The sequence below is a fragment of the Pantoea sp. X-Soil-TKNS-1211 genome (genome assembly GCF_059730495.1).
The window spans coordinates 1-114467 of the sequence record NZ_AP035957.1 but is presented as its reverse complement, the minus strand read 5'-3'; the positions used below and the strand labels follow the sequence as shown (position 1 = coordinate 114467).

114 protein-coding genes and 3 pseudogenes (1 of these 117 running past the window's edge) are annotated in these 114467 nt (G+C 53.1%); 60 read left to right on the top strand and 57 right to left on the bottom strand.

The window, feature by feature from the left end; genetic code table 11:
* Both AC6I8W_RS27185 and AC6I8W_RS27180 read left to right on the top strand, forming a co-directional pair.
* Positions 1-95, top strand: partial view of a nucleotidyl transferase AbiEii/AbiGii toxin family protein gene (locus AC6I8W_RS27185; RefSeq protein WP_497839660.1) — the 3' portion only. The gene continues 820 nt to the left of window position 1, outside the view; only the last 95 of its 915 coding nucleotides appear in the window; its start codon lies beyond the left edge, outside the window; it ends in the stop codon at positions 93-95.
* A 125-nt stretch (positions 96-220) separates the two neighbouring features.
* A complete protein-coding gene (locus AC6I8W_RS27180) occupies positions 221-463 on the top strand; it encodes an SOS response-associated peptidase family protein (protein WP_497839659.1) in 243 nt (80 codons plus the stop codon).
* Positions 464-503: 40 nt separating this feature from the next.
* Here the strand turns inward: AC6I8W_RS27180 and AC6I8W_RS27175 are convergent, their stop codons facing one another.
* Positions 504-938, bottom strand: a complete 435-nt coding sequence (locus AC6I8W_RS27175) for a hypothetical protein (protein WP_497839658.1) — start codon at positions 936-938, stop codon at positions 504-506.
* A gap of 98 nt (positions 939-1036) precedes the next feature.
* Here AC6I8W_RS27175 and AC6I8W_RS27170 point away from each other — a divergent pair, with 98 nt between their 5' ends.
* Positions 1037-1633, top strand: a complete 597-nt coding sequence (locus AC6I8W_RS27170) for a hypothetical protein (protein ID WP_497839657.1) — start codon at positions 1037-1039, stop codon at positions 1631-1633.
* Between the two features lie 323 nt (positions 1634-1956).
* Positions 1957-2774, top strand: a pseudogene (locus tag AC6I8W_RS27165) (DUF4225 domain-containing protein).
* Here AC6I8W_RS27165 and AC6I8W_RS27160 read toward each other — a convergent pair.
* The 3 genes from AC6I8W_RS27160 to AC6I8W_RS27150 form a co-directional block, all read right to left on the bottom strand.
* A complete protein-coding gene (locus tag AC6I8W_RS27160; protein WP_497839656.1) occupies positions 2771-3085 on the bottom strand; it encodes a hypothetical protein in 315 nt (104 codons plus the stop codon). The pseudogene AC6I8W_RS27165 and the gene AC6I8W_RS27160 overlap by 4 nt on opposite strands.
* Before the next feature lie 1199 nt (positions 3086-4284).
* Positions 4285-5112 (bottom strand): HNH endonuclease, encoded by an 828-nt coding sequence (locus AC6I8W_RS27155; protein WP_497839655.1) that lies wholly within the window; start codon positions 5110-5112, stop codon positions 4285-4287.
* Positions 5113-5191: 79 nt separating this feature from the next.
* Positions 5192-5929, bottom strand: a complete 738-nt coding sequence (locus AC6I8W_RS27150) for a pentapeptide repeat-containing protein (RefSeq protein ID WP_497839654.1) — start codon at positions 5927-5929, stop codon at positions 5192-5194.
* A 38-nt stretch (positions 5930-5967) separates the two neighbouring features.
* Here AC6I8W_RS27150 and AC6I8W_RS27145 point away from each other — a divergent pair, with 38 nt between their 5' ends.
* The gene (locus AC6I8W_RS27145) at positions 5968-6138 is read left to right on the top strand and encodes a hypothetical protein (RefSeq protein WP_497839653.1); all 171 of its coding nucleotides are present in this window, start codon (positions 5968-5970) and stop codon (positions 6136-6138) included.
* 14 nt (positions 6139-6152) lie between these two features.
* Here AC6I8W_RS27145 and AC6I8W_RS27140 read toward each other — a convergent pair whose 3' ends face one another.
* Entirely contained in the window at positions 6153-7265 is a 1113-nt protein-coding gene (locus tag AC6I8W_RS27140) for a glycine zipper domain-containing protein (RefSeq protein ID WP_497839652.1), read from the bottom strand.
* A 40-nt stretch (positions 7266-7305) separates the two neighbouring features.
* On the bottom strand, positions 7306-7584 hold the full coding sequence (locus AC6I8W_RS27135) for a hypothetical protein (RefSeq protein WP_497839651.1): 279 nt from the start codon (positions 7582-7584) through the stop codon (positions 7306-7308).
* Positions 7585-7894: 310 nt separating this feature from the next.
* On the opposite strand from AC6I8W_RS27135, the gene AC6I8W_RS27130 reads away from it, so the two are divergent.
* The 7 genes from AC6I8W_RS27130 to AC6I8W_RS27100 all read left to right on the top strand — a co-directional run bounded on the left by AC6I8W_RS27130 (position 7895) and on the right by AC6I8W_RS27100 (position 17927).
* Positions 7895-10699: an AAA domain-containing protein gene (locus AC6I8W_RS27130; protein ID WP_497839650.1), complete on the top strand. Its 2805-nt coding sequence runs from the start codon at positions 7895-7897 to the stop codon at positions 10697-10699.
* Complete coding sequence (locus tag AC6I8W_RS27125) at positions 10696-12102, top strand: hypothetical protein (protein ID WP_497839649.1); 1407 nt, start codon at positions 10696-10698, stop codon at positions 12100-12102. Before AC6I8W_RS27130 ends, AC6I8W_RS27125 begins: the two co-directional genes overlap by 4 nt.
* 2 nt (positions 12103-12104) lie before the next feature.
* The gene (locus AC6I8W_RS27120; RefSeq protein ID WP_497839648.1) at positions 12105-13673 is read left to right on the top strand and encodes a phospholipase D-like domain-containing protein; all 1569 of its coding nucleotides are present in this window, start codon (positions 12105-12107) and stop codon (positions 13671-13673) included.
* A complete protein-coding gene (locus tag AC6I8W_RS27115; protein WP_497839647.1) occupies positions 13670-15388 on the top strand; it encodes a sigma 54-interacting transcriptional regulator in 1719 nt (572 codons plus the stop codon). Before AC6I8W_RS27120 ends, AC6I8W_RS27115 begins: the two co-directional genes overlap by 4 nt.
* A 345-nt stretch (positions 15389-15733) precedes the next feature.
* Entirely contained in the window at positions 15734-16417 is a 684-nt protein-coding gene (locus AC6I8W_RS27110; RefSeq protein ID WP_497839646.1) for a helix-turn-helix transcriptional regulator, read from the top strand.
* Positions 16418-16421: 4 nt separating this feature from the next.
* Positions 16422-17069: a PAS domain-containing protein gene (locus AC6I8W_RS27105; protein ID WP_497839645.1), complete on the top strand. Its 648-nt coding sequence runs from the start codon at positions 16422-16424 to the stop codon at positions 17067-17069.
* Between the two features lie 597 nt (positions 17070-17666).
* Positions 17667-17927: a helix-turn-helix transcriptional regulator gene (locus AC6I8W_RS27100; protein ID WP_497839707.1), complete on the top strand. Its 261-nt coding sequence runs from the start codon at positions 17667-17669 to the stop codon at positions 17925-17927.
* Here AC6I8W_RS27100 and AC6I8W_RS27095 read toward each other — a convergent pair.
* Entirely contained in the window at positions 17821-18045 is a 225-nt protein-coding gene (locus AC6I8W_RS27095; protein WP_497839724.1) for a hypothetical protein, read from the bottom strand. The two genes, AC6I8W_RS27100 and AC6I8W_RS27095, sit on opposite strands and share 107 nt — an antisense overlap.
* 44 nt (positions 18046-18089) lie before the next feature.
* On the opposite strand from AC6I8W_RS27095, the gene AC6I8W_RS27090 reads away from it, so the two are divergent.
* Together AC6I8W_RS27090 and AC6I8W_RS27085 are read left to right on the top strand one after the other, a co-directional pair.
* Positions 18090-18305, top strand: a complete 216-nt coding sequence (locus tag AC6I8W_RS27090) for a YdgH/BhsA/McbA-like domain containing protein (protein ID WP_497839644.1) — start codon at positions 18090-18092, stop codon at positions 18303-18305.
* Positions 18306-18686: 381 nt separating this feature from the next.
* A complete protein-coding gene (locus tag AC6I8W_RS27085) occupies positions 18687-19850 on the top strand; it encodes an AAA family ATPase (RefSeq protein ID WP_497839643.1) in 1164 nt (387 codons plus the stop codon).
* Between the two features lie 7 nt (positions 19851-19857).
* Here the strand turns inward: AC6I8W_RS27085 and AC6I8W_RS27080 are convergent, their stop codons facing one another.
* The gene (locus AC6I8W_RS27080) at positions 19858-20193 is read right to left on the bottom strand and encodes a hypothetical protein (protein WP_497839642.1); all 336 of its coding nucleotides are present in this window, start codon (positions 20191-20193) and stop codon (positions 19858-19860) included.
* A gap of 93 nt (positions 20194-20286) precedes the next feature.
* Between AC6I8W_RS27080 and AC6I8W_RS27075 the strand changes: the two genes are divergently transcribed.
* Together AC6I8W_RS27075 and AC6I8W_RS27070 are read left to right on the top strand one after the other, a co-directional pair.
* Entirely contained in the window at positions 20287-20553 is a 267-nt protein-coding gene (locus AC6I8W_RS27075; RefSeq protein ID WP_497839641.1) for a DksA/TraR family C4-type zinc finger protein, read from the top strand.
* Positions 20554-20659: 106 nt separating this feature from the next.
* Entirely contained in the window at positions 20660-21115 is a 456-nt protein-coding gene (locus AC6I8W_RS27070) for an SDR family NAD(P)-dependent oxidoreductase (RefSeq protein WP_497839640.1), read from the top strand.
* On the opposite strand, the gene sgrR is transcribed toward AC6I8W_RS27070, so the two are convergent.
* Positions 21010-22716 carry an HTH-type transcriptional regulator SgrR gene (sgrR, locus tag AC6I8W_RS27065; RefSeq protein WP_497839639.1) on the bottom strand — a complete coding sequence of 569 codons (1707 nt, stop codon included), beginning with the start codon at positions 22714-22716 and terminating at the stop codon, positions 21010-21012. The two genes, AC6I8W_RS27070 and sgrR, sit on opposite strands and share 106 nt — an antisense overlap.
* 96 nt (positions 22717-22812) lie before the next feature.
* Between sgrR and AC6I8W_RS27060 the strand changes: the two genes are divergently transcribed.
* The gene (locus AC6I8W_RS27060; RefSeq protein ID WP_497839638.1) at positions 22813-23634 is read left to right on the top strand and encodes a shikimate 5-dehydrogenase; all 822 of its coding nucleotides are present in this window, start codon (positions 22813-22815) and stop codon (positions 23632-23634) included.
* Here the strand turns inward: AC6I8W_RS27060 and AC6I8W_RS27055 are convergent.
* Genes AC6I8W_RS27055 through AC6I8W_RS27040 form a run of 4 tightly spaced genes read right to left on the bottom strand, consistent with a single transcriptional unit; the run spans position 23631 to position 26978 of the window.
* Positions 23631-23933 carry a PTS lactose/cellobiose transporter subunit IIA gene (locus AC6I8W_RS27055; RefSeq protein ID WP_497839706.1) on the bottom strand — a complete coding sequence of 101 codons (303 nt, stop codon included), beginning with the start codon at positions 23931-23933 and terminating at the stop codon, positions 23631-23633. The two genes, AC6I8W_RS27060 and AC6I8W_RS27055, sit on opposite strands and share 4 nt — an antisense overlap.
* On the bottom strand, positions 23933-25324 hold the full coding sequence (locus AC6I8W_RS27050; protein ID WP_497839637.1) for a glycoside hydrolase family 1 protein: 1392 nt from the start codon (positions 25322-25324) through the stop codon (positions 23933-23935). Before AC6I8W_RS27050 ends, AC6I8W_RS27055 begins: the two co-directional genes overlap by 1 nt.
* A complete protein-coding gene (locus AC6I8W_RS27045) occupies positions 25305-26651 on the bottom strand; it encodes a PTS sugar transporter subunit IIC (RefSeq protein ID WP_497839636.1) in 1347 nt (448 codons plus the stop codon). The genes AC6I8W_RS27050 and AC6I8W_RS27045 overlap by 20 nt, the downstream gene beginning before the upstream one ends.
* Positions 26652-26663: 12 nt before the next feature.
* On the bottom strand, positions 26664-26978 hold the full coding sequence (locus tag AC6I8W_RS27040) for a PTS sugar transporter subunit IIB (RefSeq protein ID WP_497839635.1): 315 nt from the start codon (positions 26976-26978) through the stop codon (positions 26664-26666).
* 335 nt (positions 26979-27313) lie between these two features.
* Here AC6I8W_RS27040 and AC6I8W_RS27035 point away from each other — a divergent pair, with 335 nt between their 5' ends.
* The 7 genes from AC6I8W_RS27035 to nadS all read left to right on the top strand — a co-directional run bounded on the left by AC6I8W_RS27035 (position 27314) and on the right by nadS (position 35160).
* The gene (locus AC6I8W_RS27035) at positions 27314-28255 is read left to right on the top strand and encodes a LacI family DNA-binding transcriptional regulator (protein WP_497839634.1); all 942 of its coding nucleotides are present in this window, start codon (positions 27314-27316) and stop codon (positions 28253-28255) included.
* 25 nt (positions 28256-28280) lie between these two features.
* Entirely contained in the window at positions 28281-29675 is a 1395-nt protein-coding gene (locus AC6I8W_RS27030) for a M24 family metallopeptidase (RefSeq protein ID WP_497839633.1), read from the top strand.
* A 369-nt stretch (positions 29676-30044) separates the two neighbouring features.
* On the top strand, positions 30045-31913 hold the full coding sequence (locus AC6I8W_RS27025) for a beta-glucoside-specific PTS transporter subunit IIABC (RefSeq protein WP_497839705.1): 1869 nt from the start codon (positions 30045-30047) through the stop codon (positions 31911-31913).
* Positions 31910-33334, top strand: a complete 1425-nt coding sequence (locus AC6I8W_RS27020) for a glycoside hydrolase family 1 protein (RefSeq protein ID WP_497839632.1) — start codon at positions 31910-31912, stop codon at positions 33332-33334. Before AC6I8W_RS27025 ends, AC6I8W_RS27020 begins: the two co-directional genes overlap by 4 nt.
* 3 nt (positions 33335-33337) lie before the next feature.
* Complete coding sequence (locus AC6I8W_RS27015; protein ID WP_497839631.1) at positions 33338-34180, top strand: PRD domain-containing protein; 843 nt, start codon at positions 33338-33340, stop codon at positions 34178-34180.
* 320 nt (positions 34181-34500) lie between these two features.
* Positions 34501-34824 carry a type II toxin-antitoxin system RelE/ParE family toxin gene (locus AC6I8W_RS27010; RefSeq protein ID WP_497839630.1) on the top strand — a complete coding sequence of 108 codons (324 nt, stop codon included), beginning with the start codon at positions 34501-34503 and terminating at the stop codon, positions 34822-34824.
* A 45-nt stretch (positions 34825-34869) separates the two neighbouring features.
* Positions 34870-35160, top strand: coding sequence for a NadS family protein (gene nadS, locus AC6I8W_RS27005; protein WP_497839629.1), 291 nt, complete (start codon positions 34870-34872; stop codon positions 35158-35160).
* A gap of 70 nt (positions 35161-35230) precedes the next feature.
* Here the strand turns inward: nadS and AC6I8W_RS27000 are convergent, their stop codons facing one another.
* The 7 genes from AC6I8W_RS27000 to AC6I8W_RS26970 all read right to left on the bottom strand — a co-directional run bounded on the left by AC6I8W_RS27000 (position 35231) and on the right by AC6I8W_RS26970 (position 42850).
* Complete coding sequence (locus tag AC6I8W_RS27000) at positions 35231-36874, bottom strand: GMC family oxidoreductase (RefSeq protein ID WP_497839628.1); 1644 nt, start codon at positions 36872-36874, stop codon at positions 35231-35233.
* On the bottom strand, positions 36871-37401 hold the full coding sequence (locus tag AC6I8W_RS26995; protein ID WP_497839627.1) for a sugar dehydrogenase complex small subunit: 531 nt from the start codon (positions 37399-37401) through the stop codon (positions 36871-36873). Before AC6I8W_RS26995 ends, AC6I8W_RS27000 begins: the two co-directional genes overlap by 4 nt.
* A complete protein-coding gene (locus tag AC6I8W_RS26990; protein ID WP_497839626.1) occupies positions 37391-38800 on the bottom strand; it encodes a c-type cytochrome in 1410 nt (469 codons plus the stop codon). The genes AC6I8W_RS26995 and AC6I8W_RS26990 overlap by 11 nt, the downstream gene beginning before the upstream one ends.
* Positions 38801-38916: 116 nt before the next feature.
* Positions 38917-39624, bottom strand: a complete 708-nt coding sequence (locus AC6I8W_RS26985) for a hypothetical protein (protein WP_497839625.1) — start codon at positions 39622-39624, stop codon at positions 38917-38919.
* 80 nt (positions 39625-39704) lie between these two features.
* Positions 39705-40853, bottom strand: a complete 1149-nt coding sequence (locus AC6I8W_RS26980) for a lactonase family protein (protein WP_497839624.1) — start codon at positions 40851-40853, stop codon at positions 39705-39707.
* Positions 40854-40891: 38 nt separating this feature from the next.
* Positions 40892-41530: a 3-oxo-tetronate 4-phosphate decarboxylase gene (gene otnC / locus AC6I8W_RS26975; RefSeq protein WP_497839623.1), complete on the bottom strand. Its 639-nt coding sequence runs from the start codon at positions 41528-41530 to the stop codon at positions 40892-40894.
* 12 nt (positions 41531-41542) lie between these two features.
* Positions 41543-42850 (bottom strand): MFS transporter, encoded by a 1308-nt coding sequence (locus tag AC6I8W_RS26970; RefSeq protein ID WP_497839622.1) that lies wholly within the window; start codon positions 42848-42850, stop codon positions 41543-41545.
* A gap of 265 nt (positions 42851-43115) precedes the next feature.
* Here AC6I8W_RS26970 and AC6I8W_RS26965 point away from each other — a divergent pair, with 265 nt between their 5' ends.
* Positions 43116-44150, top strand: a complete 1035-nt coding sequence (locus AC6I8W_RS26965) for a LacI family DNA-binding transcriptional regulator (protein WP_497839621.1) — start codon at positions 43116-43118, stop codon at positions 44148-44150.
* On the opposite strand, the gene AC6I8W_RS26960 is transcribed toward AC6I8W_RS26965, so the two are convergent.
* On the bottom strand, positions 44147-44839 hold the full coding sequence (locus AC6I8W_RS26960) for a molybdate ABC transporter substrate-binding protein (protein WP_497839620.1): 693 nt from the start codon (positions 44837-44839) through the stop codon (positions 44147-44149). The two genes, AC6I8W_RS26965 and AC6I8W_RS26960, sit on opposite strands and share 4 nt — an antisense overlap.
* Positions 44839-46086 (bottom strand): alpha-hydroxy acid oxidase, encoded by a 1248-nt coding sequence (locus AC6I8W_RS26955; protein WP_497839619.1) that lies wholly within the window; start codon positions 46084-46086, stop codon positions 44839-44841. Before AC6I8W_RS26955 ends, AC6I8W_RS26960 begins: the two co-directional genes overlap by 1 nt.
* A gap of 206 nt (positions 46087-46292) precedes the next feature.
* Here AC6I8W_RS26955 and AC6I8W_RS26950 point away from each other — a divergent pair, with 206 nt between their 5' ends.
* The 3 genes and pseudogenes from AC6I8W_RS26950 to AC6I8W_RS26940 form a co-directional block, all read left to right on the top strand.
* The gene (locus AC6I8W_RS26950; protein WP_497839618.1) at positions 46293-46958 is read left to right on the top strand and encodes an aspartate/glutamate racemase family protein; all 666 of its coding nucleotides are present in this window, start codon (positions 46293-46295) and stop codon (positions 46956-46958) included.
* Positions 46952-48223, top strand: a complete 1272-nt coding sequence (gene otnK / locus AC6I8W_RS26945; RefSeq protein WP_497839617.1) for a 3-oxo-tetronate kinase — start codon at positions 46952-46954, stop codon at positions 48221-48223. Before AC6I8W_RS26950 ends, otnK begins: the two co-directional genes overlap by 7 nt.
* Before the next feature lie 168 nt (positions 48224-48391).
* Positions 48392-48511 (top strand): annotated as a pseudogene (locus AC6I8W_RS26940) (transcriptional regulator); the annotation flags it as partial.
* Positions 48512-48561: 50 nt separating this feature from the next.
* On the opposite strand, the gene AC6I8W_RS26935 reads toward AC6I8W_RS26940, so the two are convergent.
* The 6 genes from AC6I8W_RS26935 to AC6I8W_RS26910 all read right to left on the bottom strand — a co-directional run bounded on the left by AC6I8W_RS26935 (position 48562) and on the right by AC6I8W_RS26910 (position 54271).
* Positions 48562-49866: an MFS transporter gene (locus AC6I8W_RS26935; protein ID WP_497839616.1), complete on the bottom strand. Its 1305-nt coding sequence runs from the start codon at positions 49864-49866 to the stop codon at positions 48562-48564.
* 207 nt (positions 49867-50073) lie between these two features.
* Entirely contained in the window at positions 50074-51255 is a 1182-nt protein-coding gene (locus AC6I8W_RS26930; protein WP_497839704.1) for a pyridoxal-phosphate-dependent aminotransferase family protein, read from the bottom strand.
* Between the two features lie 58 nt (positions 51256-51313).
* Positions 51314-52051: an amino acid ABC transporter ATP-binding protein gene (locus AC6I8W_RS26925; RefSeq protein WP_497839615.1), complete on the bottom strand. Its 738-nt coding sequence runs from the start codon at positions 52049-52051 to the stop codon at positions 51314-51316.
* Positions 52029-52718: an amino acid ABC transporter permease gene (locus AC6I8W_RS26920; protein WP_497839614.1), complete on the bottom strand. Its 690-nt coding sequence runs from the start codon at positions 52716-52718 to the stop codon at positions 52029-52031. Before AC6I8W_RS26920 ends, AC6I8W_RS26925 begins: the two co-directional genes overlap by 23 nt.
* On the bottom strand, positions 52718-53386 hold the full coding sequence (locus AC6I8W_RS26915) for an amino acid ABC transporter permease (protein ID WP_021185569.1): 669 nt from the start codon (positions 53384-53386) through the stop codon (positions 52718-52720). The genes AC6I8W_RS26920 and AC6I8W_RS26915 overlap by 1 nt, the downstream gene beginning before the upstream one ends.
* Before the next feature lie 66 nt (positions 53387-53452).
* Entirely contained in the window at positions 53453-54271 is an 819-nt protein-coding gene (locus AC6I8W_RS26910) for a transporter substrate-binding domain-containing protein (protein ID WP_497839613.1), read from the bottom strand.
* A gap of 158 nt (positions 54272-54429) precedes the next feature.
* On the opposite strand from AC6I8W_RS26910, the gene AC6I8W_RS26905 reads away from it, so the two are divergent.
* From AC6I8W_RS26905 to AC6I8W_RS26880, 6 genes are read left to right on the top strand one after another with little or no spacing between them, the layout of a single operon-like run.
* Positions 54430-54714, top strand: coding sequence for a (2Fe-2S)-binding protein (locus AC6I8W_RS26905; protein WP_480371994.1), 285 nt, complete (start codon positions 54430-54432; stop codon positions 54712-54714).
* The gene (locus tag AC6I8W_RS26900) at positions 54701-56116 is read left to right on the top strand and encodes an FAD-dependent oxidoreductase (protein ID WP_497839612.1); all 1416 of its coding nucleotides are present in this window, start codon (positions 54701-54703) and stop codon (positions 56114-56116) included. Before AC6I8W_RS26905 ends, AC6I8W_RS26900 begins: the two co-directional genes overlap by 14 nt.
* The gene (locus tag AC6I8W_RS26895) at positions 56113-57258 is read left to right on the top strand and encodes an NAD(P)/FAD-dependent oxidoreductase (RefSeq protein WP_497839611.1); all 1146 of its coding nucleotides are present in this window, start codon (positions 56113-56115) and stop codon (positions 57256-57258) included. Before AC6I8W_RS26900 ends, AC6I8W_RS26895 begins: the two co-directional genes overlap by 4 nt.
* A gap of 7 nt (positions 57259-57265) precedes the next feature.
* On the top strand, positions 57266-58207 hold the full coding sequence (locus tag AC6I8W_RS26890) for a dihydrodipicolinate synthase family protein (protein WP_497839610.1): 942 nt from the start codon (positions 57266-57268) through the stop codon (positions 58205-58207).
* Between the two features lie 18 nt (positions 58208-58225).
* Positions 58226-59650: a dihydropyrimidinase gene (gene hydA, locus AC6I8W_RS26885; protein WP_497839609.1), complete on the top strand. Its 1425-nt coding sequence runs from the start codon at positions 58226-58228 to the stop codon at positions 59648-59650.
* Positions 59651-59659: 9 nt separating this feature from the next.
* On the top strand, positions 59660-59878 hold the full coding sequence (locus tag AC6I8W_RS26880) for a zinc ribbon domain-containing protein (RefSeq protein WP_013512803.1): 219 nt from the start codon (positions 59660-59662) through the stop codon (positions 59876-59878).
* Positions 59879-59920: 42 nt separating this feature from the next.
* Here the strand turns inward: AC6I8W_RS26880 and AC6I8W_RS26875 are convergent, their stop codons facing one another.
* Positions 59921-60571 carry a GntR family transcriptional regulator gene (locus AC6I8W_RS26875; protein ID WP_497839608.1) on the bottom strand — a complete coding sequence of 217 codons (651 nt, stop codon included), beginning with the start codon at positions 60569-60571 and terminating at the stop codon, positions 59921-59923.
* Positions 60572-60685: 114 nt separating this feature from the next.
* Positions 60686-63142 (bottom strand): glycogen/starch/alpha-glucan phosphorylase, encoded by a 2457-nt coding sequence (locus tag AC6I8W_RS26870; protein ID WP_497839607.1) that lies wholly within the window; start codon positions 63140-63142, stop codon positions 60686-60688.
* Positions 63143-63394: 252 nt separating this feature from the next.
* Between AC6I8W_RS26870 and AC6I8W_RS26865 the strand changes: the two genes are divergently transcribed.
* The 4 genes from AC6I8W_RS26865 (at position 63395) to AC6I8W_RS26850 (ending at position 68363) form a co-directional block, all read left to right on the top strand.
* The gene (locus AC6I8W_RS26865; RefSeq protein WP_497839606.1) at positions 63395-64939 is read left to right on the top strand and encodes a Fic family protein; all 1545 of its coding nucleotides are present in this window, start codon (positions 63395-63397) and stop codon (positions 64937-64939) included.
* A 66-nt stretch (positions 64940-65005) separates the two neighbouring features.
* Positions 65006-66025, top strand: a complete 1020-nt coding sequence (locus AC6I8W_RS26860; protein WP_497839605.1) for an ROK family protein — start codon at positions 65006-65008, stop codon at positions 66023-66025.
* 103 nt (positions 66026-66128) lie between these two features.
* On the top strand, positions 66129-67661 hold the full coding sequence (locus AC6I8W_RS26855) for a DUF1593 domain-containing protein (RefSeq protein ID WP_497839604.1): 1533 nt from the start codon (positions 66129-66131) through the stop codon (positions 67659-67661).
* A gap of 30 nt (positions 67662-67691) precedes the next feature.
* On the top strand, positions 67692-68363 hold the full coding sequence (locus tag AC6I8W_RS26850) for a DUF2625 domain-containing protein (protein WP_497839603.1): 672 nt from the start codon (positions 67692-67694) through the stop codon (positions 68361-68363).
* Between the two features lie 50 nt (positions 68364-68413).
* On the opposite strand, the gene AC6I8W_RS26845 is transcribed toward AC6I8W_RS26850, so the two are convergent.
* From AC6I8W_RS26845 to AC6I8W_RS26835, 3 genes are all read right to left on the bottom strand, one after another.
* The gene (locus AC6I8W_RS26845; protein ID WP_208727313.1) at positions 68414-68623 is read right to left on the bottom strand and encodes a YMGG-like glycine zipper-containing protein; all 210 of its coding nucleotides are present in this window, start codon (positions 68621-68623) and stop codon (positions 68414-68416) included.
* Between the two features lie 122 nt (positions 68624-68745).
* A complete protein-coding gene (locus tag AC6I8W_RS26840; RefSeq protein WP_497839602.1) occupies positions 68746-69654 on the bottom strand; it encodes an arginase family protein in 909 nt (302 codons plus the stop codon).
* 66 nt (positions 69655-69720) lie between these two features.
* The gene (locus tag AC6I8W_RS26835; RefSeq protein WP_497839601.1) at positions 69721-70503 is read right to left on the bottom strand and encodes a MipA/OmpV family protein; all 783 of its coding nucleotides are present in this window, start codon (positions 70501-70503) and stop codon (positions 69721-69723) included.
* A 126-nt stretch (positions 70504-70629) separates the two neighbouring features.
* On the opposite strand from AC6I8W_RS26835, the gene AC6I8W_RS26830 reads away from it, so the two are divergent.
* The 5 genes from AC6I8W_RS26830 to AC6I8W_RS26810 all read left to right on the top strand — a co-directional run bounded on the left by AC6I8W_RS26830 (position 70630) and on the right by AC6I8W_RS26810 (position 77862).
* Positions 70630-71322 carry a response regulator gene (locus AC6I8W_RS26830; RefSeq protein ID WP_497839600.1) on the top strand — a complete coding sequence of 231 codons (693 nt, stop codon included), beginning with the start codon at positions 70630-70632 and terminating at the stop codon, positions 71320-71322.
* On the top strand, positions 71319-72500 hold the full coding sequence (locus tag AC6I8W_RS26825; protein WP_497839599.1) for a sensor histidine kinase: 1182 nt from the start codon (positions 71319-71321) through the stop codon (positions 72498-72500). Before AC6I8W_RS26830 ends, AC6I8W_RS26825 begins: the two co-directional genes overlap by 4 nt.
* Before the next feature lie 93 nt (positions 72501-72593).
* Positions 72594-73724 (top strand): efflux RND transporter periplasmic adaptor subunit, encoded by a 1131-nt coding sequence (locus AC6I8W_RS26820; RefSeq protein WP_497839598.1) that lies wholly within the window; start codon positions 72594-72596, stop codon positions 73722-73724.
* Positions 73721-76783, top strand: coding sequence for an efflux RND transporter permease subunit (locus AC6I8W_RS26815; protein WP_497839597.1), 3063 nt, complete (start codon positions 73721-73723; stop codon positions 76781-76783). Before AC6I8W_RS26820 ends, AC6I8W_RS26815 begins: the two co-directional genes overlap by 4 nt.
* Positions 76784-77013: 230 nt before the next feature.
* Positions 77014-77862 carry a sugar phosphate isomerase/epimerase family protein gene (locus AC6I8W_RS26810; protein WP_497839596.1) on the top strand — a complete coding sequence of 283 codons (849 nt, stop codon included), beginning with the start codon at positions 77014-77016 and terminating at the stop codon, positions 77860-77862.
* Positions 77863-77867: 5 nt separating this feature from the next.
* On the opposite strand, the gene AC6I8W_RS26805 is transcribed toward AC6I8W_RS26810, so the two are convergent.
* From AC6I8W_RS26805 to AC6I8W_RS26790, 4 genes are all read right to left on the bottom strand, one after another.
* The gene (locus AC6I8W_RS26805) at positions 77868-78848 is read right to left on the bottom strand and encodes a LacI family DNA-binding transcriptional regulator (RefSeq protein ID WP_497839595.1); all 981 of its coding nucleotides are present in this window, start codon (positions 78846-78848) and stop codon (positions 77868-77870) included.
* 85 nt (positions 78849-78933) lie between these two features.
* Positions 78934-80082 (bottom strand): Gfo/Idh/MocA family protein, encoded by a 1149-nt coding sequence (locus tag AC6I8W_RS26800; RefSeq protein WP_497839594.1) that lies wholly within the window; start codon positions 80080-80082, stop codon positions 78934-78936.
* Between the two features lies 1 nt (position 80083).
* Positions 80084-81148: a sugar phosphate isomerase/epimerase family protein gene (locus tag AC6I8W_RS26795; RefSeq protein ID WP_497839593.1), complete on the bottom strand. Its 1065-nt coding sequence runs from the start codon at positions 81146-81148 to the stop codon at positions 80084-80086.
* 17 nt (positions 81149-81165) lie between these two features.
* A complete protein-coding gene (locus AC6I8W_RS26790; protein WP_497839592.1) occupies positions 81166-82395 on the bottom strand; it encodes an MFS transporter in 1230 nt (409 codons plus the stop codon).
* Between the two features lie 219 nt (positions 82396-82614).
* Here AC6I8W_RS26790 and AC6I8W_RS26785 point away from each other — a divergent pair, with 219 nt between their 5' ends.
* Genes AC6I8W_RS26785 through AC6I8W_RS26775 form a run of 3 tightly spaced genes read left to right on the top strand, consistent with a single transcriptional unit; the run spans position 82615 to position 84767 of the window.
* On the top strand, positions 82615-83514 hold the full coding sequence (locus tag AC6I8W_RS26785; RefSeq protein ID WP_497839591.1) for a LysR family transcriptional regulator: 900 nt from the start codon (positions 82615-82617) through the stop codon (positions 83512-83514).
* Positions 83515-83537: 23 nt separating this feature from the next.
* A complete protein-coding gene (locus AC6I8W_RS26780) occupies positions 83538-84428 on the top strand; it encodes an alpha/beta hydrolase (RefSeq protein ID WP_497839590.1) in 891 nt (296 codons plus the stop codon).
* Positions 84429-84767: a cupin domain-containing protein gene (locus AC6I8W_RS26775; RefSeq protein WP_497839589.1), complete on the top strand. Its 339-nt coding sequence runs from the start codon at positions 84429-84431 to the stop codon at positions 84765-84767.
* Positions 84768-84894: 127 nt separating this feature from the next.
* Here the strand turns inward: AC6I8W_RS26775 and AC6I8W_RS26770 are convergent, their stop codons facing one another.
* The 3 genes from AC6I8W_RS26770 to AC6I8W_RS26760 all read right to left on the bottom strand — a co-directional run bounded on the left by AC6I8W_RS26770 (position 84895) and on the right by AC6I8W_RS26760 (position 87224).
* A complete protein-coding gene (locus AC6I8W_RS26770) occupies positions 84895-86136 on the bottom strand; it encodes an L-lactate MFS transporter (RefSeq protein ID WP_497839588.1) in 1242 nt (413 codons plus the stop codon).
* Between the two features lie 294 nt (positions 86137-86430).
* Positions 86431-86847: an Exc2 family lipoprotein gene (locus AC6I8W_RS26765; RefSeq protein WP_480371967.1), complete on the bottom strand. Its 417-nt coding sequence runs from the start codon at positions 86845-86847 to the stop codon at positions 86431-86433.
* Between the two features lie 107 nt (positions 86848-86954).
* Positions 86955-87224, bottom strand: a complete 270-nt coding sequence (locus tag AC6I8W_RS26760; protein ID WP_497839587.1) for a hypothetical protein — start codon at positions 87222-87224, stop codon at positions 86955-86957.
* 718 nt (positions 87225-87942) lie between these two features.
* Here AC6I8W_RS26760 and AC6I8W_RS26755 point away from each other — a divergent pair.
* Positions 87943-88683 (top strand): SDR family oxidoreductase, encoded by a 741-nt coding sequence (locus tag AC6I8W_RS26755; RefSeq protein WP_497839586.1) that lies wholly within the window; start codon positions 87943-87945, stop codon positions 88681-88683.
* 59 nt (positions 88684-88742) lie between these two features.
* Here AC6I8W_RS26755 and AC6I8W_RS26750 read toward each other — a convergent pair whose 3' ends face one another.
* Positions 88743-89771, bottom strand: coding sequence for a methionine synthase (locus AC6I8W_RS26750; protein ID WP_497839585.1), 1029 nt, complete (start codon positions 89769-89771; stop codon positions 88743-88745).
* A gap of 27 nt (positions 89772-89798) precedes the next feature.
* Positions 89799-90773 (bottom strand): DUF1852 domain-containing protein, encoded by a 975-nt coding sequence (locus tag AC6I8W_RS26745; RefSeq protein WP_497839584.1) that lies wholly within the window; start codon positions 90771-90773, stop codon positions 89799-89801.
* Positions 90774-91144: 371 nt separating this feature from the next.
* Here AC6I8W_RS26745 and AC6I8W_RS26740 point away from each other — a divergent pair.
* Positions 91145-91708: pseudogene (locus AC6I8W_RS26740) on the top strand (substrate-binding domain-containing protein); the annotation flags it as partial.
* Between the two features lie 35 nt (positions 91709-91743).
* Here the strand turns inward: AC6I8W_RS26740 and AC6I8W_RS26735 are convergent.
* Positions 91744-92382, bottom strand: coding sequence for an NAD(P)H-dependent oxidoreductase (locus tag AC6I8W_RS26735; protein ID WP_497839583.1), 639 nt, complete (start codon positions 92380-92382; stop codon positions 91744-91746).
* 439 nt (positions 92383-92821) lie between these two features.
* Here AC6I8W_RS26735 and AC6I8W_RS26730 point away from each other — a divergent pair, with 439 nt between their 5' ends.
* Entirely contained in the window at positions 92822-93199 is a 378-nt protein-coding gene (locus tag AC6I8W_RS26730; protein ID WP_497839582.1) for an HVO_A0114 family putative DNA-binding protein, read from the top strand.
* A gap of 5 nt (positions 93200-93204) precedes the next feature.
* Here the strand turns inward: AC6I8W_RS26730 and AC6I8W_RS26725 are convergent, their stop codons facing one another.
* The 9 genes from AC6I8W_RS26725 to oxdA all read right to left on the bottom strand — a co-directional run bounded on the left by AC6I8W_RS26725 (position 93205) and on the right by oxdA (position 100099).
* Positions 93205-93747 carry a histidine phosphatase family protein gene (locus AC6I8W_RS26725; protein WP_497839581.1) on the bottom strand — a complete coding sequence of 181 codons (543 nt, stop codon included), beginning with the start codon at positions 93745-93747 and terminating at the stop codon, positions 93205-93207.
* 4 nt (positions 93748-93751) lie between these two features.
* Complete coding sequence (locus AC6I8W_RS26720; RefSeq protein ID WP_497839580.1) at positions 93752-94519, bottom strand: CbtA family protein; 768 nt, start codon at positions 94517-94519, stop codon at positions 93752-93754.
* A gap of 10 nt (positions 94520-94529) precedes the next feature.
* A complete protein-coding gene (locus tag AC6I8W_RS26715) occupies positions 94530-94739 on the bottom strand; it encodes a CbtB domain-containing protein (protein ID WP_497839579.1) in 210 nt (69 codons plus the stop codon).
* 26 nt (positions 94740-94765) lie between these two features.
* On the bottom strand, positions 94766-95203 hold the full coding sequence (locus AC6I8W_RS26710; protein ID WP_497839578.1) for a nitrile hydratase accessory protein: 438 nt from the start codon (positions 95201-95203) through the stop codon (positions 94766-94768).
* Positions 95200-95859 carry a nitrile hydratase subunit beta gene (gene nthB, locus AC6I8W_RS26705; protein WP_497839577.1) on the bottom strand — a complete coding sequence of 220 codons (660 nt, stop codon included), beginning with the start codon at positions 95857-95859 and terminating at the stop codon, positions 95200-95202. The genes AC6I8W_RS26710 and nthB overlap by 4 nt, the downstream gene beginning before the upstream one ends.
* A 12-nt stretch (positions 95860-95871) precedes the next feature.
* Positions 95872-96489, bottom strand: a complete 618-nt coding sequence (gene nthA / locus AC6I8W_RS26700) for a nitrile hydratase subunit alpha (protein ID WP_497839576.1) — start codon at positions 96487-96489, stop codon at positions 95872-95874.
* A 33-nt stretch (positions 96490-96522) separates the two neighbouring features.
* Positions 96523-98037: an amidase gene (locus AC6I8W_RS26695; RefSeq protein ID WP_497839703.1), complete on the bottom strand. Its 1515-nt coding sequence runs from the start codon at positions 98035-98037 to the stop codon at positions 96523-96525.
* Positions 98038-98150: 113 nt separating this feature from the next.
* The gene (locus AC6I8W_RS26690; protein ID WP_497839575.1) at positions 98151-99017 is read right to left on the bottom strand and encodes a transporter; all 867 of its coding nucleotides are present in this window, start codon (positions 99015-99017) and stop codon (positions 98151-98153) included.
* Positions 99018-99049: 32 nt separating this feature from the next.
* On the bottom strand, positions 99050-100099 hold the full coding sequence (gene oxdA, locus AC6I8W_RS26685; RefSeq protein WP_497839574.1) for an aliphatic aldoxime dehydratase: 1050 nt from the start codon (positions 100097-100099) through the stop codon (positions 99050-99052).
* A 282-nt stretch (positions 100100-100381) separates the two neighbouring features.
* Between oxdA and AC6I8W_RS26680 the strand changes: the two genes are divergently transcribed.
* Together AC6I8W_RS26680 and AC6I8W_RS26675 are read left to right on the top strand one after the other, a co-directional pair.
* Positions 100382-101365: a helix-turn-helix domain-containing protein gene (locus AC6I8W_RS26680; protein WP_497839573.1), complete on the top strand. Its 984-nt coding sequence runs from the start codon at positions 100382-100384 to the stop codon at positions 101363-101365.
* Between the two features lie 298 nt (positions 101366-101663).
* On the top strand, positions 101664-101981 hold the full coding sequence (locus AC6I8W_RS26675; protein WP_497839572.1) for an ASCH domain-containing protein: 318 nt from the start codon (positions 101664-101666) through the stop codon (positions 101979-101981).
* On the opposite strand, the gene AC6I8W_RS26670 is transcribed toward AC6I8W_RS26675, so the two are convergent.
* Together AC6I8W_RS26670 and AC6I8W_RS26665 are read right to left on the bottom strand one after the other, a co-directional pair.
* Positions 101973-102395 carry an ASCH domain-containing protein gene (locus AC6I8W_RS26670; protein WP_497839702.1) on the bottom strand — a complete coding sequence of 141 codons (423 nt, stop codon included), beginning with the start codon at positions 102393-102395 and terminating at the stop codon, positions 101973-101975. The two genes, AC6I8W_RS26675 and AC6I8W_RS26670, sit on opposite strands and share 9 nt — an antisense overlap.
* Complete coding sequence (locus tag AC6I8W_RS26665; protein WP_497839571.1) at positions 102395-102922, bottom strand: GNAT family N-acetyltransferase; 528 nt, start codon at positions 102920-102922, stop codon at positions 102395-102397. The genes AC6I8W_RS26670 and AC6I8W_RS26665 overlap by 1 nt, the downstream gene beginning before the upstream one ends.
* Before the next feature lie 52 nt (positions 102923-102974).
* Between AC6I8W_RS26665 and AC6I8W_RS26660 the strand changes: the two genes are divergently transcribed.
* The 4 genes from AC6I8W_RS26660 to AC6I8W_RS26645 all read left to right on the top strand — a co-directional run bounded on the left by AC6I8W_RS26660 (position 102975) and on the right by AC6I8W_RS26645 (position 105487).
* Entirely contained in the window at positions 102975-103124 is a 150-nt protein-coding gene (locus tag AC6I8W_RS26660; protein ID WP_497839570.1) for a hypothetical protein, read from the top strand.
* A gap of 92 nt (positions 103125-103216) precedes the next feature.
* On the top strand, positions 103217-103792 hold the full coding sequence (locus AC6I8W_RS26655; RefSeq protein WP_497839569.1) for an ATP-binding cassette domain-containing protein: 576 nt from the start codon (positions 103217-103219) through the stop codon (positions 103790-103792).
* Positions 103789-104652, top strand: coding sequence for an ABC transporter permease (locus AC6I8W_RS26650; protein ID WP_497839568.1), 864 nt, complete (start codon positions 103789-103791; stop codon positions 104650-104652). Before AC6I8W_RS26655 ends, AC6I8W_RS26650 begins: the two co-directional genes overlap by 4 nt.
* A complete protein-coding gene (locus AC6I8W_RS26645; protein WP_497839567.1) occupies positions 104645-105487 on the top strand; it encodes an ABC transporter permease in 843 nt (280 codons plus the stop codon). The genes AC6I8W_RS26650 and AC6I8W_RS26645 overlap by 8 nt, the downstream gene beginning before the upstream one ends.
* Before the next feature lie 47 nt (positions 105488-105534).
* Here AC6I8W_RS26645 and AC6I8W_RS26640 read toward each other — a convergent pair whose 3' ends face one another.
* Positions 105535-106788, bottom strand: a complete 1254-nt coding sequence (locus AC6I8W_RS26640; RefSeq protein ID WP_497839566.1) for an SfnB family sulfur acquisition oxidoreductase — start codon at positions 106786-106788, stop codon at positions 105535-105537.
* Between the two features lie 264 nt (positions 106789-107052).
* Here AC6I8W_RS26640 and AC6I8W_RS26635 point away from each other — a divergent pair, with 264 nt between their 5' ends.
* Complete coding sequence (locus tag AC6I8W_RS26635) at positions 107053-107877, top strand: transporter substrate-binding domain-containing protein (protein WP_497839565.1); 825 nt, start codon at positions 107053-107055, stop codon at positions 107875-107877.
* 1 nt (position 107878) lies between these two features.
* Here AC6I8W_RS26635 and AC6I8W_RS26630 read toward each other — a convergent pair whose 3' ends face one another.
* On the bottom strand, positions 107879-109273 hold the full coding sequence (locus tag AC6I8W_RS26630) for an MmgE/PrpD family protein (protein ID WP_497839564.1): 1395 nt from the start codon (positions 109271-109273) through the stop codon (positions 107879-107881).
* Between the two features lie 140 nt (positions 109274-109413).
* Between AC6I8W_RS26630 and AC6I8W_RS26625 the strand changes: the two genes are divergently transcribed.
* Genes AC6I8W_RS26625 through AC6I8W_RS26610 form a run of 4 tightly spaced genes read left to right on the top strand, consistent with a single transcriptional unit; the run spans position 109414 to position 112486 of the window.
* A complete protein-coding gene (locus AC6I8W_RS26625) occupies positions 109414-110085 on the top strand; it encodes an amino acid ABC transporter permease (RefSeq protein WP_497839563.1) in 672 nt (223 codons plus the stop codon).
* 12 nt (positions 110086-110097) lie between these two features.
* Positions 110098-110763, top strand: coding sequence for an amino acid ABC transporter permease (locus AC6I8W_RS26620; protein ID WP_497839562.1), 666 nt, complete (start codon positions 110098-110100; stop codon positions 110761-110763).
* 15 nt (positions 110764-110778) lie between these two features.
* Complete coding sequence (locus tag AC6I8W_RS26615) at positions 110779-111558, top strand: amino acid ABC transporter ATP-binding protein (protein WP_497839561.1); 780 nt, start codon at positions 110779-110781, stop codon at positions 111556-111558.
* A 16-nt stretch (positions 111559-111574) separates the two neighbouring features.
* Positions 111575-112486, top strand: a complete 912-nt coding sequence (locus tag AC6I8W_RS26610; protein WP_497839560.1) for an aminotransferase class IV — start codon at positions 111575-111577, stop codon at positions 112484-112486.
* 125 nt (positions 112487-112611) lie between these two features.
* Here the strand turns inward: AC6I8W_RS26610 and AC6I8W_RS26605 are convergent, their stop codons facing one another.
* Complete coding sequence (locus AC6I8W_RS26605) at positions 112612-113052, bottom strand: GNAT family N-acetyltransferase (RefSeq protein ID WP_497839559.1); 441 nt, start codon at positions 113050-113052, stop codon at positions 112612-112614.
* Positions 113053-114467: the final 1415 nt, after the last annotated feature.

Genomic DNA, 114467 nt, shown 5'->3' with positions numbered 1-114467 from the left:
CCGCAGTGAGATGGAAACAGCAAAACCTCGAAAAGATGTCAGCAGATAAACACCAGGCGGCGCTGAAGAAACTTCGCACAGTCTTGGGGATCTGACTGCATAGGTCCGGGGCACAGAAAACAGCCCTGGTTCATCTGTCACAAAAATAGTCAGCCATTATTTTTCCGCTATCGGCAAGGCACCTTTCAATAACGATCATGGCCACGAAGGTTTTGTCATTTTGACGGAGAGCAGTAACCGGGGATTGGTTGATATTCATGATCGGCGACCGTTGGTCCTCTCGAGCCAGTCATTGAGAGAGTGGCTCAGCCCGGAAACCAGTTCGCAACGCGCAGGTGAGATGGTTTCTCATGAAGGTCTCCCAGAATCTGAATTTGCATGGTATCCGGTGAGTCGAGCTGTGGGGAATATCCGTAATCAGAGAGCAGACCTAATTTCCAGAATTGATGATCCAGACGTATGACTCTAAGATGAGTTCCCGCCTGCCCGTTTCCTGATGTTTTCTAAATATATCGTTCACTCATCGGGATATGAGAATACATATCCTGTTCAGGTGAATATGGCGGTTTTTGTGGATCCCGTGCATCAGTTTGAGCGATCAGGCTGAACACAGAAGATCCGTTGTCACCGCTACTGGCTGAAACATTCCAGTGACAACGATTAAGCAGTTTCTCCAGTGCAGGAATGTTCCCTGTGAGTTTTGCCGTCAGAGGGGCAATCTGCATTCCATCATTATTGAAGGCGACATCGAGAACCGTGCGGGAGAGATAGATACCATTAACGGCAGGATTGATTATGACAGCGTGGCGACCGGTCCACTCTTTATCGCTGAGTAATCGATAGACCCAGTGCATTTCTTTGGCAGTTTCGATGGCACAGGTCAGACGAAACAAATCGTTCTGGATACAAAAAAAATTCCAGTGAAGGACAGGATCCACGTTGTTGCTTATGCTGTTATTTAATTTTAGTCAGATTCCCTTTATACTCTAAATTTGACCTACAGAACTTTTATTTCTTCCAAAGGACGGGGTGATATATGACGGATAGATTGTCTAAAACTGAAATTAATCTTCATCGAAGCCAAATTATGAACAACGTGCTCATGAGTATAGCTGCTATATTTGTTGGCGCATGGGCATGTTATTCGGCATTGTATGTCAAACAAGAGAAGAAAGTTACTGACTATACGCTAAAAGAATTGGCACTAAAAACAGAGCAAACGCCACATATTGAAACCAAACTTGAAACGATTCTTGAACCACTTGCTGATGGTCAGCACCTGCTTCAGATTAATGTTATTCTGTCCAATCATGGGAACAGAGAAGCGCGTGTTGATTTAGATAATGAGTCCCTGTCACTGGTTCCGGTCATATTCAATGACGGACATCCCTCTTTTCAAAAACCTGTAAATCTAAACACTGGTCGTTATCCCGGTTCGCCGCACAGAGTGGCTCTTGGCTGGATTGATATTGGTGCAAGTGAAAGCTATTCGTTATCTTATGTTCATACGCTACAAACTCCTGGAACATATCTTATTCATTTCATGTCTTTGAATGGTTCTGCGCCAGACCAGCGTACGCCACTTCCGATAAAGTATGCTGTAGGTGCAGATAAATACATTACGATAAAATAGACTGCTTACAGGACAGTATCTAATCAGGCATTGGGTTAATCTGTTCGTTTTTTATTTTATACTCATGGGAAATCAAATGTTGAAAGGTGACAATTCTTTGATCACAGTTCCAGCGCTTAGGTAGTCTGCTTTATTTTAGCAAGCAGCCGGAGGTATTTGTCCCAGTTGCATTTTCTATGCCTGTGGCAGGAATAAAAATAATGAACAATAAAGTGACTATCCTGCGCGTCGAAATCTTCTCACTACCTGTCCAGTGTATGGTTTACACATGGAGAGAATGGTTTATTATCTTTTGAACGGTAAAAACTACAGGGAGAGTGAAAATGGATGCTGCCTTACTTTCAATGATGCGTTCAGATGGCCGGAACCGGGCATGGGCCGAAACTATGGTCAATCTGGAGGCGAGAAAGCTGGTTGAAGCCGCTAATGTGATCTCAGGTTTTCATCTACGCGATAGCCTTACGCGGCTTCAGTTTGTTCAGGAGATCAGGGATGTTGTTGAGAAACAATTTGCTGCTGCACGTCAGGCCAAAACTGATGAAGACTGTATCTCTTGCATAAAAAACCTGCGGGAAGAGACTGAGAACCTTCGTGAACAGGATCGCTTGCTACGGATGCAGACCGCAAAGCTCATCGCTAAAGTTGAGTTTATCCGGGAAAATAACAGAATTGTCGGTTACGTCATTTCTGCCGTTCATATTGTTTTATCCGGCGTAGCTATGTTCGGTGGGATGATTATGATTTCATCCATGACACCCATTGGTATGCTGGCCGGTGCCACACTGTTTATAGACGGCGTTAACGGCATATCAAAGGAAGCCAGCCATCTTCGTTACGGCAAAGAGTCACATTCAGAAGGCATCTTTGCAGACGGGGCAATGGAAGCTGCGCAGTTCATGGGATTCAGTGCTAACACAGGGCTGGCGTTCTATAATGCAGCAACATTGAGCGCCAGTGTTTACAGTGTTTTCGGGCTGGCAAGAAAACCCGGCGCCTGGCGTCTGTTCCGTGGCTTCCCCGTGACTATTACCGGAAAGTTGACACCATGAGCAGACCAAAATTAACGATGAAAATCGTGGATTATGGCGTCAAAGCGAAAGTGATTTTTGACCTTCTCACTACCGATCAGCAAAGTCGCTAATTCCTGTTCGTTCTCTGGTATCGCCAGGACTTATAAGACAACACCGGCGGTTGTACAAAAATGGCAACCGCAATACCGCAAAGAAGCGCAATCCCTCCGGAAAACACGGCCTCGCTGGAACCGAAAAAAAGCAGAAAAATAAAGACGGCAATACAACACAGAACCACGATCATAGTGATTATGAAGCGCCTGGACAGATCCTGAATGGCATCACCAAGGGTGCCGCCGTAGCTTTCGAGGTTATTTTTGACTTTCCGCAGGTCTGAGGGGCTGAAGCCGGAGCGCAGCAGTGCTTCTTCACTTACTCTCATTGCCTTTCATCCTTAAAATGCTTTGGGTAACGCAACAGGTATAACAGAAAGCGACCCCGTAATCGACCTTCTGTCGGCTCATCCTTCTCAACATACCCGTTCAAAGAATTCCACAAACAAAAGAAATGGACGGATACCAAATCCATTGTTCTTCTTATCTGTTATGACCGTAAATTTAACCAGAATAAAAATGATTGTAAATGTCGTATGGTGGCATAGAGGTGCCGACTGTAGCTGAAGATGAGTTCAATAGTAAACTGCACTATGCCCTGGCGTAGCCGTCTCCGCCCTGACATATTTCACCAATCTCTCTTTTCCCTGCAAAGCGATACGGGCTTAAAGCGAAACAGAAACACATGTGCGCCGTCGGAATGGTCCCGACAAGGCAAAGCCGGTCGGGGCTGTAAGCGCCGCTTACGGGTGTGTTATTCCATTTTACAGCCGTACATCTCACAGCAGCAAGAATGCTAATTACAACATCCATTTTCAACACAACGCTGTTCCGGCCCAATGGGCCGGGGCGGCTGCGCTTTGCAGTGGGTTCATGCGGTCTCATGTCAGAAGTTCGCACGGTTTTGGTTGAGAGGGGCATTGTGGTTGAGTACTCCTCTTATCAACACTAATAATGTTGTTTGTTGTAACTAAAAAAGAAGGGCATATTCTTCCCTCCCAGCTCCTGCTGTAATGAACTCAAAAGCAGTCATTATGTCCATCAATCAGTCCCCCGTGAACACCACACATGTTTAGCCTTCATACACTCCTGATTCCTGTCATGTGCACACCAATACTATATTGGTGTGCACTTGCCAGCCATTGATCAACCGAACTAATGCTGCTGAACATCTTCTTATTCTTTTTAGATTCTTTTTCTGACTGAAAGTCAGGAATGTATTGCCAGTAGCAGCATCAAAGGATGCCAGTATCCTGATCTGATCGTTTGCGGGTAATTGTGTATAACCTGAGGTCGATGGAATCAGACCCCGATATGTACCTTCGAACGTTTTAGAAGCTATCTGCCTGACCTTATAACTACGTTTTTATCGCCAGCTGAGACGGTAAAGTCATGTTTGTAGATCAGTGGGTGGGTTCGGGTGTGCGTTCATATCCGAGCCCAAGAAGATTGTATTAGCTCAGACTATAAAAAATTGATTATTTTGAATCGCCACGTGTTTTAATTATCAGCCCACCGCGTTTTTATCTCAACTTTCCTTGCACGTTTGCCGTCTGGTAAACATATTCCAGTGTTCACTCAAACACGCTTTGCTCATGGGGTAAACCGTCTTCCCAAGTGGCTTCTGGTCAAAAATGACCAAATCACGGTCATGTTTCAGTGTGTTTTTACAAAAATGAATGGTCAGGGTCTCAGGGTCAATGCCACAAAGAAAAGCATCAAAAAGTGCATGAATATCGCGCCGCAACCATAAACCATTACTGTAGTGATCGACGCCTTGATCCTTATGCGGAATAATATGGGCAGCCTCACACCGCGCCTGGATTTTACTCCCTGTCACCAGGCAAACACCGCCGCAGTTATTAAATACTTGTCGCGAAAATTCCCTCTGCGTCGGGCGACTCTTCACCGTGATGGCTTTTCCTTCGCGCTTTTCCTCGGGCAAAGAAGCACTGAATTCATCGCCCTCTTCGCGGGTTTCCGCATCGTTTTCAATGACCCATGCCCCTTTCGTGGTCAGGGTCCGACAAAATTCAGACAGTATCACCGTCGATACCCCACGGCTAACGCAGTCTGCAAAGTGAACGCGGCGATTATTACCCCGTGGTTTTCTTCCGGCGACCGTCTCCATTTCAACAAATCTGGCAACATAGACGCGCCAGATATCATCCTCTTGTACGCGCAACACCACGTGAGAAAAAGTATGCCTGGCACCAATGGTCCAGATTCCGGTGGTTCCTCTCCCGGTTAGCGGATCGATGTGGAGATGTTCGTTGCCTGCCACCGTCTGCACAACCAGCAATTTTCCGGATAGATTCAGCTCGGTGTAATCATTAAAAATGGTGTCGTTTTTCATTTTATCCTTTATGCACAAAAGAAATCGCATCCTGATCCTTTATTAATCGTCCACAAACAGAAATGCTTTAACACTGTGGCTAACTGAACATGCGCGGATGAATGCCAAAGCAATTAACAAAACGGCACTGGCTGAGTTGAATACCGATAAAACGTACGTTGGTAAAATTACATCTGACGAATTCCAGATGCCCATTTTGTAGATGACAATATGAAAAGGTAGTGTCAGTGAAAGTACTATCGTGGAAACGCACATCCTCAAGTACACATCGATTAAACACCGTGGCGTTGAGTTCGCTGTGCCTGAACAACCCATTGCGAAAATGACTACGGTAAAAAATTGCCTGAAAATGACCGTTTGCTACCAGCAGTCGGGCAAAGCGGCTCCCGGTGAACAGCCCTTTAAGCACAAATGCGTGGCTGAAGCTGTCGAGTCCTTCAAGGTTTAGGCCATCAATATCATTGTTCAGCATGCGTAAGCCGCAGCCAGGTTGCAGACGGATAAAGCACTGACGTAACATTGAATTTTCTATATTGATTTCTGTGGCCGAGGTCATCCGTGTAGCGGATAGGCGTGCCTTGCGGTAATGCAAGGCCCCTGCCGTCAATACGGTGCAATCCATCATTTCAGTATTTAAGATGTTCAGGGAACTGGTGCTGTTGACCTCATCTTTAATATCAATCTGTACATTAGTGAGCTGGCAGTCTTCAAAACGTGAAGCTCCCTTTCCATGGTTAACCATGTGTCGCTCATCAGACAGGGCGACAGAATTCAAAACGAGCGAATCCGCTCTGGAGTAATCAGAGATTTTTTTCATGCTTATTTAACCAATATTTTTTTAATGCTTAAGGGCGGGTGGATAACGCTGACAAACCGGTTATAACCGAGTTTATTTTCAAAAAACACCGCTCTTTTGACCAACAATTTGCAGAGTTGCCTGCCCTGCAAAAGAGCAAATCAATCCCACCAGCCCTGATCGCACCAGAAAGCATTATCGATAGTTTAAAAATGCTGTTTTATGAATAATTACGGCTTTAGGCCTACCATAATCCGCCTAATAATGACCCGCCAATACCACCCAGAACCGCGCCAATCACCGTCCCTACCCCTGGACAAATCGCGCTACCAATCAACGCCCCACCTTCGGCACCGGCCCAGCCACCTGCGGCTCGGGTAGCACTGCGTGCGGCCTTCTCGACCGTAAGTTCGCCCTTGCAGGCATCCGTAACCAGTTCGGCCGCACATCCTGCTACGGCTAATGGGCCAGAACCGGCAACAAACGCCTTCGCAATACCCGAAGACAGTGTGCTGGACACTGCCGCTTTTACGCCTTCAGCAACCACTGCCGTCGCGGCACTGCGTGCTGCGCCACTGACACCGTTGACCACCACATCCTTCACCGCCTCCCCGGCAGACATCTCACCTTTGACCACTTTGCATAATCCGGACGCAGCACTGGTTGCAGCACTGACCATCAGGCCAGACTTCGCCGCACCCGTCGCCGCCGAGGTTATGGTTTCAGACACGATCACGCGCGTAATGCTGGACGTGTCTCCCGACGCCAGAGCCTGGGCTTCAGCATGTGTCACCGCTTTGCTCTCATGACCTGCGGCTTGCAACTTCCCGGTAATCTTTGCTGCCGCCTCCTGACGATTGGCACCAAGCTCCTGCATTCTCTGATTTGTCGAAGTGGCTTTTGCTTTGGCTGATTTAGCCAGCAAGTCACGTGCACTTGATGCCTGGTCGTCGGGCACAATGCGCTGCGTACCTGCATACTGCGGTTTGGCACTGGAAACTGCGCTACGCGCTGCGCTGCCACAGCATTTTGCCTGGGCTTCAGCCACCACTTTGCCGCTTTGTACCACACGAATATCGACACGCGGGTCACAGGCGAACCCGCCGTTGCTGCCGGTCAACGCGGTGGTGCTGAAGTCTCCGGCTTTGCGTGCAGCAGCGTTAAAAGTACCGGCGTGCATCTCTTCGAAAATGAAACCTGCACGCTTATCAAGAGACATCGCTGCCTTGCTCAGATTAATTGACTCGACACTTTCAACCAGTTTCATCAACTCAGTGATACCCGTAAGGTTGTTGATATTCAGTGCTTGAGTCAGATGTGCAATCTCAGCGCCCTGAACACGGTATTTCTTCTTCATTGGGTTATTCATAATTTTCAATATTCCGAGGTTAATTTGCTTAGTTACGGTTAATTCGGGCATAGCGATGCCCACAGGTAATGACACAGCCATCAATAGCGCTCTGAACGACATAGACGTTCATTTGATCGCTGTGACGTTTCATAAAATCTCGCCCCATATTTGCCTCAATGTCTTTACGGCAGCGGCGATCGAGGTAGTTCACGATGCCACCACGGTGGTCGTATTCACTTCTGCCGTACTGCAAAACGAGGTCAACGATGACGGATGGGATGCCACGTTGTTGTTGGCGAATTTCGCCATGATTGGTGCGATTCATGTCAGCTCCTGATTTTTGTGGGTTGCAAACAATCCATTGCCAGAACCGTGCCATAATTTTTTATTGCATAAATTCAATTAGTTATAAAAATACACTGTCAGGCTACATCAGAAGATGAGCGAAATTTTGCCGATATTAGGAAATTTTCTGCTCATTGAATAATTCAGCTAAAAATTGCCCGTAATTGGCCGATAACATCTGAAGGAGAGAAAGTTGATTTTGTAACTCGATGATTTTAAATAATTAAATTTCTGGATCGTTAATTGCTATCTGTAAGGCTCTTAATGAACTGAATAAAGAAGATCCTTGTATGCTCATTCAACGTATTGCTCGTCTGGCAGAACGCCTGGACATCCCCCTTCCACGCATTGCAGGCCAGACACGTCTTGGCCTGGCGGGAACCCTAAAAGTCGATATCGCGATTCCCCTTACCTTTTCACCCAAAGTGCCAGAACTCATCAGGAAGATAGACCCGACACTGGACTTTGTTACGGCAGTAGATGACTTTAACCAACGTGATGTCTGGACCTGGTTTCAGACCAAGGGCATCGACGGGAAATTTAAGGCACCGGCTTTTCACGAACCCGCTAATCACATTCTGATGCAGGCAAGTGAAGGCAAGTTGCAGGAGAATGATTTTTGCCTGGTACTGGCGACCACACGAATTGCGTTTGCCTGTAGTCCGGCTCGCGATGGCCAGAGCCTGCGCGTTTTCACGGCATTTCGTATCAAGCCCCCCTCAATCGCACTTCTGCTGGTCGCCAGTTTCGCGCACGGTAACCAATTTGGTTTCGATCTCTCGGCCTTCTGCCAGATGGTGGCCGCACAGACACGCTTACGTGCCTGTATTGATCCACGTGATGCGGAACGCGAATCTGAAACGCACCGCACCTTTATTAGTAATGTGCGCCGTTATCTGGAAGCGCTACGCAACTATGCCGAATCCTCAACGCCGCGCGCGCGGTACGAGCTGGTAGATCAAACCCCAGTCCGGTTACGCCCCCTTGATTCCGACGTGTGGCCACGCAGCTTTACCCGTCCGGGAACCCGGCTGCAACTATCGTCCAGCAGCGGCAGAATGCTGACTCTGACATTCGACGACATTAGCGATGACGGAGAAGTTCTATCAACCACCTTTATGGACCAACGCGCAGAAGTGCCAGAGAAAGGCGAATTGCGCCTTAAACCGGGTGACGACGCCTTTAAGCGCATGCGTGAAGCGCTCGATGCCATCGCGATGGGCAAAGATGCATCCTATGAACATCTGCTTGAAGCACTCACACAACCTGAAGGACTGCAAAAAATCGCACCTCCCGGTTCGTCTTCAGACAATCATGAAGAAGTACGCCAGTTGCAAGCCAGTGAACTTGCCCTGAACACGCCGGATATCGCCCTCATCCAGGGGCCACCGGGTACCGGCAAGACCACGGTCATTTGCAGGATTATCCAGGCACTGGCACAGGCCGGTAAGCGGGTATTGCTGGTCGCCCCCACACACGTTGCGCTGGACAATGTGTTGGAAAGAGTGGGCCGCACCCCCGGTGTGACGGCGATCCGTTTGGGATCGGCTGAAAATGTCGAGGCACAGGCTCAGCCATTCCTGCTGCATCACCGCAGCCGTGATCTATCTCACCAGCTTTCGCACAACCTCCTCCAGGCGGCCAGAGAAGGACGTGAGCAGGACCCCGTCACCCAGATTCAGCAAAAATGGGCCGAACGAATCCAGAATGATGACGAAGTCGGCGCGATGCTGCTGCTCAATGCCAACCTCCTTTGTGCGACGCCGATTGGCATTGCTATGGCACGTGAATTCCGTGATGTTGAGGCAGTTTTCGATGTCATGATTATGGATGAGGCCAGTAAGGCGACGATTACCGATTTCCTCGTCCCCGCAGCACGCGCCCGCAAATGGATTCTGGTCGGCGACCATTACCAACTTCCACCCTATGTCGATTTAGGTGAGCTGGAAGCGGTGGTGTCGGAACGTGCCAGGCGAGCCAGTTTCGACCTGGATGACCCTGCATGGATACGCGAGGTCAGCAGCCAGTTACGCCAGCATTTTGATATCCGTATGCACCCGGATCCTGAGCGTCAGGTGCGTGCCTGGCGTCAACTGGTTAAGGTACTTTGCCAACCCTTCAACATCGATGACGCAGCACGTGAAGAGTTCGTGTTGTTGGGGGCTGAACCTGAAAAATGGCGAGTTGCATCGAAAGGTCCTGCAACCAGCCATGATGACGTGAATGCCAAAAAGTCGGCGCTGCGCCTCGGGGCTGAATTGCTTGAATTGCAGAGGCTGGCGTTGCCAAGCGTGTTTGAACATTTGTCCAATTTGCCGTCCAGCCGGGTGGTTAAGCTCAACTATCAGCACCGTATGGCGCCGGAGCTGGCCGCGTTTTCCAGCCAATTAGTCTATGGCAATGATTACCCGTCAGCAGGCAGCACCCGTAAGCTGGGGCTGGATATTCCCGGCCTGCAGGCACCCTCTATCTGGCTGGATACGGCGTATCAGCCCGCCAAACGGCGTTACGAATTGCCGCGCGATCAGCACTGGCGCGGCGGTAACTATACCAATCCGCTCGAAATCGATGTTGCCATAGAACTGGTGGAGACCTGTGCCAACTGGGCAGTCCATAGCTGGCATGGTGACCCACGCAAAAAAGGAAACAGTTCCGATGCACCGTTCGAGATCGGCGTCGTCTGTTTCTACCTTGAGCAAGCACGTCAGTTACGTGAGGCAATTTTTCGCCGCCTGAAGGTCAGTGCGGGTAATGATCCATGGCGGCGACAATGGGCCATTCCCGCCGCAAACAATGCCGCTATAGATATTCATGTCAGCATCGTTGACCGATTCCAGGGGCGGGAGAAGGATCTGGTGATCCTGTGCACCACGCGTAGCAATCCCAAAGGCTATCGGGGTCACGTCGATAACCTTAACCGTCTGAATGTTGCTGTCACGCGCGCGCGCCACAAGCGTATCGTCATCGGCGATTCGACCACCCTGGCTGGCCAGGAAGGCGGCCGTCCGCGCGATCCCGGCGATCTCCTGGTCTCCCTGTATGAGGGCAGTGAGCAGAAGAAAAAATGGGGTCATGCCCTGGGAGGTGAGCAATGAGCGCCTTTAATTTTCATGCGATTGCCGTCGCCCTGAGTCGCGCCGGATCTCCCGGCCACCCGACCGCGATACTGGCTCAGGAGCTGCCGCTGTATGAAGTTGAATTCGCGGCGCTGGAATTCACAGAAGAAAGCAGACTCCGTGCGGCAGACTGGGCCGTATTAGCACTGGCGCAGTCTCTTGGGGAGGTATCACCACGCCTGGTCGATGAATATCTTGGGCTGGGAGAGGTGGTATCTGAAGCGATAGTCAGACGTTTGCTGGGTGATAATTTATTGCAGCAGCATGCTATCCCTCCAGTGAAAAACGTGGGCGGTATGCAGGAATTCCTCCGGCAATTTATGGCTTCCCGCTCCCTTTTTGGTCATGGGACAACGGCAACCCAGCAGCCAGAAAAACAGCAGACGCAGGCACGTAAATTACACAACTCACCTGCCCCAACCACCCCGCTCTGCCAGTTAAGCCATACCGGAGGGGAAGCCTTGCGGCGTGGTACGATGCTGCAGCAGCGCACACGCAAGGCACGGTTGTTGTTCCTGGCTGAGCCTCTGTTGTTCATCAACGTCGAAGATGAGAAGCAGCAACGCAATACGGCATTTAAACGTCAACGCCCTTTGCCGCCGGAAGACGTACCGAAGTCGTTACGCTCGCTCGACAATATTTTATCTTTACCCGCCACGCAGCGTCTGGAAGCCTGCGGTATCGCGGCAAGCCTGCCTGGCATCAGTGGTCAACTGCAACAGATTGCGCCAGGTTCACAGTGGGAAGTGCGGAAAGCTACCCATCGTGCAGGAGGTAAGCTACAACCTCTGGCAGTGAAACTGGTACTTGCGGCCTTCCCTTCAAGCACCGAACTTTACTGGCGCAGCTTTCTGCAACAAGGAACACGGCTGCAGGACTGTCCACAACTTGACGCCAGTAAACTGATCGAGGCTGATTTTGTGCATCCTGGACGCCTGCTGACCGCCATCAATAGTCATCTGCCACTGCCGGGCAGTACCCGATTGCGTAACGACGGTGCCTATGAACTGGCATGTGAAGCTCAGATGTTAATCAACCTGAGCGGTAAAAGTGACCGACCGGCAGATGGCTGGATGCAGGCGATGCACGAGCATTGGCACGCAGGTTTGCGCATTCACCCTACCCCATTGGATAACCATGCGGCACATCAGGCTTTCTTCGCTTTCCTCCAGCGCAGTGATGCGGCACTACGCAAAGACTTCGACGCAACCTGTGCAGCCATGAGCGACCATCTGGCCGGATACTGGAGCTGGCAGCAAAACCTGCCATCAGCAGACGAGGCCGCCATTCACTTATGGTCTCAGCCAGAGCTGCGTGCGGCGTTGTGCATGCGCCGGCTGCAACGTGATCTCGTCACCCCTTATGCTGAGCAGGAGAATTAAACATGGTTGATAACGTGCAATATCCCGATCACGCGAAAACCAGCGATGCCACCATTTACCTGGGTCAGCAACGGATGAAGGGTGTTCTGTTTATGCCCGACAAGTCACCGGGGGCTGGCAGCGGTTATCAGGTTCAGGACACTGGCCGTGGCGACATCGTACATCGGGCCACCGACGATCTCAGTAAAACGGCGCACATCCGTGCTGAGCTTATCGCCCAGATTCAGGCAGCCAGACATAAAGTGATGTTCTGTAGCTTCCTGTTTGCTGACGACGAGATCGTGCAGGCACTTTGCGAGGCCGCTGAGCGCCTGCACGGCGGCGTATATATTTTGACGGCACTGGGCAAGCATTTGCGTGCGGAAGTGCTGGAACTGGACGACGAAATAGATACGCAGACGGCCAGACTGCAGGAACGCGCCAAAAGACATGAAGAACACTTGCGACGGCTGGCCCAAGCCGGGACCTGGTTGCGCAGCGCCGAGGACTGCCACGCCAAGTTCTGCGTGACCGATGACACCTGTGCCATCATCACCTCGGCTAACTCAACCAAAGAAGCCTACGAAATCAATCCGGAAGACGGCCTTACCCTGCATCAACCGTTGGTAGCACGTGAATTTGGTCGCCTGTTCGCCCATATCTGGCAACACCTGACCTCCCTCGAATCTCTGCCCGGTGTAAGGCTCGATGTCCACTCACTACCGCCCCTGAAGAATGTGCCATGGCGTCCTCTGGTCGCTGCCAACAACAGCCGCCCGGCGGCAACGCTCCGGAAGAGTGAAACCTCGCTGCTGGATTGCGCCGTTGACGTCATCGATCGGGCCAGCAACCACCTGACGATTGCAACTTACAGTTTCATGGGCATGGAAGATCACCCGATAGGCGCCGCCTTGCAGCGGGCCGTTGAACGCGGCGTCATCATTAACTTATTAGTGCAGCCAAGAAATCACATTGAAGCCCAACGTCTCTGCCTGAACTGGTTGTACAGACTCGCGCCCAAACAAGTGCACCTTTATGGGCACAGACGCACGCATACCAAATCCATCGTTGCCGACAACCAATGCGTGTTGCTTTGGACCGGTAATCTGGATGCCAGACATGGCTGGTATGACGGCATTGAAGTGGGTGTGGTGGTTGAAGATAGCGGCGTAGCGGCCGCGGTAAGCCGCTGGACCACTAACGTCATGCAGCGTCGGACCCACACCCCCCTGATTTCACCCTCCGTGCGCCAACTGGTCGATGCCGGATTCCCTATCGCTTTACCCGGTGAGTGGGAGCTGAGGCTGCCAGCAAAAACGCGTACTGAGCCGTTGATCCACTCTCTCCGACATCATCCTGTTGAACTGATGGAAATATCCGGACAGCAGCTACTGCGCAGTGCCGACGGGTTGGTTTTACATATTAACGTGGACGACGCCAGGCGGCGCATTGACGTGGTGCGTTTGCAACAACACCTCAGCAATGGCAATGCGCGTAATAGGGGCTGGCTGGCTGAAAGTATGCTGAAGCTACATTTGGCCGATGCCCCGGTACAACAATCAACAGGCAATAAAAAAGGACCGCGTTCATGAATCCTGAAAAAATCAGCGTATCGTGGGTTTCCTTCAATAACGATCCCTACCGCCGTGAGAGGGATGGCGGCTACATTCGCCACGAGGGGGAACGCGAAGCTGGCCCCACGCTTGAGTTCCTTCTTAACCCGAAATCGCCTGTTGCCGGTCAGATAAAAAAGCATTACATGCTGGTACGCCGAACGGAGACAGCTGAAGCGGGAGGCCGTCGGGTTCATAGCGCCGAAGTCGACGTCGCCAGTGAACTTGAGAGTGAGATAAAAAGACAAAACGGTCCTGATGTCGAGATGGTTTACTGGGACACGGATGCCTCACCGACAGATCATAAAGAACTGTTTCGTTTCACGGCACGCGCGTTGGCACAAATTCGGCGTAACCATGCTAAAGCACAAATTATCGTCAATCTAAGCCCAGGCACACCTGCCGCGCAAACCGTGATGCTGTTAGCGCTTCAGGCGAGGATCGTCGGTGATAATGTCCTTGCTTATCAGGGGATCCCCAAAGATAAGCGAAAAACCGAAGAGGTGATGCAGGAGGTTAACTGGAACCTCCTCGCCGAAATCGCGAAAAGCGATGATCACGACATTGCTGATGAAGAGTGGACTATCGCCCAGGCTCGCTCGGAAAAATTGCGCAAAGTTGCCGAGTTGGTACAGCGCTACGGCAGCGTACCGTTTCCGGTACTGATTATTGGTAACCGCGGGACCGGCAAAACACACATTGCGAACAGCCTGCGCCAGAAATATCTCGACTGGAAGGTGAAAGCGAAAACAGACTGGCAGTACAAGATCAACTGTGCCGAGTTTCAGGGCGATCCGACCATCTTTCGCAGCACCCTGTTCGGTTATGTCAAAGGCTCTCACAGCACGGCCCTGAAAGATTCTATTGGCCTGTTGGAACAAGCGGCAGGCGACTGTGTCTTTCTGGACGAAATCCACTGGATGGACCCCCAGGCTCAGGGCGCATTGCTGCTGGCACTGCAACGTAACGGAAGTTTCCGCAAGATTGGCGGTGGAGAGAGCATCAAAGCTAACTTCCGCCTGATTGCTGCCACCAACCGATCACGCAGCGAATTAAAAGAAGCACTGGCGGCAGATTTTCTCGATCGCATCTCAGAGCTGATCATTGAGCTACCTGACTTACGCGAGTGCCGCGAGGATTTGGAGAATATCTGGAAATCAGTGGTGCGACGGGCCTGTGAAGAATTGGCGGAGCACGAGCCGGAACGCGCCGTCAAGCACGATCGCCACGCATCACTCGCCGGTGACTACAGGGAGCAATTTCGTCCGCATCAGCATCATATTGTTCAGGCACTAAAGTCTATGCGCCTCGACGGCAATTACCGTGATCTGGAAAGACTGGCAAGACGCTTGCTGGTGGGTGGCCTGCAAAGTGGACGCCTGCTTTCGGTCAGTCGCGACCTCGTCAATGCAGAGCTTGCTACCCTGAGAAGTGAAGAATCGGGTGACAGTCACTCTCACACGGGTTCGCCTGAGTCATTGCAGGATGAGTTGCCCACCATTGCGCGTTGTTCCATCTACCTGCGCGAAATGCAGGACAAAGGCAACGTTGTATATGCTTCGGAGCTGCTAGCTGAATGGGAACGCAGACTGTTCATCGCAGCACAAAAAGTGACGAATAGTGGTACCAAAGCGGCTGAGCTACTGAGGATGAATCCCCGAACGTTTAATGCCAGGATGAAGGAAATCCGGTAAGGATGGCGTTATCGGTCATTGCAAAACCTACGTCCCCTGAACGTATTGATAATATTGCCAGGGGATTACTTAACCAATAATGGTTACTTCGTGGGTGTATGCTCTCCTTTATTGACAATGGATAACATGAATAATTATTACATTTAAAAAAAAGCCCATTCCCGGGTCAGATATGGGCGAAGATCACTTCCTTTATTTTATATTTTTACTAGTATTTCCCTGGTGATGCATTTGCCGACTGAAAGTATGCTGTTTTAATTCAGATATGAAAGGTTGACTTCAGGCAGGGTCAAATTTATGTAGGGTTATTTTTATGTAGTATTAGTCAATGGAGAGACAGGCTTTATGAAGACATTATCATTACCTCAGAATTTGATTCAGATGTTTGAGAATGACACGGTGGTAGGTTGGGCCATCAAAGACAGAAGTTCAAAGTTTGTCTATGTCAACAAAGCATTTAAGATCTGGCAAACAATCTCCACTTCTTATGATTATGAGGGTCTGAAGATTCATGATGTACCCGTACCTGTCGCTGAATTCGCAGATATATTCGAGCAACAGGAAAGATTTGTAGAGAGTACAGGAACGGTTTTAAGAGCAATAACGACGCATATACAGGGTCGGGAAAAAATAATGCAACCTGTTTATAATATACAGGAACCACTTTATAACGAAAATGGCTTGTGTATAGGCACCGTAATCAGCGTCAGACATGTGAATATTCTCACCCCCACTTCATTGTTGAATGGAAAGTTGAATCAACATGCCACTTTTCAGACCCCATCCGAACTTTTTACCGAAAAAGAGTGGGAGGTGATGTATTTATTGCTGTGTAATCTCAGCCTGAAAGAGATAAGTAATGTGCTTGGCATTTCCGTTGATGCCGTCAATGGGAGACTGCGAAGCTCGTTCAGAAAAACCGGTGTAAATTCGTCAGTAGCCTTAGTCGATTTTTGTAGAACCAACAGATTTGATAATTATATACCCCAGTTTTTTCTTAAAAAAGGCCACATCGTTATAACTGGTTGAGAAAATGGAATTTTACTTTAAAAACTCATTGCTGGGATGGGCTGTGAAAGACAGTTCATCCCGATACGTCTATGCAAATGACAGAGCCTGCAAGTACTTCAACCTTCCTCCAGAGAGAATCAATGGCTGTTCAGACAGGGACCTGATAAATGATATTGATAGCGTTTATGAAAGCATCATACTTGACGATCAGAAAATCACCCACACAGGTAGAATGAGTATTGTCGTAAAAATATTTAATTATGGTAATAATGGTGAACTGAAAGCGTACAGAGTCGAAAAACGCCGCTGGTGTTTCAAGGATGGCTCTCCCGGAATCATTTGTAGTTATATTGAGCTAGCGAACGTTTACTTCTCGACTTTTATTACACACTCCAGTCGGAGATCGTTGGTGTTCGCTAAGCCGTCAGATTTTTTTACAGACCGTGAGTGGGAGGTTATCCTGTTATTATTCTGCTCGGTTAAACAGCATATAATGTCAGACATTCTTGGCATTAGCACCTTTACGTTGAGAAACCGGATAATACGTTGCTGTCAAAAAGCGGGCGTTCTGAATACTTCAAGCTTACTGCAATACTGCTATTGCCAGGGCTGGGATAATTATATCCCACCTTATTTTTTAAATAAGAGATACCTGGTCATTGATCAATGATTTCTGAAATGCATGAGGACAACCGGCGCAGCTTCTATCCCAGTGCGCCAGCGTCGTAGATGTCTTTTCAATCACGTAATATGGAGGGTATGATTCCCTGGAAAATCGATTAACGCCATGGAATGGAGTCGCACCCGCAGATGCCCGTCAATAGGAATCCCCCCGCAGTGGCAACCTGCTACGCCGTAAGCAGGCGCAGGAGCGGATATCTCCCGGACCGCTGGTTGAATACCTGAAAAACCTCGCCTTTATAAGAAATGTGATTATCAGCTGTGTGTATCCAGGGATGATGGTCGTTAGCATCGTGCAGAACCAATAACCAGGATTAAAACGACCTGAACAAAACCGGCTAATCATCAACCCGCCAGCCTGACTCTGGGCCTTTTGGTTAGTTTCAGCATAAAAGTAATCGATTACTTTTATGCTGAAAGGCATTATCATTTCGCTGACGCACTAAAAACGGGAAAACAGATTTTGCCTCACAGAGAACAAATAATTGAAGATCTGACGCACTGGATTGACTTGAATCTGCATGCCGTGCACAGCATTGACGACGTTGCTGCGCGTTCAGGCTACTCCAGATGGCATATCCAGCATATGTTCAAGCAGGTAAATCGGATCTCTATCCTGGCTTACGTCCGCTTGCGTCGTCTTGAAAGGGCAGCCAAAGATCTGACAGAAGGCCAGGAAAGTATTGCTGCGATCGCCTTACGGCACGGTTTTGGATCGCAGCAAGCGTTCAGCAGAGCTTTTATAAAATGGCAGAATATGAAGCCATCCACCTTTCGCTCCTGCGCGAAATTATCCCAGGAACATCATTGGCCTGCCGCAACCCCAACAAAGGATTCTGCCCTTTAGCTTGCGGAGCGGTGGCGTGTTCATTGTTTACGCCTATCACCGTGATAGTTAGCATGATCACAATACCAGCACTTATTGTTAACATGGCAATAATAACAATGGTTATCATTTGTTTCATCGGAAGCACATCGCTTCCCACCAAACAAACCAAGGAATAAGACCATGAAAACTATCAAAGCATTATCAATCGCTGCCGTTGCTGCTCTTTCACTGATGTCTGCCGCAAGCTTTGCGCAGAGCGTATCCGTCACCGCCTCCACTCTGGACGGTGCAGAAGCTAAAATCGCCGCGCAGGCACAACAGCAAGGCGCACAGTACAAAATTACCGAAGCAAATACCAATAACCGTGTTCATATGACGGCTGAACTCTACAAATAACAGAAAATCACCAAACGTTGTGCCCACAATGGTCGCCCTTCGGGGCGACTTTTTTTTTCTGTTGAAAATCGAACAATCACTCGAGGTGATGTGGAATCAAATCCTTATTGTTTACGGGAATTTCAAATTGAAATGTTGGTTCGAATCCGAAATTTATCATCATGTTAGGTTTATTCATCGCCGGGAATTTTCCGTCATTTGTTGCTACTTCATCCGCTAAGCAATGAGGTTCTGGATTGAAGCAGGTGATATCTGCTTAAACAGAAACAAAACTGCCCAATAACTCACCAAAATACTCTCGACAATGGCTACCCAGAGGTTAATCTGCTGTTTTGCCGTTGCTGCTTCAGCCCCAGGCCAGTCAAGGGAGAGATCACGCCTATGTTAACCTGTTTCTCAATCGCGAATTATCGCTCTATCTGCGATCTCACCCTACCGTTAGGACGCTTGAATGTGATAACGGGAGAAAATGGCAGCGGAAAATCGAATCTCTACAAGGCGTTGCGTCTGCTTGCCGAGACGGCACAAGAAGGCGTGATTAACTCCCTGGCGGAAGAAGGTGGATTGACATCAACCTATTGGGCGGGGCCGGAAAGCCTGTCACGCGCCATGAAGCGTGGAGATGTACCGATTGAAGGGGGGCCACGTCATAATGTCGTGCGGCTGAAGCTGGGTTTTGCCAGTGACCATTTCGGCTATGCCATCACATTGGGTCTGCCAACACCAAGTTCATCAGCCTTTGCCTTCGATCCTGAGATTAAGAGGGAGGTGATTTTTAATGGTCCGTACTACCGCCCTGCTTCCTCGTTAGTTGAGCGAAAAGGCAACATGCTTAAAGTTCGCGCGGACCGACAATGGCAAGTCGCCGCACAGCATGTGCCGGTCTATGGCAGCATGTTTGACCAACTGGCCGACCCCACCACCGCCCCTGAAGTCTTCCAGGTCCGCGAAATGATCCGTAACTGGCGCTTCTACGACCATTTCCGTACCGATAAAGACGCGCCAGCTCGCCAGTCACAACTGCTGACGCGAACTCCGGTGCTGCACCATGACGGGAGAGACCTGGCATCGGCATTGCAGACCATTATGGAAACCGGCGATCGCCACGCCCTTGCCCATGCAATTAACGACGCATTTCCCGGAAGTCGGCTGGAAGTCATCCATCATAGCGAGGGACGCAGCGCGATCGCCTTTTACCAAAAGGGGCTGCTGCGCCCCCTTTCTGCCGCCGAATTGTCCGACGGCACCTTGCGATTTATTCTCTGGGTGGCCGCATTGCTAACGCCTCGCCCACCGGAGCTTATGGTACTAAACGAGCCGGAAACCAGCCTACACCCGGACCTGCTGCCCGCACTGGCACGATTGATCCTTCAGGCATCCCAACATACGCAACTTTGGGTGATATCGCACGCGAACCGGCTGGTTAATGCGCTGATGCGCGACCCTGAATGTCACATTATTCAGTTGGAAAAAGAGTTAGGGCAAACGAAGATCCAAGGGCAGGACATCCTGGACGTACCCGCCTGGCGCTGGCCTGATGAGTGATGGCCGTTCAGGTAAACGTCATGGCCCAGGTGATCACCCCGGCGACCACCGTGGTGAAGGTTAGTGCGACCAGAAATAGAATATCCACCATTTTTTCCAGCCGGTGATTACGACGCTGATTGCGGGTGCGGAGCGCCATGTAGGACATAATGGTGGTCGCCAGATAAAGAATGGCGTTGATGGCGAGCAGATCATCACCCAGCGTGTTTTCACGCCTTAAGGTTGTCACAACCTGAAAAATACCGATGACCGTGAGGCAAACGCCGACCATCGCGGACGAAGCCATGAAAATATGCACACAAATATCTTCGTCCAACCTGTTATTGATTTTTGGTTTGATCATCACGGTCACCTTAAAAATAGCAACGTACGATTTCTCAAATATTGACGTTTAACTTTACTCTTTAAAGGTTAACTGAGACAGAGGAGATAGCATATGGCTAGCGGTTGGTCTGGTGATGGTGCGGTACAGGATCAGATTGACGCCACCGTGGATGATGCAGTCGCCAGGGCGCGGAGTCACCTCGGCCAGGGGGAAAGTGCCCACTATTGCGATGAATGTGGCGAGCCGATCCCTGAAGCGCGACGACTGGCATTGCCCGGTGTCCGTTATTGCGTCAAATGCCAGAGCGAGAGAGATAAACGCGAGGCGAGCCATAGCGGTTACAACCGTCGTGGCAGCAAGGACAGTCAGCTGCGCTAACCCGCCCCATATGAACAGCGTGGATGTGGATATTAGCTATTCATATAACTGACGATCTCCGGTTATGTCAGGATGATTGGCCCATATTTACGCACAGGAATTCACCATGAGCCATTCTCCTAATTTGCCGGTCGCCATTGTCACCGGCGGCACCAGCGGCATCGGTTTAGCCATTGTCCATAACCTTGCACGTGACCATCATGTCTACGCCTTAGGACGTAATAACGCGGCACTGGATGAATTACGTTCACTGCAAAACGTCGAAGCAGTGAAAATTGATTTACTGGATTTTAACGCGCAGCAGCGTTTTATTGACTCACTGCCCGCTATCAACGTGCTGGTGCATTCTGCGGCCATCTCCGAACAAGCTCGTGTGGATAATGCCAGCCCGGAATTATGGCAAAAACAGTTTTCAATCAATGTGTTTGCACCAGCGGAGCTCAGGCTGCCCACCAATCACGCGTCCAACGGCTCAATCCAGGTTGAACTAAAGTCGAACCAGCCCAGATTATTAAAATGCATCCCCTGCGCCTGCACTGGTCCTTGCAAACGCATCCAGTGATGAAACAACGGCTGTAACCATCCTTCCCTGATGATGTTTTCCGTCAGTTGCTGTGCAGAAAACTCTCCTGCACGCCATTGCTGCTGCCAGTGGGTAAATAAGTCTTCGTCGCCGCCAGAAATCGAGGTTTTTAATAAGGGCATGCCGGTTAGCCAGGCACCGACATTCCACGCTTCCGGCAAAGTAAAATTCACCGTGCCTAACCACAAATCAGCCTCACCTTCTCCGGCAGCCCAGGTTTCATAAGACATTTCTATTGCCTCAACCGCAACGCCGCTGGCTGCCAGAATCTGCTGGCATGCACTTATCAACATCGGAAATTCGTAATGTTGGTGATGGTACGCCAGCCGCAAACGTTGCACATCGGGCTGGCATATCTCCCCTTCGTCAATATGATGTGACCAGTCAGATAGCAGGCTCCCTGCCGGTAGCCACAACTGACGAACGGCTTCCGGCATTTGCTGCCTGATGGCTTCCGGCGTTAATTGCGCGCGTATCCAGCGGCGATGGGCAATGTTTTGCCACAGCGGGGAACGGCTGTCGCATAACAAAAAATAGCCGCCTCGCTCCAGCACCGGGTCATCCGCAGAGGCGGAAAATTGTTGCCCCTGTGCGGCAACATACGCGATATCGCTCATCCCGGAACTTAGCAACGCGGCAGGTCGGTCGGAGGGGGCCGGTCCCAGACAGGTGATAATATCAATTTCATCCAACAGGCTTCTGAAACCGAAGTAGCGATCAAACGCCGTCAGGCGCAAGTGCCATTCATTGTTTTCTACGATCTGGTAAGGACCGGAACCCACAGGATGCGACGCAAAATGCGACCGCTGTTGATGGTCGGCGGGCAGGATCAAGGCGGCAGCATCGGCCAGCAGCTGTGGCAGTAATTCATCCGCGTGGCTCAGCGTGATCACGACACTTAGATCACCCTGCGCCTGGATGCTTATAAGATGAGAAAAAAGCGGTGATTGTGCGCTGCGGGTAAGAGAAGCCACCACATCGCGGCCGGTTAACGCCGTACCATCATGAAATAGCACCCCAGGACGCAGATAGAAGCGCCAGTGCAACGCATCGAGCCTGCGCCAGCGATGCGCGACATCCTGCTCCACTTCCCCGCTCTGTTCATCAATGCGCGTCAGACCGCTGAATATCTGCCGGATAAGATGAATTTCAGTGCGCCGCAATGGCGTTCCGGGGTAAAGATTTTGCAACGTTCGATAATAAGGCACACGTAGTGACTGGCGCTCATCATGCACGCTATAGCCCAGCCGCCCACGCAAGAGCGCGGCCAGATGATGTTTCTCATCGCCTAACAACTTAAGGACGCAGTGCATATCATTCAGATCTAACAGGCGTTCTGCCTTTGCCAGCATCAGTTCCTGTTGCGAATAGCGCAGCACCAGTTTTGCCAGATGCCCGCGACCGGGGCGGGCATGCCACTCCAGCCAGCCTGCGGATTGCATCTGGATGATCAAGGTGCGCATATGGCGTTTGCTGCAATACAACGCGTCGGCAAGCGTTTGTAATGTGGTCAATGCCTCACGCTGCGGGAACAGGGTCAATAGTTTTTGATAATGCTGCTCAAGGCGTTGCGTAGCCATAAAAGATGAACTCTATGTCGCAAAAGACATCAATTTTTCATTTCCTCTTTTTAACGCACTATTTTCCCACAGGCAATCTAACCAACGAGAACCACCATGAGCCGAATGATCAATAAAGACACCCGCATATGTATGTCGCTGGCAGCACGGCCAACCAACTTTGGCACCCGCTTCCATAATTACCTCTACGAGGCGCTGGAACTCGATTATCTGTATAAAGCTTTCACCACTCAGGATCTGACGGCGGCGATTGGCGGAATAAAAGCGTTGGGGATTCGCGGTTGTGGGGTATCGATGCCGTTTAAGCGGACGTGCATTCCATTGATTGACGAACTGGATCCGTCTGCTGAGGTTATTCATTCCGTGAACACCATCGTCAATAGCGAGGGTTATCTGAAAGGCTACAACACCGACTATATCGCCATCGAACAATTGCTACAGAAATACGCGCTGGCACCGCAACTCACCTTTGCCCTGCAAGGCAGCGGCGGCATGGCGAGCGCCGTCGCCTGTGCACTAAAAAATCACGGATTTCACCACGGCTACATCATTGCCAGAGATGAGGAGAGCGGCAAGGCATTGGCGGCGACAAATGGCTATCAACATCGCTACACCATGGAAGGGATAACGGCGGATGTGTTGATCAATGCCACGCCGCTGGGCATGGCTGGCGGCCCGGATGCGGAAACGCTGGCATTCTCACCCGCAACGATTGAGGCGGCCCAGGTGGTGTTTGATGTGGTGGCGTTGCCGGAGCAAACGCCGCTGATCCGCTCTGCCCGTGAGCAGCATAAAACGGTGATCAGCGGCGCAGAGGTGTTTGCCATCCAGGCGGTTGAGCAATTCCGTCTGTATACCGGCGTGCAGCCTTCAGATGAACTCTTCCGTAAGGCTGCCGCCTGGGCCAGGCAAGTTTAACGTTGATACAGGTGTACGATCTCCGCCGACAACTCACGTGCCAGCAATGATGTCATCAGGTGATCTTGTGCGTGCACCATAATCAACGTCATCGGCTGGCGACCTTCCCCGGCGTCCTGCTCAATCAGGCGAGTTTGCATTTTATGTGCCTGCCGGGAGAAGGTGTCGGACTGTTGCAACAATTGTTGCGCCTGATCGAGATGCCCTTCCCTCGCTGCCTGCAACGCCTCAAAGCACAAACTGCGCGCCTGACCGGAGTTAACAATAATCTCCATCACCGCCTCTTCTAAATCGATCATCATCGCTCCCCGTCAAAACCGTTATTTGCCGCAGTGGCAGCAAACCATTCGCCACTCTTTTTCACTGTCCGTGTCTGGCTGGTGAGATCGAGCTGAACAAAACCGTAGCGATTTTTGTAGCCGTTGCACCAGGACCAGTTATCAATGAAAGTCCACATATGGTAGCCGAGGCAGTTGCTGCCTTCGGTGATCCCCTTATGCAGCCACTTCAGGTGATCGGAGATAAAATCGATCCGGTATTGGTCGTTAATCTGCCCGTTTTCAGCAAAACGCTGCTCGTTTTCCACGCCCATCCCGTTCTCGGAAATAAAACAGCGTGGATTACCGTAATTCACCCGCAGATTAGTGAGAATGTCATAAATGCCGGGCGGGTAGATTTCCCAGCCACGATACGGATTCATGGTGCGCCCCGGCATTTCATAATGGTCAAAGAACCACTCAGGCATAAATGGCGCAGCCGGATTGACGGCATTTTCACGGCATTTGACGCGACGGGGTTGATAGTAATTGATGCCCAGCAGATCAACTTTACCTGCCGCGATCAGGGCGCTGTCCCCCGGCTGGCACGCAGGCAATTGATCGTATTGTTGCAGCAACGCCACCAGGTCTGCCGGATATTCCCCCAGTAGCACCGGATCAAGGAAGCTGCGATTAAACAGCAGATCCGCATGGTGCGCGGCGGTAAGGTCGGCAGGATGTTGTGAACGCGGGTATGACGGCGTCAGGTTAAGAATCACGCCGATCTCACCGCGATAGCCCCCGGTGCGATACGCACTTACCGCCGCAGCATGTGCCAGTACGGTGTGATATGCCACCGTCGCCGCCCGTCGGAAGTCGACCACGTTGGGATAGTGAAAATCATAGAGATACCCGCCCTCCACCGGCACAATCGGCTCGTTGAAGGTGAACCAATGCAACACCCGATCGCCAAACAGGTCAAAGCACACCTGCGCATAACGACCGAAGGCCGTCACTACTTCACGGCTCTCCCAGCCGCCTTTCTCCTGCATCGCCAGCGGCATATCGAAATGAAACAGAGTGAGGAATGGCGTGATGCCCTGCGCCAGTAACTCATCAATCACCCGGTTGTAAAAAGCCACCGCGTCAGGATTCACCTCACCAGTGCCATCCGGTATTAATCGCGACCAACTGATCGAGGTACGAAAACTGTTGTGGTTTAGCTGTTTAAGTAACGCGATATCCTGTTGCCAATGCTGGTAAAAGGTCGAGGTGTGCTGAGGCCCCACCTGCTGATGAAAACGCCACGGCTGCTGTGCAAACCAATGGTCCCAGGTAGTGGCACTTTTTCCGCCCGTGCGGCTGGCACCTTCGGTTTGCAGGGCCGAACTGGCGCTGCCCCACCAAAAATTCTCAGGAAACTGATACTTCATTACGTTTCTCTCCGGATTGAGTTTTTGCCGACTGCTCCTGCGCTTTTTGTTCTTCGGTTTTCATCAGAGAACGCTCATAGGCACGCAGGAAAGGCAGGTACATCAGGGCTGACATCACCATGCAAATCAGACACATCACCACCGGACTGATCGCCCAGTTAGCGGCCCAGGAGGCACCAATCGGGGCCGGTGTGGTCCAGGGCGTGAGCGACACCACCTGGGCCAGCCAACCCATTTTGGTAGCGGTCCATGCAAGGATGGCGTTAACCATCGGCACGCAGACAAACGGGATAAACATCATCGGATTCATAATGATCGGCGCACCGAACATAATCGGTTCATTGATGTTGAAGAAACTCGGTACGATGCCCATCTTGCCAATGGTACGCAGATGGGTGGCACGGCTGCGCAACAGCAGGAAAGCCAGTGGTAAGGTGGAACCCACACCGCCAATCAACAGGTAGTGATCCCAAAACCCCTGCAGATAGATATGCGGCAACGCGGTGCCTGCCGCCAGCGCCGCCTGGTTGGCCGAGAGGTTGGCCATCCAGAACGGGTTCATAATCCCGGTGACGATCAACGCACCATGAATACCGGCAAACCAGAACAACTGGCAAAGCAGCACCGACAGCAAGATCGCGGGTAGTGAATCAGACGCGGACACCAGCGGCTCAAGCAGGTGCATAATCGCTTCGGGGATAATCATCCCGGTCTGCGCCTGGACAAATAGATTCAGCGGATGCAGGGTGCCAATGATCACCACTACCGGGATCAGGATTTCAAAGGAACGCGCCACGCCGGTGGGCACTTCTTTGGGCAAACGGATGGTGATGTTGTTTTGCTTCAGCCAGGCATAAACACGCGTCGAATAAATTGCGGTGATCAACGCGGTAAAAATCCCCTGACCCGAAAGATAGGCTGTGGAGATGGTCCCGTTGGAGTAAGGCGCGGCCACCAGCAGGAACGCCATAAAGGCCAGCAATCCCGACATCACCGGATCGAGCGAGAACTGCCGTCCGAGGCTTGCGCCAATCCCCACCGAGATAAAAAAGGTCATGACGCCCATGCTGAGGTAAAACGGCAGCATCAGCTGTTCACGATAGGTCGCGGAGAAATCCAGCCAGGCACGGGCAAAGCCGTTGGTGGTGGTGGCCGAGAACGGCGGAAAGATAAATACCAGCATGAAAGAACCGATAATCATAAACGGCAGCGCAGCGGTAAAGCCGTCGCGGATCGCTATGATGTATTTCTGTTGCCCGAGACGTCCGGCCAGTGGCGTGATCGCTTTTTCGATCACGCCAATCATCGACTGATATAACGAACTCATACCTTCACCTTTTTAGTGAGCCGCCTCAATAAGCGCAAGAGCGTAATCCAGCACCTTGTCACCGCGCTGCATACCGTAGTCCATCATTTCGATCGGCTGGACGGGGATTCCGGCGCTTGCCGCTTTGTCCGCCAGCGTTTTCAGCATGTATTTCACCTGCGGACCCAGTAACACGACCTGATAACGCGCAAACTGCTCGTCAAATTCGGTCACGCCATACGCATCAATCTCGACAGCCAGGCCTCGTTCCTGCGCCACTTCTTTCATCTTGCGTACCAGCATGCTGGTAGACATCCCCGCCGAACAACACAACATAATCCTGATCATCGCCATCCATCCTTCAAAGATATGCCTCAATGTGGTTACGATTGGATATCATACGGAAACCGGTTTCCATGAAAGGTTAAGGGAAGTGTGACCTGCATCAATTTCTGATAAATCGGCGGTTTTTTTATTAGAATTGCATCACAAAACCTCATAATTTCAACCGCAGCGGCGCGATTTATCGCGCGATATTTAACTATGCCAAAAAGACGCGCGATAAATCGCGCCGCTACGGAGGATGGTGAATTTGAGCGAAAATGGAAATCCGGTTTCCAAGCATAAGGGAAGTCGCTATACTTCTGTTGGCTAAAGTTTACTCAGGGTTTCCGGGGAGAAAGATGTCTACGATCAACGATGTATCGCGCTTAGCCGGGGTGTCAAAAGCCACGGTTTCTCGGGTGTTGAGTGGTTCGCGCGGGGTAAAGGAAGCCAGCCGTCAGGCAGTGCTGAAAGCGGTTGAAGAACTCAAATATCGACCTAACGTTATTGCTCAGTCACTCTTCAGCCAGTCAACCGGTTGTATTGGCGTCATCTGCGCCCAGGAAAACATCAACCAAACCACGGGCTACCTGTATGCACTGGAAAAACAACTCAGCCAGCACCAGAAACATCTCCTGTTGCGCTTCGCCAACAACAAAGCCGATGTGTTACATGCGCTCGATGAACTGAGCTGTGGGTTGTGCGATGACGTGCTGATCATTGGCGCACGCTTCCCACTCGATATCCTGGATGATAATGTGATCCTTGTCGATTGTGCCGAAACTGACTGGCCCAACAGCATCCAGTTTGACCACGCTTTTGCCGCTGAGACTGCCTGTAACTATCTGATCAGCCAAGGTAAGCGTCAGATTGCGTTGATCTACCCTGAGGTCGGCAGCGCCGGCGAGCAGGTACTTGGCGGTTATAAACTCGCGCTGGAAAATAACCTTCTGCCCTATAATCGTAATCTGGTGTTTATGGATGCGCCCTCATCATCGGTCGCCCTACAGGTGCTACTCAACAATGCCAGCACCTTGAATTTTAATGCGTTGTTGACGGCCAACGATCAGGAAGCACAACAGGTCATCACCCAGTTACAGGCCTTTAATAAATCCGTGCCGGGTGACATCATGGTGTTCAGCCTGGCGGGTTCGGTGCATTTACCTGGTGTTCCCACCATCCCGGCAATTGAGTATTCACTGGATGCGATGGCCGCCAGAATTGTTGGCTGGCTGACCAGAAAGACGCAAGACATGTTGGGTTGTTATACGCTGCGCGGAAACTTGATCATTCCACGCTGAAACCACAGGTTTGAGGAGACGGATCATGACGCAGCAGCAACATTACAGGCTCACCAGCATACCGGCCCCAGCGACATTTCAGGATGCGACTTCCGTGGTTATCCCGGATGCTGTGATGCACCAGCGTCTGGCGAACCTGCTGGAGCGGATGAATACACGAGGACTGGATTATCTGGTCATCTACGCCGATAAAGAACATGGCGGCAACTTTGAGTATCTAGCCGGTTTTATCCCACGTTTTGAGGAAGCGCTGTTGGTAGTTAGCGCGGACGGCCTCCTCAACTACATCATGGGCAATGAAAATCTCAAGCTGGTGCCCTTTGCCCGCAACCCCGGCAACTGCCTGCACGCCCCGGTATTCTCCCTGCCGAATCAACCAATGGACGGCGACCAACCGCTACACAAGCTGCTGGAAAGCTGTGGTATTGGCACAACGAGTCGCAGCGGGATCGTCGGCTGGAAATTGTTCGCCGATCTCGCAATGTTTGATGTCCCGGCATTTGTCGCGGACGCCGTGTTTCAGGCCTCCGGTGGCAAACAGCATGTCAGCAACGCGACCGGGTTGTTTATCTCCCCACATGACGGGGTGCGCATCCGTAACAGCGCGGCGGAAGTGGCGTTCTATGAATACGGTGCCAATCTGGCGTCGGGCAGCCTGCTCGGCGCGCTGAATGCTGTTGAAATCGGCCAAAGCGAAAAAACCATTGGGCAACGGCTGGCGGCGGCGGGACAGCCTAATACCGTGATCAGCATCGCCGCCACCGGCGATCGTTTCTCCCATGCCACCCTTTATCCCCGCGACAAACTGATTGCGCTGGGCGACCGGTTTTCCCTGACGGTCGGCTACAAAGGGGGACTGAGCAGCAGGGCAGCGTATATTGCCGCCTCTGCCAGCGATCTCCCCGTGGAGGTAGCGGATTATCTCACGCGTGTGGCGGAGCCTTACTACCACACGGTCGTCACCTGGCTGGAAAGTCTCAAATGCGGCATCACCGGCGGCGAACTCTATCAGACAGTGGAAAACGTGTTGCCGAAGGAGACCTGGCACTGGCATCTGAATCCGGGCCATCTGGTTGCCGATGAAGAGTGGCTCTGTTCACCTGTCAGTGCAGGATCCACCGCGGTACTGGGCAGTGGCATGTTATTGCAGATCGATATCATCCCCTCGGTGCCGGGCTACGGTGGATGTAGCATCGAAGATACGGTGGCGCTGGCCGATGTGCAGCTGCAACAGGAGATTGCCGCGAGTTACCCGGAAGTCTGGCAGCGGATGCAGGTGCGGCGACGCTATGTCGAACAGGTGCTGCATATCAGGCTGCATCAGGATGTGTTGTTGTTGTCGAATACGGTGGGCTATCTGCGCCCGTATCTGCTGGATAAGGATCTGGCGCTGGTGAAGATGGTGAACCCAAATCGCTGACAAACCAGGAACAACATTGGAGAAACGATTTTCCTATTACCTGTATCTCCTTTGCAGCGGCAAACTTCACCCCCCGCCAGCCTTTCACCACTGTAACAATAAAATTCTCATATGGTTAACGCTTGTTTAACACCATAGTCCCACACGCCCCCATCGAGAAATGATTGCGCCGCTTCACAATTTTTATTATTAGTTATTGCCAATGTTGGCGGGCGTACTGAATACTCCCGGCGCAACATCCACATACGTTTTATTGCGGCGTGCTACTGCTTCGGCAGGCAAGACCAAAATAAAAATGCCTGCTCCAGTCTTATCTGGAGTGCATTTTTGTTTTGGTCTTTTTTTTTGCCTTAACGAAAAGGGAAAATGATGAGTCATAACGAGTTAGCTGATGAAATCCTGCGTCTGGTGAATGGGGGCGGTAACATTCGTACCCTGACACACTGCGCCACCCGGCTGCGCATGGAGTTTAACGATCGTGCCGCCGTGAATAGCGAGCAGATTGAAAAATTACCCGGCGTGATCAGCGTGGTCGAACGCGGCGGACAGTTCCAGATTGTGGTGGGTAATGACGTACAACGGGTGTTCCGCGTGCTGGAAAAAGCCACCAGCGGCAACAAAACCACAGTAACGCCCCAGGCCAAACAAGAGCGTGGCGGTATCATTTCTCAAATCATCAGCGTGATCTCCACCACCTTCACCCCGGTGATCCCAGCGATTACCGGGGCCGGGATGATTAAGGCATTACTGGCGATCTGCAAACTGACCGGCGTGATGAACGAGAGCAGCCCAACCTGGCAATTGCTGAATATCATCTCCGATGCGGCGTTTTTCTTCCTGCCGGTACTGCTTGCCTATGGCGCTGCGTTGAAATTCGAATGTAACGCGATTCTGGCGATGACCATTGCCGGAGCGCTGCTGCATCCGGACATTGGCAAAATGCTCGCCAGCGGCAAACCGGTGGATTTCCTCGGTCTGCCGTTCCAGCTGGCCGATTATGCCGGTTCGGTGCTACCCATCATCCTTACCGTCTGGTTGATGTCGTACATCGAACGCTTTGCCGAACGCGTTTCACCTTCCATCATCAAGTTCTTCGTCAAACCGATGATTATTTTGCTGGTGACAGCACCGCTGGCGCTGGTGGTGGTCGGCCCGCTGGGTATCTGGTTGAACGATATCGTCGCTGCCGGTGCCGTGATTATTGACCGCCATGCCAGCTGGCTGATCCCGATGCTGATGGGTGGACTGCAACCTTTCCTGGTGATCACCGGCACCGCCTGGGCGATGACGCCGATTGCCACCGGTCAGTTGAGCAAGAACGGTTTTGAGATGATCAACGGCCCCGGCATGCTGGCGTCCAACATCGCTCAGGGTGCAGCAACCCTTTGTGTGGCGCTGAAAACCCGTAATAAAAACCTGCGTCAGCTCGCGTCTTCCGCTGGTTTCACCGCGTTGTTAGGGATTACCGAACCTTCTCTGTATGGCGTGACCCTTAAGTTAAAACGACCGCTTATCGCCGCGATGATCGGTGGCGGCTGTGCCGGTATCTATGCCGGGTTAAGTGGCCTGGTGCGTTATGCGTTCGTCTCCCCCGGACTGGCCGCCCTGCCTGCCTTCATCGGCGCCAACCCGATGAACATCGTGCACGCCTTGATCACCTGTGTGATTGCGATTGTCGTCACCTTCGCGCTGACCTGGATCCTCGGCTTCGACGATATTCCTGATGCTGACACCCCGCCCCTGAAAACCGCTCCGGCTCCGGTGAACCTTAAGCCTGGCACCATTATCAGCCCGCTGCGCGGTGAGATGGTGCCGTTAGCTGAAGTCAAAGATGATGTGTTCTCCAACGGTCTGCTGGGTCAGGGCGTGGCTATCCGTCCTGAAGAGGGGGTGTTGCGAGCCCCGGTGAGCGGCAAAGTGATGACGTTCCTGCCCTCCTGTCATGCCGTTGGCCTGATGAGCGACGACGGTATGGAGGTTTTAGTACATATCGGACTCGATACCGTGGCGCTGGGCGGCCAGCATTTCAGTTCGTCCTTGCAGGTGGGTGACGACGTTCAGGCGGGCGATGAGCTGGTGCGTTTCGATCTGGCAGCGATTGCCGCCGCCGGTTACGACCTGATCACGCCGGTAGTAGTGATTAACAGCGATGAATATGCCATCACCACAGCCGCAGCAGCACCGGTCGATTTCGGTCAGCCGATTATGGAACTCAGTATCAGGGAGCAGGCCGCATGATTTATCAGACGCAAGCCTCATTTCCAGACGGCTTTCTGTGGGGAGCCTCCACCTCGGCCTATCAGGTGGAAGGCAGTTGGGACAGCGACGGCAAAGGCCCGTCAGTGGTGGATATGTTGACCCATCCGGCAGGCAAGGCAGATTTCACCGTCGCCAGCGACCATTATCAACGCATGGAAAGCGATGTGGCATTGTTCGCGCAGCTCGGCCTGAAAGCTTATCGCTTCTCCATTGCCTGGTCGCGGGTGATCCCTGATGGCGATGGCGACGTCAATCCGGCGGGCCTGGCCTTTTATCGTCGCCTGGTGGACACCCTGTGTGCACACGGCATTGAACCGATCGTCACGCTGTACCATTTCGACCTGCCCTGGGCACTGGAAGAGAAAGGCGGTTGGCTCAATCGCCACACCATTGACGCCTTCGTTCGTTATGCCGATGTGCTGTTCAGCGCGTTAGGCGACAAGGTGCGTTTCTGGCTGACGATTAATGAACAGAACACCATGATTCTGCATCCCGGCGCGATTGGTACGCCGCCGGGGCGCGAGTTGCCGGATAAAAAATCACTCTATCAGCAAAGCCATCACATGCTGGTGGCGCAGGCACAGGTGATGCAGCGCTGTCATCAGTTGCTGCCCGAGGCAAAAATTGGTCCGGCGATCAACACCACGTCAATGTACGCCGCCACCTGTCGCCCGGAGGACGCCATTGCCGCGCACAACTGGGAAACGTTGCGTTGCTGGAGTTTTCTCGATGTCGCGGTGCATGGCCGTTACAACGCCCTCGCCCTGCGTTATTTACAGGATCGCGGCCTGGCGCCTCAGATGTTACCGGACGATGCCGCGCAACTGGCCGTCGCGCGCCCGGATTTTGTCGCCATCAACTACTACTCCACTGCTACTATCGCCGCCAGCCGGGGTGATGCCTCCGATGTCGCACCACGCGCCGGGGATCAGCAGATTATGTTAGGCGAACCCGGTGTGTACCGACCGGAGGAGAACCCCTTTACCGCGAAAACGCCTTATGGCTGGGTGATTGATCCGGTGGGACTGCGTTTAACGCTGCGCAAGGTGTGCGAACGCTATGGTCTGCCGGTGATGATCACTGAAAACGGCATCGGTGCCCCCGACACCCTGGCCGCCGACGGTACGGTCGATGATGGCTATCGCATCGATTTTCTGCGTCAGCATATTGAGCAGATTCAACTGGCGCTGGCCGATGGTGTCGAAGTGATCGGCTATTTCCCCTGGTCAGCGATTGATGTGGTCAGCACCCATCAGGGCTATGCGAAACGCTATGGTTTCATTTATGTTAATCGCCACGAGCAGACGCTGAACGATTTACGGCGCATACCCAAACGTAGTTTTTACTGGTATCAGCAGGTTATCGCCAGTAACGGACACCAATTACAGGACACCCGTTAGCAGATGAAGGTCATTAAAGTCCTGAACAACAGCCTGGTGCTGATCGAAGATGGCGACGGCAAAGAAGCCATTGTGATGGGTAAAGGCATTGGTTTTAACAGCCATGTTGGCGACCTGATCCCACGGGAAAAAGTCGAGAAGTTGTTTATGGTGCAGGAAAACCTGCCCGGCGCGGAGTATCTGAATGCTTTCGCCGCCATGCCGGAAGAGGTTTTCCAGATGACCGCACTGGTGATGCAGATGGCGCAGCAGGGGCTGAGCCATCCGCTACGCCCGCAAATCTTTTTTACCCTGACCGACCACCTGATGTTCGCCGTGGAGCGCAGCCGCAAAGGGATCATGCTGCAAAACCGCGTGTTGTTTGAGGTACAGCGCTTCTGGCCAGCCGAATTTAACCTCGCGCAACAGGTGGTCGCGCGACTCAACAGTCAGTTCCAGCTTGAATTGCCCCCTGAAGAGGCGGGCAATATCGCCTTTCATCTGGTAAACGGCCAGTCGGAGCACAGCGACACCAGCCAGACGTTGCTGGCGATGCGCATGCTGAAAGATATCTTCAATATCATCCAGTACCACGCCTGGATCACCATCGATACGTCCTCGCTGAATTACTCACGCTTTCTGATCCATATGCAGTTCTTTATCCAGCGGATGTTCGCCGGTCAGCTCAACCACAGCCAGGGTAATGCCTTGCTGCCACAAATCATCCGCCAGCACCCGCGTATGCACCGCTGTGCGCTGGTGATTAATGATTATGTGAAGAAAATGCTGGAGGTTGAGATGACAGATGATGAGCTGCTGTGGCTGATCGTCCATCTGGTGCGGATTGCAGAGGCACCGGCGGAGTAATTGAGGAAGATTGGAGCATTACACAGAAAAGTATTTTGATTCCCCTATGATTCATTAACCGATTTAATGGCTTATATAAAACCCATAAATTCGTTAAGAATTGCTGAGCACCTCACGCCAGGCAGGTGCTCAGTCCTAACTTACATCAACTCTTCTGCATCGACTTCAGCATATGGTCCGCCAGACGTAAACTCAGCGCTGCTCCGGTCAGTGCCGGGTTTATGTAGGGTACCGAAGCGTTCACATTGTAGTACTCGGTACGAATTAACGTTTACTTTCGTACTGAGTACGAGTAAAATTCATACCAGGAGGTTACAATAATGGACTATTTAGAATTTGTAGAAACCCCATATTTTAGCAAGCAGCGTGCAATGCTACTGGATGATGACAGTTTCAGGGAGCTTCAGGCATATTTGCTTCAACATCATGAAGATGGTGACACAATAAGCAAAACGGGTGGCTGCAAGAAAATACGATGGAGCCGTCCTGGAATGGGTAAACAAGGAGGAGTAAGGGTAATCTACTACGCCATTTCCCGTAGCGGCAGGCTTTACCTGCTAACGGTTTACCCTAAGAACGCTAAAGATGATCTTTCTGAGTCCGAAAAAGCTATTTTAAAATCTCTGATCGGAAACTTAAATTGAATTAAAACCATGTGAAAGCGTGGCATTTCTCCAGAGGCTCATACTATGGAAAAAGAACTCTTCGAAGGCTTGGTGGAAAGCATCAAGCAGATGAACGCGATTGAAAAAGGCGAGATGGAACCTGCCCGAGTACACCGCCACCATGTACCCAATGTCAAATCACTGCGCGAAGCCAGTGGTATGAAACAAGACGAATTCGCTGAGGTAGTTGGCGTAAGCGCTTCATTGGTTCAAAGTTGGGAGCAAGATCGCCGCATCCCTTCCGGCCCATCACTCAAGATCTTATTAATGCTGGAACGTAATCCCACCCTCATCAACGAATTACGTGCGATTTAACCGTAAACGTCCCTCCGGCAAAGGTTTCTGAGCACCTGCCAATTCGGCAGGTGCTCCATCCTAACTTACATCAACTCTCCTGCATCGACTTCAGCATATGATCCGCCAGACGTAAACTCAGCGCCGCGCCGGTCAGTGTCGGGTTCATGCACGATGCCGAAGGCATCACGCTGGTGCCCGCAATCCACATATTCGGGTGATCGTGGGTTTGGCAGTTGCTGTCTACCACCGAGTTTTTCGGATCATCGCCCATAATGGTGGTACCCATAATGTGCTGTCGGTCCTGGTACTTGGTATCGATCGACAAAATCTCCGCATTCAACAGCTCGGCAAACTTGTGGAAATCCTTAATGCCTTCATCCTTACCGGCGTGCCAGTAATCGGTCACGCTGTAATAAATTTCCGGCAACGGAATACCGATGGCATCCTTTTTGGTTTTGCTCGGCGTCACACGGTTCTCCGGCAGCGGCAGTGTCTCAAAATCGATAGCGAAGTTGAGCGAACGAGCCGACTGACGGCGGATTTCTGCGTCAAGTTTCGAACCCAGCACCCCTTTCGCGATCAGCGATGCAGCGTAATCGGCGGTCGGTACGGTGTTACGTACCTTGATCTTGTAGCTGGGGAAGTCCTTACGGAAAGCGCCATCGCGATTGTTCAGATAGACCAGCAGCTCGGTCGGTCCCTGGCCCGGCCAGACGTCTTCCGACATCATCACGTTCATACTGATACCGGTGTGACCCATCAGATTGCGTCCAACTTGATCGGAAGAGTTAGCGATACCGTTGGGATACTTCTCTGACGTCGACATCAGCAGCAGTTTCGGCGATTCGATACCGTAGGCCGCCAGCACAAAGTAGTTCGCCGTCAGATGATGTTCGGAACCATCCGGCTTTTTATACCAGACGCCGGTGATCTTACCGTCATCCGCCGCTTCGATACGGTATACCACCGCGTTATCCAGCAGCTTCGCCCCGAGGCGCTCAGCTTCATCAATGTGCATTGAGCCATCGTACTTGGCAGCAATCGGGCACACCGGGTTGCAGTTGTTGTTACCGGCGCACATCGGGCGTTTGCCCCACGGTTTAGTCGCACGTCCGTTCGGCTCCAGTACCGGGTTATAACCCCCTTTGCCGAGCATGTCGCTGAGACGGTCAAACAGATAACTGGTCGGCAGGCCCGGCATTGGAAACGGTGTGGAACGCGGCGGCCAGGCTTTGCCGCCCTGCCCACTTTCATCCTGACCATCTACGCCGGAAACACCCAGTTCATGTTCCGCTTTGCCATACCACGGCTCCAGCTCATCGTAGCCAAATGGCCAGTCACGCCCCCGGCCATACAAGCTGTTAAGCTTGAAATCGTTCGGGATCATGCGCCACAACGCAGAACCGAAATGCCAGGTGGTGCCACCGACCACGCGCAGGTATTTAGTCGGGTATTTCACCGGCCCAACCTGTTGCAGATAATCGCCGTAGGTCGAGGGGATATGCGGCGGATTCGGATACGGCGAACCCACGCCCTGCAATTTAATGTTGGTCAGTGACATCTTGAACGGCGAGTTACGGAAGCGCTCCACGATCTCCTGACGTGACACACGTGGTCCCGCTTCAAGGATGATCACCGATTTGCCCGCTTTTGCCATCTGGGTCGCAATCAGACCACCCATCACTCCTGATCCGATGATGATGACATCGGCATCGACTTTTTGTGCACTCATGCGTGTTCTCCTGTGGTTGCCACCTGCCCGTTTTGTGTCACTGCCCAATAGAACGGGCCGCCGCCGTAAGTCGGGACCACGAGGATATCTTTGGTGGGCAGGTACATCATGGCATCGGCATAGGCGATCAACTCCAGATCGCTGCCGCTACCCACCACGCCGGTGTACCAGGCAGAAATAATGGTTTTGGCGGTTTGCCAGTCGCTGTTGTCAGCGGTGAAGGCAGCGAGGAAATCATCAACATGAGAAAAATTACGCTGTTGCAACAGGGTTTTCAGGCTACTGAGCTTCTGACTGAACTGCGCATCATGGCGCGTCAGCGCGTCGTAATAGCGTTGTCCCAGCAGCGGACCACAGGGGCGGCTGACGAGGAATTGCGACACCTGGAGAAACCCCGAATCAGCCAACTGATCTGCCGCCAGCGCACGCGCAGGAAACAGTGAATTGCACATCGCGCCGAGAGACAGGATCCCCATCCCTTGCAGCAGTCGGCGACGGGAAATGGCGGAAGAGTTGTTATGCGCCATGTTTTTTCCCCCTGCGCGAAAGTGAAACCAGGGCCACCAGCAGAATAATCACCACGATGGCTGCACCGCCCCAGACTGCGGGCTGGGCCAGACGCGCAATCATTGGACGCTCACCGCCTTCACGCACGGTTTTCACCTGATCGGCCGTGACATTCAGCTCGGCGTTACCAAAGTTTTTCAGGACATAATTGCTGACATCGGCGATTTGCTGATCGGTCAGACGATCGGTAAACAGCGCATCCGGACCAAAACCAGGCATATCAATATCTTTGCCGTCAACCTGACGATGCACGCCGTAAACGATGGTGGCGATCAGATTGTCGGCCTGCGGTGCGCCGGTGGTGGTGTTATGGAACAGCGAAGGATAGATGGTGTTGCCGGAACCATCCGCCTGATGGCAGTTGGCGCAGGTGCTGCTGTAAACCTTCCAGCCCGCATCCGGGTCTTTCACCGCGCGTTGCAGCGCTTCAGTGGTTGCCGGTTGGCCGATGTTGTCACGTGACTGGCTGATCGGTTGACTCACCGCCGGGATCTGACGCAGATAGGCCACCATCGCCTGAATATCGTCATCAGACAAATGTTGCAGGCTGTGCTCAACCGCTTCAGCCATCGGCCCTGCGGCCTGGGCTTTGCCCGCCACATGACCGGTTTTCAGGTACTGCGCGATTTGTGCATCGCTCCAGTTACCAATACCCGCTTGTTTATCCGGCGTGATATTCGGTGCATACCAGCTACCGAGACTGCCACCGCTTAAGGCCTGATCGTTATTCTGCCCCATCAACGCATTACGTGGCGTGTGGCAGGTATCGCAGTGGGCCAGTGCATTCACCAGATAATCACCGCGATTAATTTCAGCCGATTTATTGGCGTCAGGGGTAAAAGGTTTGGCATCCGCGAATAACATATTCCAGAAGAACATACTTGAACGGATATTAAACGGGAAGGGTAAATCCGTCTGCGCAGGCACATTATCGTCAGCTTTCACACCGTGCATAAAATAGGCATACAAGGCATGAATATCGCTGTCGGTAATTTTCGCGTACGAGGTATAGGGCATCGCCGGATAAAGATGCTGCCCCTGCTTATTAATCCCCTCTCTGACGGCTTTGGCAAAATCCTGTTCGGTATAATTGCCAATTCCCGCTGTTTTCGATGGGGTGATATTGCTGGAAACGATATTTCCCAGTGGCGAGGAGATAATATAGCCCCCCGACATTTCTGCACCGTGATCAGGTGCGGTATGGCAGGCCCCACAGTCCGCTGCAATAGCCAGATACTTGCCTTTCGCAATAAGCGACGCAGAGTCAGCCGCATTTTCAGCATGGGCTGAAAATGTAGCAGACATCAGAATGCTCAACGCGAAAGGCAGACAACTCTGTCTCACCTTTCTTGCCTTCATTGTAATTGCTTCCGGTTAATAATTATTAGTGTTATTAAAAAAGAAAAGCACATCTGTAGCAATGCCACAGATGCGCAGGTTAACAGATTGTAAATCCATACAAAATACAAACAGTGCTATAACAGTTCGTAATCATTAAAAACAATATTGTTACTGCTGGCTGCGGTTAAATCGACTTTGCCAGGTTCGGTTAAAAAGGCATCGCCGGGATGAACCCATAGCTCTTTAACCCGGTTGGCATGGGTTGGATCGGCTATCAACACCCGGCCTTCGGTAAAGAACACCCGCACTCCCGGCCCGTGCTGCGTGTATTCGCCGGTGCTTTCCCCCGGTTTAAGAGTCACTTTCCAGCCTTTAACGGTTTTCTTATCCAGCACCTGCTGGAAAGCCGGATTTGACGGACGGGTCGCGCCACCAAAATGCTGTGGTCCCGGAATGTTAATTTCAAACGCCACCTGATGATTAACGGTATTACCGGTGTTGGTCACTTTATCGGTATCGGACTTACCCTGATGTTCACCGAATTTCACGTTGCCGGTTTTCATTTCGGTATTGTTGACGGGTTTGTCCGGATATTCGATTTTCACCGGACTGCCTTCAATATGGGTATTGACGTAATCCAGATGTTGTTCGTGATAAAGCGTAGAATGTCCGGGTTGGATCAGTACCCGCATCACCGTGACATATTTATTTTCCAGAATAACGTGATGCAACGGTTCCAGATCGGTAGCCACAACTTTTTCCGCAGCATTGGCTTGTACCCCTGCAGCCAGAATTGCAGAAGATAATAAGGCATTCAGTAACGTCTGACGAACTTTAGGCATGACGACTCCTTTATTTAAAGCATAAATATCATTCGTACTCGAGGTAAATGAACAATATTAAAGATAGTGATACGGGTTATTTACTCAACAATCGTGACCCAATTCGCCCCTTTCCCGGTTGGCACACGTTCAATTAATGATAGCCTGCCGGTTTTCTGGTCAATCGAATACAAGGAAATTTGCGTTGATTTTTGTCCTGACTCGATCAAATAGCGACCAGAATTATCAATCGCAAAACCGCGCGGTTGGGTTTCGGTTGGGGTGCTATTAATCAACGTCAGTCGCCCGTCGACGGGAGAAACCTGGAATGCGGTGATATTGCTGCTGGTACGTTCCGTGGAATACAGAAAACGGCCGTTCGGCGTGATATGGATATCCGCCTGCCACAACCGGGGTTTAGCCGACTTGGGTAAATCATCATCACCGGTCAGTGGACGCGCTTCACCACGTTGCATAGTGCTGGCAATGGCCGGATCGAGAGACGGCGTCGCCTCATGTTCGGTCATGGTGCCATCCTGATTCAGCGTCAGGCGTGAAATATTGCCCGCCATCTCAGTCAGCAAATACATGTTTTGCTCACCCCGCTCATCGCGTTGCGGTGCGAAGACGAAATGGCGTGGTCCGGTGGCGGCTTCGCGCTGAATATTCACAAACGACGGAGTGTTAGGCGTCACCTTGCCGCTGTGACTGTCAAAGCGATATTGCAGCAATTGATCGGCCCCAAGTAACGGCACGAACAGGAACTGATTGCTGGGATCGGTTTGAATCGAGTGCGCCCGCTTCCCGGTGTGCACCACCTGAACCGGTGCACTTTCCACTTTACCGTCGCTGGCAATACGATTGACGCTAAACAGATCGCCCCCGTAGGACGAGGACAGCAGAAAATGACCGCTCTTATCCAACGCCAGATACGCCATCGCTTCCGGCAGTGGCGTATCGGCAAAATGACTCAGCGTGCCGTCCGGTTGAATATGCCAGGTCGACACATGATAAGGCTGACTGCGCACCGATACGTAAAGCGTCTTTTTATCGTTGGATACCGCCATCGGCATGCTTTTCAGGCCGGTGGGATATTCACCGATCGGCTTCAGTTGGTGCTGCGTCTTATCCAGCGTATACGCCGTCACCGTTCCGCTGTCGCCATTCGAAACATAAACATACGCGTTTTCCTGTGCCATCACAGTTGAAGCAAATAACATCATTCCTGCGGCCATGACTGTCTTTTTCATTTTTTTATCGTCGCTTATTGTAGGGTTCAGAGATTAAGTTACCAACGGGTGTTGAAGTGCTCGCACAGCTCCAGCACCGCCTGCTCCGGCAGGGCAGCCGGTTTTGCGGTGCAGTTCAGCCATAAACGCGCGGTTTCCTCCAACTCTTCCAATGCGAAACTGGCCGTGGAAACCGATGTGCCCCAGATCACCGGCCCCAGACGCTCCAGCATCACGCCGCGCACCTCGTTAGCCAAACCGGCAACCTGCTCAGCCACCTCGGCGTGGCCAGGACGGCGATAGTCGATCAGCGGGATACGGCCAACTTTCATCACCTGGTACGGCGTCAGCGGCGGCAGAATGCTGTCGCGCTGCCAGACTCCCGCCAACGTCAGCTGCACTAAATGGGTTGAATGGGTATGTACAACGCCGTGCGCATCGGGATTGCGATCATAAATCTGGCGATGCAGCAGCAAGGTTTTCGAGGGTTTATCACCGGAAACCCATTCGCCATCCCGGTTCACCTTAGCGATACGCGCCGGTTCCAGGTGTCCCAGACAGGCATCCGTTGGGGTGATTAACCAGCCATCTTCCAGACGAGCGCTGATATTGCCTGCGGTGCCGGTGGTGTAGCCGCGGGTAAACAGATCTGCCCCTACCCGGCATATCTCTTCGCGTAACGACTGTTCATTTTGCATAAGTTGATCTCCTCACTCGCTCGCCGTGGCAACGACAGACGATTCACTGTGGGTGTTGATGGGGAGGGGTTCCAGTTTGCCGAGCACGAACATAAAGGTCAGCGCGCCCAGTACACAGATGCCACCCGCCACCAGTAACGGCACGACAAACGAACCGTGGCTCAGGGTAAGCATTAAGCCGGTAAAGGAAGCGGTGACAATTCCAGCCAGATTACCGGCGAAGTTCTGAATACCACCGAGGGTGGCAACATAGTTGCTGGCGGGTGCCACGTCTGCCGGCAATGTCCAGATATTGGCGGCGGTGAAGGCCAGGCCCGCATAGGTAATGGAGAACAGCGTCAGGATCACGGTGATACTGTCGGTGAAAGCGGCAAAGGCGATCACACTGGAAAGTAGCATTCCGGTAATCAGGCAGGTCTTACGCGCCGCCGTCAGGCTAAATCCTTTACGGTAGAGTGCATCGGATACGATGCCGCCGAGTAAGCTGCCGGGAATACCCATCAACGCGGGGATCGCGCCCAGCGTGCCCAGTTCTTTCAATGAGAAGCCATGCGCCATAGTCAGATAGGTCGGGAACCAGGTGACGAAGAAATAGGTGGCGAAGTTCATGCAGAAGAAGCCAATCATCATGCCCCACACGTTGCGATGGCGGAACAGCGACCACATCTCAATCTTGCCATTGTTCTGCGTGGTGGGTACGGCGCGATCTTCCAGCAAATTCTGACGTTCGGTTTCGTCCAGCCCTTTCATCTCTTCCGGCTCGCGATAAAACAGCAGCCAGATAACCACCCAGACCAAACCTAACGCCCCGGTCACCACGAAAGAGGTTTCCCAGTCCCAGGTACTGATTAACCAGGCCACCAGCGGCAGCGCAATGGCGCTACCGGCACGCGGACCGGCATCGAAAATGCCGCTGGCGGTGGCGCGTTGTTTCTTGGCAAACCAGCTGTAAACCACTTTGACGCAGCCCGGATTCCCGCCCGCTTCACCGATCCCTAAGGCCAGGCGAGCGGCAAAAATCGAGCCAAAACCTTTGCCAAAGGCAGTGAACACGGTAAACAGCGACCACCAGCCCACGGCCAGCGCCAGTCCGGCACGTGCACCCAGGCGGTCAATCAGGCGACCGGCGGGTATCTGCATCAGGGCATAAGTCCAGAAGAAGGCTCCGAGGATCAGCCCCATGCTGGTGTCGTCAATTCCCAGGTCGGCTTTGATATGCGGAGCAGCAATCGCCAGGTTGATACGATCGATGTAATTGATAGCGATGGCGAAAAAGCAGAACACGATCATCAGCCAGCGAATTCGTGGATATCTGCGCATGGTGAATTCCTTTATGATTTATTTATGGGTTACAGGAGGTTTTGCCGCTTTTGGTCAGCAACCGCCACCGGTGTCGTTAAAAATCGGGGAGATACATCATGGAACTGTTAAAAAAACGTGAGCAGGCATCCCCGACCTGATAACATGATGTAAAAAGTAAGCGATTACAAAATTCAGTCAAGCCAAAAGTAAGCGCTTTCAAAATTGATAGTGGGTTGTCTGCGAATTTTGTGGACAAGCTCACTCTTTCAGCAGGAGTGACTTGATGAGTGAAAAACAAAATGGATCCGGCCGCGTATCACTGGAAGATGTTGCTCGCCTCTCTGGCGTGTCAACGGCCACTGTTTCTCGCGTGTTGAACGGCAGTACTACCGTCAAAACGGCGCGCCGTGAAGCGGTGGAGAAAGCCTGTGAAGAACTCGGCTATGTGATTAACCGCGCGGCGCGCACCCTCGCCTCACGGCGCAGCATGACCATTGGTGCCGTGGTGCCCACATTAGCGACGGAAACCTTTTCCCGCGCGCTGGCGGCGTTTCAACAGTTAATCCATGAGGCGGGTTATACGTTGCTGCTGGCGAACTCCAATTTTGACCCGGACACCGAGTTAAAAGAGGTTAACAAGCTGATTGAATACGGCATAGACGGCCTGATGCTGGTGGGCAATACCCATCACCCACGCCTGTGGGAACGCATCAACCAGCAGGAGATCGCCTGTATCCAGACCTTCTCCCATGACAGCGAGAAGCCCTGCGTAGGCTATGACAGCGAAGGCGCTGCGGAGACCATTGCCAGGCATTTGCTGGAACTGGGACATCGGCGATTTGCGGTAATTGTCGGCACACCGCCATCGAACGATCGCGTTTCAGAGCGTCTGAAGGGGACAAGACGGGCGTTGCAACAACAAGGTCTGACGTTGCCTGATAGCCATCTTGTCGATAACGCCTTCAGCATGAACGATGCGCGCAAAGCGGTGTTCCGTCTGCTGGACGGACCGGAGCCGCCAACCGCCATCATTTGCGGTAACGATTTGCTGGCATTTGGTGCCATGCGCGGGGCCAGCGAGCGTTATCTGCGTATTCCGGGAGACATCTCCATCGTCGGTTTCAACGACTATGAATATGCCGAGCACCTGGAACATCCGCTGACCACCATGCGCGTTGACCTGGCATCAATCGGCGAGCATGCCGCGCATTATCTGTTGAACACGCTGAATAACCTACCTGCCCCGCAGCACACGCTGATCCAGACTGAATTGATTGTCCGGGGCAGCAGTGGCTCTGTGCCCCGTCTGGAACGCTAATCGCGGCGTTGCATGCCGAACTGGTTGAAGATGTCTGTCACCGCAGGCGTTTTCAGCCAGGTCAGAAAGGCGCTGGCCCGCTCTGGCTGCTGCGCATGCGTCAGCACCGCCGCCGACAGCGAGATCGCCTGCTGCGCCTCCGGCGGTAACGGGCCAACCACGTCAATTCCCTCCACCATCAGCAATTCGCTGATCTGTTGCACCGCCAAATCCGCATTGCCGTTAACCAGTTGCCCGGCGGTAAAACCGGCCGGAATCACCGTGCCGCGCGCACGTAACGGTTCATCGATATTCAGTTGCTTCAGCAGCCGGGAGAACCAGACGCCGCTGGCACCCGCTTCCGACCAGGCCACCGAGCGCGCCGCCAGCAGGCTGGCAACCAGCCGGTCAACATTGCTGATATCCGGTTGCACGGCCCCGGCCAGTACTGCCACACCAATCGGAGAATCGACCACCTCAATGCGGCTGGAAGCAGCAGCAATCCCCTTATTAATCAGGCGATCGACGGTGTCCACCGTGGCGATCACCACATCCGCCTCCGCCCCCTGGTTTAGCTCTTGCTCAATCAGGGTACTGGGATGCCAACGCATCGCCAGCGGCGTATCAGGGTGTGCCGACTGCCACACATCAATCAGCGTGTTGAATGGCGCACTCAGGGCGAGCGCGCTGTAAATATGTAACGTCATCATTATCCCTCGCGTGCAAACAAGGGCGCACGGCGCAACAATGCGGCATCCAGTTGGTCGGGTTTGGTGACACCAATCAACGCCATATCACGATCAATCTCATCGCGCAGAATGTGCATCGCATGTTCAATGCCTGCCTGTGCGCCAATCACCGCGCCATACAAAAATGGACGGCCAAGAAACACAAAATCTGCACCCAGCGCCATGGCTTTCATCACGTCCGTACCCCGGCGAATGCCGCTGTCGATGATCACCTTCATGTTCCCTTTCGCCGCCGCGATTTCCGGCAAGGTATGCAAGGGCGGCACGGTGTGATCAAGCTGGCGCCCACCATGGTTAGACAAGATTACCGCATCCGCCCCTAAATCTCGGGCGATAAAGGCGTCTTCCGGTGACATCAACCCTTTGATCACCAGATTGCCTTTCCACTTCTTGCGGATGGCCTCAACGTGTTTCCAGCTCAGCTTGTCGCGCGCGTTGGTGTTACGCACTTTGTTGGACATCATCGGCGGCCCGCGCTCCGCATCGGTGTTTTCAAAGTGCGGCGCGCCGTGGCGCAGGAAGGTTTGTGCCACGGTGCCGAGCAGCCAGCGCGGACTGATGGCGCTTTGCCACATCACCTTTGGCGTGATTTTGATCGGCATACTGAAGCCGCTGCGGGTATTGTGTTCGCGGTTGCCCAGCATCGGCGTATCGCCGGTGACCACCAGCGTTTTATACCCGGCGCGCTCAACGCGCTCGACCAGACGGTCAATGCGCGGCTGATCGCCCGCCAGATACGCCTGGAACCAGGCATCCGGGTTGGCGGCGATCACCTCCTCCAACGGAATCAGGGACGAAGCACTGAGGATCATCGGCACATTCATTGCCCGTGCCGCCTTCGCCAGCATCAGATCGGCACGGTAACTGACAAACGAGGCGCCCCCCAGTGGCGCGACGCCGAAGGGATGAGACCAGTTATGCCCCAACAGACTGACGTGCTGATCGCGCCCGGACACGTCACGAAACATACGCGGTACAAACACATATTGCTGATACGCCTCATAGGCTGCGGCAATACCTCTGCCGGTCTCCACGCCACCTTTGACGTACTGAAAAATCATATTCGGTAAGCGCTTGCGTGCATGACGTTCGAAGTCATCCAGCGCCAACAGATCGCGAAAATGGCGCGGTACGGTATTAGCGGGACGCGTCTGCGCGGCTGGCGTCACGGCGATGTTAATAGCGGTGGTGTCTCCACGAGTTGTCATAGTGCGTTCTCAGTATGATGGAAAGTAAGCGATTTCAAATCCGGGGTTATTCCGAGACTATCCTGTTTATATCCTGACAGACGCTCAGTTTTTTTGTGTGATCATCGTCACCATATTAACAGAAATGTAAGCCCTTACATTTTCAACCCGGATTAAGTATGGTGTGCTGTAGTCCACTTTGATCGTCGCTGCTGACGGAGATAACCATGAACCAGCGCATAGTTTTACTGCACGCTACCCCGGTGGCGATGACACCGATTCAGGAAGCATTCAATGACCTGTGGCCTGAGGCTGAGGTGGTCAATTTACTGGATGACGGACTGACCATTGACCGTGCTAAAGAAGAACAGCTGTCACGCTCTCTGACGGATCGTTTCGTGGCTTTTGGCCGCTACGGCTACAGCATGGATGCCCAGGGTATTCTCGTCACCTGCTCGGCATTCGGCCCGGCAATTGATGAACTGGCAGCAGCCGTGCCGGTGCCGGTGCTGAAACCCAACGAGGCGATGTTCGAAGCGGCATTGCAGCAAGGCCAAACCATCGGCATGTTAGCCACCTTCGGCCCTTCGCTGGTGACCATGTGCGCTGAGTTCGATCAGTATGCCGCGCAAATCGGATCCTCTGCCCGACTGGAGACCGTGCTGGTGCCGGATGCTATCGACCGGTTACGCAAAGGGGATGTCGACACGCATAACCGTCTGGTGGCCGAATACGCGCCGCAGCTCAGCCACTGTGATGTGATCATGCTGGCGCACTTCTCCACTTCCCGCGCCGCAGAGGCAGTTCGCGCACGCGTGGATATCCCGGTGCTAACGGCTCCCCATGCAGCAGTACAGAAGATGAAGGCAGCCACAGGAGCGACATCATGTTAATCGGCGTCATTGCAGATGATTTTACCGGTGCCAGCGATATCGCAGTGACACTGTCACAAGGTTTGCCCGGTGAAGGCGGTTTGCGCACCACACAATACCTCGGTGTGCCGCAACAACCGGCACACGCTGAAGTGGAAGCCGGGGTAATTGCCTTGAAATCACGCTCATTGCCTGCGCCAGAGGCTGTAGCGCAATCCCTGGCCGCCTGCGAATGGTTACTGGCGCAGGGCTGTAGCCAGATCGTGTTTAAATATTGCTCGACCTTTGATTCCACCGATGAGGGGAATATCGGACCGGTATTGGATGCCCTGACCGAGCGCTTGCAGGCACGCCGGGTAATTGTTTGTCCGGCCTTCCCGGCGATGGGCCGCACCCTGTATCAGGGCAATCTGTTTGTCCACGATCGGCCACTGAATGAGTCCGGTATGGAACATCATCCGTTAACGCCAATGAAGGACGCGGATATCCGTCGCCTGTTGGCACGTCAGGCCAACACCCCCGTCAGCCATATCCGCTGGCAGCAGGTGGTGGAAGGCAGTGAAGGCCTGCGTGACCGACTGCAAACGCATGATGATGACACCGCGCAGTTAGTGGTCGTGGATGCCCTGAGCGATCATGACCTGACGATCATTGGTATCGCCGCGGCGGGGCTTAAATTGATTAGCGGCGGCTCCGGCATTGCCCGGGCGCTGCCGCATAACTTTATCAAAGCCGGGTTGGCGCAGGGACATCAAGGGAATAACCCGGCCGTCAGCGGCACAACCGCCATTCTGGTTGGTAGTTGCTCCGGTGCCACGCGCGGGCAGATTGAGGAGCATCAAAAACACCACGCTGTACTGGCGCTGGATATCACCGATGTGATGAATGAACGCATCAGTGCTGATGATGTGGTGAAATTTATCCTGGCACACCAGCAGGATTGCCCGCTGGTCTATTCCTCCGGTAATCCCGACAGCGTTAAGCAGGCACAGGCGCAGTTTGGTCAGCACAATATCTCCCGCCAGCTCGATAAACTGTTTGGTGATGCCGCGCGCAAACTGGTGTATGAGGCGGGTATCAAACGCCTGGTGGTCGGTGGTGGAGAGACGTCCGGGGCGGTGGTCAGTGCGTTAAACCTCGGATCGTTGCAGGTTGGCGAAGAGATTGATCCGGGGGTTCCGGCGCTGTTAGCCCACCCGGAAGCACCGCTGGCGCTGGCATTGAAATCAGGGAATTTTGGCCGGAGAGATTTCTTTGCGCATGCGTTGAAGGTGTTGGCTGGGTAGTTAGCATAATGTTGATGAAAGGCATCATCACGACGAGGGGTGTCTTTCATCCTTTTCCCTCATCGCGTGCCCCTAATGATTGGCAGAACCCATGCCGCTTTATGATTATATCTACTGTAAACTGTCGCTGATATACTCAGGCATTATCAACAAGATAAAGGATGATTAATGAGGACATTAGAGGAAGTATTGGCAACCCGTTCCCCGGAGAGCCAGACACGTATTAAAGAGATGGCAGATGAAATCATTCTGGAAACCGCGCGTCACATTGATCAGGAGTCGCCGCAACCGGATAACGTGCGGGATTTTTCCTTCAATTCGCTATCCCGCTAAACCTATTAGCGGGCGATTTCAGCCTTAGCATCGTCTTCTTCCTCATTCCCCTCATTCACCATCGTCGCCTGAATCGCCTCTTCCTCCAGTACCGGGTTCAATGCTGCGCCTATCGGCGAGGTCGCCAGACTATCCGGCATCACCACATGCGGCAAAGGCACCTCGGTAGTCGGCAATGGCTGGACTTTCACCGGACGATTCATCAGCGCGATCAGCAGCGCGCATAAGGTAAAAGACAGATATAACACATGGCTGCCAAAGGGTTGCATCAGCGCGCCTACCGCCAGCGGGCCGATGCTGGCACCAATGCCGAACGCCATCAGCAGGCAGGCACTCAGGGAGACGCGTCGTTCCGGCATCACCTGATCGTTCGCCAGGGCGACCTGAAGCGGGTACAGCCCGAACTGCATCATGCTGACAAAAAACGCGATGACCAGCAGCATCTGAAATGAGAGATTCCACGGCACACCCAACGTTAGCGCACCCAGGCCATAGAGCAACGCGACAATAAATAACAACCGCTGGCGGTCAAAGCGATCCGATAACCAACTGAGCGGAAACTGGGTCACCAGTCCGGCAAAGATACTCACACTCATAAACAAACCGGTTTGCTCGGTGCTAAAACCCTGACGGCTGGCGTAAACCGGTGCCAGGCCATAAAACGCGCCGAGCGCCATGCCACTCACCAGCGTGGTAGCCAGCAGACGCGGGATGGTGCGGATAAAATACCCCAGCTCCATCGGGGCCGGTGACATTGCCCGTGCATTGGTGCGGGTGGTCAGCGCAATCGGCACCAGACAGAGGGCAAAACACAGCGCGACAATCAGCAAGGTACTGATGCCAAAGCCATCCTGCATCGCAAGGATCACCTGACCGCCACTCAGGCCAAGATAGGTCGCCACCATATACAAACCAAAAATCGTGCCGCGCTGGGAAGACTCTGCCTGATCGTTTAACCAGCTTTCCAGCACCATATATTGGCACATCATGCACAAACCGATGATCAGGCGTAAAAATACCCATATCGGGATCATGTCCGTCAACCCGTGACCCAGCACGGAGGCGGTTACAATTCCGGCGCAGGCGACATAGCTACGGATGTGCCCGACGCGGGCGATCAGGTTGTGTCCGACTTTGCCGCCAATCACCAGCCCTACATAGTTAGCGGCAGTGATGGCACCAATCAGCGTGCCGTTCACTTGCTCATGCGCCAGGCGCAATGACACATAGGTCGTGAGCAGCCCGGCACCGAGCAACATCAACAATGTCGTGACATATAACGGGAGAAAAGCGTTGAGCACTTTTCTCATAAGATGCTCAGTGAGGATGGTAAAGCAGAACCCGGCATAGAGACCTCATCAGTAAACAGCTTAAGTAACAATGGGTAAGGATAGACGATACCCGCCAGCTATGCTTACGAATTCTGCTGAAATCCAGAACGCACCGCGTCTGTAGCGGCGCGATTTATCGCGCTGAACCTCGGATTAAAAGATGCGCAATAAATTGCGCCGCTACGATCAGTTGGCGTACCTATTCCACGCGGCTTCCATCCCTGCGCCCTGCACTGTTTTAAAACCATAACGATTAAGCGTGGCATCCAGAGCCGCCAGGGTTTGCAACACGCAATCCTTACGCGCGTTATAGCCCATGGTGCCGATGCGCCACATTTTGCCTTTTAACGGACCAAATGAGGTGCCGATTTCGATACCAAAATCGTTAAGCATGCAGCTACGGATTTGCTGATCATCCAGGCTGTCGGGAATGGTAATCCCCAGCACGTTGTTCATCTTATGCCGTGGGTCGCCGAACACCTCCAGCCCCATCGCTTCAACCCCGGCACGTAACGCGTCGCCATGCAGTTGATGTCTGGCGATGCCCGCCTCCACACCTTCCTGCACAATCAGGCGTGCGCATTCACGCGCGCCGTACAGCGCCGTGGTGGCCTCGGTATGATGATTGAGCCGCTCACTGCCCCAGTAATCCATGATCATCGCCAGATCAAAATAGTTGGACGAGATGATGGGTTGGTCACCGTCCAGATGACGGCTATCGCGAATCCCCGCTTCTACGTGACGGCGACGTTTAATTGAGTCAGCCATCTGCGCACTCAGGGTAATCGGCGAAGTACCCGCGGAGCCGCCGAGACATTTCTGCATCCCGGCAGAGACCGCATCCAGGCCCCATGCATCGGTTTCCAGTGGATTGCCGCCGAGGGTGGCGGTGGCATCGGTATAAAACAGCACCCCGTATCGCCGACAGATCGCGCCCAACTCGTCCAGCGGCTGGCGCATGGTGGTTGAGGTATCGCCGTGCACGGTTAACAACATGGTGGGCCGCACGCGTTTGACCGCTTCTTCAATCTGATCGGGGGTAAACACCGTGCCCCACGGCGTCTCGATGGTGTGAACTTCCGCCTGGCAACGACGGGCGATTTCACATAATAAATGGCCGAAACGACCAAATACCGGCACCAGAACTTTATCCCCCGGTCGAATGGCAGAGACCAGAATCGCCTCAATCCCGGCACGCGATGTACCATCAACCAACAACGTCCAGTCGTTGGTGGTGCGGAACACCGAGCGATACAGCATCATCACTTCGTTCATATACGCCGTCATCGCCGGGTCGTATTGTCCGATAAGTTGCGCTGACATCGCACGCAGCACGCGTGGATCGGCATTAATGGGGCCAGGTCCCATTAACAGGCGTTGTGGGGGATTGAGCTGGCTGAAAACAGGCTGGTTCAAAGCATCTTCCTTAGTGACGTAATATTTTGCTGACAAACTGGCGGGTACGTTCGTGAGTCGGGGCATCAAACACCTGCTGCGGCGAACCGGTCTCCACCACCTGGCCATCAGCCATAAACACCACCTTTGACGACACTTCACGCACAAAACTCATCTCATGGGAGACGATAAACAGGGTGATCCCTTCCGAGGCCAGCTCACGAATAGTATCCAGCACTTCGTTAACCATCTCGGGGTCGAGCGCCGCCGTCACCTCATCCAGCAACAGGATGGTGGGCTTCAGCGCCAGCGCACGCGCAATGGCGACACGCTGCTGCTGACCGCCGGAGAGTTGATCCGGGTAAGCGTTGATACGATGCGACAACCCAACTCGCTCCAGCAAACGGCGTGCGTCCTGCTCCACCTGCTGCTTTGGCCAGCCTTTGATTTTGGTCGGCGTGATCATCACGTTTTCCAGCACCGTCATATTCTGGAACAGGTTGTACTGCTGGAACACGATAGCGATCGACTCGCGCAGCTGGCGCAATTCGCCTTTATTGGCGTAATCCACCACGTTATTTTCCAGCAAAACCTGCCCCTCTTTCGGCAGCAGCAAGCCCATCAGCACCCGCAACAAGGTACTTTTGCCGGAGCCTGATGGCCCGATCAGGCTGACGATATCGCCCTTTTCCACCGATAAAGTGACGTTCTCCAGTACCGGCTGGTCGTTATAGGCGGCTTTTAAATTAATGATGTCGAGCTGTGGCAATTTTTCTCTCCAGACGCTTACCGAGACGCGATAACGGATAAGACACAATGAAATACAGCATGAGGACGACGGCATACACCAGCGTGGCCGAGTAGCCTTTATCCGACAGGATTTTGCTGGCGGAGGTGAGTTCCATCACGCCAATCTGCGAGGCCAGCGTGGTGTCCTTGATGTACATAACGAAGAAGCTAAAGGTCGGCGGGATCACCACCGTCAGGGACTGCGGAATAATCACGTAACGCAGCGTCTGCAAATAGGAAAAGTTCAGCGTCACCGCGGCTTCCCATTGGTTATGATGCACAGACTCCAGTCCGCTACGGATGATCTCGCCAAGGTAGGCGGCCGCGATAATGCACACGCTGACCAGCGCCACGGTAAAGGTGGAAAAGCGCAGGCCGGAATACTGGCTGATAAAAAACACCAGAAATAACGTCACCAGGAACGGGATGCGCCGGAAGATAAAGAAGTAAACATGCACTATGGCGCGCAGCGGTGACAGGATCGCCGCTTTGGTGTTAATGGTGACCGCCAGCACAAAGCCAGCAAAAAAACCCACCAGGCAGCCAAACGCCGACAGCGCCAGCGTGATACCCAACCCCTGCAATAACAACAACAGGTTGTAGTACGAGAACAAACCCGTAATTTCCGACCAGTCAAAGTAGCTCATCAAAATACCCCTGTTCTGGCACGGAAAAGAAACCGACCCATAATGGCCAGGGCAAAGGTGGCAACAATGGTGATCACGATATAAATCACCGCCGCCACCGAGAAGGATTCCACCGATAAATAGGTTTGTGAACTCAGGTTATAGGTGCGGCCGGTCAGTTCTTCGACGCCAAACATCGAGGCCATCGAGGTGCCTAAGGTCATCACGATGAACTGGTTGGAGAGCGGTCGAAACATCACCTTGATCACATGGGGCAGGATGACGTAACGGATAATCTGGACACGGGAGAATCCCAGCACTTCCGCCGCTTCAATTTCCATGCGACGTACCGAATCAAAACCCGCCCGCTGGATTTCACACAAATAAGCGCCGGCGTTGAAGGTGGCACCAATCAGCACCGCCGTAAAGGGTGACAGCAAAATGCCCACTTCCGGCAGAGCAAAAAACAGAAAATAGATCTGCACCAGTTGCGGCGTATTGGTGGCAAAAACCACATAGGCGTTAATAAATTTGCCTGCCAGTTTGGGACCGTAACGCAGGATGCTGGTACAGATCATCGCAATCACCATGCCGAAGGCGAAGGCCAGCACCGCCAGTTGCAGGCTGATCCAGGCGCCACCCAACAGGTAAGGCAGTTGGTCAAGAATGGGGAAAAAATTCAGGTTCATCAGAACAACGCTCAATCGCTAAAGAGCGCCCCAAACTGCGGGCGCCCGAATAAATCAGAACGAAACTCAGTATTTCGTCGGCGAGGCGGTTGGGTCGTGCAACATGGCGTGACCAAACCATTTCTTCCAGCTGCTGCCGATAAAACCAGATTTATGCAGCGCGGCGATCTCGGTATTTAACTTCTCACGCAGCGCGGTGTTGCCTTTGCTGACGGCGATACAGTCATAATCCACTTCGATCGGATCATCCACCACATGCCACTTGGTGGGGTATTTTTTGGTGTAATCCAGCATGAAATCGAGCACGTCAATCAATGCATCAGCGCGGCCCTGCGCAATGGCGCGCACCGCATCCGGGTAGTTATCGAGGATTAACAGCTGGGCTTTGGGAATATTGTCCTGGATATATTTGATTGGCGTGGTGCCACGCACCTGAACCAGTTTTACCGACGGATCATTCAGGTCTTGCCATTTTTTGTACGGCTTGTTGTCGGTGGTCAGAATGCCCAGCACTTCGGTGTTAACCGGATCGGTGAAATCCACCACCTTCATGCGATCATCGTTACGGGTCATCCCACCCATCACCGCATCAATTTTGTCCGACATGATAAACGGCACACGGTCATTCGACCCCACTGCCACCAGCTCCAGTTTCACGCCCATAGAATCGGCAATTTTCTTCGCCACTGTCGCATCAAAACCAGAGATCTGATTTTTATCGTCATACACCCCCAACGGTGGAAGATTTGGGTTAACGCCGACGATCAGCGTTTTGGATTTCATGATTTCATCCAGCGATCTGGCGTTGGCCGTTGCGGCACCAAACAGCGCGCTGGCGATACAACTCGCGATGACCAGTTTTCCTAACATACTCATTCTACTCATTATTTCACTCCCGGTGTCGTCTGATTGCTTACCCTGGTGTTGGCAAATGACCAACGATATAAACTTCGTATGCTTTACATATACGATTGGTATACGATACCATGGCATCCATCTTGTCAAGTCTCAATGAGCAGTTGTCGACCAAAAAGGGAGACGTTATGCAGCACACTTCAGGGAAAAACGTCCGTTTCGTTTTTGACAATCAGGGATATATGGCATTACCGGGCCAAAGCATTGCCGCCGCACTTTTTTCCAGCGGCGTCAAAACGTTACGCTTCAGTCCCCATCAACATCAGCCCCGTGGCATGTTTTGCCTGATGGGTTCGTGTCAGGAGTGCCTGGTCATGGTGGAGGGTAAGCGGGTATTAGCTTGCAAAACTGAGGCCAGCGCTGATCTGATTGTTCACTCTGTTCCGGATAGCGATCCTTATGAATCATTATGATCTGATCGTCTTAGGTGCCGGTCCGGCGGGCGTTTCAGCGGCACTGATGGCTTCCGCAAAAGGGCTGCGGGTGGCGCTGTTTGATGAAAACGCGGCGGCGGGTGGGCAGGTTTATCGCGCGCCGATCATGCCTGACGCAAAAATGGATGGTGCTGAATTCAGGGCCGGTGAAACCTTGCGCGATGCCTTATCACGAAGCAACGTACGCCCCTTTTTGGGGCATGTCGTCTGGGCAGTTACCGGCGATTACCGTGTTGACGCCCTCGGGCCGGATGGCGCGATAGCTTGCACCACCACGGTGCTGTTGGTGGCAACTGGCACCACCGAGCGCGTGGTGCCCTTCGAGGGATGGACACTGCCAGGGGTGATCGGGCTGGCAGCCGCCACGATTTTGCTCAAATCACAGCGTACCCTGCCGGGTAAAACCACCCTGGTGGCCGGATGTGGCCCACTGCTGGTGGCAGTGGCGGGCAGTACCCTGAAAGCGGGCGGCGAGGTAAAAGCGATTGTCGATATTGCTTCACGCGGTGAATGGCTTGGCACAGCGCCCGCCCTGCTCAGCCGTCCGGCGATTTTCAAACAAAGCCTGAGTTACGGCTTACCGATCCTGCGCGCCAGAACCCCGGTTTATTCACGTCATACGCTGGTGAAAGTCAGCGCGCAGGGCGATCAGTTGCTGGCTGAACTCGCGCCCTGTGACGCAGCGGCACGGCCTGTTGCCGGTAAAACGAAAAAGATTCTGGTGGATTGTGTCGCTGTCGGACATGGTCTGACGCCATCAACTGACATTACGCGTTTGCTGCATGCCAAACATCATTACTCGCGCGAGGCGGGTGGCTGGATTGCGCAAACCGATGAAAACGGGCAAACCAGCCGCGAACGCTTGTTTGTTGCCGGTGACGGCGCAGGCATTCGTGGTGCCGCCGCCGCGCTGGAACAGGGTAAACGCGTCGGGCTGGCCTGCGTCGGTATCATTCAGGGCAATGCCGGGCCAGAGCCGGAAGCCGAACACCTCCGCCAGGCCTGGCAACACGCCGCTCGCTTCGGGCAGAAAATGGCCGCGATGATGGCGTTGCGAGAAGGTCATGTGGAAAGCATCCCGCCGGAAACGGTGGTGTGCCGTTGCGAAGACGTGACGCGCGCCGAGATTGAACAGGCCTGCGAAGCCGGTGCTCATGATGTGAACCAGTTGAAAGCCTGGACGCGCTGCGGTATGGGGCCGTGCCAGGGGCGTACCTGCGGTGATATCGCCGCCGAACTGCTGGCAACCAAACTGGGCGTACCACGGGAAGCGGTGGGGATCTTCTCGCCCCGTACCCCGCTGCGTCCGCTCACCATCAGCGATATGACCGGCGACTATGACTATGCGGATATCCCTATTCCTAAGGCGGCCCCGCTATGACTTCCTCACGCTTTGATGTCTGCATCGTCGGCGGCGGCGTGATGGGCTGCTCCACTGCGCTGTTTCTGGCAAAAGCCGGGATGCGCGTGGCAGTGGTGGAACGCAATGCCTTGTGTCGCAGCGCATCCGGTGTCAATGCTGGGACGCTCACGCTGCATATGACCCGCGCGGCACTGGTGCCCTACGCCATCAAGGCGTGGGAGATGTGGATGCGACCAGAAACCTGGCTCGGTCAGGGCGTGCTGGCGACCCATGCGCCCGGTTTGTCCCTCGCCTTCACCGATGCCGAAGTATTGATGCTGGAGGAGCGCGCGGCGGCCCGACGTGAATATGGCGCGGATATCTCAATCATTTCACCGCAGGCAGCGATGAAGGTCGATCCGGGGATTAATGGTTCGATCAAAGCGGCCGCGTTCTGTGAAATCGATGGCTTCGCCAGTGCCTATCTGACCGGTCGTGCCTTTTATGCCGCGCTGCGTGAGGCCGGTGTGACCATCATGGAGCAATTTCCTGTCGGCCAGATTGAGCGGCAAAACGCCGGTTATCGCGTGTCCACCGCGGATCGCAGCCAATCCATCGACGCTACCCGCCTGGTGCTGGCGGGCGGTGTCTGGCTGGAGCCAATGCTGGCGATGGTCGGCATAACTATCCCGGTAAAAACCCTGATCAACCAACTGATTGTCACCGAAAGAATGCCAACCGTGATGCGTTCCGTACTCAGCATCGCCAATGGTTTGTTATCCATGAAGCAGTTTGCCAATGGCACCGTGGTGATTGGCGGTGGCTGGCAGGGCATCGGCTCGCGCGAGTTAGGTGGTCGGGAGACCATTCCCGAAAACCTGATCGGCAACCTGCGCCTCGGACAGCATGCCGTCCCGGCGCTGGCCTCCGCCCGCGTCGCCCGTATCTGGCTCGGCCTGGAGTCCGAAACCGCAGATGCGATGCCGATGATTGGGCCGGTGGCACAACACCCGGACCTCTTCGTTATCGGCTGCGTCCACTCCGGTTATACCAGCGGGCCGTATATGGGCAAGTTGCTGGCACAGCAGATTTTGGGCCAACAGCCAGAAATGCCGCTTTTTGATCCATCACGACTGCTGCCCACTGATGACCATGCAGTCGCATCCTTATCCAGAGGCTAATAATAAAATGAAAGAGTTACACCATTACCAGGGTGTGTATGCGGCGACTGTCTGTCCGATGGACGAGAGTGGCAGATACATCGATGAAGCGAGCCTGATCGCGCATTTGCGTCAGGTTTCACAGGTGGAGGGCATTCGTGGGCTGTTAATTAACGGCCACGCTGGTGAAAACTTCGCGCTCTCGCGTGAAGAAAAACAACGGGTGGTGACGCTGGCACGCCAGGTGTGCCCGCCGGAAACGCTGCTGGTGGCCGGTCTCAACGCCGAGGACAGTTTTGATGCACAGGCGCAGGCTGATGATGCCAAAGCGGCCGGTGCCGATGCCATTCTGCTGTTTCCGCCCTACTCCTGGACGCTCTCCACTGACGAGAAAACGGTGCTGAATCACCACCATATCGCTAACGCCAACGCCGCCTTACCGATGATGTTGTACCAATCAGGGGTGAATAGCGGGGGTATGGCGTATCCTCCGGCTTTGCTGCAACAACTGGTTTGTCTGCCCAACGTGGTAGCGGTGAAAGAAGGCAGTTGGGAAACCGCCACCTATGAGGCCAACCTGCGGCTGGTGCGTGAAGTTGCGCCGCATGTGGCGGTGATGGCCTCAGGTGATGAACATCTGCTGACCTGTTTTGCTCTCGGCACCGATGGCAGCCTGGTGAGCCTGGCGGCGGTGGTGCCGGAGTTGGTGGTAGCACTGTACAACGCGATGCAGCAGCAAAATCTGGCGGAAGCGCAGCGCCTGCATCAGTTTGTCTATCCGCTGGCGAAAGAAATTTACGGCACCTGGCCGGGCACCCATGCCAATGCGCGCTTAAAAGCCTGTCTGCATCTCGCCGGGCATCTTCCTCATGCCATGCCGCGCCCACCGGTACCTGCCGTCGATGACGTGCAGCGCCAGCGGTTAGCGACGGCGCTAACTTTTGCACAATCCTTTACGGCTACCCCCTAAGTTCAAGCGGAGACCAACATGACCAGTACCCTGATTCGCGGTGGGCGCATTATCACTGCGGTAGACGATTATCACGCCGACATCCTTATCGAGAATGAAAAGATCGTCAGCATCGGCCTTAATCTGCAACCTGGTGCCAACTGCCAGGTGATTGAAGCCAACGGCATGCTGCTGTTCCCGGGCGGCGTTGACTGCCATACCCATATGGAAAACACCTTTGGCCCCTCGGTGACCGCCGATAACTTTAAATCAGGCACCCGTTCAGCCGCCTATGGCGGCACCACCACCATTATCGATTTTGCGTTACAGAACCATGGCACCAGCCCGTTGCAGGCCATCGAGCGGGCGCAGTCCAAGGCGGATAACGTCGCCAGTATCGATTATGGCTTCCACGTCATTATCACCGAGGTGGATAAGCAGGTGCTGGAGGATATGCGCTACGCCATCCGTCATGAAGGCGTTTCCAGCTTCAAAATGTTTATGGCCTATCCGGGCACGGTGATGTCCGATGATGCGGCCATTTTCCAGGCAATGCGCATGGTCGGCCAGCATGGCGGCATGGTGGCGTTACATGCGGAAAACGGCACCATCGTCGAATTGCTGATTCAGGAAGCGCTGGCCCAGGGGCACACTTCGCCACGCCACCACGCCCTGACGCGTCCCGCGTTGCTGGAAGGAGAAGCGACCCATCGCGGCATCAAGCTGGCGGAACTGGCGGAAGCGCCGGTCTACTTTGTCCATCTTTCGGCCAAAGAAGCGTTGAAACATGTGGTGGAAGCCCGCGACCTCGGCATTCCTGTGTTCGCTGAAACCTGCCCACATTATCTGTTCTTTGATGAGTCTTCTTACGCTGATAGCGACGAATCCGACAGCTTTGATGGCGCGCGTTTCGTGATGAGTCCGCCGCTGCGCTCAAAAGAGGCGCAAAACGCGCTATGGACGGCGCTGAAAACCGATGACCTGCAACTGATTTCCACTGACCACTGCCCGTACTGCATGAAAGAAGGTCATTTAGGAAAAATTAATCAGAAGCCGCTGGGTGCGAACGACTTCTCCAAAATCCCCAACGGTGTGCCCGGCGTCGAGACCCGTATGACGGTGGTATATGACGGCGGTGTACGCAGTGGCCGTATCTCGTTGAATCGCTTTGTCGAGCTGATGTCCACCGCCCCGGCCAAACTGTTTGGCCTGTTCCCGCAAAAAGGCACCATCGCGGTGGGGAGTGATGCCGATATCGTCATCTTTGATCCCAATGAAAAGCACACCATCAGCGCCGCAACACAACACAGCGATGTGGATTTCACCTTGTTCGAAGGACACCAGGTGCAGGGCAAAGTGAAGAAAGTCCTGTTGCGCGGCGAACTGCTGGTCAGCGATGACCAATGGGTAGGTAAAACCGGTCAGGGACGCTTTATCCCGCGTGGTGAAGTGGGTAAATGGTAGGAGAGCACGATGCCTTACTATGACTATCTCTGTTCAGACTGCGGCGCATTTGAATTGCGCCGTTCGGTTGCAGCGCGCGATGAACCCGCGCCCTGCCCGATTTGTCAGAAAAACGCCGAGCGAAAAGTCAGTTTTCAACCGGTATTGCTGCGCAGTAAACCGGGGGCGGAGGTGCGCAATCCCTTGCATGTTGAGGGATGCCCCTGCTGTCCCGGCGCAATTAAATAAGCGGCTGACAGGGTACGCGGCTGACGCGTACCCTTGCTGCGCTTAATTGCCTTCGGTGATCCTTTTCAGCACGAAGGCTGACAGGTTTCTGATATGCGTTCTGACCGCCTGGCTGGCCGCTGTAGCGTCGCCACTTTTCCACGCATTGAGAATTGCCAGATGTTCTTCACGATCTTCTTCGATGCGGTTAAATGGCGTGATCAACTCAAACATCCGGCTCTGGGTACGGGCCTGTTCAATCATGCGGGCCAGCACCGCATTACCTGAATGTTGGGCGAACAGCGTGTGCACGATATCGTCAACATCCCAGTAGGCTTGTTCCGGCTGGCCTGCCGCCAGAGACTGCACCTGGTCGGCGAGTTGATTAATCACGTCAGGTTCAATCTTATTGATGGACAGCGCAATGGCTTCGGTTTCCAGCAACTCGCGCACTTTCATGATCTGAAAATATTCCTGCGCGCTGATAAAGCGCACGGAATAGGAACGGGCGCTCGATCTGACCAGCAATCCCTCACCTTCGAGACGCAGTAACGCTTCACGCAACGGCGTACGGGAAATATTGAGTTCTTCAACCAGTCGACCTTCAACCACCGCCCCGCCACTACGCAGGGTTTTTTCCAAAATCATACGACGCAGCGTCTGGTAGGCCAGTTCACCTAACTTTTCTGCAGAGGGTTGTTTTACTGAGGTCACTTGGTACTCACCATTAAGACATTTACTGGAAAGTATACAATACGTGTACGATTGAAAAAAGGCGTAAATTCTGAGAATTAGCGAGCTCAGACAGGCATTTTATCCTGCCTGCCTTCAGAGGTGTGATGCTGATTTTTGCGTTTGCCAGATCTGCTCGCAATATTCACCAATTGCCCGGTCTGAAGAGAAAATACCAGAACGGGCACAATTGAGGATCGACATCTGCGTCCAACGGCGCTGATCCTGCCATGTCTCGCTGACGCATTCCTGACAGGCTGCGTAGTCAGCAAAATCGGCCAGGACGAAGAACGGGTCATATTTCAACAAATTATCGAGCAGAGGACGGAACAGCTCCTTATCCCCGCGTGAGAACCGCCCTGCAGCGATTTGCTCGATCGCATCACGCAGGTCTTCATTGGCCTGCACGTAATCAGCAGGATGATAATCCGTGTGTTTGAGCGCGTCCACCTGTTGAGCGGTCATACCGAAAACGAAAAAATTATCCCCGCCTACCTGCTGCCGAATCTCAACATTCGCGCCATCCAGCGTACCGATGGTCAATGCGCCATTCATCATGAACTTCATGTTGCCGGTTCCTGAGGCTTCTTTGCCTGCGGTCGAAATCTGCTCGGACAGATCCGCCGCCGGATAGATCTGGTGGCCGTTCTTAACGTTAAAATCGGGATAGAACACCACCTTCATCCGTTCCCCGATCACCGGATCATGATTGACCACCTCGGCGATGCCGGTTATCAGGCGAATCATCAGTTTAGCCATCCAATAACCCGGTGCCGCTTTCCCGCCGAAGATAAAACAGCGCGGTGATAATTGCAGTTCAGGATGGCGAGATAAACGACGATACAGACTGATCATATAGAGCGCGTTAAGGTGTTGGCGTTTGTATTCATGAATGCGTTTCACCTGAATATCGAACATCATCTCAGGCGCAACCCTGACGCCGCTCAACTGGCTGATACATCCGGCCAGCGCCGCCTTGTTATTGAGGCGAATGGCGCGCCAGTGCTGCTGAAAGGCGACGTCATCAGCATAGTCACTCAGCGCGTCGAGTCGGGTCAGGTCACTGCGCCAACCAGCACCCAGGGTTTCATCAAGTAAACGCGCCAGACCTGGGTTACTCAGCATCAGAAAGCGCCGTGGCGTCACCCCATTGGTGACATTGAGAAATCGCTTCGGGTACATGTCGGCAAAATCACGCAGCACCGTTTGCCTGAGCAGTTCGGAATGCAGTGCAGCCACGCCGTTAACCGCATGGCTGCCCACAGTCGCCAGATGGGCCATACGCACCTTTTTCTCGCCCTGTTCATCGATCAATGACATACGCGCGACACGCGCCTCATCCCCAGGAAAAGCGTTACGCACCTCTTCCAGAAAGCGTCGGTTGATTTCATAGATGATTTCCAGCAGCCGGGGCAGCAGATTTTGCATCAACGGCAAGCCCCAGGTCTCCAGCGCCTCGGGCAGTAAGGTGTGATTGGTATAAGCGAAGGTATTCAGGGTGATTGACCAGGCGTCATCCCATGCCATCTGGCGTTCATCCACCAGCAGACGCATCAGTTCAGCCACGGCGATAGAGGGATGTGTATCGTTTAACTGCGCCGCGAAACGTTCAGCAAACTGAGCAATAGGGGTATGGCTGATATCCATCAGCCGCAGCATGTCCTGCAACGAGCAGGAAACAAAAAAGTATTGCTGAGCAAGGCGTAACCGCTTACCCACTTCCGGTTCATCGTTGGGATAAAGCACTTTTGACAGCGTTTCGGAGACAACTTTTTCCTCCACCGCCTGGTAATAATCGCCAGCGTTGAAGTCCTCAAAATCAAAAGACTCAACCGCTTCACTCTTCCACAGCCGCAACAAATTACAGGTATTGACGCGATATCCCTGAATCGGCACATCGTATGCCACGCCTTTAACCTGGCGGGTCGGAATCCATTGCACACGCAACCGATCCTGCGCATCGGTTTGCATTTGCGTGTATCCGCCAAAACACACGTAAAAGCTGACGTCCGGTCTGACAATTTCCCACGGCGTGCCCATTTTCAGCCATTTGTCGGTACGCTCAACCTGCCAGCCATCAACGATATCCTGATCGAAGATGCCGAACTCGTAGCGAATACCGTAGCCGATGGCCGGAATCTCCAGCGTCGCCAGCGAATCAAGATAACACGCCGCCAGCCGACCCAAACCGCCGTTACCCAATCCCGGCTCCTCCTCCAACGCCAGCAACGCATCAAGATCTTGTCCAAGCGCACGCATCGCTGCCCGTGCCTCATCTGCAAGTCCGAGGCTTAACAGGTTACAGCCAAGCTGTGGCCCGATGAGAAACTCTGCCGATAAATAACAGGCGACCTTCACATGGTGTTCCGCATAGGTTTTGGTCGACGCTGCCCAGCTTTCCAGCATGCGATCTTTCACGGTGAAAGCCAGCGCCATATACCAGTCCTGAGGCGTGGCGATATCCGGATAGCGTGCCTGGCGGCAAATCAGATTTCGGACAACATCGTTTTGAAAATCAGGGTCTGTGGCGGGAGTTGAGGTGGCGTCTTGCATGATTTTGCCTCGCGTTGGCAGACACATCATTACCCCGGAGACCTTATTAGTGAATGGCATCCAGCTGGGTAGCGATGTTAATAATCACCTTAGTCAACAAGCTGAAGGGAGGCAACCGAAGCGAAGGACAAGAATGTTAACGTTTTCGTTGAAATAGCCACTTTTATTAGTGAATTTTTTTTCCTGTTACCCTTTTCGCGCTAAATTGAGATATCGTTATCGTTTTCGCGGTGTTGTTAGGGGATTTGGGCAATGCGTATAGGTTTAGTGGTTCTCGCCGAAAAGTATGACATCGAATTGGCACAACCTCTGCGTGTTGAGTCATTTATTGGAACAGTTCGTACCAGCCATGAGCGTAGTGGCTATATAGAGAACCGATATCCGCCGAGTTACCAGCCTGCCGATAACTTCGCAGGTCACTTCGAATTCGGTTTGAAGTACGAAGAGATCCATCTGGAGTTTTTTGCCCGTCTGTTTGCGGTCGTCGGTCCTGAGCCAATTGAAGCCTGGTGCCGACAGGAGCCTTTTGGCCAGTATGCCAGGCGTACTGGATTCCTGTATGAATGGCTTACTGGGCAACGGCTGGATGTGCCAGATGTCAGTAATGGTAGCTATGTCGATGTGATCTCGCCAAAGCATTATCTCACCCGGACAGCAGTTCAACGGGTGCAGCGTTGGAGGATCAATAATAATCTGCCGGGAACTTCACTATTCTGTCCCCTGGTGCGCCGCACAGCAACGGTCCAGGAGGCATTGCAATTTGATCTGAGCAGTGCGCTGAAAGAGCTGGATAACTCATTTGGTGCCGACATTCTGCTGCGCACCGCCAGCTGGTTAACGTTTAAAGAGTCACGGGCCAGCTTTCTGATTGAAAAGGAAGCCGATCAGGCCGACCGTATCCAGCGTTTTGCACATGTTATCGCTCAATACTGTGGTCGTATTAACGCTCCCCTGAGTGATGCCAGTTTACATACCCTGCAAAAAGGGATACTTGGTCATGATGCTATTGGGCTAGGCCTGCGTCGTTCACCCGTATTTGTTGGCCAGGCAACGATGCGTGAAGATATTGTGCATTATGTTGCTCCGCAGTTTGAAGATGTACCACAGTTCATGACAGGACTTAATGCCTTCGACGAAGCAACGCGTGGCGCTGAGCCGTTGGCCCGCGCGGCAGTTCTGGCATTCGGCTTTGTTTATATCCATCCCATGCGCGATGGCAATGGTCGAATTCATCGGTTTCTCATTAATGATACGCTAATACGAGATAAGGCTATCCCGGAGGGCGTGATCCTGCCGGTATCCGCAACCATCACCAGCTCGCTGGATTTCCGTGCCGGATATGATCGTACACTTGACGTCTTTTCACAGCGGTTTATGCAACGCTATTCATCATCATACCGATTTGGTGAATTAGTCACTTATCAGGATGGCACTCCCAGTAACTTCTATTTTGATGATTATGAAGATGCACGCTTCGCCTGGCGTTATCCGGATTTAACTGAACACGTCCTGTATATCGCACGCGTCGTACAACACACCGTACGCAAAGAAATGGCGGATGAAGCCAGAGTGCTGGTGATTTTCCAGCAAGCCCAGGAGAGGCTTAAAGAAATCCTGGAAATGCCGGACCAGGATGCAAACCGTATTATTCGCTCGCTCAAAGAGAACGGTTGGCAGGTTTCCGGCAAATTGCAAAAGCAATATCCCGTCCTGGCAGATGCTGGCCGATCGGAAAGGATTATCAATGCAGTTCGCTCGGCCTTTGAAGAAGGGAATTCTGCCAGTAATGGTGAGTGAGGTGTATACATGGCCCTTAACGTACAGTGAACTCTTCAATAACCAACGGCATTTTATGAGGAACTCATGAACTTCAGGCATGAACTGCTGAACATGTTGCACAGCGCTCCCGAATCGCGTATTTCGCTGGCAGAGCAGCTTGAAGTCACACGTCCCTACATCACCAAACTCACCAATACCTTGCTGGCAGAAGGGGTCATTGAGCAGACGGAACAATTGAGTTCGGGCGGTGGACGACCCAGAACACTGCTGGCAGTGCGCAAACGTCAATACTTCAGCCTCAATATCATGGTGCGCGAGCTGACGGTGGAAGCAACCATCAATGATTATCACACGGGCGAGCTGGCTCTGGCTGCGGAAACCATGACGTTTGACGCGCCGGTCACGCTGAAATTATTTATTGAAACCGTGCAGGGGTTAGCAATCCGTCTGTGCCGGGTCGCCGGTATTGAAGCCGTACGCCTGAAACACGTTGGCATCGCCCTACAGGGCGGCATTGAGCAGGATACCGGCGTGGTGAAATGGTGCCCGGCGTTTCTTGAGCGCGAGATCGCCCTGAAAACACAATTGATGGCGGCCACCGCCATCAGTGTTGCGGTAGTGAATATTGCCTGGTGCTCCAGCTATTTGCTGGCAAAAACGGGAAAGCTGAAGGGATCGTGGATCGCGTTGATGCCCGGATTGGGTAGCCTCGGCTTTGGCTACTATATCGATGGCAAACCGGTGTTTGGCGATAACGGTTTCTATCCCGAAATTGTCCATCTCCCTTATCCGGGTGGGCTGGAAAAAGCGTTTGCTTTCAAAGGCAAACCCGATGATCAACAGATTGCCGCCAGCATCGATGCACTGCTTTTTGCCATCCACTGCACGGCACCGTTACACAATATTAAGCAGGTGATTCTGACCGGTGAATTTTTTGATGATGTCCCTGCTCACTTTATCCCGCACATTGCCGAACGTCTGGCCAGCCATCCCAGCCAGCACATCAACACCATCCAGCTGCGCTACCTCAAGACACAACGCTTTTACAGCATGAAAGGATTAGTCCGACTGAGTTCGGATGCCATAACCCCGTTGATTGGCTGATTTTTGTGATCTGAACATCATTCTGCCAACGTTCTTTTTACTTTGTTTCCTTGGTTAACTAAGTTGGAAGTCCATCATTAAATGGCAAACCCACAGGAAACAGATGAAACGTCATAACAACAACATAGCCCTGCCGGTACTTACCCTGGCGGCGGTTTTGATCACGCCTTTCAACGCCCTTGCGGCAGAAACCGTTCAGTCTATCGCGGGAAAAACTGTGCCATTCCAGGCGAAACCACGAGTATTCGTGTTATCCGATATCGGTAACGAACCCGATGATCAGATGTCACTCACGCGTTTTCTGCTGTACAGCAATGAAATGAACATTGAAGGTTTGGTCGCCACCACCTCGACCTGGCAACGCAGTAAAGTCAGCCCGGAGATGATGGAATTGGTGGTGGGACATTATGCCGAGGTGCAACCTAACCTGCTGAAACACAAGCCAGATTATCCGAGTGCTGCCACGCTGAAAGCGCTGATTGCCGCTGGGCAAACGCATTATGGGATGGCCGATGTGGGAGCCGGGAAATCGACTGCGGGTTCGTCCCTGCTGGTCAAAGCCATTGAACGCTCCACAGACAGCAAACGCCCGTTGTATATCAATCTGTGGGGCGGCGCTAACACGCTGGCACAGGCATTGACCGACCTGTCAGCCAGCCATCCGGCTGACAAGGTAACGGCGCTGACGAAAAACCTGATCGTCTATTCCATCTCGGATCAGGACGATGCCGGGCACTGGATTCGCATCCATTACCCGGAGATCACGTACATCGTTGATCCTTCCAGTCAGAAAGGTGAGGATTATGCGCGCGCGACCTGGACCGGGATTAGCGGCGACCGTTATTACCGCAACGGCGCAGGTGCAGATTTCACCACCGTTTCGCAATCCTGGCTGGACAAGAACATCCGCAGCAAAGGGCCGATGGGCAAGGGTTATCTGCAATACGCCTTTATCATGGAAGGAGATACCCCGGCATTCCTCGGGTTGATTCGCAACGGGCTTAACAGCGACATGAACCCAGGCTGGGGCGGCTGGGGCGGGCGTTACATCGTACGTACGCCACAAAACGAACCGCATCCGATCTGGACCAGTGGCGGTGACTTTTTCCCCGGCAACCCGAATGGTGCCGATACGGTGACCGGTGCCGATGGGCAACAATATACCTCCAATCAGGCCACCATCTGGCGCTGGCGTGAAGCCTTCCAACACGATTTTGCGGCACGCATGGACTGGACCATCAAAGACTTTCAGCACAGCAACCATAATCCGCAGGTGGTGGTAAATGGCTCATCAGGGCAGCAACCGCTGTTTATCAAGGCGAAAGTGGGCGAAACCCTGCACCTTGATGCCAAAGGTACGCAAGATCCTGACGGCGATACACTCAGCTATAAATGGTTCGCCTATCCTGAAGCGACCTCGGCCATTTCGCAGCAGATCGACATCAAGCAAGTTCAGGGGGTGCGTGGTGAAGACTATCTGAGTGCTCCGCCGGTTTTGCAGGTGACGAAAGAGAACGGAAATCAGGCGGAGATAAAAATCCGTAATCCGGGTACGGAGCACGTTATTCTGGCGGTGACCGATAGCGGGACGCCGTCCCTCACCTCGTACCGTAGAATCGTGGTAGAAACAGAGTAAGCAGGCATTAAAAACGTCACGGGAGTATTTATGAAAGGACTGGATGAATTAATTAATCGCCAGGAACCTGGCTGGGACAGCGTACAACAATGGCTAACTGATGCCACTAACAGCGTCGATGTTCTGGTTAAGGATAACAACCTCGCCGCACAGGCTTTAATTGACCTCCAGGTAACCACACGCTCACCGCTGGGCGCGGTCGTTTACGAAACCGGTGGCATGTTAATTGATGGGGGTTGGTTGCGTATCCTGGGTTCTGGTCATCCAGAATTACCCCGCAATCCTGCCGTCTGGACACGATTACTCTCCCAACGCCACGCTTTTCAGGCCCTGTTAATCGCTGATGATGTATCGGGTGGTTTTTTCGCCCTGAATGGCGGCGGGCTGGGCAAAGATCAGGGGGGGATATACTACTTTGCACCTGATTCCCTCACATGGGAAAGCCTGGGCATTGGTTATTCTGGCTTTCTGGAGTGGGCATTCAACGGCGATCTGGCTACGTTTTATCAGACGGTACGGTGGAATGGGTGGCGGGAGGAGATCTCCTCGCTCAGTGGAAACGAGGTGTATAGTTTTTTCCCTTTCTTGTGGACCGAACCGACATTGCCAGTGACGCAGCGTAAACGTTCCCGCGTGTCCATTGAAGAGCACTGGGCGCTTTCTCACGAGCTGGCACAGGACCTTAGTCAGCAGCAAATCTGAGGGGTTTCGCATTCAGTCAGAGGGGGGTTTTGGCTCCTCTGACTGATAAATCAATGTTTTTCTGCCGCGTTTGCCTGCTTCTTGCTGGCAAGATGATGACCCACCACACAGCCAACCGCAGCACCGATAATGGCATGATGCTTGAGGTGCCCGACCGCGGCACCGGCAGCCGCACCTTTCAGGCAGCCTTCTGCCCGCGCCTGGGAAGTGACGGACAACAACAGGCCCAACGTGACAACCAGCATCGAAAGTTTACGCATGTAAATGTAGTCCACTGAAAATTTGATAAAAATGGGTTCACAGGATAGCGCGCTCAATCCTAATGAATAATCAACGGGTTGAAAGATAGATCTGCATGTTGGGACCATCCAGGAAGGCAGCGTTATTGGTGTGCGGAAAACATCGCTGCGAGCATATTCACGATTAATTCGGCACATTTCCCATCCGGATCCCGATCAGGATCAAACACGGAGACCGTCATTCCACAACACAAAGGATTCAGCAGCAATGGATAACAAATCTTCTCCAGCCAGAGCGGATCAATTCCCGGACTACCGGGAGAATCCACCGCAGGCATCACGGCCTGATCCAGCACATCAACATCAAAATGAAGCCAGAAACGTTGTTCGGGGCGAGTATTAATCAGCTGGTTTATGGCAAAAGTAATCTTCGCGACACCTGTCTGGTGCGCAGTGAAGACATCAATGCAATGGATTTGTGTCTGTGCAATATCTGGCCAGGCAAAATCAGCATTTCGTGACTCGCGTTCACCCAACTGTAGAATCTGTTGCTCCGCCACCAGTGGTCCAATGATGCCCGGCCACTCTGTTAACAGGGGTTCCCCGCGCCCGGTAATCAGTGCCAGATCCATTCCTGCCACCGCCCCCAAAGTCCGAGTGGGATCATAATTGCCGGGATGGCGAAAATCGCTGTGACCATCAATGTGAATGAGTGAAACGGGACCCGCACGGCGAGAACCCGCCAGCGCGCCCAGCAAAATAGAGCAGTCGCCACCGATAACCAGTGGGAAATCTCCCCGCCTCTGGACATCGTCAACTTCGGCTGCCAGCCGCAAACAGAAATCGCGAATCGCATGTCCATTGCGTATCCGCGTACCGGGTTGTGCATCAGGGAAATAATCCGGCCGTGATAATGCAGTCACAGTATTCACGTTCAGCCTTGTCGCCAGACCATGCGCCATTAATACCTGCGGTGCGCGCCAGGTGCCAGGAATATGGCCCGGATACAACGGTCTGAGTCCGAGATTGCACGGAGCCAGCAAAATATGCATCAAAAGCCTCGCGTCAGAAAAACAATTTCGCCATCTGATCCACTGTGGCCCACAGGCATAGATTTGTCATTGACTAACCCAGGTATAAAACACGCCAAGGAGCACCGACGCTTCATTGCGCCGGAACACAATCGGGCTATCTTCTGTGTGCTTATCCAACCAGATGTAGTCGGCACTGACCAGCGCGCCCCAATTTGGGGTGAACTGGTGACTCCATGTCAGGCTGGTGTCAGCACCATAAAAACCTCCGGGCGCATCATATTGCGTGTAGCCTGTGCGTCGGCTTTGTCTGGCGCTGACACCATAGAAGGTATTCATATAGCGACGGTCGCCGAACAATGCCGCCGTACTCAGTGCCACCGTATCCGTATTGGTCTGAAGCGGGATCAGGGTGGCGGAAGTCTGGTAATTCGTCCCCTGACTGTCACTCAGCGGTAGGGTCGCTTTGCTCTCCAACGTCAGCCAGGGGGTTATTGTCCAGCCAACCGCGATGGCCGTGTTGACCGACGCTTTAATATTTCCCATACCTTTCAGTTTGTCGCTGCCATCGCGCCAGTTCGAATTCTGTTCTGAACGTCCGAGGTTATAGCCCAGCGTATGTTCCAGGTAAAACCCGCTGTCACTTTGCAAGTCATAGCCCAGACCTTTCTGTGAATCGAAGAACAATGCGCCATCCCGCGCCTGTACCAGCGGCATCACCTGCCAACGGCGTTTATCCGATCCGCTGTAGCGAGGAAGGTTCTGCCCTACCGCCCCCACGGTAAGGCTCGTCTGTGCGGCCCATCCCCCCATCATCGGGCCTGTAAAGGTAAAACAGACCATATACAACTTCAGTTTTCTGGATATCATTGGGACTGCTCCGTACCTGTCTCATTAACGTGCCGTTGTCGCGGTGGCCGTGTATGCCAGGTGAATATACGGAGGCAGTATCAGTAAACTGTCAGGGATTTATGAAGAAACGGTCAAGGTGTCTGAATGTCCGGAAAACGAATACTGATTATCGAAGATGATGCGGACGCTGCCGATGTACTGGACGCGTATTTACGACGGGAAAACTATGACGTCTTTGTGGCAGACAGCGGTCCGGCTGGTCTGGAGATGAGCCAGCGTCTGCACCCGGACCTCATTCTGCTGGATGTGATGCTGCCGGGAATGAAGGGTACTGAGGTACTGGCAGCGATACGGCGCAAAGAGAACACGCCGATTATCATGGTCACTGCGATGGGCGATATGCCAGATAAAATTGGTGCACTGCGTTACGGTGCCGATGATTATGTGGTCAAACCCTATAATCCCGGTGAAGTGGTGGCACGCGTACAGGCCGTGCTACGCCGTGCCACGCGAGAACCTGAAGTGCAGTCACTGCGCTGGCAGGGTCTGGAGGTGGACGCCGCCATGATGACGGCCAGTGTCCGGCATGACGAGGGCGATCTCGCTACCCTTGAGCTGACGCCCACGGAGTTTAGTCTTCTGACCACATTGATGGGGGCACCCGTGCGCCCCTTCTCACGCCAGACCCTGCTTGAACGCTGTCTGCCGGAGAGTGATGCGCTGGAGCGGGCCGTCGATACCCACGTCTATAACCTGCGCAAAAAGCTGGAAGCTGCCGGTATTTCTGACGTGCTGGTTAACGTGCGCGGTATCGGCTACCGGTTCCGTCAGCCATGAAGACGCTACAGCAGCAGACGCTGTGGCGCTGGATTTGCGTGCGAATTCTGGCGCTGGCGGTCGGTTCCGTGGTGGTTATCGCGCTGTGCATGTGGCTGCGATATACCGTTGAGAGCCTGTGGATACAGCACCAGATGCCACAGGCTCTGCGCGACGAGTTTGCGCTGTTGCGTGCACATCCGACATCGGACCCCGCCCGCTTTCATCAGATTGTCGATGCATGGTGGGGCATCAGCTTCTCCGATCCCTCAATCGCCTCCGCAGACTGGCTGACGGTCGCTATCCTGGTGGTGGTCATTATCCCGTTTATTGTGGTGCTGGGGCTGCGTTCTGCACGGCCACTTGCGGCTCAGTTCAGCCACCTTGCGGCGGCTGCCAGCGCGGTTTCAGAGGGGAATTTCAGTGCGCAGGCTGAGCAGGTAGATGATGCCCCGCTGGAGCTGGGCCGCTTTACCCAAGACTTCAATACCATGATGCAGCAACTGGCACGCTATGACCGTGAACTGCGGGCGTCCCATGTGGCGATGGCCCATGAGCTACGTTCGCCCCTGACGGCGGCCATTGGTCGTTTGCAAGGCATGATGGACGGCGTATTTACCCCTGACCACCGGCAACTGTCGATGGTCATGAAACAGCTGCAACTCCTCAGCCGACTGACCGATGAATTGCACCTGCTGTCGCTGGCTGATGCCGGTCAGCTAAGCCTGAATAAATCGGTAACGGACCTCACCGTATTGTTGCGCGAGCGAGCAGCTTGGCTGGCACCCCAGGCACAGGAGGCGGGCATGAAGTTCAATATCACCTCTGACGCTTCCTGCTTCTGCGAAGCTGACCCGGTCCGTCTCGGACAGGTGGTGACCATTGTGATGGAAAATGCCCTGCGCTATGCGGCAGAGGGTGGCGGGCTGACGGCCCTGGCCCGAAAAACACCGACCGGGTGTGAAATGGTTTTCTGCGATCGTGGTCCGGGCGTGCCCGCTGATTTTCTACCGGTCATGTTTGAACGCTTCGCCCGTGCAGAATCATCACGGGCGCGCCATTCCGGTGGCAGCGGACTGGGCTTATCCATTGCTCGCGGTATCTGCGCAGCACACGGTGGCAGCATTCACGCCATTCCAGGCAAGGACCAGGGGCTGGTGATCACCATAACGCTCCCCGTTGGAAATATCCGCGCATAAATTTTCCGTCTTGACAGGTTCCTGACAGAACGCGGGGGTAAATCCTGACACTGTTGCGGTTGAATGGCCGTAATCTTGTTCAGGAACACTGCCATGACGGAAAACCTTTCTGACCTGCCCGACTGCGCGCGGCAGGTACTACGCCACCTCTTTACTCCCCACCGGCTGACCCTGCTGGGATATTGCATACTGGCGCTACCTGCCGCTCTGCTGCTTACCGCCTGTGGCGGCAAGTCTGATACACAAGCGGCAGCGCCACCACGACCGGTTCGAACCATCACAGCACCACCGCCATCACGCACCAACATTTTCTGCCAGACCGGTGAAGTCCGCCCGCACGATGAAGTGACGCTCGGGTTCCGTCTCGATGGCCGTTTGCTGACACGGTTAGTGGACGTGGGGGCGAGTGTGACCAGCGGACAACTACTGGGTACACTGGAGAGTGGTCCTACTCAAAACCAGCTCGACAGCGCGCTTGCCGCTGAGCGTCTGGCAACGCTCAGCCTGAAACGCATGACAGCGTTAATGCCCTCCGGTGCTATTGCTCGTGTCCAGCTTGATACCGCCCGCTCAGACTGGCAGGCCGCCGTCTCCCGCCGCGAGAGCAGTGAGGCCGCGCTGAAGACCGCGCGTGAAGATCTGAGCTGGACACGTCTGACCGCCCCGGCTGCGGGCGTGATCACGCAGGTCAACGCGCAACCAGGACAGGTGCTCAGTGCCGGACAACCGGTGTTGACCCTCGCGGTCAGCAGTGGTCGTGACGCCGTCATTGACGTGGCGGATCCGCAGATGTTTTCTCACCACACCGGCTTATTCAGCATCTCACTGGTGAACGACCCGTCCGTCATCGTCAGTGGCACCCTGCGTGATATCAGTCCGCAGGCGAACCCGCAGACGCGCACCTGGCGCGTGCGCATCAGCCTCAATGACCCACCGCCCAACATGGCGCTGGGGGCAAGTATACAGGTCATGCAGTCTGGAGCAGGGCCAGCCATGATTGCACTACCCGCTTCGGCTCTCACCTGGACAGCGGGGAAACCGGCGGTCTTCGTGGTTGACACAGCCTCCCACCAACTGGAACTGAGGCACATCACGCCTGGTGGCTATACCGCCAATGGTATCCTGGTGTCTGCGGGTGTCGTGCCGGGAGAGGCTGTGGTGATCGCTGGCGTCAGCAAACTACGACAGGGCGAGACCGTCGCCTTCGGGGATAATGTTGAATGAGCCAGCCATCCTCACCATTCACCTTTAACCTGTCTGCGTGGGCGCTGCATCATCAGCAGCTCATCGTCTTCTTGATGCTGCTGGTCATGGCAGCAGGCATCATCAGCTATCAACAGCTGCCGCGTAACGAAGACCCGGCTTTTACCATCAAAACCGCCGTGGTATCAGCCTCATGGCCTGGAGCCAGCGTGCAGGATACGGTAAATCTGGTCACCGACACGCTGGAGAAAAAACTACAGGAAATTCCGTATCTGGATTACGTGGAAAGCGACACACACGCCGGTCAGGCGGTGGTATTTGTTAACCTGCGGGATGATACCCCGCCCGGACAGGTGGCGGGGATCTGGTATCAGGTGCGCAAAAAGATGCAGGATATTGCCACGTCGCTGCCGTCAGGCGTGAAGGGGCCGTCAGTTGATGACGAGTTCGATGACACCTTTGGCACGCTGTACGGATTTACCGCCGAGGGATTTACCTCGCGGGAACTGCGCGACCGGGTGGAGGCGATCCGTCGCGAGCTGATGTCGCTGCCGGACGTAGGTAAAATCCGTCTTATCGGAGAGCAGGAAGAACAGCTGGTGATCACCTTCTCTCCACGGCAGATGGCCGGCATGGGGCTTGACCTGCAACAGGTCAGTGACGCGCTAAAGGCACAGAACATCGTCGAGCCTGCCGGTACGTTGCGCACCGACCACGAGCAAGTGGCCCTGCGCGTCAGCGGCGCGCTAACCTCGGCAGAGAGCTTGCTCAACGTCACGCTGTACGTCAATGATCGGTATATCCCCTTGAGCGCCATTGCCACCATCCGACGAGAAACGGCTGAACCACCCGCACCGGTTTTTCGGGTGAACGGCCAGCCCGCTATCGGTCTGGCCATTTCTATGGCTGCCACCGGCAACATGACGAATTTTGGCCAGGCTCTGAACGCACGCATGCTTACGCTTAGCCAGCAACTCCCGCACGGTATTGAGATGGTGAAGGTTGCCGACCAGTCAGCCGTGGTCGCCAGCGCCATCGGTGGGTTCATCAGGGTCCTGGCTGAGGCGGTGGTTATCGTGCTTGCCGTGTCGTTTGTATCGCTTGGCCTACGCGCCGGTCTGGTGGTGGCGGCTGCAATCCCTCTGGTGCTGGCGCTAACCTTCACCTGCATGATGTTTGCCGGTATCGGCCTGCAACGTATCTCGCTTGGCGCGCTGATTATCGCACTCGGGTTGCTGGTGGACGATGCCATGATCACGGTGGAAACCATGATTTCTCGGCTGGAGGCTGGAGACTCCGCTCGGGACGCTGCCACGCATGCCTTTAAGACGACGGCATTCCCGATGTTAACCGGTACGCTGGTAATGATTGCCGGATTTATTCCGGTGGGTTTCGCCGCCTCAAGTGCCGGGGAATACTGCTTTACGTTGTTTGCCGTGATGTTGATTGCCCTGCTCTGTTCCTGGGTGGTCGCCATCCTGTTTTCGCCGCTGATCGGTGTGTGGATGTTACCGGCAAAATTGAACGCGCTGGATCACAGCAGCCCTCCAGGCAGACTCAGGCGTGGCTATCAACGTCTGCTGCTTACCGTTCTGCACCACCGGACACTGACGATTGGGGTTGCCGTGGGGCTGCTGGGCCTGGCGGCATACGGTGCAACCTTGATGCAGGGCGAGTTTTTCCCCGCTTCCGATCGGCCTGAGTTACTGGTTAGCCTGACGCTACCCGCTAACGTCTCTCAGAGCGAAACCGGGCGTCAGACCGCACGGCTGGAAAAGGCGCTGATGCACAATCCGAACATAGACCACTTTTCCAGCTACGTAGGTTCTGGGGCCATCCGCTTCTACCTGCCAATGGATGTTCTGCTGGCAAATGAAAACATCGCCCAGTTGGTTATCGTGGCGAAAGACCTCCCCGCACGTGACCGGCTGAAAAAACAGCTGGAAAACTTGTTGGCTAAACAGTTCAACGACATCACCACCCGCGTCTCCCCACTGGAACTCGGCCCACCGGTCGGCTGGCCGGTGAAATACCGCATCACCGGCCCTGATTATAAGCGGGTGCAGGTGATCGCACAGACGCTGGCGTCAACGCTTGGTCACAGCCCGTACACGCGCGAGGTCAACCTCACATCCGGGGAACCGGAGCGAACGATCACCCTGAAAGTTAACCAAACGGCCGCCAGGGCGGCGGGAGTTTCTTCGCAAAGTATCGCGCAGATGCTCAATACCATCTGGTCCGGTACGATCGTCACCACCCTGCGTGACCGCAATCGTCTTATCGACGTGGTGCTACGTGCCGATGACGCGGAGCGTCAGGATATAACTACGCTGTCCGCTCTGCTGTTGACGAATGACCAGGGGGAAAAAATTCCCCTCAGCCAGGTGGCTACACCTGCATGGGGAGTGGATGATCCGGATATCTGGCGACGCCAACGCTTGCCATATATTTCAGTACAAACCGACCTGGCACCGGGGATGCGTGCTGAGACCGTCTCACAACTGCTGCGACCGGCCGTGAACCGCCTGCGTGCCACGCTGCCACCCGGCTATCAGATAGAAGAAGGTGGTGCGGTTGCCGAGTCGAACAAAGGCAACAGCTCAGTGTATGCCATGCTGCCGTTAACGCTTGTCGTGATGCTGGTACTGTTGATGATCCAGCTACAGCGTGTCTCACTGATGTTGCTGGCCCTGTTGATGGCACCCTTTGGGCTGATCGGCGTGGTGCTGGCAATGCTGCCAACCGCTACGCCAATGGGATTTGTCGCGCTGCTGGGCGTTATCGCCCTGGCGGGAATGATCATCCGCAACGCGGTCATTCTTATCAGTGAAGCGGACCACAATCTCCGTCACGGGATGTCCTGTGAGGCGGCGATCATCACAGCAGCACAACACCGGGCCAGGCCGATCCTGCTGACCGCCTGTGCGGCGATACTTGGCATGCTGCCGATTGCAGAACAGGTATTCTGGGGACCGATGGCCTATGCCATTATTGGCGGGTTATGTGTTGCCACCGTGGTGACCCTGACGGTTCTGCCCGCGGCGATGAGCCTGGTGATGCGCAAGGTGACATACCACTGATTCCCGCCATATTAAAATGGCGCGATAAATCGCGCCACGCATCATCCGTAGGTGCGCGTTGTATCGCGCAACTCCCAGATTCCTGGTCCGGGAAAGCAACCGCTTTTTTGCCGTTTTGCGAACAAGTTCATGTTCTTGCCTTTCCAACATAAATTATGGCCAATACAAATTGTAATCGATTACTTTTTATGTAATTTGTAATCGATTACTTAAAAATAAGGCTATGAAAAATGATGAGAAAACTAATGGTACTGGCTGGTTTGGTCACGTCACTGGCTCTCCCCGTTACCCAAGCCACCGCAGCCGGTGTGGAGAACGAAATCGCGCTGCAAATGTATACCCTGCGTAATGTTGGCACCCCGGCTGAACAGTTTGCGATGGCGCATAAAGCAGGCTTCAGGCATGTGGAACTGGTGGGGACGCACGGGTTGGATGCGGCGCAAATGAAATCGCTGTTGCAAGACAATCAACTCACCGTCACCTCAGCGCATGTGCAACTGGCGGCGCTGGAGCAGGATTATCAACCCACCGTGGCGTTTAATAAGGCGATCGGCAACCACACCCTTATTGTGCCGTGGATTGAGCCACAGGATCGCCCGGACAGCCAACAAGGTTGGATCGATTACGCACAAAAGCTGGATAAGTTAGGGGCGAAATTGCGCAAGGACGGAATGCAGCTGGGATACCACAACCATAATTTTGAGATGAAGAAATACGGTGGTATCACCGCGCTTGAAATCATCCTCAACCACACAAAACGCGATAACCTCAAGCTCGAAATGGATGCGGCCTGGATATCACGCGGCGGCCAGGATCCAGCCCGTCTGCTGCAAGCCTATCCGGGCAGGGTTTATGCTATTCACGCCAAAGACAATGCCGGCATCGGGGTACGTGATGATGAAATGAATTTTGCACCGCTGGGTGAAGGCCTGCTCGACTGGAAAACCATTCTGCCCGCCGCCAAAGCCAGCGGCGTGCAATGGTTTATCGTTGAACACGATCTGCCGAAAGATCCGTGGAATATCATCACCACGTCACATCAGAATCTGCGCGCGGCACTGGAAAAACTACCGCACTAAGATTCTCAGGTACTGGCACGCACTTCGAGGTGCCAGTCCATCATCACCCTCTCCGCCGGGGACTCCGGGTTATCGATCTTCTCCAGCAACAGGGTAAAGGCTTTGCGGCCAATATTACGTGATGGCTGCACGATGGTGGTCAACGGCGGCGAGACCATTTCCGCCAGTTCGGTGCCGTCAAAACCCGCTACCGCGATATCCTGCGGCACCCGCAGACCGGCCTGTTCAATCGCCGACATCGCCCCTGCCGCCAGCGTATCGGAGACGGCAAACACCGCGTCCGGACGCGTTTCCCGTTGCAACAGTTCTTCCATCGCCTGTTTCCCGGCATGGAAACTCAGTTCACTGGCGTAGGTGATCGCCTGCCAATCCCGGCGATGTGCCGCCAGTTCCAACTGATAGCCTTGCTGGCGAAGCTGAGCATACTTATAGCTGAGATCGTGGTTAAGCAAGGCAATGCGTTGACGACCACTCTCGGCCAGATGACGTACCAGCTGACGCGAGGCATCAATGTCGCTGATACCCACGCAGGAAACATCCCCGGCATCAGCATATTCGGCACACTGCACCCAGGGTGTGGTGCCAATCAACTCGGTTAGTTCTGGCAAAGTGGTGAAGGCATCCATGGTGATCACCCCATCGACAATTTTGCCAGACAGCAATTGCAGGCTGGAGCGCGAGCGGTTGATATCAGAACCTGAGTTGCACAGCAGAATGCGATAACCGTTCCGCTCGGCCTGCTCCTCAATGCCTTTGACCAGCTCCGCACAGAAGGGGTTGGAAATATCAGACACCAATACCAACACCATCGAACTGCGTGACGTGCGTAACTGGCGTGCCAGCAGGTTCGGTTGATAGTTGCTCTCTTTGATTGCCTCCAGTACTTTTACCCGATTTTTTTCCTTTACGGTGTCGCTGTTATTCAGCACGCGCGAAACCGTGGCAACGGAAACGCCCGCCAGCCTGGCGATTTTTTGGATGGACATGTTGGCAATATTTCCTGCTGAGAAACTGATGGCATGCAGGCTACCATAAATACGTTAGCCCGGCATCGACCGGGCTAAGACGTCATCACGTGACCGACATCCAGCGCTGCTGCTGATGACTTTGGACGATGGCATCGACAATCGCCATCACCTGCGCGCCATCATCGAAGGTAGCGAAGGTTGCCGTACCACGGGCAGGCATCTCCCCCTGCTGCACTGCGGCGTAAAATTGTTGCATCATGGCGCGAAAGGCGTCCGGCCAGCCCTCAATATGGCCGCCGGGGAAACGCGCCCGACCGGCAACATCGGCGTTCATCAGTGAAGGATCGTCTGATAACAACTGGTTAGCCTGATGCCGGTAACCCAGCCACAATTGCTGCGGCGTCTCCTGATCCCACGCCAACGAGGCGGCGCTGCCATTCACTTCAAGGTTGAGACGATTTTTGCGCCCGGCAGAGACCTGCGACACGCTGAAACAACCCTTGCTGCCATCGTCAAAACGAAACAGCACAAATCCCATATCTTCGGTGCTGACGGCGCGATCTTCATAGTTTGCCTCCTGCTGCCCGGCACTGAAGGTGGAGGCAGCATTAAGATTAGCTTTTCGCGTCGGCCAGACGATCGCCAGGTCGGCCATTACCGCGACAATTTTACGTCCGGTAATAAACTGAATGGTGTCACACCAATGTGAACCAATATCGGCCACCGCGCGGGACAGACCACCCTTACCAGCCTCCACGCGCCAGTTATAATCGGTCTCCTCCAGCATCCAGTCCTGCAAATAGCTGCCCTGCGCCGCAAACAGCCTGCCCAAATCCCCCTGACGCAACATACTGGCAGCCTGTTGCACCATGGCAAACTGGCGATAGACAAAACTGACGCCATGCACCACGCCTGCCTGAGTCGCCAGCTGTACCAACTCATCCGCCTCCTCAAGCGTCATGCACAGCGGTTTTTCTGAGAATACATGCTTACCGGCCTGAATAATCTGGCGGTTGATCGCCGCGTGCAGATGGTTCGGCGTGCAGTTATGTACCGCCTGTAAACCCGGATGACGCAAAAACGCATCAACATCGCTATACGCATGCGGGACATTGAGCTGCGCGGCACGCGTCTCGGCGCTGGCCTGATCGCTATCGCAAATCGCCACCACCTGAACATTGCCGAGTCGGCGCAGCGCTTCAATATGTGCCGGACCAATAAAGCCGGTGCCAATAATACCGACGTTAATCATTTCAAGCCCCTCCCGTCAGGCCGAGCTGGGCGCGGACGCTGGCGTGCGCATCGCTGCCTGCGGCAAAATCATCAAACGCACGATCCGCAACCGGAATAATATGCCGACGGATAAATTCCGCCCCCTCACGCGCGCCGGTATCCGCATCCTTCAGACAGCATTCCCACTCCAGCACCGCCCAGCCTGCATAGTCGTACTGCGCCAGCTTGCTGAAAATACCCTTGAAGTCGATTTGTCCATCACCGGGGGAACGAAAACGCCCGGCCCGATCGATCCAGCGTTGATAGCCGCCATATACCCCGCTACGTCCATTGGGTAGGTATTCGGCATCCTTCACATGAAAGGCCTTAATCCGCGAGTGATAAAGATCGATGAATTGCAGATAATCAATATGTTGCAGATGAAGATGACTGGGATCGAACAGGATATTACAACGTGCATGGTCATCCACTGCTGCCAGAAAACGTTCGAAAGTGACGCCATCATGCAGGTCTTCACCCGGATGCAGTTCATAACAGACATCAACGCCATACTGGTCAAAAGCATCCAGTACGGGCCGCCAGCGACGCGCCAATTCGGCAAACGCCTCCTCGAGCAACATCGGGTTGTGTGGAGGCCAGGGATAAAGATACGGCCACGCCAGTGAACCCGAAAACGTCGCATGAGCTGTCAGCCCCAGCCGGGCCGAAGCGGCTGCCGCCCGTTTCACCTGTTGTGTCGCCCAGTCGGTACGTTGGGCAGGGTTGCCGCGTACCGCTGGCGGCGCAAAGCCATCAAATGCCACATCGTGTGCCGGATGCACGGCAATCAGTTGCCCCTCCAGATGGGTGGATAATTCGCTGATCGCCAGACCATACTGCGCCAGTAAACCCGTCACCTCGTCACAATAGGTCTGACTGGTTGCTGCTTTTTCCAAATCAAAAATGTATGGATGATTACAAGGGATCTGCAACGCCTGGTATCCCAACGCGGCAGCCCACTGCGCCAACCCCTCCAGCGAGTTATAAGGTGCCTGCGCACCAATAAACTGCGACAGAAAAATTCCCGGACCTTTTAATGTCTGCAAAACCACCTCCCAAAAAATCAATCACGATACTTAAACGAGAACAGGAAAATAAAAGCGATAACGGCAGCGGCAATCGCCGGTATCCACCAGAACATGGCCCAGTTCTGCGCAGATACCTGACCCGCCACCAGATGGTTGTAAAGTGCACCCGAAATTTGCGAGCCAAGCAGCATGCCAATACCGTAGGTAAACATCACCACCATGCTTTGCGCCTGACCTTTCACTTTCTCGCCAGCGACGCGGTCGGTGTAGATAAAGCCCACCACAAAGAAGAAGTCGTAACAGACGCCGTGGAGCAGAATGCCGAGCCAGATCAGCGCACGTCCCTCTTCACCCATCCCCATGGCAAACAACGCGTAACGCACAAACCAGGCAAACATCCCAACCAACAGCATGTATTTCACGCCCAGACGGCGGAACAGTAGCGGGATCACCAGCATGAAGAAGATTTCTGACATCTGACCGAAAGACATGATGGTGCTGACGTTCTCGACGCCCGCATCGGCTAACCATGAAGCGGTATAGGCGTAGTAGGTGCCCAGCGGAATGGAGATCAGCATGGCGCAGAGGGAAAAGATAAAGAAGTGGCGGATTTTCAACAGAGCAAAGGCATCCGCACAAAACAAATCCCGGACCTTGAACGGCAGACCTTTGGCGGGTGCTGGCGTGTGCGGCAACGTGAGACTGTAAACCGCCAGAACCACCGAACAAACCGCCGCCAGAGAGAAAATCGTCGTGCTCGCGGCAATGCCGGTGACACCAATAAAAATCCCCGCGACGATCCAACCGATGGTGCCAAACACACGCACCACCGGGAAACTCTTCTCACTGCTCGCCAGGCTGTGGAACGCAATGTTGTTGGTTAATGCCAGGGTCGGCATATAGCACAGCGTGTAACCAAACAGCAGCGCGATCAGTAATGCGCCGTTTTCGGCGATCATCGCCTGCGGAACAAACCACAGAATCACCGCTCCTGCCAGATGCATCACCGCCAGTACGCGCTGCGACGGGAAGAAGCGGTCCACCAGCATACCGAGCACGAAAGGCGAGAGGATCGAAGCAATCGGTCCGGCGGAAAACGCATCGCCAATCAACAGCGACATGTTGTGTTGCGTCATGACCAGCCCGAGGGTGACAGACCAACTTCCCCAAATAAAAAATTGCAAAAACATCATCAATGACAAGCGTGGAACCAGCATGCGCTGTGCTACAGCCGTGTTCCCAGAATCTTGTGTTGTAGACACCATATAAGCCTCACAGAGAAAAGTAATCGATTACAATTCACGACGCAATGAAAAGTAATCGATTACAAAATAAATATATCACGCGCTGATCACATTTCTGCATATTGCTGCCCGCTGACGTCACGGCGTTTTATTGATGATGTGAAATAACGAGAATAGAGGGTTTATTTTCCGTGATATAATTTTTCGCAATATCTTTATCTCATCCTTCAGGTGAATAACATGAAAACTGATATCAGAAATCTGGATCTCAACCTGCTGAAAGCGCTTGATGCGCTGCTGGATGAACGCAGCGTCACGCGCGCGGCTGAGCGATTGTCCCTGACCCAGCCCGCTGTCAGCGGGATGCTCACCCGGTTACGTGAATGTTTCGACGATCCGTTATTCACCCGCGCGCAGCGTGGCATTGTACCCACCTTACGCGCGCTGGAATTGGCCACACCGGTAAAAACCATCCTTACGGAAGTTGGGGAACTGTTGAAGCCCCGCGCGTTTGATCCGGCAACCGCCGACATGACCCTCAATATCGCCGCGACAGATTATGCGTTGCGCGCCGTTGTGGTGCCCTTTATGGCGGCCTTACGTCAGCAGGCACCGGGGATTCGCGTGGCGGTGCTACCGGTGAATAACGATCTGCTGCCCATGCAATTTGAGCGCGGCGCGGTGGATGTCGCGCTGATCACCCCTGACACCACCCCTCCCGAGCTGCATGCAAAAACGCTGTATGCCGAAGATTATGTTTGCCTGCTGCGTGCTGATCATCCGCTGGCGCAATCCGGTGTCTTGTCATTGGACGAATTTTGTTCACAGGATCATGCATTGGTATCGTATGTCGGGGGCAGTTTTCACGGTGTCACCGATGACGCCCTGGCGGCACTTGGCCGCTCTCGCCGGGTGACACTGTCGGTGTGCAGTTTCCTGGTGTTACCGGAAATTCTGCGTGTCAGTGATTTAATCAGCGTGGTGCCGCGCAGACTGGCGTTGAATACCGCCGGGTTAAAAATCGTGGCACCGCCGCTGGATATCCCGGGCTTTACCAAGTCCGTCGCCTGGCATGAAAGAACCCATCGCGATCCGGGACATCGCTGGTTGCGAGAATTGTTGTTTGCGACTGCGTTGTGAATCAGTCCACAGGGAAAAGTACCATGATTGATTTTGCCCAATTTAATGACGTCGCAGCGCGATCTAACACCAGCGTCCCCCTCCCCGACGACGTCGCAACCGCCTATGCCGATGGCCTGCGCTACCGCTTATATCAGCCAACCGTTAAAGGCGAGGATCTGGTGATTGTCTATCATGGTGGGGGCGTTAATATCGACGCAGGCTACGATATCCTTGCACGCCAACTGGTGGCTGAAGCCTCGCTGGCAGTCTGTCTGGTGGATTTGCGTGGACACGGCGGTTCGCCGGGAGCCAGAGGGCACGTCTCCTCTCCATCATTAATCTGGCAGGATGTTACCCGGCTTATCGATGAACTGAAAACACATCTACCTTACTCACGCCTTCACCTGATGGGGCATTCCAGCGGTGCCGGGATGCTGCTCAATTACGTTACCCACCAGCCCAATCCTGACAAGGTGAATAGTTTAATTTTAGTGGCACCGGAACTCGGCCCTTTTGCCACAGGGATCCGGCGCGTAAAACCCGCAGTCCCCTTTGCCAGGGTGTGCCAGTGGCCTTTTATTGTAAACGCCCTGTCACGAGGATGGCTGTTGGGTCATTACCCCGCAGTGCAGCTGAATTTACCTGCAAGAGCCGATTTCGTGCATCGCTACAGCGTCAATATGGCAAACGCATTGACGCCGCGCTACCCAGCCAAACAGCTGGCTGCATTGCCCTTACCGACACTGATGCTCGCGGCTGAACACGACGAACTCTTTGACCCGCAAGCCATGTCCGCTTTTGCGCATCAGCATGGCAACGATAATCTTAACTTCCGTGTTATGCCGCACAGTACGCACCTTGACTGTATTTTTCAGGTACAAGAAGCTGTACGCCAGCATATTCTTAGCCTGCATCACAACCAGGAGGAATAGATGATTTCGAAGGACAATGCCGAGCACTACATCTGGGGGGAGGGATGCGATGGCTGGTATCTGGTCAAGCGCCAGGACATGTTGGTGATTCACGAAAAAATGCCGCCACATACTCAGGAAAAAAGGCATTATCACTCCGTCGCCAGACAATTTTTCTTCGTCGTGAAGGGCGTGCTGACCATGGAACTGGCAGGGAAAAAGCAGGAAATTTCTGCCTTGCAGGGTATCGAAATTCCCCCAGAAGCAAAACATCAGGCCCGAAACGACAGCGATGACTCAGTAGAATTTATCGTCATCTCTCACCCCACGACACGCGGCGACCGTACCGACCTGCCATGAACATGAAAAATGCTGCCCGCCTGAGACAGGAGGCAGCTTGTGGTCGTGCGACAGACGGTCACTTTTCAGCTGCGGCAGCCAGAGCCGCTTGCACATCAGGTCTCTTACCAATGTGCTTCATTGAACGTTACGTCACGGCAGGTTGCAATTGGCGTAACAGGTAGATTTTCGTTGCCACAGACACCAGCAATGCCAGCGCCAGTGCCCAGACGAATACCTGCATCATGGCCTCATAACTTCCAGTGCTTTGTCGCAGCAAAGAAGAGACTGAAGATCCGGCTAATCCCGCCAACGCCCAGGCGGTTAACACATATCCATGAATAGCACTGACCTGACGTGAGCCAAATATATCGCCAATATAGGCAGGTAACGTGGAAAATCCGCCGCCATAGCAAGTCATGATCAACAACAGAACGATTTCAAATAATAAAACATCATGCAAACCAGGCAGCAGCCAGAACGCCAGAATTTGCAGAATGAAAAAGATTATGTAGGTATTGGGGCGACCAATAATATCGGAAAAGGATGCCCACATAATTCGGCCCAGCCCATTAAATAACCCGATCATCCCTACCAGTGATCCTGCGGCGACTGCTGATATACCTGTTGCCTCCTGAGCCAGCGGAGAAGCCACAGAAATTAAGGCAATGCCGCAAGTAATATTAATAAACATCATCAACCACAACCCGAAAAAACAACGCGTACGGACAGCTTCATTAGCCGACATTGGCATAACACCCCGCGCAGGTAATTTTCCCTCTTTTATATTCAGACCGGCAGCTTGCCCGTTTTCCGGCGGTAACTTCAGACAAGATGATGAAATCAACATGATGATTGCATAAACCATCCCCTGCATGAAAAAGGTCTGAGAGATACCTATCGAGGCTATGAGGAGACTCATAATCGGTCCACCTAAAAAAGCCCCAAAACCGAATCCCATAATTGCCAGACCGGTTGCCAGACCACGCCTGTCCGGGAACCATTTCATCAGCATCGACACCGGGGTGACATAACCCGTTCCCAGACCGACGCCCCCCACTAAACAGGCAAACAGTAACACCCCTAACCGTAGTGTATTGTCAGTAACCATATCTGACGTGGCAAAGCTTGCTCCCAGCAAGCCAGCAACCCATAAACATGTTGAAATGAAACCCGAAAAGCGAGGTCCGCGCCGTTCAACCACATGCCCCATGATCGCCGCAGAAGTTCCCAGCACGAAAATAGCCAGACCAAAGGGAATCCCTGCTTCAAATTCACTCCAGCCAAAAGCATCCATAAACGGTTTTTTAAACACACTCCATGCATAGACTGAACCCAACGATATATGGATACCCACAGCTGCGGCAGCAATAACCCAGCGATTATTCATGATAACCTCTTCATCAACATTCCATGATATTAAAATTATTCCCTGATGACGCTTAATTAAGATATATCACCACCTCCCTGTTCGTAACTATAAGGAGTTTGTAAATCCACTTCAATTGAGCGTGCAAAATAAACAGAGAAATATCAGGTAGAGGTTGCCATGAGGAATTACAGAGGAAAATCCATAAGCTAAAGTAATTCTGATCCATACGCTGCATGCCCGGAAGATAATAACGGGATGACGGATACCCGATACAGCTAACCAATCACCATCGGGCACCGCCAGTTAGGTTAACTATTCTTTACCGAGATAACCATCCATATAGGTTTGTGCGACGGCCTCCGACATATTGTTGCGCCAGCGTGGTGATAAACTGGCATCATCTTTATACTCTTTGCCAGCAAATCGCGACGTTCCACTGATTGATTTTATAAACTCATCGCTGTGGAAATAGCTGACCCGCTTTTGCGCATCTGCACTGGAGACACCCTGTGAGCGATCTTTTTTGCCCAGTTGCCAAAACTGTTCAAAAAAAGGTGTTGCCATGCGGATCGAATCGGCTCTGTTCATCATGAAATTGGGATCAGAATCTTCAACCGTATAGACGAATTTAATCGCGTGGCGTTTGGCGCTGGTGTCTGTCTGTGCACAGCCACTCAGTAACAGGAGGGATAAAGCAGCAATACTCAAAATACGTACATTTCCATTCATTTAAAAGCGTCCTTTTTACAAAAATCATACTTTTCATTAGATTACACAAAATTCTCTGGGCTAAAAACCAGCACCCGAAGGCGCTGGTCGAGGTCAACCAGGCGGCATCACCTATAGTCATTCACCACCTTTTCACCCTCTTCCGTTAGCCTGACCTCGTAGTAGCGTGACATATCCGTCGGCGAGGCAATGAATTCAATCAGCCCCGACCGCATCAATGACGCCAAACTCCGGCAGGTAATATCCCTTCGTTTGCATACTTCAATTTCAAAATCACATTTCATTTCCAGCCCGATGGCTTTATCACCTCGCAGCCGGTGTTTCGTACCACTTTGCATACGACGCAAAGTAATTAGCTTTGCCTGTGAAATTCCCATGCCTTCCCTTCCCCTGGATAAGATCAGTACTTATGAATGACTGCTAAACGAACGGCCTTGCGCTTTCAGACCATTTCGGTCCAACGCTTTTTATCAATTCAGTGGGGTACTCCCACATAATAAGAATATCGAAAAGGAAATGTAAATATTCCGTAAGGAAAATTAAGACTGGATTATGTGTTATACAACCTTTACTGCCAGCAAAAAATCGCCGCAAGGCCCGGTATGTACTGTAAATCTGGCAGTGGCTATCGTCACTACCAAATCTGGTAGTTGCTTTATCGGGCGAAATTCGGGCGGCATCTGGCAAGACTTTTGATGCCAACTTCTGTTGATATCCGTCGCGGTAACACGAGAGGGAGGGTCCGATTGCGCAAAGATGTATCATAAAGAAATCTGATGTGTTTATGGTATTAGCGCGAACGCGTTCACATCACCGCAATGATTTGGCCTCTGTCGGCTGAAATAATAAAATCATGACCGCTCAAAATATAATTATGTCGTCGCTCATTACTCCCGGTTAATAATTATTGCAGTTGAGTATATTCCTCTTATCATCCGCACCCCCTGAACAATAAACCAACTGTATAATAAGGAAATAGTATCTATGGAGAGACCCCGTTCCCGTAGACATTTGCTGGCCACAGCACATCCTTTTAAGTGTTGCGTTAATAAATCAGCTATTTTTCAATCACGTCTTGCAGAAAGGGAGAGAAACATGGGCCGTTTTAGCGGCAAACGGGTACTGATTACAGGCGGCACCAGCGGGATGGGCCTGGCCGGGGCGTTACGTATCGTCAGCGAAGGTGGAGAAGTTGCCATTACCGGTTTGAATCAGGAACGTATCAGGCAAGCTCGCGAGCGGTTACCGGCTTCGTCGCTGGTGCTGCATAGCGATGCCGCGAACGAGCGAGACATTGACGCGCTCGGCACCGCAATAGAAAATTGGGGCAACCTCGATGCGCTCTGGTTAAATGCCGGTTACGCGGAAGTGGGCCCGCCAGAATCGGTGACAGCCGATGCGTTTAACCGCATGATGAATGCTAATGTGCGCGGGCCGATGCTGCAACTTGCCCGCCTTTCTAACTGGCTCAATCCTGGCGCATCGGTGGTAGTCACCGCTTCCTCCTCAGTGTATGAAGGTGCCGCAATGACCAGCCTGTATGCTGCAACCAAAGGCGCCGTGGTGGCGATGGTCAAGAGTTGGGCAGCAGCACTTGCGGAACGAAATATCCGCGCCAATACCCTGGTCCCCGGACCGATCGAGACAAACTTTCGTCATTTTATGCCGGATGAGGCACGACAGCAGTTTGAGGATTTTGTGGTGGGTCAGGTTCCGTTGAAACGAGCGGGTACGGCAGCAGAAGCCGCGGCCGTGGCGTTGTTTTTATTATCTGATGATGCGGCTTATGTTACCGGTAGCCAGTATGCGGTGGATGGTGGACTGGTGCGCAACTGACGAGCTCTCAATACGGAAAAGGCGCGATTAATCGCGCCATTACGATCTCGTAGTTAACGTCAGCCCAGCAGCTCTTTGCGGACGATTTCGGCACCCGCACTTAACGCATTCAGCTTGCCTCTGGCAACCTGACGAGGTAAAGGCGTCATGCCGCAGTTGGTGCAAGGATAGAGTTTGTCGGCGTCGACAAACTGAAGGGCTTTGCGTAACGTATCGGCGACTTCCTCTGGCGTCTCAATGGTATGGGTTGCCACGTCAATGGCCCCTACCATGACTTTTTTACCGCGGATCAGTTCAAGCAGATCCATTGGAACATGCGAGTTATGGCATTCCAGTGAGATGATATCGATGTTCGAGGTTTGCAGTTTGGGAAACGCTTCTTCATATTGCCGCCACTCTGATCCCAGCGTCTTTTTCCAATCCGTATTGGCTTTGATACCATAGCCATAGCAAATATGAACCGCAGTTTCACATTTAAGCCCTTCAATGGCTCTTTCCAGGGCGGCAATCCCCCAGTCATTCACCTCATCAAAAAAGACATTAAATGCAGGCTCATCAAACTGGATAATATCGACACCCGCCGCCTCTAACTCTTTGGCTTCCTGGTTAAGAATTTTGGCAAATTCCCAGGCAAGTTTCTCACGGCTTTTATAATGTCCATCATAAAGCGTATCAATCATCGTCATGGGACCTGGTAAGGCCCATTTAATGGGTTGCGTCGTTTGCTGACGTAAAAATTTGGCATCTTCGACAAAAACTGGCTTTTGACGAGCAACCTCACCCACGACGGACGGCACACTCGCTTCATAGCGGTTACGAATTTTAACGATCTCGCGCTTCTCAAAATCAACGCCACTGAGATGTTCAATAAAGGTCGTGACAAAATGTTGGCGTGTTTGTTCGCCATCACTGACAATATCGATACCGGCTTTAAGTTGATCGTCCAGGCACAGACGCAGCGCGTCTTGTTTGCCGTCAATTAATTCCGCATCCTGTAATTTCCAGGGTGACCAAAGTGTCTCAGGTTGTGCCAGCCAGGAGGGCTTGGGTAAACTGCCAGCAGTCGAAGTAGGTAATAATTTTTTCATCACAGGTGACCTTGTACTTTCGGTTAATCAAAGAACGGCATCAGCAGACCATTGCTCAAGAACAGTTTGATAAGGTTTGATAAAGTGCTGCTCAGTAAACTTTCCCTGTTCAATAGCCAACTGGCTACGTTCTTCGCGATCATAAACAATTTGCGTTAAGGAATAATCCTGATGCTTCAGGCTTGGCTGGTAGCATTTTCCTGCCGCGGAGTTCGCATTGTAAATTTCAGGCCGGTAAATCTTTTGGAACGTTTCCATTGTGCTGATGGTGCTGATCAGCTCAAGGTTCGTGTAATCACTGAGTAAATCACCAGAAAAATAGAAGGCCAAAGGCGCAACACTGTTCGGCGGCATAAAATAGCGTGCCTGTAATCCCATTTTATTAAAATAATGGTCAGTCAGGGACAGCTCATCTTGCTGGTATTCAATGCCCAGCACCGGATGCTGATTTCCGGTCTGACGATAGGTGTTTTTACTTGAAACACTCAGGCAAATAACCGGTGATTTATTAAAATTTTCTTTGTAAGCATCGGAAATCAGGAAAGCCTTAAATATATTCCCATGTAGATTGCCAAAATTATCTGGCATACTAAATCCTGATTGGTTTTTATTGTATTCAGGCAGCACTACACTGAAGTCATAATCCCGCACATAAGAAGAAAAATTATTTCCTAAAATGCCGTCAATGCGTTCGTTAGTTTTCTTATCAACAATACTGGTTTTTAGTATTTCAATCGCTGGGAAGGTTGCATCGACGCCGATATTCAGCTCAGCAGAAATTATCTCAAGCTCAACAGAGTAACGATCGCCATTGGGGTTATCCCAATACACCAGAGAATTAAAACGGTTGTCAATCATCACTAAAGCGTTACGCAAGTTCTCCTGGCGTTTCGCTCCTCTGGCCAAATTAGCAAAGTTAGTTGTTGCGCGCGTATTTTTCGAGGGGTTGTAATTTTCGTCGAAAGAAATACGCTTAATAGAAAATATAAAATCTTTATTCATCGCAATCTGGCACCCTGATTTCTGAGATAAATACTGAATGAAATTCCCCCAGCTTTCCTGTGCGGTTTTCTCATTCAGTATTTTTTATCTGGCTTAATGTAGATAATGCATATTTTATGCCAGAGCCTTTGGACGGTGAAAAGTGATTTAATTTCAATACATCATGAGCCATGTTCATGATCAGGTGAGCGATCAAGAACGGCGCACCATTAACCTTATAAATCATATAGTTATATAGAAACTAACTGACATGGTAAATGCGTTCATTTGCGGGGCGAGTGATGATACACCCGTTCGTCAGGCAGAGCACTTATCTCACCGCTGTCCATATCGCCAAGCCCGTAATTTTGGTCGAAATGAATGACAAATCTGTGCTGTTTGACCGTCATATGAATGATACCCAGCTGCCGCTGGTGATTACCGACTCTGTCACCCCCACCGCCGATTTAGTCGAACGACTGGCACGCGCCAATCCTGACGAGATTTATTTTCTGGGTGGGCAGCCGCGTTTATCACCCACCAAAGACCGCCTGGCGGGCTTTATGCAGGGACTGGAGCGCGCTGGCGTTTCGCCGCGCCCGGAATGGATCATTCACGGCAACTACCACCCGAGCAGCGGCTATGAGATGTTTGCAGCGTTGTGCGCCCGGTTGGGGCGTCCACCAAAAGCGTTATTTACCGCCGCCTGTGGCCTGTTGGAAGGGGTGCTGCGTTATATGAGTCAGCATCATTTACTGACCAGTGATATCCGGATTGCCAGCTTTGATGATCACTATCTGTACGATTCACTGTCCGTGCCGATCGACACCGTCGCACAGAACGTACCGCGCCTGGCACAGGAGTGTTTCTCAATGCTGACCCAAATGATTCAGGGACAGGATCCGGCAGAAAATCAGGTGATACTTCCCGCCACCTTGCGTGTACGTTCGGCGTAATGGCGGGACCCAAACCGTCGCGCGCGACGGTTCGTTTATTTAATTTCAGTCACGAAGTTTTCACGGCTACGACGGACTTTTTGCAGGTTGACCAGCCAGTCACCTTCAGCCGCGCGATAACCCAGCGGCAGAATGATCACGCTACGTAAGCCTTTCTCCTTCAGGCCGAGGATCTCGTCCACGGCTGCCGGATCAAAACCTTCCATCGGCGTGGCGTCGACTTCTTCAAACGCCGCCGCAATCAGGGCGCTACCCAGCGCGATATAGGCCTGGCGCGCTGCCGCCTGGTAGTTCGCCTCAGTACCGCGCTCACCCACGATACCCAGCAGCATCTGACGGTAGTTTTCCCATCCTTCATTACGGAAGCCACGAACCTCATTGGTCAGATCGAACATCATATTGACGCGTTCCGGCGTGATGTCATCCCAGGCGGCAAACACCATCAGGTGAGAACAATCCGTTACCTGTGCCTGATCCCAGGCGACCGCGCGAATTTTGGCCCGGATGTCATCATTGGTAATGATCATCAGCTCAAACGGCTGTAAGCCACTGGAAGTTGCGGTTAAGCGCACCGCTTCAATAATGCGTTCCAGCTTGTCTTCAGGCACCACTTTGCTGGCATCAAATTTTTTGGTCGCGTAGCGCCAGGCAAGTTTTTCATTAACGATCGACACAATGTTTTCCTTTTGGTGTGGGAGAAAGCAGGCAACGGCAGCCACTCCGGCGACGCTAACCTGCAAAACGCGGTTGATGTTAACAGCACACCGCCGTTCCGTCTGAAGCAGAACGAGCTATAGGCCACAGGGGCAGGTAGACACTGATCCTTCCGGCGATCATTACTGCGATACATCTCACATTTGCATGAAGTACCTGTTGGGCCTGTTCAGATAACGTGTTGTATGAACGACAGAAAATGATAAACAGGATTCGATAACCCTAAAAATACAATAAATTAAGATACTGAAAATAAGAGGGCATGGATAATGCTCATGCGATTAAACAGCCCCAGAAGGGCTACACCTTTACCTCAGCACAGCATTTGTTAACTGATTTTTTTGATGCTGTAGATAATACAATCAAAGAGTTAGTAAAATAAGACGCATAAGGTGGTCTATGAAAGCCCTCATCGGTGTCATCTCAGCAGAAAAACTCCGTAGCAGAATGCTGGCTATGGCAAAAGGTGAATACAAGCCACAACCTGATGAGCCAAAAATCTGGTTTGCATCGCTTAACGCGCTCGGTCAGGTACTGAGCAATGAGAATATCAACCTGCTGCGACTGATTAATCAAAACGCCTCTCAGACCATCACTGAACTGGCTAAACTTTCTGGGCGCCAGGTCAGTAACCTGTCAGTCACACTTAAGACACTCGAGGGACACGGTTTTGTCAGCTTGCACAAAACTGGAAATAAAACGACGCCAAAAGCGCTCTTTACTGATTTTGAAATCAGGGTAGATAGTGACTTAATCGCTCCGGTCTTTGCAGCCTAAATGGGCTACTTCCCCAGACACAAATGCCAGCGTTTACCGTCACTGCGCAGTGCCGTCACGCTCAGGGGATGAACATCGATAGCGTTAAAAGCACGGGCCGGCGCGCCCAGTAGGCTGACCACCATCGCCCGAATGATGGCTGAAGACACCACGGCACAATGCTGCCCCCGTTCGGCAACGCGCAACGACAGCCATGCCTCACAGCGGGTCATCAGTTGCTGGAGAGATTCTCCATCGGGTGGTGCCTCGCCTTCGATCCAGCGCATAAAAACATCTGGCTCCTGCGTCATCACTTCCCGGATGGCTAACCCCGCCCAGCGCCCATAATCGGGTTCCACCAGCGCGGTCACCAGCTCCCCGCTTAGCCCCAAAGCCTGGGCGGTCTGGATGCTCGCCACGTCTGTCGCAGTCCATATTTTATTGTACGACCCGCAGCCGTTACACCGCTGCGGCAAAGCCTGCTCGCACAAAGGATCATCCGCGGGAAAACGTGATTGCCGGTTTGCCAGGGTTTCCCCCTGGCAAATCAGTTGCAGAATGGCAGGCATAATATCAACGCACATCCGCCAACTGGCGGAAAGCAGGCCGCTGCACAATCTTTTCGGCAAAAGCACCAAACAGCAGCCCCATCACACACCACATCGTCAGTTGGCTGCCTATGGCACTCAGGCGAAAACGCCACAACACATCCGCCGGGAAGCTGGCCGGAACCTCATTAATCGTGGGCATCAGCAGACAAGCAACGATCATCATGATGCAGCCTGCCACGCAGCCCCACAACGCGGCATTCCAGGCACCCAGACGAGGTTTCAACTGATGCGCACTCCACGCCGCAGCCACAATGATCACGGCGGAGATCAGCAGCATGACAAAGTAGAGGCCGGTCCGATAGCCAATGGTGGACGGATCCCCGACCGCCGGTGGGTTCGGCGGATATTTCAGGCCCGGCATCAGGCTCATCACCAGAAATCCAGCAATCGCCAGGGCCAGTGCCAGCGCACGAGGATGCGCCGGGCCAGTACGTTGCCAGCAAAAAGACCAGATCAGCGCCAGCGCGCCCCCCATTGCAGCGCTGAACAGGATCATCCCGCTTAGCAGACCAACACCAGACTGCGTCTGACGACTAAAGACTTCCCCATCAGCCTCATCAGGGTGATGACCATTCTCCGCAGCAGCATGCTGATGCGAGTGGGAGAGCTGTTCTTCAATAGAAATTGCCCGATCAACCTGCGGCTCACCAAAAATATGGGCAAAACCGAAGGTGATGATGCCCGCCAGAATCCCGGCCATCATGCCCTGCAACAGGAGTTTTCCGGTCATAGACTTATCCTCAGTGGCAGGGGAAACCCAGCAGATGCCGGGCATCATGGAAATACTCATGGACCTGGTTGCCGGAGAAGACGGCAGTGGCCCCCTGTTCTGCGCCGACAAAATAGACCGCCAGCAGCACCATTAAGGTGATGAATGCGGTCCAGGGCAATAATGTGGTGAGCGGGATAGGTGCAACCTGAACCTGGCTTGATATCGCTACGTGACTCATATGAATTCCTCTTCTCTGGCAGTTAATCATGAAAGTTCAGGGGTACGGGCGGCCGGGCTGACCGCCACCGGCACCCGCAAGGTCGGGTGGTGATGGCTGTGCGCGGGCGGACAACTGGCGTTACTGAGTACCACCGGCATACCATGTGGGGTATGCAGATAAGCCTGACGCCATTCTGTTGCGCGTTGTGCAATGTCGGCTTCTTCGGTCATTTCCAGCGACAAAATCATCTTTTCCGCCGCCGATACCCACTGGCGGTAATAAGCATCATTGATGCTTTCATCCGCCCGTGCCGGTGCCGCGTTGATTTCACGGCTGAATACCTCCACCCACGTCTTCCAGCTGAACTTGCCAGCCTGATGCAGGTGAACAATCAGCGAAAATACCTGGGCCTGCCACGGATGCTCAAAAGGAGCTGCGTCGGCATCATGGCCGGGGATAGCGATCGGTACGTTTTTGCTCATAGAGCCTCCAGATAGTCGTCCCACAAATCGATGCGTACCGTATCTTTCGCAGGTGCATCCGCTCCCCACAATTCAGTGGCGGCAAACCTGACGCTGTAAACGTGTTGTGGATGTTCACCCAGCCCATGTGCCACCGTGTCCGGGGTGACAAACACACCGTGGTCAATCTCAATGGTGCCGACTTTCCCGCGCGCATAACGCGGCAGGCGGGTGTGACCGGCAGGGTTGAGGTTTTTTGCTCTGACCTGATCTCCGACGCGGAATCTGGCTGCCACCTCTTCATTCACCCTGGCAGAAGCTCCGGTGCTGACCACCGCCTGCACCATATCCGGACGCAGCACCGCTGTGTCAGCGCTGGCAGGCACGGCAGCGGCTTTGCCTGCCAGTTCTTCGCGGGTGATCATCCCTTTCTCCAGCAACAGGGTCTCAAACGCATGCATCCAGTGTTCGTAATAGCTTTCTTCCAGGTAATGAGCCGGATTCATCCGCTCAATCGCATGTCTGAACATATCGACATTGAAGTGGCCGCCAACAAACAATGAAGCAAACAGCGAAAAGGCCCGGCGTTCCCATTCATGATGGAAAGGCGGTTCGTTTGGTTCGGTAATGACAGCACCCATACCGTGCATGCCGCCCAGATCGTGTATCCCGTTCATCGGTGTCTCCCGTTAATTGCTGCCAGGTTGTAATGCCACGCCGGTGCCAATCATCGCGTCACGCGTCACCAGATCGGCGAGCTGATCTTCACTCCAGTCCTCCGTTCCAGCCGGTCTTTCTGGCAGAACCAGATAACGCAGTTCAGCACTGCTGTCCCACACGCGGATTTCGCGGTCTGCGCCAATCGTCACCCCGAACTCGGCCAGCACACTGCGCGGGTCGATCACAATGCGGGCACGGTAAGGCGCGGATTTGTACCATGCCGGGGGCAAACCCAGTGTCGGCCAGGGGTAGCAGGAACAGAGCGTGCAGACCGTCACGTTATGGACCTCTGCGGTATTCTCAACCACCATCATGTCCTCGCCCTGCACCCCGGAAAATCCCAGCTCGGCGATTGCCTGAGTACCATCAGCCAACAGGCGCGCTTTGTAATCAGGATCGCTCCAGGCTTTTGCCACCACCCTGGCACCGTTACGTGGGCCGATGCGGTGTTCATAGGTATCAATCAGTTCATCCATGGCCGCCGGGTCCACCAGCCCTTTCTCAATCAGCAGTGACTCCAGTGCTTTCACCCGCAGAGCGATCTCTGCCGGGGGTTCGGTGTGTTCATGGTCATGATCGTGTGCCATCGTGTTTCTCCGTAAAGACAGTGGGTTAATTGCTTACAGCTGTTTCCAGTCACCGCTGGCTTCAAATGCGGCAGCAGCCTGATAAATTGTGCTTTCGTCGTAGTGACGCCCCACCATCATCATGCCCACCGGCAGACCCGCCACCAGACCACAGGGCACGGACATCGCCGGATGACCGGTGACGTCCAGCGCAGCGGTATTGCCAATCATCTCGAAGGCGCGGGAGATATACTCGGTGATGGAGCAACCGGGTGCAGGCAAGGGTTGAGCGGTGATCGGCACCGTCGGCATGACCAGTAGGTCAAAATCACCCAAGGCGCGGTCATAGTCGGCACGCGCGCGACGGGCGATATTCTGCGCTTTGGCATAAAACCGGCCGTTGTAACGCGTCAGTCCGTACTGACCGATCAGCATGCAGATTTTGAGTGAAGGAGAGAGCGCGTCGGCGTGGTCACGCCAGGCGGCATGTTTATCGAGCAAAGCAACGTCGTACTGCCCTTCCCAGTTAAAACCCATGCCGTTACCGTGCATCATTTGTACGGTCAGCCCTTCACAACCAATCGGTGACCATAAGGCCGCCGCAAGGCTATGACCCGGCACCGAGATTTCGCCGACCACGGCACCCAGGCTTTCCAGTCGGGCCACCGCATTGCGCACCTTAAGAGCCACTTCAGGCTGCAAATTGGGCAACTGGAAACCTTCGGTGAGGATGCCAATTTTCAGCCCTTTAACCCCTTTACCGAGTGCAGCGGTATAGTTGCCACCGCGTGACATATATTGCCGAGGGTCGAGGCCATCCGGCCCGGCCATCACTTCCAACATCAGGGCGTTATCCGCCACCGTCGCAGTGATGGGGCCTGCATGATCGATGGTGGCTTCAATCGGCATGATGCCGGTATAAGGCACCAGCCCGTGGGTGGGTTTCATGCCATAGGTGCCGCAAAACGCCGAGGGGATGCGAATGGATCCCCCCTGATCGCAGCCAATCGCCATGTCCACCTCACCAGTTGCCACCAGCGCCGCGCTGCCTGACGAGGAACCACCCGCACTGTAGCCCTGCCGCCACGGATTATGTACCGGAGCGGGATCGGAGGTATGGCTGCCACCTGACAGGCAGAAATGTTCGCAGGTGGCTTTGCCAAGAATAGTGGCACCGGCATCCAGTAAGCGGGTTACCACCGTGGCATCAAACAACGGAATATGTCCTTCCAGCGACGTCGCCCCGTTCATCATCGGCACCCCAGCCAGGGCAACGTTATCCTTGAGGGCCACGGTTTTACCGCTCAGACGTCCCTCAGCTGCGCCTTTGACTTCGCTTTTGTAATACCAGGCATTCAGCACATTTTCCTCTCCAGCCGGACGGTAGCCCGGCTGGCGTGGATAGTTGACGGGCGGAATTTCATCCGGCAGCCCGTCGATAAGGTCATAGGCATCGAGATTGGGTTGCATTAGCGCCAGATATTCAGCCGCCTCCTCTTCACTGAGTTGCAGATGGAGCAGGCTGGCAAGGTGATGCAGTTGCGTTACATCCGGACGTTCAATAGCCATCATTTTTTCCCTGATTTAAACCATAAACGGTGTGAACCCTGACCCGAACATAACGTGCTTGTTGTTTGTTCACATGGTTGAGACGGACAAACTCCTGGTCAGGAAGGACAATCTCAAAACACACGGGCGTAGCGCAGATTCAGGCGGAAATCTTCGGCTGCGCCATTTTCGACGTGCAGATCCCTGCCCAGCTGGATCTGGAACTGGTCGCGTGGCGTGATAAATTTGGTGGCCGTCAGGCGGACGTTGGTGGTCTGGCTCTGGTTATCCTGCTCTACGCCGTCGATACGACTCTCGCCGCCCCAGGTCTGCCCGAAGCCGAGTCCCAGTGAGAGCGTGGGGTCAGGCATATAGCGCCCCATGATCTGCGCAGCCCATGAGTTGTCCTGCTTCAGACGGGATGACGCCGTGCCGTAATCGTTGTTGTCGCCGTACCAGATGGCGTCCCCGACCAAATCCAGCGCCCATTTTTCGCCGAAGAACTTCACCCAGGCGGCCTGTAGATCCACCTTCCAGCGGTTCTCACCCAGATTCAGCGCGTCGTTATGGTCATAGTTCCCGGTCGGGACATAGAGATAGGGGGCAAAACCGAAGATATCGCCACCGCTGTTTAGCCGGATTTTAAGTGGGACGGTCAGAATCAGGTCGCCGGTGCCATTGGCTGAACCCAGTGAAGCCGCATCGCCACTGCCAAAAACCCGACCGAACGGCAGCAAAAACTGGGGATCGAGCGTTGCCATCTCGCTGATCTGCACGGTATGCAATAACCTCAGCATGCCGATATCGGAGGTCACGTTGTAATCAGAACTGACTTTGTCGCCGTGAGAGCGAGCCGAGCCGGTAGTCGCATGCTGGTAATACAGCAGACCAACCGTCGTACCATCGGGGAACTGGCTATAATCGCCAGGCGCAACTTCAACAGCAAACGCCGATGTCGCAGACAGCAGCATACCCAGCAGGCAAAAACGTATTCCTGGCATCATCATTCCTCGGAAAAGGGTGTTGTAGATTGTTATCCGCGCACGGCATCACGCAGCATCCCGGTGTGGGGATGGCAGTTGATGTATTCGAAGGTCTGAAAGCGTGCATCGGAGACCGATACTTCGTGATAAAGCCGGAGTTTTTGCAGGCCGGTCACCACACGAAAGAAAGTGGTAAAGATACGCAGATGGGTGGGATGGGATTCCGCCCAGCGCTCCAGTCGATCCAACGAGCGCCAGAAACCGATATCGTAGGCCACATCCAGCAAGTTGCCGTCGGTGTCGACGTTGCGCACAAAACGGTTGCTGTAGCAGCCGAGCGCCTGCCCTTCATCACGCAGGAAATCCATCCCGGCTTGCAGCGGAGGCAGCATTTCCGTGAAATACAGCGTACGTTCCTGTTCATCCGCTTCCATCCAGTCCTGACCGGAACGGATAAGGGTGATGTTGTCATGGCCCTGCACCACCACCCGGCCTCCAACTGCGGGATCACCAGAAATAATGCGCAGCTCGCCATCAGGTTGCAGCCAGTCCGTCTGGGACGCCGGGATACGGTCGCGTACGGAACCCCAGTAGCCATGCTCCTGGATTTCCCCACTGAGGTTGTCCATCACCGCGCCAACACCGGGTAAATCCTCTTTAAAGGCGTACAGCGTTTCGAACTGCTCAGCTCGGGGAGCAATGATTTCCCGAAAATAGCCAAGGCCATCGTGCAGGCGATCGTCTGATGACCACCACCCGGCAATCTCTGCCTGATGCATCCAACGGCAATACGCAGCAGGATCGCGCCAATAGCCCACCACAATGAAGTTACCGAACCCCTGGTTATCGGTATGGAAGGTCACGTCATGATTGCCGGGGCCATTGTCCAGACTGAAGCTGCGAACGATGTGCTGCATGGCTTTGATCGCGGCTGCACGTTGTTCTTCACGAAACTGCACGCCCAGATAAGCCATCACCACCTGAGTCAGGCTTGCGTCGGCCCGCCCGGCAAACATCGGGAAAGGCGGTTGATAATCGTCGTGCACCCGACGGGAAAGTGTGCGGGGACATTTGAGATGCGTGTCGATGGCAGATTCCATAGTGATTCCCTGGTGTTGTTAAGAAAAATCACCCTCGATATTAAGGAGAAATCGGCGGCTCACCTGGCTGTGGCGGACAACTGCCTGGCTGATCAGGACAAGAGATAACAACGGCTGGTGGGAGAACTGAAATGGTGCAAGATTGCCCTGAGCTGGAGCGTTCTCCACTTTTCACTGGCAGTAACTCACTGATCTGAAAGCCCCCGATGACGATGGCTTAATTATTGCTTTCAGTCAGAAATGATGAGATCCAACAATTAATTGCCACGATGAGGTGTGATTGTGAACAGTACATTTGCTTCCGGTAATGTCCGCTATTCCACCGAACAGGTTGCAGGCCCGCTGCGTTTTGAGTACTGGAATGATGTGATTCTGCGCCACTGCATACCCTCTGATGGAAAACCTCTCTCAGGGACATTTGATGGTGATCTGGGGGTGCGTGAGGTTGGATTGGTCGATATTTGTACCCTCAGCGCCAGCCTCCATTATTGGGAGCGTAAGGCAAAACACTTACGCACCGGACCAGAGGATGACTTATGGCTGGGTTGTTTTCAGGGTGGCTATGGTCAACTGGAACAGGGAGGAAGAAAGGCCAGTCTCAGCTCAACCAATCTGGTGCTTTACGATGCTGCGCAGACTTTCCGTTTCAGCATTGGTGGCAAAAACAACCACTTGATTCGTATCCCGCGACATTTACTGTGCGGGAAACTGCCCGCAGCGGGGTCCATGACCGCCACCGTGCTGGATGAGGCGCGCCCCGGCATCATTCCGCTGCGTGAGATGATCTACCAGGCAGTGCAATCCCCTGAGCTGTACAGCAATCCTCATCTGGCCGGGCGTTTTTCACAAACGCTACTCGACCTGCTGGTGTTGAGCCTGGAATTACAAACGCCGGAGAAAGAACACGCTGAACGTGATTTATACGCGAGGATCAGGAATTACATCCGCAGACATCTCACCGATCCGGCCCTGAATCTGGAGAGCATTGCCCTCGCCCACCATGTGTCGGTTCGCACTGTGACACGCGCCTTTGCCCGACATCAGAAAACCCCGGTGGCGATTATCTGGCAGGAGCGTCTGGAAGCCAGTCGTGATGCGTTGGTACAGGGACGGGTCGCCAGCGTCTCACAGGCGGCTATGGATTACGGCTTTTCTGATTTCTCCCACTTCAGCCATGCGTTTCGCAAAGCCTTCGGCGTTACCCCGCATTCAGTGATGAAACAACAGCGTCAGGATAGCCAGCTGGTAAACCCACGCGATGAGTAATGAATTGTTTTCTTTGACTTAATTGTCATATATAACACTCCCTTCATCAGGTACGAAGGGAAGGTCATGGACAGAAACACGCTAGTCACGTCATTGAAGTTTAAAAAGTGGGCTGATGCCGCTACCCTTGCGGCAATCAGCGTGCTTGACGCATTGGCTGACAGCCAAAAACGCCATCTGATGCTAAGGTTGATGAGTAACATTACATGGTTGACATGATATTCCGGGCAAACATGAACGTGGGAACTGGCTGATAGATTGAACACAACCACTAATCGCTGAAGGGAGCGCTATAACAATGCAGAGTCTTGAAATTGTTGCACGGCTGCTCCCTGATGTGCGTTGCGGGGAAAAACGCCACACTATCCGCTGGCGGGAATGCAAAATCTCGCCCGGCCCGATGTTGTACGTTAATGCCGAGGATGCCGCTGATATGCTTATTGTCTGGGTGACAAATGTGGAGACCATGCCGCTTTCCGCCGTGGCACACCATCTTGGCAAGTCAAAAGAGTGGCCAGACGATGTGTTGTTGGCCGGTATGCGCGAGCATTATCCGGGAATTGAGATCGATTCCGAAGTAGAGGTGATCCACCATCTTCCACCAACATCAGACTGAACGATTAACCTGCTCAATCACCTCAAATTCCTGGAAGACCAGCTCCATCGTTGCGGAAAAAGTCCCTTCGCGTTCAAAGAAACGCTGATGTTCCGTTTGCCAGTATGCGAGGCTCAGGTCGCCCTCTCCTTCTTTTGCTGCCAGTTCTGCGGTGACATCAGCGAAACGCAGCAGGTGAATAGCAGTGATGCGGATAATACAAACTGCATGCCCCTGACTGTCCTCGACCAGAGCAAAGTCACCAATAACCGGAAAGCAGTCGTCCTCTACACATCCAGCCATTGACCCGCAGGTGGCGGTTTTTCTCCCGCTTGCCACCAATGCCGCCAGCTCATCCATCATCTCGGGTGAGTCGCCAAATGACCACGACGATGCGGCGGGGTAGTTTGTCTTCACTTGCTCAAGCGTCATCATCATTTCGTCCATTCTTCTCGGGTAATACGGAACATCAGACTGGGGGCAAAACCTTCAGGATCCATCACTTTCTCCAGTAAAGTCATCCCGGCCTTCTCCAGCACCCGGCGTGACGCCAGATGATTCTCCCGCACCACGCCCACAATATCCGGTAACCCGACTTCCTCAAATCCATACTGAATGGCACGCAGCGAAAGCTCGGTTGCATAGCCTTTACCCCAGGCGTCGGGTTCAAATCGATACCCAAGATTATTGGTATTACGTCCGTTAAACTGGCTGGGAAACACCCCGCCGAATCCAATGACTTTATTGGGGTTAGATTTTTCGAAAATGGTCCAGTCACCAAAACCATGTTGCTGGTATTCAAGCAATGTACGTTCAATAGCCGTGCGCGCATATTCAATGTCTGGATAGGGGCCACGCGGGTTGAATTTGTGCGTTTCCGGGTCACCGTAGATCCTGAATAAATCATCCAGATCATCGAGAGTCGTCCTTCTGTAGAACAATCGTTCCGATTCCCATTGCATCCTTGTTATCCCTGTATATTTTAAAGTTGTCCACAATCACGGTGCATATCTGATGCCAAACCCTGTGGATAAAATTGACCGGCTCGCTTGTGACGACGGTCGGGAGTGTGACGGTTATTTACTGACCACCATCGCGCAGCATCCCGGCAAGCCGCTGCCGACTGTCGGTCAGCACATCAAGTTGCTGATTATTGACCTGTAACGTTCCCAACTGTGGTATGGCGAGGAGCGTGAGATTCTATAACTCCGAAGTTAAGTACGCCAATATTGTTCTTAATTAGTGGCAATGTCAGGTTGGGAAATGTCACAGGCATCCCCTCCTCGCCACACGCGGCGGTAAAACGCGGTATCGCTTTTGTGCCGGAGGATCGCCGTGCCAATGGCATCGCTCTCGACATCAGCCTGCGCGACAACATCACCCTGACCACGGTACAACGTCTGTTGCGCTGGGGCGGAGTCTCGCGTCAGGCAGAAACCAGGCTAGTGGCTAAAAACATTGAACAGCTGGAGATTCGTGCTCCCGGACAGTTGGCCCCGGTGCGTCAGTTGTCCGGCGGCAACCAGCAAAAAACGGTGCTGGCGAAATGGCTCAATATGGGAGCGCGCTTGTATCTGCTGGATGAACCGACAGTCGGAGTCGATATCGCCGCCAAAGCCGCGATTTATCATACGTTACAGCGATTGGCTGATGAGGGTGCCCTGATTCTGGTGTTCTCAACGGATCTGCTGGAACTGCAAACTCTGGCTGACCGCATCATTGTGCTGGCGCGCGGCGAGCAGGTTGCCACGCTGGCGGCACAGCAAACCAGTCATCTGGAAATTCTTTCCTGGACTTCAGGCACAGGATCGCTGACGGAGAAGACAATATGACTGACGCCACCCAATCGGCCCCGGTTGAGCATCCGCGCAAAACAGCTGGACAGCAGTGGCTACAACACGTGTCTCTGCTGCTGATTTTGCTGGTGCTGGCGGTATTTGCCTGGCTCTCACCAATATTCCTGACAGTCATTAACCTCGGCAATGTCTTGCAGCAGACCGCAGTGGTCGGCACCCTGGCACTGGGTTTAACCCTGGTACTCAGTGGCGGTGGCCTACAAGGCATTACCGGCGGCATTGACCTGTCGGTGGCCGCGAATCTCGGCTTATGTGCAGCCGTTCTCGCCAGCCAGTTAAATGCCGGACACCCTATTCCGCAGGCTCTGCTGCTGACTTTGTTAACCGGAGCGGCAATGGGCCTGTTTAACGCGTTAGCGATTGTCTGGCTGGGAATTCTGCCGCTGCTGGCATTCGCTGCTATCACCCTGAACCGTTTCACCGCCTTCGGTCTCCGTTTACAGGCAGTCGGTAGCCATCCGCAGGCAGCGAATGCCGCAGGAATTAGCGTCAAACGTTATCGGGTGCTGAGTTATGTGTTATGCGGTGTCAGCGCGGCATTCGCCGCTATCGCTTCAGTATCGCTGCTGAGCGGCAGTTCACCGGGTGTCAATGACAACCTGCTGATGGTAATTGCTGCCGCCCTGTTAGGGGTGGTGTTCTCGCGTCGTCTGGTCCCAACCCTCGGTGGTGCGCTGATTAGCGCGTTGTTTCTCAGCCTGATCGCCAACGGTTTCCAACTGATCAACGTCTCCAGCTACTGGATCAATGGGGTGGAAGGCGCGCTGATTTTGTTAGTCGTGGCGCTCACCGCGTTGCTGCGTCGCCGTCAGCTAAGGAGTACACAAGGTGTCTGAATTAACCTTTACCAGCGGGACAAAACGTCTGCGACAAGTCGGGCTACTGCGTGCAGCGATGGTGCTGACATTCGCCGTTTTGCTGCTGTTTTTTATCATTAACGCGCCGGGATTTGCCACGGCCGCGAATATTCGCAACGTGCTGCTGAATAATGTTGCACCGCTAGCGATTGTCGCGCTGGCGATGACGCTGGTGACGCGCATTGGCGCGATCGATCTTTCGGTGGGAACGGCCATAGATATTGCCTGCCTGGTGTTGGTCACGCTGGTACTGCATCAGGTCAGTCTGCCGCTGGCGCTGATTGCCGCGTTGCTGGCAGCGCTATTGGTCGGCGTATTCAATGCTTTTCTGGTGACGAGGGTCGGCGTAGAACCATTTCTTGCCACACTTGGCACCTTGTTTATTGGGCAGAGCGTACAGCAGCTGTCATCCAACGGCGGGCAACCTGTTTATCTGCTGAGCCAGAAATTACCTGACGGCTTTACGGCGATCGGTCACGGCACGTTGTCAGGCGTACCGATCCCAATTTGGCTGCTGTTGCTGGTGGCACTTGCGCTCTGGCAGTTACTGCATCGCAGTGCGACCGGACGGTCGCTGAACGTGATGGGGGAACAGGCCAACGTTGCGCTGCATTCTGGCGTGCCAGTCAAACGTCTGACAGCCTTGGCGTTAATCCTGAGCGCATTGATTGCCGGTATCGTTGGTTTGATCCTCGCCGCTAACGTTAAAGCCTGGGTGCCGCTCTCCGGCAATGCCTATCTGTTGAATGCCACCGGCGGATTGATTTTCGTGGTACTGGCGGTCGGCGCATTGCGCGTACGACGTCATTTCTGACGATCATGCAAAACAAGGCGGCTGTTGATGCAACCGCCCTCCCCCGCTTAGCTCCACGCATGACGTGGTGGCGGTGTGCCATTCAGGTAATAATTCCCGACATGGTAGTATTTCCAGCGTACCGGGTCGTGCAACGTATGGGTACGTGCATTGCGCCAGTGCCGGTCGAGATTGAATTCCTGCAATGTTGAACGGGTGCCAGCCAGTTCAAACAGTTTGTTTCCGGCAAGGATGGCAATTTCAGTTGTCAGGACTTTGGCCTCCGCTGTTGCCACCGTAGCGGCAGCGACGGTCTCTTCATTGGGTTGCTGCAACGCCCGATCGATTTCTTCACCGGCGCGCCACAACAGCGCTTCAGCAGCATGCAAACGGATTTTTAAATCCCCTACCGCCGCCAGCGTGAAATGATCATCGGATGCGCGTTCCTGCCCACTATCAATCCACGGACGGGAACGCTCGCGCACAAAGCGCAAGGTATCTTCGATGGTGCCACGGGCAATGCCGACATCCACTGCCGCCTGAATAATCTGGGAAATAGGTCCGGCTGCGGTCGGGCGTTCAAAGGCTTTAAACACCGGGATCACCCGCGACAACGGCGCACGCACATTCTCCAGCAACACGGTACCTGAGGCGGTGGTACGTTGGCCGAAGCTCGACCAGTTATTAATGATGGAAAGTCCCGGGGTGTCGCGGTCCAGCACAATCAGATGCGCGCGTCCTTCATCATCCACCGCGACCACATGGATACGATGGGCCAGCAACGCGCCGGTGGCATAAAATTTTTCACCATTGATCACCACCTCATCCCTTTCCCGAACAAAGCGTGTCTGGAAATCGGCAACGGTACGCGAGTTTTTCTCGGAAAAGGCATTGCCCCAACGCAGTCCGGCCAGCACCTCAGCCAACAGAGTCTGTTGCTGCGCATCAGTACCGTCTTCAAGCAGGTGCGCCACACCCGCCAGATGGTTCTGCGGCAATTGCCCCAGAGCAGAATCTGCGGCGGAGACGATCGCAATCACTTTCGCCACCGTTGTCCAGGAGACGCCAGCGCCACCCCACTTTTTGGGGATCGCCATGCCCCACAGGCCGCTTTGGGAAAAAGCATTCAGCTCATTGAGCGGTAAAATCCCTTCGCGGTCGCGCATTGCGGCTTCACGGGCAAATTCTTCCGCCAGCTGATGGGCAATGGCGATCGCTTCCGCATCATCGCGGATAACATGGGCAGGCTCGACGGGCAGACGCACCGGCGCTTCGGCCAGCTGCGAATTGACCTTTAAGGTGAGGGTTTCATTGGTCGACATGGTGACTCCAGCGGGTTGAGATGTGGGAAAATATTTTCTCATGTCCTCGTTTTGCGCCATATCTCAATTTCGACTATTCAAAGAGAAAAAAGTGTTTTAACACAGGGAGTTAAATTACCTGCCGTAGGGTTTGCTTGTACTAAACATTAATAACCATATGGAATTAGATAATATTATTAACTCTATTACAGTTATATAAAACTTCGCTATTTTGATGCCTGAATTGCATTTCACTTTTCTTTCTTTTCTTATCAGGGCCATCACATGACATTCAAACTGCATAACATCGTACTGCCTTTACTTATGGCGGCAGCTCCCTTTTTCAGCCATGCGGAAGAATCCACCTGGGACCATATCAAGCAAACCGGTGAGCTGCGTATCGGCGTCGCACAGGGGGAACCCTGGTACTTTAAAGATCCGGCGACCGGCGAGTGGAACGGCATTGGCTACAACGTGGGTAAAGTGCTGGCGAAAGACCTTGGGGTAAAACTGGTGCCGGTAGAAACCACCTGGGGTAATGCCGTTGCCGCGCTACAGGCCGGGCAGATTGATACCATGCTGGTGCTCGATCCAACCGATGAGCGGCGTAAAGCGGCTGATTTCTCCGATCAACCGTTTCTCTGGTACGCCCAGGGCGTGTTGATCCGCGATGGTATTCCAGCGGCAAACTGGGATGATCTCAACCGCCCTGACATCAAAATTGGCGTGACGCTGGGCAGCAGCCCGGACCTGATTCTAACCAAGAAGCTGCCGAAAGCGCAGTTGGTGCGTTTCACCAATATGGATGAAGGGGTTGCAGCATTCTACGCCGGGCGCGTCGATGCACTCTCTTATGTCCATCCAGCCCTGGCGTTACAGCAGGCCAAAGTGCATAAGGGCGATCTGATCCTGCCGAAACCCATTATCGCCATCAGCACCGGTGGTGCGCTACGTAAAGAGAGCGACCCGCGCTTTCGCAATTTCCTGAATGATGAGTTCGTTAAAATCTATAAATCAGGCCAGAGCAAGCAGTTCTACGAAGACGCACTGAAGTTACGTGGCGTTGATATCAGTAAAGTCCCTTCGGTCATAAAAGAAGAGTGGAAATAGTCTAACCCAGTATCGGGGCGAGTCTCGTCCCGATATCTTCGCATTGCTCCAGATCGAGCAGCTGCTCAGCAACCATCCTCGCATTCTCAGTCGGCATCTGCGATGACAGGTTAGCGATAAACTTATCAATAATCTGCTGTTCTGACAGCGGGTTTTCTTGCGTGCCTGCGGGATAATCGATGGTATTTCCCGTCAGCATCGCATCCTGCGTCACCACCTCTACACGTGCTGCCGGACGACGATGCTGTTGCATCAGTTGATCAAAATGCGCTTCCGCTAGTACCTCCACCCGATCCGCAAAGTCCAGAATGTCGCCTGAAGTCCGCACCGCATCACTGCTCCACTGATGGCGTGGCACCTTAAAGGCCAGACACGCGATTGCCAGCGGCAGGCTGAATTGCGCATCGGTGCCACTCAATGGCCGGGTATCGGTAAAGAAGTTTGCCAGCAGCTGGCTGGCATAAACCCGCACGTGTTGGATTTTTTCAGGGTCAGGGATTGCAGTCAGCACCTCCTCGAACGATTGCAGTGCAGTATGCATCCAGCGGCAGGTTGGGTACGCCTTAAAGCTGGCATGTTGCAGTTGCCAGACCGACCCAAGATTATCTGTCAACACCTCGGGATTAAACTGATCTGAACCCATCATGCGCCAGAACCCCTGCTCTCCAGCAAGTACATCACGCGGCCCATTGATACCAGCCAGATGCATTTCAACCGCGCGCACGCCAGCTTCCGCCGCAGGCGCATTGTAGTCTTTGAAGGACACCAACGGGCGCTGCTGCCAGTTATATTTGTGCAATGAGGGAATTGGCGTAAGTGAGGCAGCCAGCCCCAGGCAATTCTCCAGCGGCCACACATCGCAACCGCGCAACAAACCATATGCTACCGCCGCGCCCAGCGATTCATGCTGACAGACACCATACACCTGCTGAAAACGTTCAGGACTCGGTTGTTGAGAAAGAATTACCCGGCTATTGATTTCCCAGGCCGCCGTCAAAGCAGTAACAAGCGCTGAGCCCTTTACAGGACTGGAACCTGCCGCCGCCAGCGCGCCAGCCACCAATGTTGCTCCCGGATGTCCCATCCCCTTGCCCGCCACTTCAAAACCGTCATCGTAGTCGAGTGCATTGATGGCGGCAGCATTTAGAAAGGCCGCTCCCGTTGCCGAAAGCGGAGTCCCCCCGTCCAGCGTGAGGCTGTTACCCGCAGCATATTGTGAACGCGCCACCCTTGCACTTATCCGTAACACGTCATTTTCGCGGGCAGCCACACCACATCCCAGGCTGTCGATAAAATGCAGAATCACTTTTCGTTTTAACGCGACTGGTATTGCATCAGGTGTCAGTTGGCAGGCAAATTTTGCCAATTGCCAGGTCAGAGAGTGGGGGTAATTCATAGCCTTCCCGATCAAGTGGTTATAGCAAAATGAGATAATAGGGGCATTTTATATTATTTATTTATCACATTTTCGTACTGCTAAGATGACGCCGTTCTAAAGCACTGAAATTGAATTACGTCTTTTAGGGGTTGTTTCGCATGTCATATCAGTGGGATTTTGCCGCCATCTGGCCATATCGCATGTTGTTGCTTGAAGGGTTGTGGGGAACGATTCAAATCGGTGTGACCAGTATCATCTTCGGTATGCTGGCAGGAATGGTACTGGCGATTATGAAAAATTCGCCACTCCGTGTGCTGCGTATTCCAGCCAAGATGCTAATTGGTTTTTACCGTAACACCCCTGCCATCGTGCATTTCTTTTGGATCTATTACGCGTTACCGGTGGTATCTCCTCTTACCCTCTCCCCTTTCGCCGCGGCGGTCCTCGCATTGTCAGCGCAGTCGGCTGCGTTTTATGCCGAGGTATATCGGGGTGGCATCCAATCCATCAATGCAGGGCAATGGGAAGGGGCAAAAGCACTGGGTATGCCACGGTCTACGGCACTACGTCGCATTATCTTACCTCAGGCATTACGCCGGATGATCCCCCCTTTCCTCGAACGCTCTTTCGAACTGCTAAAGTCCACAGCCCTCGCCTCTTCGTTGGCATACAGCGAACTGCTGTATCAGGCAATGCAGGTCAATAGTCAAACCTATCGTCCACTTGAGGTCTATTCGGTGATTGCCGTGATGTACTTCACCCTGCTGTTAATCATCAGCCAGTGCAGCCAGGTGATTGAGAAACGTCTCGCGGTTTCTGACGTGCGTTAAGGAGATTTAACAATGAACTATCAATGGGATTTTTCCATCATCGGCCAGAATTTCCCGGTGTTGCTGAAAGGACTGGGCGTGACATTGGAACTGTGGCTGCTGGCGGGGATTGGCGGCACATTAATCGGTCTGATGTTGGGGATTGCCAGAACTGGTTCACAGCGTTGGGCCATGGTCCTGACCCGGAGCTTTGTCGAGGTTTTTCGTAATACACCGGTACTGATTCAGCTGATCTGGTTTTACTACGCTTTCCCCGTAATAGTCGGTATTCAGTTTTCCACCTTTGGTGCAGCCGCCCTGGCACTGACACTCTATACCGCAGCCTACAGTAGCGAAATCTTTCGTGCCGGGTTGCAGTCGATTGAACGTGGGCAGTGGGAAGGGGCGAAAGCACTTGGGATGTCTCGGTCAGTAGCATTGCGTCGCATTATCCTGCCGCAGGTTTTCCGTCGCATGCTACCCGCGCTTACCAACCGCATGATCGAACTCGCAAAGGTGACTTCACTGGCATCAATACTGACCGTCAATGAATTGATGTATCAGGGCAGGCTCCTCAGCAGTACTTATTACCGACCGGTAGAGATTTTGACCGTAGTCGCCCTGCTCTACTTTGTCCTGATCTGGCCGGGCAGCTATCTGGCCTCACGGCTTGAGCGCCGCTATCGTCCCCATCCCTAATTAGAGAGAAACTCCATGTCAGATAAACAACCGGTGATGCGTATTCGTGGGCTGCAAAAGCAGTTTGGCGACCAGCCAGTATTAAAAGGAATAGATCTTGATATCTACCCAGGGGAGAAGATCGCCATTATTGGTGGCAGTGGTTCCGGTAAAAGCACGCTATTGCGTTGCCTGAATTTTATGGAAATTCCAGATGCTGGCACCATTGAACTTGATGGAGTCGTGCTGGGTGCAACCAACAAAAACAATCAGCGCATCTACAGTGAAAAGCAGTTATGTCAGGTGCGCGAACGAGTGGGAATGGTGTTCCAGCAGTTCAATCTTTTTCCGCATCTGACCGTGCTGGATAATGTCATTGAAGCCCTGGTTTCCGTAAAAAAGATGCAACGCGATAAGGCAAAACAACTCGCCCAACGGCAGCTGGAAAAAGTTGGTCTCAGTCAAAAGCAACAAGCCTGGCCCGGCAGCCTTTCAGGTGGGCAACAGCAACGCGTTGCCATTGCGCGAGCATTAGCCATGACACCGGAAATCATGCTTTTTGATGAGCCGACATCTTCACTGGACCCGGAGTTAGTTGGTGAAGTCCTGCACACGATACGGGATTTGGCTGATGAAGGCCGAACCCTACTGTTGGTGACGCATGAACTCGGTTTCGCATGGCACTTTGCCGATCGAGTGATCTTCATTGAGAACGGGGGAATTCACGAAATGGGTACCCCGGACCAGGTTTTAAAAAATCCACGCCAGTCTCGTACCCGAGCATTTCTCTCTCGTTTTACCGAACGGGCATTTTAAACAAAAAGGAACCGTAATGAGTACAGGTCAAAGCAGTCAGGCCTATTTGCAAGACCCAAGGAATGACAATGTTCAGGTTTATGTTAATGGTGAGTTCGTCCATCGTGACAATGCGACGGTATCGATTTTCGATTCTGGCTATGTCTGCGGTGATGGCGTGTGGGAAGGTTTGCGTCTGGTAAACGGCAAGCTTATTGCTTTGCAGAGTCATCTCGATCGGCTGTTCGCCGGTGCCGCTGCTATTCAGCTTGAGATCGGGCACAGCCGCGAAGAAATTACCGCAATCATGTATAAAACGCTGGAGATGAACGGTATGACCGATGGCGCGCATCTGCGGCTGATGATTACCAGAGGTAGGAAGCGTACTCCGAATCAGGATCCACGCTTTATTATTGGGGGCGCTACCGTGATATGTGTCGCCGAATTTAAAGTGGTAGATACTGAGGCAAAAAAACGCGGGCTGGCACTCTTTACCTCCACATACCGCACCAGCACACCAGATGTATTTGACCTGCGACTTAATTCGCACAGCCGCCTGAATCTGATTCAGGCGTTATTGCAGGCATTGGATGCCGGTGCCGATGAAGCTCTGATGCTCGATCCGCATGGTTTTGTCGCCAGTTGCAACTCCACCAACTTTTTTATTGTGCGTAATGATGAGTTGTGGACATCAACCGGTCTTTACTGCTTCAACGGTATTACACGGCAGACTCTGATTGATTTGGCAAGCCAACATGGGCTTCGTGTTTATGAAAAATCGTTTACGCTGGCGCAGGCACTGACTGCTGATGAGGCGTTTGTCACAGGGACGCTGGCGGGTATAACGCCAGTAAGAAAACTCGATGGCAGGGTATTTGATTTAAATAACAACCGTATCACCCTGCAATTAAATTCGTGGTATCAGGACTATCTGTACAAAGCTGATTGATCTCATCGCCAGTCTGGCACCCTGGGATATATTGAAATTATCCTCTGGGTGCCAAATTGGAGTCTTCTATATTTTACCTCTGGGCTTCATTATCAATAATCAGCGTTATCCTTCCTGCTGACACCTCAGATTTTCATGGTATATCGCACAAAATCTCCCATCGCTGCGACTTTGTAATAAAGGTGCCGTGCACTGCTGTTTTCACGTGTCAGCCAATAAATTCGCGACCACCCAGCACTTTTCGCCTCAGTACGCAGGTTCTCCAGTAATAAACGTCCGACACCAGCTCCCCGAGCATGCTCTGCAACAAAGAGGTCTTCCAGATAGCAAATCGGTTGCTTAACCCATGCTCCTTCGTGCAGCACGGCAACCGCAAAACCGGCCAGAGTTCCAGCAACATCTGCAACCCAGCAGAGTAGTGGGGCGTCTAGAGATAACATTCGTTGCCAGGTATATTCAGTAATACCGTCTTCTAAGGTTGCACCGGCAAAATCCAGATATGCATTCCATAATGCCAGCCAGTTTTGATAATAACTTTCTGTAATCCGACGAATGTTAATGTCCACAATGATCCTTTTCATACTTCAGGCATCAGTTGCCGATTTACTGCATCGGGAGGATTGGGCTTGAAAACACAGGGAATTTCAATTTGAAATTTTCATGAAAAAACCATTTATAACAATAAGATAGTTAATTTTTTCCTTCGGGTAATTTCATGGTTTAAGCTGGAGTATTGTAAACATAACCGGAGGCACATATGGCAGTTTCTGTGCCCGAATCTTTCTTACCCGACGTGAATGTTTTTAAGAAGGTGTGCATGAATAGTCACTTGTTCAGTCCCCTCTCAAAGGAAGTTATCAAAACGTATGTGAAGAACTCATTTTTTTACTCTTCACTATCTCTTAAGAGCGATGAAAAGCAAAGATAGGTTAAGCATTTGGTTAAGAGACGACATAAATATATATAATTCAATATGTTAAGAATAAAGTTGCTTGTATGTAAATTTACAGACGCTTCTACGCCAATTCTGAGAGACTTGCAGACCTAACGCTGCCAAACTTTTACGTAGCAATGCCATTGTTTTATGCCTGCTTTCCACAGTTACTCAAATTCTAACTTTGATGTGGCATCAATATGTTTAAGTATTCTCAGTAAGAAAATCGTCATGGTAGGGAGTAGGTTCAGGAGGGCACATAACACATCTCCATAATAGTATGGATGGTCAGCTATTGAGAATTGAATAACCTTTACCTGCGATGACTTCCAATTAGTTGGCAACGGACTTTTCGGGTTTATTGGACCATTATAAAAATCTACAAACCGTCTTTTGCTGGATCATCAGGTTTAAAGTGGTCATTAATCAATACCAGTTAACCAAATTTATCCCGTCCTAAAGTTACTTATACGTAACTAAATCGATTTTTTATCGATTTCAAAATTGTATTTTTAATGGGAATTTCAATATGAAATATACAAATAAAAACCATATAAATCATACAAATAATTAATTTATATGGTTGGGTATTTCTGTCATTTACGACATCTAAGACAGTGAATGAACCTGGAATTTTGGTGACTTTTTTTGTGGCCAATTTGTCATGACTGACTGAGCTATTTATCTATGCGAAGTTTGAGTACTTCGAAAAGAGATTCCGTCAAAAAGATGTGACTGGAGACCTCTTCATATATGAGATAAACAGAAGACTCAACAGTAGCCCGTAATGAATCGTCATCATATCCCTCTCTGCCCATCACTCTATCGGTTCAACGCCAATTTCTCACTTCTGACTTATTCACATTATTCACAGGGTAGATCCAATAATATGATCTTAATACGATCTTATATCGATCCCATAAAAGCCAAAACGATCCCCGGATCGCTACAGGCCTTGGTATCTCTGGCTAAAGTTAAGATCAGAGTTATCAGTCATATGCAAAAGGTTTCCGGTAGGGTGCAAAAGGTTTCTGGTCATATGCAAAG

Coding starts and splice junctions, on each gene's coding strand:
- AC6I8W_RS27170 (WP_497839657.1), top strand. CDS start 1,037: ATGACGGATAGATTGTCTAAAACTGAAATTAATCTTCATCGAAGCCAA.
- AC6I8W_RS27160 (WP_497839656.1), bottom strand. CDS start 3,085: ATGAGAGTAAGTGAAGAAGCACTGCTGCGCTCCGGCTTCAGCCCCTCA.
- AC6I8W_RS27155 (WP_497839655.1), bottom strand. CDS start 5,112: ATGAAAAACGACACCATTTTTAATGATTACACCGAGCTGAATCTATCC.
- AC6I8W_RS27150 (WP_497839654.1), bottom strand. CDS start 5,929: ATGAAAAAAATCTCTGATTACTCCAGAGCGGATTCGCTCGTTTTGAAT.
- AC6I8W_RS27140 (WP_497839652.1), bottom strand. CDS start 7,265: ATGAAGAAGAAATACCGTGTTCAGGGCGCTGAGATTGCACATCTGACT.
- AC6I8W_RS27135 (WP_497839651.1), bottom strand. CDS start 7,584: ATGAATCGCACCAATCATGGCGAAATTCGCCAACAACAACGTGGCATC.
- AC6I8W_RS27130 (WP_497839650.1), top strand. CDS start 7,895: ATGCTCATTCAACGTATTGCTCGTCTGGCAGAACGCCTGGACATCCCC.
- AC6I8W_RS27125 (WP_497839649.1), top strand. CDS start 10,696: ATGAGCGCCTTTAATTTTCATGCGATTGCCGTCGCCCTGAGTCGCGCC.
- AC6I8W_RS27120 (WP_497839648.1), top strand. CDS start 12,105: ATGGTTGATAACGTGCAATATCCCGATCACGCGAAAACCAGCGATGCC.
- AC6I8W_RS27115 (WP_497839647.1), top strand. CDS start 13,670: ATGAATCCTGAAAAAATCAGCGTATCGTGGGTTTCCTTCAATAACGAT.
- AC6I8W_RS27110 (WP_497839646.1), top strand. CDS start 15,734: ATGAAGACATTATCATTACCTCAGAATTTGATTCAGATGTTTGAGAAT.
- AC6I8W_RS27105 (WP_497839645.1), top strand. CDS start 16,422: ATGGAATTTTACTTTAAAAACTCATTGCTGGGATGGGCTGTGAAAGAC.
- AC6I8W_RS27100 (WP_497839707.1), top strand. CDS start 17,667: ATGTTCAAGCAGGTAAATCGGATCTCTATCCTGGCTTACGTCCGCTTG.
- AC6I8W_RS27095 (WP_497839724.1), bottom strand. CDS start 18,045: ATGAAACAAATGATAACCATTGTTATTATTGCCATGTTAACAATAAGT.
- AC6I8W_RS27090 (WP_497839644.1), top strand. CDS start 18,090: ATGAAAACTATCAAAGCATTATCAATCGCTGCCGTTGCTGCTCTTTCA.
- AC6I8W_RS27085 (WP_497839643.1), top strand. CDS start 18,687: ATGTTAACCTGTTTCTCAATCGCGAATTATCGCTCTATCTGCGATCTC.
- AC6I8W_RS27080 (WP_497839642.1), bottom strand. CDS start 20,193: ATGATCAAACCAAAAATCAATAACAGGTTGGACGAAGATATTTGTGTG.
- AC6I8W_RS27075 (WP_497839641.1), top strand. CDS start 20,287: ATGGCTAGCGGTTGGTCTGGTGATGGTGCGGTACAGGATCAGATTGAC.
- AC6I8W_RS27070 (WP_497839640.1), top strand. CDS start 20,660: ATGAGCCATTCTCCTAATTTGCCGGTCGCCATTGTCACCGGCGGCACC.
- sgrR (WP_497839639.1), bottom strand. CDS start 22,716: ATGGCTACGCAACGCCTTGAGCAGCATTATCAAAAACTATTGACCCTG.
- AC6I8W_RS27060 (WP_497839638.1), top strand. CDS start 22,813: ATGAGCCGAATGATCAATAAAGACACCCGCATATGTATGTCGCTGGCA.
- AC6I8W_RS27055 (WP_497839706.1), bottom strand. CDS start 23,933: ATGATCGATTTAGAAGAGGCGGTGATGGAGATTATTGTTAACTCCGGT.
- AC6I8W_RS27050 (WP_497839637.1), bottom strand. CDS start 25,324: ATGAAGTATCAGTTTCCTGAGAATTTTTGGTGGGGCAGCGCCAGTTCG.
- AC6I8W_RS27045 (WP_497839636.1), bottom strand. CDS start 26,651: ATGAGTTCGTTATATCAGTCGATGATTGGCGTGATCGAAAAAGCGATC.
- AC6I8W_RS27040 (WP_497839635.1), bottom strand. CDS start 26,978: ATGATCAGGATTATGTTGTGTTGTTCGGCGGGGATGTCTACCAGCATG.
- AC6I8W_RS27035 (WP_497839634.1), top strand. CDS start 27,314: ATGTCTACGATCAACGATGTATCGCGCTTAGCCGGGGTGTCAAAAGCC.
- AC6I8W_RS27030 (WP_497839633.1), top strand. CDS start 28,281: ATGACGCAGCAGCAACATTACAGGCTCACCAGCATACCGGCCCCAGCG.
- AC6I8W_RS27025 (WP_497839705.1), top strand. CDS start 30,045: ATGAGTCATAACGAGTTAGCTGATGAAATCCTGCGTCTGGTGAATGGG.
- AC6I8W_RS27020 (WP_497839632.1), top strand. CDS start 31,910: ATGATTTATCAGACGCAAGCCTCATTTCCAGACGGCTTTCTGTGGGGA.
- AC6I8W_RS27015 (WP_497839631.1), top strand. CDS start 33,338: ATGAAGGTCATTAAAGTCCTGAACAACAGCCTGGTGCTGATCGAAGAT.
- AC6I8W_RS27010 (WP_497839630.1), top strand. CDS start 34,501: ATGGACTATTTAGAATTTGTAGAAACCCCATATTTTAGCAAGCAGCGT.
- nadS (WP_497839629.1), top strand. CDS start 34,870: ATGGAAAAAGAACTCTTCGAAGGCTTGGTGGAAAGCATCAAGCAGATG.
- AC6I8W_RS27000 (WP_497839628.1), bottom strand. CDS start 36,874: ATGAGTGCACAAAAAGTCGATGCCGATGTCATCATCATCGGATCAGGA.
- AC6I8W_RS26995 (WP_497839627.1), bottom strand. CDS start 37,401: ATGGCGCATAACAACTCTTCCGCCATTTCCCGTCGCCGACTGCTGCAA.
- AC6I8W_RS26990 (WP_497839626.1), bottom strand. CDS start 38,800: ATGAAGGCAAGAAAGGTGAGACAGAGTTGTCTGCCTTTCGCGTTGAGC.
- AC6I8W_RS26985 (WP_497839625.1), bottom strand. CDS start 39,624: ATGCCTAAAGTTCGTCAGACGTTACTGAATGCCTTATTATCTTCTGCA.
- AC6I8W_RS26980 (WP_497839624.1), bottom strand. CDS start 40,853: ATGAAAAAGACAGTCATGGCCGCAGGAATGATGTTATTTGCTTCAACT.
- otnC (WP_497839623.1), bottom strand. CDS start 41,530: ATGCAAAATGAACAGTCGTTACGCGAAGAGATATGCCGGGTAGGGGCA.
- AC6I8W_RS26970 (WP_497839622.1), bottom strand. CDS start 42,850: ATGCGCAGATATCCACGAATTCGCTGGCTGATGATCGTGTTCTGCTTT.
- AC6I8W_RS26965 (WP_497839621.1), top strand. CDS start 43,116: ATGAGTGAAAAACAAAATGGATCCGGCCGCGTATCACTGGAAGATGTT.
- AC6I8W_RS26960 (WP_497839620.1), bottom strand. CDS start 44,839: ATGATGACGTTACATATTTACAGCGCGCTCGCCCTGAGTGCGCCATTC.
- AC6I8W_RS26955 (WP_497839619.1), bottom strand. CDS start 46,086: ATGACAACTCGTGGAGACACCACCGCTATTAACATCGCCGTGACGCCA.
- AC6I8W_RS26950 (WP_497839618.1), top strand. CDS start 46,293: ATGAACCAGCGCATAGTTTTACTGCACGCTACCCCGGTGGCGATGACA.
- otnK (WP_497839617.1), top strand. CDS start 46,952: ATGTTAATCGGCGTCATTGCAGATGATTTTACCGGTGCCAGCGATATC.
- AC6I8W_RS26935 (WP_497839616.1), bottom strand. CDS start 49,866: ATGAGAAAAGTGCTCAACGCTTTTCTCCCGTTATATGTCACGACATTG.
- AC6I8W_RS26930 (WP_497839704.1), bottom strand. CDS start 51,255: ATGGGACCTGGCCCCATTAATGCCGATCCACGCGTGCTGCGTGCGATG.
- AC6I8W_RS26920 (WP_497839614.1), bottom strand. CDS start 52,718: ATGAGCTACTTTGACTGGTCGGAAATTACGGGTTTGTTCTCGTACTAC.
- AC6I8W_RS26915 (WP_021185569.1), bottom strand. CDS start 53,386: ATGAACCTGAATTTTTTCCCCATTCTTGACCAACTGCCTTACCTGTTG.
- AC6I8W_RS26910 (WP_497839613.1), bottom strand. CDS start 54,271: ATGAGTAGAATGAGTATGTTAGGAAAACTGGTCATCGCGAGTTGTATC.
- AC6I8W_RS26905 (WP_480371994.1), top strand. CDS start 54,430: ATGCAGCACACTTCAGGGAAAAACGTCCGTTTCGTTTTTGACAATCAG.
- AC6I8W_RS26900 (WP_497839612.1), top strand. CDS start 54,701: ATGAATCATTATGATCTGATCGTCTTAGGTGCCGGTCCGGCGGGCGTT.
- AC6I8W_RS26895 (WP_497839611.1), top strand. CDS start 56,113: ATGACTTCCTCACGCTTTGATGTCTGCATCGTCGGCGGCGGCGTGATG.
- AC6I8W_RS26890 (WP_497839610.1), top strand. CDS start 57,266: ATGAAAGAGTTACACCATTACCAGGGTGTGTATGCGGCGACTGTCTGT.
- hydA (WP_497839609.1), top strand. CDS start 58,226: ATGACCAGTACCCTGATTCGCGGTGGGCGCATTATCACTGCGGTAGAC.
- AC6I8W_RS26880 (WP_013512803.1), top strand. CDS start 59,660: ATGCCTTACTATGACTATCTCTGTTCAGACTGCGGCGCATTTGAATTG.
- AC6I8W_RS26870 (WP_497839607.1), bottom strand. CDS start 63,142: ATGCAAGACGCCACCTCAACTCCCGCCACAGACCCTGATTTTCAAAAC.
- AC6I8W_RS26865 (WP_497839606.1), top strand. CDS start 63,395: ATGCGTATAGGTTTAGTGGTTCTCGCCGAAAAGTATGACATCGAATTG.
- AC6I8W_RS26860 (WP_497839605.1), top strand. CDS start 65,006: ATGAACTTCAGGCATGAACTGCTGAACATGTTGCACAGCGCTCCCGAA.
- AC6I8W_RS26855 (WP_497839604.1), top strand. CDS start 66,129: ATGAAACGTCATAACAACAACATAGCCCTGCCGGTACTTACCCTGGCG.
- AC6I8W_RS26850 (WP_497839603.1), top strand. CDS start 67,692: ATGAAAGGACTGGATGAATTAATTAATCGCCAGGAACCTGGCTGGGAC.
- AC6I8W_RS26845 (WP_208727313.1), bottom strand. CDS start 68,623: ATGCGTAAACTTTCGATGCTGGTTGTCACGTTGGGCCTGTTGTTGTCC.
- AC6I8W_RS26840 (WP_497839602.1), bottom strand. CDS start 69,654: ATGCATATTTTGCTGGCTCCGTGCAATCTCGGACTCAGACCGTTGTAT.
- AC6I8W_RS26835 (WP_497839601.1), bottom strand. CDS start 70,503: ATGATATCCAGAAAACTGAAGTTGTATATGGTCTGTTTTACCTTTACA.
- AC6I8W_RS26830 (WP_497839600.1), top strand. CDS start 70,630: ATGTCCGGAAAACGAATACTGATTATCGAAGATGATGCGGACGCTGCC.
- AC6I8W_RS26825 (WP_497839599.1), top strand. CDS start 71,319: ATGAAGACGCTACAGCAGCAGACGCTGTGGCGCTGGATTTGCGTGCGA.
- AC6I8W_RS26820 (WP_497839598.1), top strand. CDS start 72,594: ATGACGGAAAACCTTTCTGACCTGCCCGACTGCGCGCGGCAGGTACTA.
- AC6I8W_RS26815 (WP_497839597.1), top strand. CDS start 73,721: ATGAGCCAGCCATCCTCACCATTCACCTTTAACCTGTCTGCGTGGGCG.
- AC6I8W_RS26810 (WP_497839596.1), top strand. CDS start 77,014: ATGATGAGAAAACTAATGGTACTGGCTGGTTTGGTCACGTCACTGGCT.
- AC6I8W_RS26805 (WP_497839595.1), bottom strand. CDS start 78,848: ATGTCCATCCAAAAAATCGCCAGGCTGGCGGGCGTTTCCGTTGCCACG.
- AC6I8W_RS26800 (WP_497839594.1), bottom strand. CDS start 80,082: ATGATTAACGTCGGTATTATTGGCACCGGCTTTATTGGTCCGGCACAT.
- AC6I8W_RS26790 (WP_497839592.1), bottom strand. CDS start 82,395: ATGGTGTCTACAACACAAGATTCTGGGAACACGGCTGTAGCACAGCGC.
- AC6I8W_RS26785 (WP_497839591.1), top strand. CDS start 82,615: ATGAAAACTGATATCAGAAATCTGGATCTCAACCTGCTGAAAGCGCTT.
- AC6I8W_RS26780 (WP_497839590.1), top strand. CDS start 83,538: ATGATTGATTTTGCCCAATTTAATGACGTCGCAGCGCGATCTAACACC.
- AC6I8W_RS26775 (WP_497839589.1), top strand. CDS start 84,429: ATGATTTCGAAGGACAATGCCGAGCACTACATCTGGGGGGAGGGATGC.
- AC6I8W_RS26770 (WP_497839588.1), bottom strand. CDS start 86,136: ATGAATAATCGCTGGGTTATTGCTGCCGCAGCTGTGGGTATCCATATA.
- AC6I8W_RS26765 (WP_480371967.1), bottom strand. CDS start 86,847: ATGAATGGAAATGTACGTATTTTGAGTATTGCTGCTTTATCCCTCCTG.
- AC6I8W_RS26760 (WP_497839587.1), bottom strand. CDS start 87,224: ATGGGAATTTCACAGGCAAAGCTAATTACTTTGCGTCGTATGCAAAGT.
- AC6I8W_RS26755 (WP_497839586.1), top strand. CDS start 87,943: ATGGGCCGTTTTAGCGGCAAACGGGTACTGATTACAGGCGGCACCAGC.
- AC6I8W_RS26750 (WP_497839585.1), bottom strand. CDS start 89,771: ATGAAAAAATTATTACCTACTTCGACTGCTGGCAGTTTACCCAAGCCC.
- AC6I8W_RS26745 (WP_497839584.1), bottom strand. CDS start 90,773: ATGAATAAAGATTTTATATTTTCTATTAAGCGTATTTCTTTCGACGAA.
- AC6I8W_RS26730 (WP_497839582.1), top strand. CDS start 92,822: ATGAAAGCCCTCATCGGTGTCATCTCAGCAGAAAAACTCCGTAGCAGA.
- AC6I8W_RS26725 (WP_497839581.1), bottom strand. CDS start 93,747: ATGCCTGCCATTCTGCAACTGATTTGCCAGGGGGAAACCCTGGCAAAC.
- AC6I8W_RS26720 (WP_497839580.1), bottom strand. CDS start 94,519: ATGACCGGAAAACTCCTGTTGCAGGGCATGATGGCCGGGATTCTGGCG.
- AC6I8W_RS26715 (WP_497839579.1), bottom strand. CDS start 94,739: ATGAGTCACGTAGCGATATCAAGCCAGGTTCAGGTTGCACCTATCCCG.
- AC6I8W_RS26710 (WP_497839578.1), bottom strand. CDS start 95,203: ATGAGCAAAAACGTACCGATCGCTATCCCCGGCCATGATGCCGACGCA.
- nthB (WP_497839577.1), bottom strand. CDS start 95,859: ATGAACGGGATACACGATCTGGGCGGCATGCACGGTATGGGTGCTGTC.
- nthA (WP_497839576.1), bottom strand. CDS start 96,489: ATGGCACACGATCATGACCATGAACACACCGAACCCCCGGCAGAGATC.
- AC6I8W_RS26695 (WP_497839703.1), bottom strand. CDS start 98,037: ATGGCTATTGAACGTCCGGATGTAACGCAACTGCATCACCTTGCCAGC.
- AC6I8W_RS26690 (WP_497839575.1), bottom strand. CDS start 99,017: ATGCCAGGAATACGTTTTTGCCTGCTGGGTATGCTGCTGTCTGCGACA.
- oxdA (WP_497839574.1), bottom strand. CDS start 100,099: ATGGAATCTGCCATCGACACGCATCTCAAATGTCCCCGCACACTTTCC.
- AC6I8W_RS26675 (WP_497839572.1), top strand. CDS start 101,664: ATGCAGAGTCTTGAAATTGTTGCACGGCTGCTCCCTGATGTGCGTTGC.
- AC6I8W_RS26670 (WP_497839702.1), bottom strand. CDS start 102,395: ATGATGACGCTTGAGCAAGTGAAGACAAACTACCCCGCCGCATCGTCG.
- AC6I8W_RS26665 (WP_497839571.1), bottom strand. CDS start 102,922: ATGCAATGGGAATCGGAACGATTGTTCTACAGAAGGACGACTCTCGAT.
- AC6I8W_RS26660 (WP_497839570.1), top strand. CDS start 102,975: ATGCCAAACCCTGTGGATAAAATTGACCGGCTCGCTTGTGACGACGGT.
- AC6I8W_RS26650 (WP_497839568.1), top strand. CDS start 103,789: ATGACTGACGCCACCCAATCGGCCCCGGTTGAGCATCCGCGCAAAACA.
- AC6I8W_RS26640 (WP_497839566.1), bottom strand. CDS start 106,788: ATGTCGACCAATGAAACCCTCACCTTAAAGGTCAATTCGCAGCTGGCC.
- AC6I8W_RS26635 (WP_497839565.1), top strand. CDS start 107,053: ATGACATTCAAACTGCATAACATCGTACTGCCTTTACTTATGGCGGCA.
- AC6I8W_RS26630 (WP_497839564.1), bottom strand. CDS start 109,273: ATGAATTACCCCCACTCTCTGACCTGGCAATTGGCAAAATTTGCCTGC.
- AC6I8W_RS26625 (WP_497839563.1), top strand. CDS start 109,414: ATGTCATATCAGTGGGATTTTGCCGCCATCTGGCCATATCGCATGTTG.
- AC6I8W_RS26620 (WP_497839562.1), top strand. CDS start 110,098: ATGAACTATCAATGGGATTTTTCCATCATCGGCCAGAATTTCCCGGTG.
- AC6I8W_RS26615 (WP_497839561.1), top strand. CDS start 110,779: ATGTCAGATAAACAACCGGTGATGCGTATTCGTGGGCTGCAAAAGCAG.
- AC6I8W_RS26610 (WP_497839560.1), top strand. CDS start 111,575: ATGAGTACAGGTCAAAGCAGTCAGGCCTATTTGCAAGACCCAAGGAAT.